Here is a 115,343-nt window from a genome sequence, read left to right on the forward strand (position 1 = left end):
ACCAAGGTGTTTTCTGAATTAACGGCCGGTGATCAGTTAGATGTGATGGGACCTTTAGGCAACGGCTTTGATCTTGATTGTTTAGAGGAAGGACAAACGGCTTTTGTGATTGGCGGCGGTATTGGCATTCCGCCGATGTATGAGCTTTCTAAACAATTAAAGCAAAAAGGCATCAAAGTCATCCATTTTCTAGGATATGCTTCAAAAGAGGTCGCTTATTTTGAGGACGAATTTGCGGCGTTGGCGGAAACACGTTTTGCCACGGATGACGGTTCGTTTGGCGTGAAAGGGCATGTGGGTCATTTGTTAACTGCAGCGGATGTAGAGGTGCCGGATGCTGTGTATGCTTGTGGCGCTAACGGTATGCTAAAAATGGTTGCAGAGGTTTTTGCAGATAATTCAAATGTCTTTTTATCTCTCGAACAGCGCATGGCCTGCGGTATGGGGGCTTGTTATGCCTGTGTTTGTCATGTGCCGGAGGATGAAACAAAAAGTGTCAAGGTTTGTGACGAAGGACCGATTTTTAGAGCGAATGAGGTGGTTTTATGAATAAATTAGCTGTTAGTTTACCGGGATTAGAGTTGAAAAATCCGATCATTCCTGCCAGCGGTTGCTTTGGTTTTGGTGAAGAGTATGCAAAGTATTTTAACTTAGAAAAATTAGGCTCCATTATGATTAAAGCAACAACACCTCAAGCTCGTTACGGTAATGAAACACCCAGAGTAGCTGAAACGCCGAGCGGCATGCTGAATGCAATTGGTCTGCAAAATCCAGGTTTAGAGGTGGTTATGGAAAGCAAGCTGCCGAAGCTAGCCAACTATGATTTGCCGATCATTGCCAATGTGGCTGGCGCTTGTGAAGAAGATTATGTGGAAGTTTGTAGTAAAATTGGTGCAGCGGAAAATGTTAAGGCAATTGAATTAAATATTTCCTGTCCTAACGTGAAGCATGGCGGAATTGCTTTTGGAACAGATCCAGATGTGGCTTTTCAATTAACGCAAGCCGTTAAAAAAGTTTCTTCTGTACCTATTTATGTGAAATTGTCGCCAAATGTCACCGATATTGTACCCATTGCCCAAGCAATTGAAGCAGGTGGCGCTGATGGTTTTTCAATGATTAATACACTGTTGGGCATGCGGATTGATTTAAAAACTAGACGACCGATTTTGGCAAATCAAACGGGGGGCTTATCTGGTCCAGCAATTAAACCAGTGGCAATTCGCTTGATTCACCAAGTAGCGCAAATATCGGATTTGCCGATTATCGGTATGGGTGGAGTGCAGACCGTGGATGATGTTTTGGAAATGTTCATGGCTGGTGCTAGTGCAGTCGGTGTAGGAACCGCTAATTTTACTGATCCGTACATCTGTCCCAGATTGATTGATGCTTTGCCAGCAAGAATGGCTGAACTAGGCATTGAATCACTTGAACAGCTAAGAAAAGACGTAAAGGAGGCGAAAGTCCGATGAGTCATCGTCCAATTATTGCTTTAGACTTTGCTTCAAGGTCTGAAGTTGCTGCATTTTTAGAAAAATTTCCTAAAGAAGAATCTCTATTTGTAAAGGTGGGCATGGAATTATTTTATCAAGAAGGACCAGAAATTATTCGCTGGCTGAAAGCATTGAATCATTCCGTGTTTTTGGATTTAAAATTACATGATATCCCAAATACGGTAGAAAAAGCGATGACTGGTTTGGCGCGTTTGGATGTGGATATCACCAATGTTCATGCCGCCGGCGGAATCAAAATGATGGCTGCAGCGAAGCGCGGCCTAGAAAAAGGTACAGTAAACGGCCAAAAAACACCTTTACTGATCGCTGTGACGCAACTAACCTCAACCAGTGAAGAACAAATGCAGCATGATCAATTAATCAAAGTGCCGCTGCAAGAAAGTGTTCTGCATTATGCGCAATGTACACAAACTGCAGGCTTAGATGGCGTAGTGTGCTCTGCTTTGGAAGCACAGGCAATTCATCAAGCAACGAGTGAAAACTTTATTTGCCTAACGCCGGGAATTCGCCCAAGCGGCAGTGCTGTAGGCGATCAGCAGCGTGTTGTTACACCGAAAGAAGCAAGAGAAATCGGTTCTACATATATTGTAGTTGGCCGACCAATTACACAAGCGGCCGATCCTTTTGAGGCTTATCAAATAATCAAAAAAGAGTGGAATGGAGAAAACGAATGACAGAATTAGCAAAAGCAATTGCCAAAGATTTACTTGAGATTGAAGCTGTATTTTTAAGTCCGAATGAGCCTTTTACATGGGCAAGTGGGATTAAAAGCCCGATTTACTGTGATAACCGCATCACAATGAGCTATCCAAAGGTCCGCAAAGAAATCGCCAAGGGACTTGCAGCTAAAATTAAAGAAGCGTATCCTGAGGTTGAAGTAATCGCGGGAACAGCAACAGCCGGTATTCCACATGCTGCTTGGGTGGCAGAAATCTTAGATTTACCGATGGTTTATATCCGTAGCAAAGCAAAAGATCATGGCAAAGGGAATCAAATTGAAGGCCGCATCAGCGAAGGTCAAAAAATGGTTATTATTGAAGATTTAATTTCTACCGGCGGCAGCGTATTAGAAGCACAAGCAGCAGCTGAACGTGAAGGTGCGAATGTTTTGGGAGTTGCCGCAATCTTTACCTATGAATTACCAAAAGGCACACAGAATTTTGCTGATCAAAAAGTAGAATTAGTGACTTTGACCAATTATTCAACCTTGATTGACGCTGCTTTGGAATCAAAGTATATCGAAGCTAAAGATGTAGCGCTTTTAAAGGAATGGAAAAAAGATCCGGAAAACTGGCTAACTACTAAATAATTTTCAGCTTATAAGGATCCCATACAAGACAGTGTCAGCAAAACGCGAACAAGAAAGACGAACAGGGCTTGTTACCTTGCTCGTCTTTTATATAACCTGAAAGAATAGCATTTTCTAAAGGTAAGACCATTTTTTCTTCATTTGAGAATAGGTTATGCTATACTTTCATTATTGAGTAGCTTCGCCAATAGTTCACAGCAGGTGAAGCATTCAAAGAGTCAGACACAAAAAATGAATTGATTCAATTGAAGGTGGGGTTTGATGAAAAAGATTCGCAACATGGATGTAGAATGGGGCTATACTGGTGAAAGAGGACCTGAGCATTGGCATACGCTTTGCGACTGGTTTTCACTTGGCGCAAAATATCCGTATCAGTCACCGATTAATTTATCCAAGGAGCTTATTCAAGGTATTTCGAAAGAAAGAGAAATCACCTTTTGTTATAAGCGGGAAGAATTTACTGAAAAAGAATTTAAAAATACCTTTCATTTTGTTCCGCCAAATACAGAAAGCTATGTCATTTACGAAGAGGAAAATTATTATTTAACAGATATTCATTTTCACACGCCGAGTGAGCATACCATTGACGATACACATTTTCCGGTTGAATTTCACTTAGTTCATATGAATAACTCCGGTGAAAATCTGGTTGTCGGCTGCTTATTTGAGCTGTCAACTGAAAAAAATCAATTCTCGAAAGAGGCGGATACCTTGATTTGGCAGCCGGAAACTCATCAGCAATGGTTTGATCCAAGTATCTTTATTCCAGAAGAAAAGGGACACTTTCATTATTTAGGTTCATTAACCACGCCGCCGACCAAAGGACCGGTTCATTGGTTTGTTTTCGAAACAGTTCAAAAAATGGATCAGGCGTTTTTCCAGCGGATACATGAAGGAATGTTGCCGTTTAACAACCGTCCAGTTCAAGCATTGAATGGTCGAAAAGTTTATTTTTCTGAATGAGTGAGGGATGAGGATGAATATTCAACAAATGAAATATGTGGTCGCGGTAGCTAATAACGGTAGCTTTCGGGAAGCGGCCAAAAAATTATATATCACTCAGCCCAGCTTATCCAACGGTATTCGCGAGCTGGAAGAAGAAATTGGCGTCACCTTATTTACGAGAACAAATAAAGGTGCCTTAATTACAGAAGAAGGTCGGATTTTTTTAGAGCATGCGGAAAAAATCTTAACCCAAATGGCCTTGATTAAAAATCGTTACCAAGAGGTTGTGAAAAGTGAGCGGTTTTCTATATCTTCTCAACACTATGATTTTCTAGGCGAGGTCATGGGCAAGGTGATTCGCCAGTTTAATGGTCAATATAAAAATTTTCGTGTTTTTGAAACGACCACGCTAAAGGTGATTGAAGACGTCAAAAGTTTTCATAGTGAGTTAGGGATTATTTACCTTAATAATCAGAACAAAGCCAGCATTGAACGGTATCTTGAGCAGGCAAATTTAACCTATGAGGTTGTGGGCAGCTTCAATACGCATATATTTTTAGGAAACGACCATCCTTTAGCGAATCGAAAAGAGATCTATTTGGAGGAACTGTCCTGCTATCCTCAGGTTCGTTTTACGCAGGAAGGCAGCAATTTTGCTTATTTCTCTGAAGATTTGATTGAAAATCAGGAGCAAGAAACGGTGATTTATACGAATGACCGTGGAACTTTGATGAATTTGTTGGTTGAAACGAATGCTTATGCGTCTGGTTCTGGAGTGGTGACCGGGTTTACGAAAAAAGAAATTCGACTGATTCCGCTTGCGGATCGAACCATGAATAAGATTTGTGTCTTATATCAAAAAAATAAACCCATCAGTACAATTGGTACTTATTTTATTGAAGCAGTAAAAGAGCTTTTTTAGCTAGTGAACAACTATAAAACACGTTAAGAGCAGTGAAGTCCGCTGATCTTAACGTGTCTTTTTATTGTTCGGTATATTCTTTTAAAAGTTGATAAACGATTTCCATCTCTTTAGGTGTGCCGATTGAAATTCGTAGATAATTCTTCAAACGTTCCACTTTTGGAAAATAGCGCACATAAACCTCATGACGTTCTAGAAAATAAAATAAATCTTCAATGGCGTGCTGCGGGTGCGTAGTCAGTACAAAATTCGTTTGAGAAGGGCAGGTTTGAAAGCCTAATTCGGCGATTTTTTCGGTAAACCATTCTCTTGTCTGACAAATAGTTGTATTAATCTCCTCATAATAAGCAGCGTCTTTAACAGCAGCTGTGGCCAAGTCTTCTGCGAGAGAATCCACTGAATAGGGATTAAAAGAAGATTTGATACTTTCAATAATTTGAATATATTCCGGTTGACCAATGGCATAACCAACACGCAGCCCTGCCAATGAGCTGGATTTTGAAAAAGTTCGTACGATGACCATGTTAGGATACTTGTCCAGTAACGTCACCGCCGAGCTGGCCGCAAAATCAATGTAAGCTTCATCGATAATGACCATCACTTCTTGATTTACGGCTAATAAGGCTTCTATTTCAGATAAAGATTTAAAAATACCTGTCGGCGCGTTGGGGTTTGTCAGAAGGATCCCGCCGTTTTCCTGCTGGTAATCCTTGATATCGATTTCGAAACGATCATTTAACGGGATTTCTTTAAAAGGAACATTGAATAACTCTGCCCAAACTTTATAGAAACCATAAGTAATATCGGGAAATAAAATGGGATCTTTACTATTAAAAAACGCCAAAAAACAAAAAGCCAATACTTCGTCGGAGCCATTGCCGATGACAAAATTTTCAGGTGTTAAACCGAATTTTTCGGCCAGTGCAGCTTTCAATTGAGAATTATCAACAGAGTTATAGCGTTTTAGCTGACGAATGTCGAAGTTTTTCAGCTGCTGTTCAGCTAATGGCGTGGGCGGATAGGGATTTTCGTTTGTATTTAATTTAATTATTTTGGGATTATCGGGCTGCTCTCCCGGAACATACGGTGTAATTTTGCGAATACCTTTCATAGCCTCAACCTCTTTCTTTTTCTTTTACTATAAAGAAGGGATGGTAAAATGGCAAGTTATAAATGTGATTTCAGAAAGAAAAAGCGAGTTTTTTTAAATCCTATTTTCATTTTAAAGCTGATTATGCTATGATAAAACAGAAAAACGTGAGGATTGTCCTTATGATTGATGTGGAGGAGAAGCTATGGATGTAACAAGCAGATTTAACAAACAGGTGTACAAGATTGCTGTATCGACCATTCGCCGCTTTGACGAACAGGTTTCTGATATTGAAGGGATTTTGAAATTAACATTGGGGGAACCGGATTTTAACACCCCTGAGCATGTGAAAGATGCCGCCCATGAAGCGATTACCAATAATTTTTCTCACTATACAGGTATGTCCGGCTTAACCGACGTAAGAGAAGCAGCGACCTTTTTTGTAAAAGAAAAATACGGAATCAGCTATCAACCGGCTTCAGAAGTATTAGTAACGATTGGTGCGACGGAAGCAATTTCTGCTAGTCTGCTTTCTATTTTGGAACCTGGGGACAAGGTTTTAATGCCGGCACCGATCTATCCGGGCTATGAACCAGTGATTACTTTAGCACAAGCTCAACCTGTATATATTGATACAAGCGTGAATGATTTTATTTTAACGCCGGAAATGATTGAAGCAGCAATGGCAGAGCATGGGAGTGCAGTAAAAGCAATTATTCTAAACTATCCAAGCAATCCGACAGGCGTTACCTACAATCGTCAGGAGGTACAAGCGATTGCAGAGGTCTTGAAAAACTATCCGGTTTTTGTTATCAGTGACGAGATTTACAGTGAGCTGACTTATGATGAGCCGCATGTTTCAATTGCTGAATTTATTCCTGAGCAAACAATTATGATTAACGGATTATCCAAATCACATGCAATGACCGGCTGGCGTATTGGTTTTATCTTTGGACCAGCGAATTTAATTGCCCAAATCATTAAAGTCCATCAATATTTGGTAACTGCAGCATCAACGATTTCGCAAAAAGCGGCTGTTCGTGCTCTGATTGAAGGAATCAATGATGCTGCGATCATGAAAGAAGAGTATCGCCGGCGCCGTGATTTTGTTTATCAGCAAATGATAGAATGCGGTTTTACAGTGGCAAAGCCAAGCGGCGCATTTTATCTATTCGCTAAAATTCCGACGGGCTATGAACAAGATTCAATGAAGTTTTGTGTGGCTTTAGCTCAGGAAGAAGCGGTGGCGATTATTCCGGGCATCGCTTTTGGACAAGAAGCAGAAGGTTATGTAAGAATCAGCTATGCTGCCGACATGGATGTTTTAAAAGAAGCAATGACTAGAATCCAGCGTTATATGAAAAAACACCAGTAATCTTTATTATTAACTGCTGACAACATTTGTTGTCGGCAGTTTTTTTGCTGAAATCTTTACATACCTTTACCTGTTATTTACATTTTTTTGCCGAAGAATTAACATCGCGTTGCTAAACTAGGCTTGTAACTAATTGAAAAGGACGTGTCAAAATGAAAAAACGTGTATTATCGACGATCGTATTAAGCATGGGACTATTACTTGCCGGCTGTGGCAGTCAAGGAACAGCAACAAACAGCAGTGATACAGCAAAAGCAGGCTCAGATAACCAGCCGGTTAAAATTGTTGCAGTTGGTTCTACTGCTTTGCAGCCGCTGGTTGATGCAGCCAAGGATCAGTTTACAGCCGAACATAGTAATTATACGATTTCGGTTCAAGGCGGCGGTAGTGGCACCGGTCTTTCGCAAGTCGCAGATGGAGCCGTAACCATCGGTAACTCAGATGTTTTTGCAGAAGAAAAATCAGGGATTGCTGCCGATAAATTAGTGGATCATCGCGTAGCGGTTGTCGGGATGGGGCCAGTCGTAAATAAGGACGTCGGCGTGAAAGAAGTAACGAAACAACAATTAATCGATATTTTTACCGGTAAAACTAAAAACTGGAAAGATGTTGGCGGAAAAGATCAGGAAATTGCTGTTATCAATCGGCCAAGTGGCAGCGGAACGCGGGCAACGTTTGAAAAATGGGGCTTGGATGGCGCTACAGCCGTGCAATCTCAAGAACAGGACTCATCAGGAACTGTTCGCCAAATCGTAGCACAAACACCAGGAGCAATTAGCTATCTTGCTTTTTCTTATATGGATGATTCAACGGTGGCTTTAAGTATTGACGGTGTGAAACCGACAGAAGAAAATGTCGCTGATAATTCATGGAAAATCTGGTCTTACGAGCATATGTATACAAAAGGTGAGCCGGACAAAAATGTGAAGGCCTTTCTTGATTACATGCTAGAAAAAGATGTCCAAGAAGGTGTAGTAAAAGAATTAGGCTATTTGCCGATAACTGACATGTCAGTTGAACGAGATGCTACCGGTCACATTACCAATAAATAAACACTTCCCTAAAATAGTAAACAGGAAAAAGCAGCCCTTCAAAAAAGTCGGGCTGCTTTCATTATGATTTCTTTTCCAAAGGTAGCTTGACTGTAAAAGTTGATCCAAGCCCCAAATGACTATCAAGGGTGACAGAACCACCTAACAGTTCGGCATAATGCTGCACAATGGACAAGCCTAAGCCAGTACCGCCGGAATGTCTGCTGCGTGCTTTATCAACGCGATAGAACCGTTCGAAAATCCGTTCCTGATCTTTTAAACTAATTCCGATGCCATCATCCGTTACTTGAATAAAGAAGTTCTTAGCAAAGCCATAAGTAATAACGATTTTGCCGCCGACTTTAGAATATTGAATGGCATTTTCAATTAAGTTTTTAATAATCGGATACAGCAGTTCATACTTTGTAAAATAAGTTGCGTCTGTTTCTCCCTGAATCTCAATGCTTAGTTCTTTTTCATTGATCCATTGGTGATAGGAGCGCACGATCTCTTCAATAAAGGGACGTAAGGCAATTTCCTGATTTTCATAGGAAATATTTTTCCCGTCACGAGATAATTGTAAAATTTCCTGAATCAGCTGCTGCAGGCGCAAGGCATCTTTTTGCATAATGGTCAAAAACTGCTCTAAAGTTTCCGGATCATCCTTGGCACCATCCAGCAGAGTTTCAGTAAAGCCGAGTAGAGAGGTAACCGGCGTTTTTAATTCATGAGAGACATTACCGACAAAATCCTTCTGCATTTTTTCCAGTTGTCTCACTCTGGTTAAATCATAGGCGATTCCTAAGACCTGATAATTGTTGCCATTTTCTTCGATAAAGCGCAAGGTCATATCTAAAATCCGTTCATTTGGTGTATTCGCCAACTTGATTACCTGATGAACCGTGCTTTTTTCAGTGACCACTTGATGAATCAAATGAATCATAGCGGGTTCTTCAATGACATCAAAATAATTTTTCTCTGTGTCATGCTCCGGAATGGCTAAAATCTCACGCATTTTAGGATTCATCAAACGTAGCTTTCCTTCAACATCAATCAGAAAGACGCCAATCATCAACTCATCCAGCAGCGCATGAAATTGTTCTTCTGTTGAGGTATAAGCTAAATAAGTTTGACTCATTTGCTGGCTTAATAGATTGACTGTTTCATATAACTCATTCCATTCCGGCGAATTTTGAATAATGGATCGCGATTCATCCGGATATTTGACCATTTTTTTCAAAACAGGTAAAACAGTAATTAAAGGCTCGTTTTTTTGATGAAGCAAAATAAAAACAAACACAGTAATAATCAAAAACAGCAGTCCTAATGTAATTAAAAGATAGCGGCGAAAGGATTGGATACTGGAAGAAAACTGTGTGGTTTCTTCGGAAAGTCGAATAATGCCGACCAGTTTATCATTTTGCCGCACCGGAATTGCCAAATAGAGCAGTTCTTTGTTTAAAGTAGCACTTTTTCTAAGGGCGGAGCCAAAATCAGCACCCGACAAAACGGCTTTAATCTCAGGACGCGTATTTCTGCTACCAAAATCTATAGTAGAACTATCAAAAAAGATCTCGCCATTTTTATCCATCAACGTTAAGCGTTCATTTTCGTCAGTAGTATAATGCTGCAAAAATGTTTTTTCCGCCGGCGAAAGCGTCTGTTGAACAAAAATTTCGGGATTAAGCTGGTCAACCAGTAAGGTACTTTTTTTCTGCAAAAATTCTTCCTGCTGTAAATACAATTCCTTTTTAAAAAAAACATTTGTTAAAAAAATGCTTCCAGCAAACAAAGCAAGCATTAACAAGCCTACCAAAAAATATTCGATTCTTTGCCGTTTTTTCATTGTTTAGGCTCCTGAAAGCGATAGCCAAAGCCGCGTACTGTGACTAAATAAGCCGGACGCTTGGGATCAATTTCGATTTTGTCCCTTAAATGGCTGACATGCACATCCACAATCCGGCTTTGACCGGCAAAATCATAGTTCCAAATACGATCCAACAAAGTATCACGATCAATCACACGATCCTTACGCTTCATAAAATATACCAAGAGCTCAAACTCTTTAGGTGTTAGTTCAATTTTACGACCGCGCACAGTGACTTCATAATTCTGTTCATCAACGACGATATCACCTAAAATCAACGGCGCTTTTGTTGCTTCTTTTTCTTCCGTTACTTCAACTGGTTTCAATCGTCTAAAAATGGCTTTCATTCTAGCTAAAACTTCTCTAGGGCTGAAAGGCTTAGTTAAATAATCATCTGCTCCAATTTCCAGACCGATAATTTTGTCTACCTGATCATCTCTGGCCGTTAAAATTAAAATTGGCGTATCAATTTTTTCTCTGCGCAAGGATTTTGTCATTTCCAGTCCATCCATGTGCGGCAGCATCACATCCAAAATAATAAAATCATAGTGATTAGAAAGGGCAAGTTCATAGCCGGCTTCACCATCGAAAGCGGTCGTAACATCATAGCCTTCTTTTTCTAAATTAAACGTCAATAAAGTCACAATGGATGGTTCATCATCGACAACTAGTACTTTTTTCATGCACGGAACTCCTTTAAACTAAGAATCAATACATCGTTATTTTATCATACATTTAGTTAGAGCCAAAACTTTATGAAAGCATTCTAAACTATATTCGCAACAAAAATAATGGTATAATGAAAAGGATTGAAAAGAGGGATGAAAATGATCGGAATCAGCGCGTGTTTAGGCGGCGTTTGCTGTCGTTATGATGGAAAAGCAAAAGAAATTAAAGCTTTAAAAGAATTAGTTGCCGCTAAGCAGGCAGTAGTAATTTGCCCAGAGGTAATCGGCGGTCTGCCTACACCAAGAGAGCCAGCGGAAATCGTTAATGGCGATGGCTTTGACGTTTGGCAAAAACAAGCGCAAGTTCTGACAGTTTCAGGGATGGATGTGACCCAGCAGTTTAGACAAGGTGCCATAGCAGCCTATGAGGAGTTAAAAAACCAAGGAATTACAACAATTATTCTAAAAGAAGGCAGTCCTTCCTGTGGCAGCCAGCGGATCTATGATGGTTCCTTTTCCGGTATTACAAAAGCGGGAGTGGGAGTAGCCGCTGCTTATTTTATGAAGCAGGGCATCAATGTTATTCCAGAATCTGATTGGCAAAGAGCTTTTGATCATTCTCTTTGAAATAGGTGGTTATCAGAAAATGAAATGAGTAATTGCCGCTTATGGTACAAATAGGAAAAAAAGCAGAGAAATCCGCAGTCAACTATTGACTAATCCGCTCGAAATCGGTAACCTAAAAGGGATTGAAATTGGAGGCAGCGACTATGGAAATTGAAAAAACGAATCGAATGAATGCCTTATTCGAATGCTATTCATCCTTATTAACTGAAAAGCAGATGAATTATATGGAAATGTACTATGCAGATGACTTTTCATTGGGTGAAATTGCAGAAGAATACGAAGTAAGTCGCCAAGCTGTCTATGATAATATCAAGCGTACTGAAAAGATTTTAGAAGATTATGAGAAGAAGCTGCACATGTTTTCTGATTATATCGTGCGCGGCGAATTATTGGATAAATTGCGCAAGTATGTCCTTGAAACATACCCTAAAGATACGACTATTATTAATTATATCGAACAAATACAAGAAGTAGAGGAATGAGATTATGGCTTTTGAAAGTTTAACAGAACGCCTACAGCAGGCGATGGGAAAATTACGTCGTAAAGGAAAAGTATCTGAAGCAGACGTAAAAGAAATGATGAGAGAAATTCGACTTGCTTTATTGGAAGCCGATGTTAATTTACAAGTAGTCAAAGATTTTACCAAACGTGTGCGTGAACGCGCTGTCGGTGTGGAAGTTCTCGAAAGTCTCTCACCGGCGCAACAGATCGTAAAAATTGTAGACGAGGAATTAACTGCTACGCTTGGTTCTGAAACTGTTGGCTTAAACAAGTCCGAACGGATTCCGACGGTTATCATGATGGTTGGACTTCAAGGAGCCGGTAAAACAACTTTTGGCGGTAAACTAGCCAATCATTTAATGAAAACGGAAAATGCACGTCCCTTAATGATCGCAGCCGATGTCTATCGTCCAGCGGCGATCGATCAGTTGAAGGTCTTAGGTCAGCAGCTGGAAGTTCCTGTTTTTGATATGGGAACCGATACCGATCCAGTTGAAATTGTCCGTCAGGGAATGGCATTAGCCAAGGAAAAGAAAAATGATTATGTGCTGATTGATACGGCGGGTCGTTTACACATTGACGAAACCTTAATGGATGAATTAAAGCAAATCAAAGAAGTAGCTCAGCCGGATGAAATTATGCTGGTTGTTGATGCCATGACGGGGCAGGATGCCGTTAATGTGGCTGACAGCTTTAACCAACAGCTGGGAATTACCGGCGTGGTGATTACTAAATTAGATGGCGACACCCGTGGCGGGGCAGCCTTGTCCATTCGTGCAGTGACCGGCGCGCCAATTAAATTCATTGGTTCCGGTGAAAAGCTGACAGATTTAGAAATTTTCCATCCAGATCGGATGTCTAGTCGTATTTTAGGTATGGGTGACATGCTGACGCTGATTGAAAAAGCGCAGCAGGATTATGATGAGAAAAAAGCAGAAGAGCTTGCAACGAAGATGAAGGAAAACAGCTTTGATTTTAACGACTTCATCGAACAAATGGATCAAGTGATGGGTATGGGGCCAATTGAAGATCTGCTCAAAATGATTCCGGGGATGAGTCAAATGCCTGGTCTTGAAAATGTGAAGGTCGATCCAAAAGATATGGCGCGCAAAAAAGCCATGGTGCTTTCAATGACACCGGCTGAAAGAGAAAATCCCGACCTACTGAATCCGAGTCGCAGACGTCGAATTGCTGCCGGTTCCGGTAATAGTGTGGTGGAAGTTAACCGCATGATTAAACAATTCAAAGAATCGAAAAAAATGATGCAGCAAATGTCGAAAGGCAATATGGACATTCCAGGAATGGATCAAATGTTTGGCGGAGGCATTAAAGGCAAGCTTGGCAAAATGGCGATGAACCGAATGGTTAAGAAAAACAAAAAGAAGAAGAAAAAGAAGAAAAAATAAAAAATAATAGAGAGCGAGACAAAACTAAAAAAATAGTTTTGTCTCGCTCTCTATTTACGAATAACCGGCGGAAGCAGAAGCAACTCTAGCTGCGCGTCGATCACATCAATCTCTAAGTGCTTGGTGCGGTTGTCTACGAAGATCGTAGTGATTCGATGATGAACGTACCTACTCTTGGTTCTCGGAGTTAAACGTTTCTTTCCCAGCCTCGATTTTTTCTCTAAATCCCGACTTTTTCTGATCGTTTCAACCGTTTTTGTTGCCACCAGAGCTGAAGATTTTTTTGATAAATCAAAAAACTGGCAATGAAAGCAGTAATTACGGCATACATCACTAATTTGAGAATAGGAGACTTACCATCGTCCGTATTGTAAATGGCGTTCATTCCAAAAACTAAAGTAAGCGGAACATACATGATTAAAACTAGCAATAGCGGCCAGTTTAATTGCTTAAACAATAAAAATCGTCCCTTCGTTTCCAATGAAAGCTTAGAAAATAACAGATAGCCTAAAAAAATCACGCCCATTGAAAAAAGGAATGCACTGATTAGCGCAATCATATTTACGGATTCTTTAGTGACGGTATAAACTAAAAATTTATTTTCGCTGGTCGTCAGAGTTGCTAGATCATTTCCAGTGAAGTAATACCAAGCATTCACGCAACCTGAAATGAAATAAGTCAGACTAAACCAAAAACTAAAGGCTGTAAATGGTCCCCAAAGAATATGACCTGTGACAGATCCGATAAAAGCCGCACAGGAAAAGTACAAGAAGTTGGTGACCATATTGCCAAGCAGATAAGCTCCCATCTGTATAAAACTAATATTGACATATTCACTAGGAATCCCAGTTACAACAATCCCAATATACAAAATTTTTGCGAACAATACACTGCTTAAAAATGGAAGAGCGACGAGTAAATACTTATAAACATATATTCTCTTTTTCGAAACACCTAAAGAAAAGAGAAATTCATTAAACCCAGTTTTTAAGTCGACAAAGAACATACTAAAACCAACTAAAACGATCGCAGCAAGCAACAAATGAGGAATTTCATTGAAATACGTAGTGTAATAAACAGTTGGCTCGCCTTCCTCATATTCTGTTCCTTGATTAAACAAGGATAGCCCTTCTTTTTTTGAAAGCGGACTCTTATTTTGACTTTTCTGAATTAAGATAATTTCATCATACATTCTTTCTTGTTCTTTCCAAGTGGCTACATTCGATATACCAATGTAAATGTAGCTTGCAATGATTGCCAAGCAAATGAAAATCAAGAAGCGTCCATAGCGTTTTTTTAAAATTGTCCATAACTCTTTCTTCATAATACTCCTCCTCGTAAAGAATGCTGCTCTTCTTTGGTGACATGTACTTCAAAAACATCCTCTAAAGTTAGTGGTACTTCTTCAAATAGAAGTGGTCGTTCTGCTAAGATCATTCTTTCGATCTCGTCAGTATAATTTTCAAAAATCGCTGTAATGACGCGCCCTTGGTAGTGAAGGGGACGGCTATTCTTTTTAACGACCTGCGGCACTTTTTTTGTTTTAAAGACCATTTGCAGCTTCCGGGCTTTTTCCCGCAGCTGTTCTAAATGGTAATCATACTGGATTTGATTATCTTTTAAAATCAGCGCCCGATCTATAAGACTTTCCAACTCTGTTAAGTTATGTGAAGAAATAATAATTGCTCGTTTTTGTTCACTAACGTCATCTAAAAGCATTCTAATTACTTTCTTTTTAACAATGACATCTAAGCCATCAAACGGTTCATCCAGTAAGAGATATTCTGCATTGGAGCAGACCGCTAAAATCATTTTGTAAAGACCCTGCATTCCTTTGGATAAGGAATGATAGTTCATTTTGGCATGCAGCTTATGTTTTTTTAAAAGAATTGAGTATTTCTTACTATCAAAATTTTGGTAGGCGCATTGATAAAATTGCTGCAGCTTGTGCAGGGAATAGCCGGCTAAAAAATTATACTGCTCATCGATATAAAAAAGTTGCTGCTTCAAGTGAACGTGCTTTTTGATGTCCTGCTTTTCAATAAATATCTGTCCTTCATCCGGTTCATAGTGCCCCGCGATTGAACGGAAGAAGGTGGTTTTGCCAGAACCGTTTTGGCCGATTAAACCAGTGATTTCTCCTTTTTTAATGGTTAATGTAATATCCTGTAGAATACTCCGATTATTAATTTCTTTTCCCAACTTTTCTATTCTCATTTCTTACTCTCCTTTTAAATGCTGATAGCTATCAGTTAACCATTCGTTCATTTCCTGTTGCGATACATTTAGATAATTTGCTTCAATGACTAAATCAGTAAATTGTTTCTTAATCGCTTGGATTTGTTGTTCATCACGTAGCTTAGGATCCAATTTTTTTATATATGTTCCTTTGCCCTTAACAGTGATAATGACATCCTGCACTTCTAATAGCTTGTACGCTTTGCTGATCGTATTCGGGTTCATGGTTAACTGCTTGGCCATTTCACGAACAGAAGGCAATCTGTCTCCCGGCTGCAGCAACCCACTCAAAATATCTTCTTTTATACTCAACATTAGCTGCTCGTAATAGGGCTTACTGCTAGTTTTATTGATAGAAATCATGAGAAACTTCCTTCCTGATTGTTCGTTGTGTACTAGTATACATAGTACAGTTGTTGTTGTAAATACCTTTTTACAAAAATAATTAGAGAGAAATATCGCAAAAAAAAAAACAGTATAACAAACACATTTCGTGCCGTTATACTGCGCAAAGTAAAGCGATGAAGCTTTTATTTTATTGACTGTTTTTCTTGAAGAAAGCAACGTAAGCATCTACGATAGATTGTAAAAATGAAACAGTACCTTCAACAATTGTGCCGTCTTCGTTTAATAAATTGGTAATATTGCCGATATAGGCTTCCGGTTGTTGTAAGGTAGGAACATTTAAAAATACTAACGATTGACGCAAGTGATGGTTGGCGCCAAAGCCGCCTACAGCACCAGGTGATACGCTGACGACTAGACCAGGCTTGCCGTCCCAAACACTTTCACCATAAGGGCGGGAGCCGACGTCCAAAGCATTTTTTAAAACGGCGGGAACAGAACGGTTGTATTCTGGCGTAACGAAAACAACACCGTCCAAGTCCTGTACTTGGGTACGAAAGGCAGTCCAGGCCACAGTTGGTTTGCCTTTATCATCTAAATCTTGGTTATACATTTCTAGTTTGCTTAAATCAACAAATTCGGTTACTAAATCTGCAGGGAATAATTTTGCCATTGCTTCTGCAACTGCACGATTATACGAGCCTTTACGTAAACTTCCTACAAAAAATCCAATTTTTTTAGTCATGGTAATTCCTCCAATTCATAAATAACACGTATTATCTTAAATCTGATTCTGCTATTTTGCAAGAAATATGACTTTTCCTAGTACTTTTTCTCGTTTATACTAGCAGTAACTAATAAAACAAAAGGAGCCTACATGACTGTTCAATTATTGCTTCAAACACAACTAGATTCAAAGGAACAAGGAGAACTTCAAAACTTACAGGAAGAATTGCGCAAGGATTCAGCTCTTGATTTTAAGCTGGATCCCAGCTTTTTTAAAGATAATGACGGCAGGGTACAGCATCTACTTTGCTGGGATCAAGACCAGTTAATAGGGTATGCAGCGTTGAATACTTTTGATCCGGAAATCATGGAAATCACGGTTATTGCCAGCCCCCAAGCAGCAATTCTTTCAGAAATGGAGAAAAAATGGCTGACTTTGGCGGTGTCTTATAAAAGATCCGTACTTTTAATCGTTGATCAAAGAGACACGTTTTTAATGGATTATTTAGAGGCAACAAAACAATATGTTTATAGCTTTACTGAATATGGCATGGCTTTTTCAGGAAAAAAATTACCATTCGTTTCTAAATGTAGACTGGAAAAAGCTGTTGAAGCAGATGTTGCGGCCATTGTTGGTTTGCACGGGAAGGAAGCTAGTCCTGAATTAACGAATACGGATTTGGAAAAGACGCTTGTTTTAAAGGAAAATAATGAGATTATTGCTAGTATTAGGATTGAAAAAGAACGGCAAAATTATGCCCTTTACGGTTTTGTGATTAGAGCGGACTATCGGGGACAAGGACTAGGCAGAAAAATACTCACTCAAATTCTTCAACAATTAATGAAGGAGCAGGCACAGGAAATTTATTTAGAAGTTGAGTCAACCAATGCGGCAGCCTATCATTTATACCAGTCGCTTGGTTTTGTGAAAAAAACAGCCTTTGACTATTATATGTTTGTGGAAATAGACGAAAAAAGCTGCAAATAGAACCCGTTTCAGTTCAGATTTGCAGCTAAGATAGTGCCCCTGCCAAGGAATATCAGTATAACACAGATGAAAACAAAGCGATATCACTTGGAGAAATATTTTTCAAGGTGTCAAGAAAAAACTCTTTACAGCTTGTTGGAAATCTGGTAAACTAGCATTTGTGATTAAGTTAATGGAGGTGTAATAGATAAAATGGCAGTAAAAATTCGTTTAAAACGCATGGGTTCTAAAAAGAGTCCTTTTTACCGTATTGTAGTAGCAGATTCTCGTTCTCCTCGTGATGGACGTTTCATCGAAACTGTTGGAACTTACAATCCTTTAAAAGATCCTGCAGAAGTAGTTTTAAAAGAAGATTTAGTATTAGACTGGTTGTCTAAAGGTGCGCAGCCTTCAGATACAGTTCGTAACATTCTTTCAAAAGAAGGCGTTATGAAAAAACACCACGAAGCTAAATTTTCAAAGAAATAAGGTGACCACCTATGACAGATGTGAAAGAGTTAGTCTTAACTATCGTTCGTCCGTTGGTCAGTCAACCTGAATTAGTTAAATTAGAGATAGAAGAATCTGATGATTTTTTAGAGTATAATTTGACGGTATCGCCTGAAGATATTGGCCGCATTATTGGTAAGCAAGGTCGAGTAGCGAAAGCTATTCGAACGATTGTTTACAGCGTGCGGATCAACGGCCCTAAAAAGGTACGCTTAAATATCTTGGACGGCAAATAAAAAACACTGATTTAAAACATGAATTTGTTTTAAATCAGTGTTTTTTTGACAAACTTTTATTGTATTTGTCATAATGAAAGAAGTTAAAGGAGGTAAGTAAAATGGATGAGAAAAAAATTGAGCAGCAAATCATCACAGGCTTAACTGAATACTTTGAACAATCAGATTTAGCTAAGGAAAGTATTTTTGTATTGGGTTGCAGCAGCAGTGAAGTACTTGGAGGCAAAATCGGCAAACAATCAAGCAAAGAGATAGGACAGTTAATTGTTTCGACCGTTCATACCTTAATGAAAAGCAAAGGAATATATTTGGCTGTTCAAGCCTGTGAACATTTGAATCGTGCGCTGGTAGTTGAAAAACGGGTAGCACAGCTGCGGAACTTAGAAATTGTTTCAGTAGTGCCAACACTTCATGCAGGAGGTGCAGCTGCATTAGCGGCTTACGAGCGCTTTACAGAACCAGTGATGGTTGAAAAAATTACAGGAGAAGGCGGGATGGACATCGGAGATACAGCAATAGGCATGCATGTGAAACATGTTCAAGTTCCGGTAAGAACGACCATCAAAGAAATTGGTCAAGCTCATACAACTTACTTGAAGTCAAGACCCAAGCTGATCGGCGGTTCACGGGCCCTTTACGATTAATGATAAAATTACTAATGTCCCCACTCAAAAAAACAATAGGCGCATAGTAGAGATGAATTAATTTTGGACGAAAGCACATTAAAAAATAACATTATTATCACAATTTTTCATGAATATTGCAATTTTTGAGAAAATAAAAACATTAAAAGGTGTAAAATAAAAGAACAAATCAATAAAAAAAACAAATGTTGATGCTTGTAAAAATAAAAAATGAACAAACAAAAAACAAAGGAGGGATTACTGTGGTTAGGAAAAAAGTCTATACTCAAGCCCATATCTTGTCGGCTGCGTTTGATTTATTAAAAAACAATGGTTTTTCTATGATTACTGCTAGAAATATTGCTAATCATATGGGCATATCTACACAGCCGATCTATTTGGAATTTGATAATATGGAGGATTTAAAGCTAACGCTATTAAAAACGGTTCATGATTCGTTAGAGAAAGACTATTTTTCAGTTAAACATACGGGAGACCCAGTAGTGGATTTCGGCTTAAATTACATTAATTTAGCTCAAACAAATAATCAATTATACATATCTTTGTTTACAGATAAGCATTCTTTTGGCAAAGAACTGCATCAGCTATCTTTTGAAACATTTCAAAGAACCATCAGCGAAGAGAGCAGCTATGCTTCAGCTACTGAAGAAAGTCTAAAAAAGCTTCATGAAAAGTTGTTAATCGTCGCAACGGGTATTGCTTCCTTGACGATTTCATCCATCGTAGAATTAACAGAAGAGCAGCTTGTAGAGCTTTTCGCTAGATTAGAAGCCTGAGTATCGGGAGAATGAGACGGAGAAAGCAATAGGCCTAAAGAATGAGCGGAAAATCGGATGCCGGATGGAGGTTGATCGGGCAGTTACTTGTTAAAATCATTTCAGTAACGAATGATTGGAGGAAGTAACATGAAAGGAATCAAATTACTATTGAGCAGCTTTTTAATCGCTGGTGCTGTACTTTTAGGAGCGAAATTTTATACGAACAATCAATCAGATGAGTTGTCCGGTATCATCGATCAACTAAATCCGTTAATTGCCAAAGGAACCGTTTATGTGAAGACTAAAGAAGCAGACGCTATTAATGAATATGGCATCGCTACTTATCAGCAAATTGCCAGTGACGACAACGGGAAAAAAAGAGAAATCTTATTTACTGCGGATCATGAATTGCAAAAAGAGCGCTATTTAAAAGTCTATAATAAAGGTGCGCATATTGAAACCTACGAAGAGGTAGACAAAGAAGAAGTACCTGAAAAAGCATTAATCCATTTGGATAACTAAAAACAACAGGCAAACTCATGTTGTAAGAGTCTGCCTGTTGTTTTTAGGATCATCTATTTTAACTAGCATGTGGCATAAAAGTGATTGTACATAAATCATTATAGTGATAATGCAAAGCAGCATGGATACGACCTTCTTCAATCAGCTTTTGAGCCGTATCTTTTACATCTTGTTGATCGAATTGCTGAAAATTAATGACATTAGCGACCAGAGGGGACAGTTTGCGATTAGCAGCGTTTAAAATAAGTGTTTCAATTTGTGGATTAAAAGTCATTTGTTTCACCTCTTTGTTTTACCTTAACACTTTTTGGCTAAAATGACGAATTTTTTAGAGAACCAGCTCAAGGAAAACTTAAGAAAATGATTGATAACATAAAAAAAGACAGCTTTTTTAAGGCCGTCTTTTTTATGCTATTCTTTTGCTTCTTGCAGAATATTGATTTTTTCAATCTTGATGTCTTTTTTCGGTTTATCATTATCGTCTGTATCAACAGCGGCGATTTTATCAACTACGTCCATGCCTTTTGTTACTTGACCGAACACTGTATGCTTTTTGTCCAAATAAGGAGTACCGCCGTTTTTATAGGCATCAATAATTTTTTGCGGATAGTCATCTTTCAACAAACCGTCAGAAACGTCGTCTTGATTTTGGACGATAAAGAACTGGCTGCCATTGGTTCCTTTGCCATTTTCATCCGTACCGGCGTTGGCCATGGATAAAGCGCCGCGAATATTATAAAGCTGATTAGAGATTTCATCATCAAACGTACCGTTCCAGATACTTTCGCCACCGGTTCCATCTCCTTTAGGATCGCCGCCTTGAATCATAAAGTTTTCAATTACTCGATGGAAAGTTACATTGTTGTAATAGCCGTCTTTTGCATGAGTGATGAAATTTTCAACTGTTTTCGGAGCTTGTTTCGGGAAGAGCTTGATCTCAATCGTTCCTTCAGTAGTAACTAGCTCTACTAAATCTTCATCTTCGCTAACCTTATCGGATAGCTGGGGCAAATCTAGCGCATTCAAATCGACAGATTCAGAGGCTTTTGTTTCTGAGCTGTCAGTTGAAGAGGCTGCTGTTTTCTTTTCCGTTTTAGCGCCGCAGGCTGAAAATAAAGCTAAAGAGGCGATTAACGCTGTTGCAGCGATGAATTTTTTTGCTTTCATAAATTATAAATCTTCCTTTCAAAATAGTATCTATTTTATCATAACAAATGATTTATCCCAGAGCTAGTTTAATCGGCGAAATTTTAAGATTCAGGAAAGGTGTAGACCACTTTTAGCGATTCTGCTATAATGAAAATGGATACATTATGATGAATACAAACTTTAGGAGGCAGTACAATGGGCAAATTAGGCATTTCTATTTATCCGGAGCGTTCCACTTTTGAAAAGGACAAAGCTTATCTCGATTTGGCACACAAATACGGCTTTAAACGTGTGTTTACAAGTCTATTACAGATCGAAGATGACAAAGAAAAAGTACTGGCAGAATTTAAAAATGTTGTAGATTATGCAAATAGTCTTGGCATGGAGGTCATGGTGGATATCAATCCTGCTTTATTTGAGCAATTAGCTATTTCCTATGATGACTTATCTTTTTTTAATGAAATGGGTGCTTACGGAGTAAGACTGGATGTTGGTTTTACCGGCGCAGAGGAAGCAAAAATGACGCGCAATCCATATGGCATAAAAATTGAAATCAACATGAGTACAGGCACTAGCTACGTGGACAATATTATGAGCTACTCACCGAACACTGACAATTTGTTGGGCTCGCATAATTTTTATCCTCATCGTTATTCTGGCCTAGGCTATGAACACTTTGTGTTTTGCTCTGAAAAATTTAGAAAATACAATTTAAATACGATGGCATTTGTTAATTCACATGATGCGACATTCGGTCCTTGGCCTACCCAAGACGGCTTGTGCTCTTTAGAGGATCATCGTGATTTGGAAATTGCTACGCAGGTGAAGCATCTTGTCTTAACCGGTTTAATTGATGATATCTTAGTTGGAAATGCCTATGCTTCCGAAGCAGAACTAAAAGCAATGGCGGATGCCTTCAATGCAGAATACCCGTCGATTAAAGTGGACGTAGCAGATGATATTTCAGAAGATGAAAAAGAAGTCTTGTTTACAAGTCTTCACAGCTATCGCGGCGATCGTTCCGAATACATTTTACGCTCAACAATGACGCGGATTCATTTTAAAGATCGTGCCTTTCCAGCTCATAACACGAGAGACATGGTTAAAGGAGATGTTCTGATCGACAACGTTGGTTACGATCAATATAAAGGCGAAACACAGATTGCTTTAAAAGAAATGAAGAATGACGGACGCGTAAACGTCGTTGGTAAAATAGCTGCTGACGAGCTGTTTTTACTGGACTTTTTAAAACCTTGGTCAAGCTTTAAATTAATTGAAAATAAATAATCAGAAAACCTAAGACAAATGCAGCATTTTTGTTTTAGGTTTTTTCAATCGGTGATAAGAGAGAGGAGCAAACGTGATGGCTGCTGAAAAAGAACTAGGCATTTTATTGGCTAAACTGCAGGGGATTGCACAGACTGGTAAACGTTATGGCAAAGATCCCTATGATTTAGAACGGTATGAAGAATTGATGCAAGTAACCAATGCTTTGTTGACTACGCTTTATCCAACGCTTGCCACTGAGCAGCTTTCGATACTGTTGGAGCAGGATGAGGGCTATGCTACGCCTAAAGTCGATGTTCGGGCTGTAGTTTTTAATCAAGCGGGTAAGCTGCTATTAGTAAAAGAAAAAAGCGATGAGCGTTGGGCCTTACCTGGCGGCTGGGGAGATATCGGGTATTCGCCGAAAGAAGTAGCGGAAAAGGAAACCTTGGAGGAGGCTGGTCTGAAGGTGAAAGCTGAACGGTTAATCGCTGTCTTGGATAAAGCCAAGCATCCGTATCCGCCTGCTTTGACCTACGTTTATAAATTCTTTATTCGCTGTCAGCCCCTTGGAGAGACAACCTCTGTAGGATTGGAAACGATGGATACAGGCTATTTTACACTTGACGAGATTTTGACTTTACCACTGTCCTTGGAAAGAAATATTGCCGCGAATTTTCAGATGATTTTTGAGGATTATGCGCACGAGCTAGCGGGTTCAATTTGCGATTAGTATTGCTTATTGCTAGTGTAACTATTATACTATTTAAGAATTTAGAAAATGAGTAGCGCATTATTTATGCTAGAAACAAGACATGTGTTGAACAAGGAGTATGTAGAATAGATGAAACGAGCAATAAAAATAGTTGTCGCATTAATGGTTTTACTTATTATTGGTTTAACAGGAGCTGGCTTGTATTTTTACAATTATGCAGTCGTGCCTTCAGAGAAGGATTTTTTATCAAAGGGTACGCCGGGAACGGATACAACAGCGAAAAATCCAGAGGAAACCTGGTTTAAGGATGAAAAAAATCGTAGCTATTGGGAATTAACCGCGACTGATGGTTTAAAATTAAAAGCTATTTACCTTCCGGCGGATAAGCAAACAGATAAAAATGTTATTATGGCTCATGGCTATATGGGGAATGCCGAAACCATGGCCAGCTACGCAAAAATGTATCACGACTTAGGCTACAATGTATTAGTGCCGGATGCGCGTGGACATGGAAAAAGCGAAGGTGATTATATTGGCTTTGGCTGGCCGGAACGAAAGGATTATCTTCAATGGATTGACCAAGTATTGACTAAAAATGGTCAATCAGCTCAAATCACCCTTTACGGCATCAGCATGGGCGGGGCTACGGTAATGATGACCAGTGGCGAAAAATTGCCTAAAAATGTCAAAGCAATTGTTGAGGACTGCGGCTATGCTACAGTGAATGAGGAATTGGCGGGACAATTGAAGGAACTATTTAATTTGCCGGCCTTTCCGCTGATACCGGTGACTAGTCTAATTACTAAAATTCGTGCCGGTTACTTCTTTGGTGAAGCTGATGCCGTCGCTCAACTAAAGAAAAATCAAACACCAATGCTGTTTATTCATGGAGCTGCTGATAAATTTGTACCGTTTGAAATGCTGGATGAAGTATATGCGGCTACGGATGCGCCCAAAGAAAAATTTATCGTTGCTAAAGCGAAACATGCTAAAGCCTATTCAGTGAATCCGAAAGCCTATAAAGAAAAGGTGGCCGCATTTTTGGCAAAATATGTTAAGTAAGGTTATGAAAAAAGGGAGCGTAAGATAAAAGTAAAGAACGCTTTTACCTTACGCTCTAAATGCAAATCAACGGCGAAAGCGAAAAAAAGTTACAGTACTTTGACTCGAGTAATCGTAAAGAGAGTAATACTAGCCGCGTGTCGATTCCATCAAACTTTGTGTGCTAAAGCATTAAGAATTGAAGGTTTTTGTAAATAATCCGAAATTGCTGTCAAACACGAAGAGAGAAACGATGCGATGCTTGACAGTCCCTACTTGGTGTTGATATCCGTGAAGAGCGCAACGATTCGATGATGAATGTTCTTTTTTTAGTTCTGGTAGTTAAACGCTTGTCCCAACCTTTCTGTTTGCCATTCTATTAAAAGACGGCGCGAATTTTCGAAAAAATAAATGATTCCTTCGAATTAACTATACAACGTTTAATATTCTTTGATATGATAATAAGAGGAAATGGGGTAAAATAGATGGAAGAGCAAATCACTGATTATTTGCACTATTTGCAAATTGAGCGCGGGCTTTCCTTGAATACCAGAAAAAGCTATGAACGTGATTTACATAAGTATTTTACTTTTTTACAAGAACAAAAGATTACGTCATGGCAGGAAATTGACCGTTACATAATTATGGAATATCTACAGACCCTGCATAATGAGAATAATTCCTCTGCTACTGTTATTCGTATGATTTCAAGCTTACGCGGCTTTCATCAATTTCTTAGACAGGAGCAAAAAACAGATCATGATCCGATGCAGCATATTGATTCACCCAAAAAAGCCCAAAAGCTGCCAAGTACATTATCTGTAGAAGAGGTCACGACGTTGATTGAAACACCTGACACAACGAAACCTTTGGGCATTAGAAATCGAACTATCTTAGAAGTAATGTATGCGACAGGACTGCGTGTAAGTGAGCTGGTGGACTTGAAGCTTGGCGATTTACATTTGTCCATGGGGCTGTTGCAGACAATTGGGAAAGGTGACAAAGAGCGGATTATTCCATTAGGTGATTACGCCATTCAATGGATTGAAACCTACTTGGAAGATGCTAGACCCTTTTTGCTGAAAAGTAATCCCTCAGAGCAGCATCTTTTCGTCAATCACCATGGTCATTCCCTGTCACGTCAAGGCGTGTGGAAAAACCTCAAACAAATTGTGCGGGAAGCAGGAATCAATAAAACGATCACTCCGCATACCCTACGGCATAGCTTTGCAACTCATTTATTAGAAAACGGTGCAGATTTGCGCATTGTTCAGGAGCTTTTAGGACATGCCGATATCTCAACGACGCAGATTTATACACATATTACCAAGCAAAGAATGGCTGACGTTTACAAACAGCATTTTCCAAGAGCTTAAGACTAAAAATAAAGAAGGTGAAATCATGTTAAAGCATTACCGCAAAGAACAACGAAAAATTGCTATGGGCTTATTAAGCTTCCACCAAAAATTAGCTGAATATCAATCGTTATTAAAGGAAATCGACATGTATGAAACCGAAGAAAACTTAAAGCTCTTGTTTTGGATACCAGAAGGAGAAAATAACATCCAAGGAATCGTCGGCTTGGAGTTCGATACGCCCGAAACGATGATCCTGCACGATATAACCATTAATCCTTCTTATCGCGGTGAAAAGCTGGGGTTCAACTTGCTGCAGGAAGTCGCGGACAAGTACGCGGACAGACAGCTATATGGCACGCAAGCAACCGCCGCTTTTTTATCAAAGTGGAAGGACAATCAATAAATTTTATGCTAAACTAGAGAGTCAAATAAAGAAAGTTGGATAAACTTGCAAGAAATTAATGTAAAATTAGATGTATTTGAAGGTCCGTTGGATCTTCTTTTACACTTAATTAAAAAACTGGAAATTGATATCTACGATATTCCGATTGCAGAAGTAACGGTACAGTATATGAATTATATACATACAATGAAAACGCTGGAGTTGGAGGTTGCCGGAGAATATTTGGTGATGGCCGCTACCTTGATGGCCATTAAAAGCAAAATGCTGCTGCCAAAACAAGAGCTGGAGCTTTCAGCTGAAGACGAGCTGCTTGAAGGAGAAGATCCGCGGGATGCGCTGGTAAACCAATTATTGGAATATCGCAAATTTAAATATGCGGCCGGACTCTTACATGAAAAAGAAGCAGAGAGAAGTCTTTATTACACAAAGGAACCAATGGATATTGATGAATACAAAGAGGACAATCCAGCGCTTAAACCAAATCAGCTGAATACGATTGATCTATTCTTGGCTTTTCATGCTATGCTGGAAAAAAAGAAAAATCGTCGTCCAGTGGAAACGACAGTTGCCGGTGATGATGTATCAATTGAAGAAAAAATTGCCACAATTTCAGAAAGAATGTGTCGACTGGATAAGCATACTCCTGTTCATTTTGAAGACTTTTTCATTTCTTATACCAAGCAAGAAGTAGTGACAACCTTCATGGCGCTCTTAGAGCTGATGAAAAAAGGCGTAATCCATGTAGAACAGGAAGAAAATTATACAACTATTTTATTGTATAATAGGTCAGAAGAGATTGAATCAAGTACGGAGGAAACAGCGTGACCACAGTAAGTCAAATTGAAGCTATTCTATTTGTCGTTGGTGATGAAGGCATCGGACTGGAGGAATTATCCAGCTTACTTGAATTATCAACAGCAAAAACATATGAAGCATTAACAATTTTAAAAGAAAAATATCAAGCTGATCAGGATTGTGCCATGAATATTTTAGAAGTCGGCAATCATTTTGTCTTATCAACTAAGAAAAAATTTGCCCCACTTTTAAAAAAATATGCCCAATCACCATTATCCAATTCCTTATCTCAAGCGGCTCTTGAAACTTTATCTATTGTGGCTTATAAGCAGCCAATATCTAGAGTAGAAGTCGATGAAATCAGAGGCGTTCAGTCTGCTGGCTCGATGCAAAAGCTGGTTGCTCGTCAGTTGATTGAAGAAAAAGGACGAGTGGATGGCCCGGGAAGAGCCATTTTATATGGAACAACGGCTTATTTCATGGATTATTTCGGGTTGCGTTCCTTAGATGAACTGCCTGACATTCATCAAATGGAAGAAGAAATTGCTGAAGAGCTTCCTTTAGATCTGTTTTTCGATCGCTACAAGGAATTAAACGAAGAACCGGCAGCCGAAGAAACGGAGGAAACAGAGTAATGGAAAGACTTCAAAAAGTAATTGCTCATGCAGGAATTACCTCGCGCAGAAAAGCGGAAGAATATATTCTAAAAGGTCGTGTAAAAGTTAACGGCAAAATTGTCAAAGAGTTGGGTACACAGGTGGGAAAAAATGATCAGGTTGAAGTCGATGATGTACCGATTTATCAGGAAGAATACGGCTACTATTTATTTTACAAACCAAAAGGCGTTATTTCAGCTGTCTCTGATGACAAGGGCCGCAAAGTAGTCACGGATTATTTTACCCACATTAAAGAACGGATTTATCCTGTCGGGCGTCTGGACTATGACACTTCAGGCTTATTGTTACTGACAAATGATGGTGAATTTTCACAAAAGCTTACCCATCCCAGCCATGAAATCGACAAAGTATATGTCGCAAAGGTCAAAGGTTTAGCCAAAAAGCATGACTTACAGCCGCTGACGAAAGGAATTAAAATTGACGGATATAAAACTGCTCCGGCCGGCGTTCAAATTATTTCAGTTGATCTTAAAACCAATACAAGTATCGTAGAGCTGACCATTCATGAAGGACGTAATCATCAAGTGAAAAAAATGCTACAGTCCGTAGGTTATCCGGTGCAGAAATTAAAACGCGAAAGATACGGTGACTTAACTTTAAAAGGATTAAGACCCGGAGAATATCGCAACTTAAATAAAAAAGAAATCAGCACATTATTAAATCAAGCCAAATAAGCGCAAGAAAGAGGTTGAACCAAAAGTCGGTTAGGTTCGAGCAATTGGAGTAAAAGACGACCAATATGTTTTTTATATTGATCAAATTTTATGAAATTGCCGAAGAACCTGACTTTGGGCCACCGTTTATTCGTAAGTAGTGGGCGGGACAAGACTGTTTTTTAGTTTTATCTTGCCCACTTCTTTTGTAAGTAAAAATGTGAAAGACGTAACTATTGCATTTTCCGTAAAAAGTTGTATACTGTACATGTACAAAAATTTAATAAAGGTTCGTCTTCAGGGGCAGGGTGTAATTCCCGACCGGTGGTATAGTCCACGACCTACTTTTTAAGTAGTTGAATTGGTGTAATTCCAATACCGACAGTATAGTCTGGATAAAGAAGATAGGGCTTATTTGAATGGATCTATTTCAGATAAGATAACTCTACTCTATTTTTCCCTGCGAAAAATAGAGTTTTTGTTTTGTGGCAAACTGAATAGGTTGATTTAGAAAAGTTCGTTTGAAGATGGGTCCTTAACAGGAGGATTTCATATGAGAAACACCAAGGTACAAAAAATGGTCAGCATTGCCATGCTGGCAGCAATCGGTGCAGTTTTACAATTCGTGGCTTTTCCGATTATTCCATCACTAAGCTTTTTAAAAATTGATTTTAGTGATATTCCAGTTATGATCAGCATGTTTTTGTTTGGTCCGCTGGCAGGAGTAACTACAGCTTTTATTCGTTCCATTATTCATTTGTTTACGACTGGAGCTACCCCACAAAATTTTGTAGGAGATATTACCAGCTTTTTAGCTTCTACAGTGTTTACACTACCGATGTACTATTTCTTTAAACGCGGAAGTCAAAAATTTTCAAACAAAGCGTTAGGCATTATTACCGGAATTGCAGCCTTAACTATTTTTATGAGTGTCGGTAATTATTTTGTGATTACACCACTTTATCTAAAATTATTTGGCGTAACGGCGGATCAATTTTTAGGCATGTCCTTAGCTAAATATGTAACAATTGGTATTTTACCATTTAATTTGATTAAAGGAGCTATTGTCAGTGCAGTCTTTCTTGTGTTGCATGCGAAGCTTTTACCATGGCTGTCTAAAAAACAGTACCACTTAAATCATAAAGAAACACTTTTAAAATAAATAGAAACAAAGAGGACGGGACAAAACTAAAAAACAGTTTTGTCCCGCCACTACTTACGAATAAACGGTGGCCGAAAGTCAGGTTCTTCGGCAATTTCATAAAAGACGATCAATATAAAAAGCATATTGGTCGTCTTTTACTCCAATTGCTCGAACCTAAACGACTTTTGGCTCAACCTTTTTTCTTGTCGTTAAATGGTATTATTTGTAAGGAATGGATAAAAGAGAGGAGTCTTATTCTATGAAGCAAAAGCTAAGACGCATTCTGCTCATTGTACTGGGTATCATAATTGGTTTAGCAGCAATTGGCATCTTTTATATTCGTACCCAAACATATCAGCCCACTACCCAGGCACAAGCGAGCGCGGAGCAAGCCAAGTCGCTTGATGGAACGCTTGTTTTTAAAGGAAAATCTGAGCAACCGGCAGTAATATTTTATCAGGGTGCTTTAGTGGATAATGCTAGTTACAGTCTTTGGGCTGAGAAAATCGCTGAAAAAGGCTATACAGTTTATTTACCGAAAGCGCCGTTTAATTTAGCTATTTTGGGTGAAAACAATGCTGAAAAAATCATCAAGGAAAATCATATCAAAAAATATGTGATTGGTGGTCATTCTCTAGGGGGAGTCATGGCTAGTCGTTTTGCGGCCGAGCACCTGACTGATCAAAGTTTAGACGGTGTCTTTTTTTTGGCCAGCTATCCCGAAGCAAAAGGCGATCTATCTGCCTTTAAAGGTGGTGTGCTGTCGTTAACAGGTAGCCAAGATGGCGTGCTTAACCGTAAATCTTATGACAAAGGAAAAGCATTTTTACCAGAACAGACTATTTATACAGAAATTAATGGCGGAAATCATGCTGGCTTTGGCAGCTATGGCGAACAAAAAGGTGACAATCCGGCTGAGATATCCAATGAAGAACAGCAAGCTGCTATTGCTGATCAGCTGGTTCACTGGCTGCAACAGCTTGACTAAAAAGAAAAATGTAAGGTCTCATGCTGAGCGAGCCTTACATTTTCTTTTTTATTTTTCTTCGAGTTCTATTGCACGAACTGGACATTTGCGGTACGCTGTTAAGACATTCTCTGATTCTGAAGCCGGCACGAATTCTTGACAAACCTCAGGATCATTTTTTAAAATAACAATACCATTATCATCATAATCGAAAAAATTCGGTGCATAGACTTGGCAAAGTCCACATGCAATACATTTTTCCGGAATCACTTTACATAACATATAAGCACATCCTATTCTAAGGGTAAAGAGGTGTTAAGATGAAACCCTATTACATTTTAGCGTTATTTCAGCATGGATACAAGGCAAGAATCTCGACGTTATATCATCTTTTGAAGGGTAAGCGGACAAGCTCTGTTTTACTTTATGGTTTTTTATATAATAATTTAAATTTTTTTCAACTATGTCCGGATTTAGCGCAAAGGCAATTTGATGCCTGTATTGAAGAATTATGTCGCGAACATTTATTGGAACAAGACACACAAGGGCACGCGGTCATTACTGACAAAGGGCAAAAAAAATTTCGTCAACAAATGACGTTTTATCCATGGTTAAATAATTATCTCTATGGCAAAACAGATGAGAATTGCTGGCGTTTATTACAGTTTTCTGTACAGGTAGTTTCACATCTTTCATACGCAGATAAAAATTATAGTCCGTTGGAGCTTTCTCCTTTTTATCAGCAGCAATTAAAACAAGCGATTCGTGCGTTTTCAAAAAAAGAATTAATTTCCGCCTGCCGCTATGAATGGTTCACTCTTTTTTCCTTGCTTTCTGCTGAAGAAGCGGATTTTTTAGCTCGGCAATTTTCAGGCTATCAGTTCATCGGCAGAACCTCTTTCCAAGTGCAGTCCTATCAAGAGGATAAATTTCAGGCATTTCTTCATAGAAAAGCCATTTTGCATCATTTACTCTATTTAATTGCAGAGCGTGAGGATATAAAAGTGCTAAAATGTATTATTGCACCTTTGCTAAAGCAAAATGAAAATCAAAGTATGAATGAAACCAAACGCTATTTAAATCAGCAGTTTTCCGTTGCCCAAATTGCTGAGCAAAGAAAGATCAAAAAGAGTACGGTTCAAGATCATCTGATTGAACTGGCATTGACAACTGATTTTCCCTTTCAGCAATTTATTTCGGCGGAAACCTGCCGATTGTTAGGCCATTTATCTGCTCCATATCAGAACTGGCAGTATCGTTCTTTGAAAGAGCAAGCTCCTGCTTTAGATTATTTTGAATTTCGTTTATATCAGATCAGCAAAATTAAAGAAGAAAGAGAAAAAGAAAAATGACACTAAATTTAAATGAACAGTTAAAAGAAATGTTTGGTTTTGAGTCATTTAAGCCGGGACAACAGGAAGTTATTGAGCATTTACTGCATCATGAAGATACTTTTGCTGTTTTACCAACGGGTACGGGAAAATCATTATGCTATCAAATGGTAGGACAGCTGCTGGACGGAGCCGTAATTATCGTTTCGCCATTATTATCATTAATGGAAGATCAGGTTGTTCAACTTCAAAGAAAAACAACGCTGGGGATTGTTGCTTTGAATAGCAGCTTGACATTTACGGAAAAACAATATGTTCTGGAACATTTAGAGCAGTATAAATTTATTTTTGTCAGTCCGGAAACCTTGATGCAATCCGCAGTTAGACAGCGAATTGCTAAGTTGAAACTGGCCTTGTTTGTAGTTGATGAAGCCCATTGTGTTTCTCAGTGGGGCGTAGATTTTCGACCTGAGTATACAGAGCTAGCTAAAGTACAAGCGGAATGCGGCTATCCGTTAACATTGGCATTAACAGCAACAGCTACTTTGCAAGTCCGTCAGGAAATCATTGAGCTGATCTTTCCACAAAAAAGGGCATGTGCTCAAGTCATTTTTTCGGTTAATCGTCCGAATATTGGTTTAGTAGTAGAAGAAACTACTGACAAAGAAACACAGCTTATTACTTATTTACAACAGCTGCAGCAGCGTGGCATCATTTATTGTGCGACGAGAAAAACAACAGAACAGCTTGCGGAGTTAATACATTCGCACACACAATTAAAAACAGCTTTTTATCACGGTGGTTTAACACCTAATGAACGTAGTTTGCTGCAGCAACAATTTGTAGCTAATCAATTGGATGTCTTGTGTGCAACGAATGCTTTTGGCATGGGAATTGACAAGCCAGATGTTCGTTTTGTCATTCATTATGATTGTCCGGATAGTCTGGAAAATTATGTACAGGAAATTGGCAGAGCAGGCCGTGACGGTGAAAATAGTATTGCGATTCTTCTTTACCAAAAGGGCGACGAGAAAATTCATTATTTTTTTCAAGCACAAAGCCAGTTAGACCGGGAAGTTTTACAGCAGCTGATTCAAACCGAACAAGTAACAGAGGCAGCGCCGCAATTAAATGAAATTCAACAAAAGTGGTTGGCCGGCTATTTACAAGAAGAATATTCACTGAGTGAATTAAAACAAAGATTATTAAGAAAAGAGAAAGAACGACAACAACAGCTAAAGAATATGTTAAACTACATTCATACAAGGCAATGTCGAAGAAGCTTTATTCAAGCCTATTTTTCTGAAGAAGACACTGTTGAAAGTCAGGAGAACTGCTGTGATCGATGCGGCTTATCTTTTGACAACTATCAAGCTCAAATAGTACAATCACCAGGAGATTATGAAATGCCTGTGCACTGGGAAGATATTTTAATAAGATTATTTAAAGATTTAGAATAATCTTTTTTTAGACTGCAGATCTGAAAGAGCTGTGGTATAATAGCACACGAGAGAATTTTAGGAGGAACAATACGTGAGTAAAAAAGATAAGAGAAAACCATCAAGCCCGCGTGAACCTTGGGAACAATCAATCTACGAAACAGATAAAGGCAACAGTAGTTCCCGCTTAGAAAAACGCCAACAAAAAAAAGGAAATACAGTATTCTTGACCATTTTAGTTATCTTGCTACTGTTAATTATCTCATTACCGGTAGGAACTTATCTGTATATGATGAGAGATAATCACGGCAACAATAAGCCGGCGACGAAGGCTTCATCAGTAGTCGTTCAATCATCAACAAAAAACAGCTCATCAACCTCTTCTTCTGTGCCTGACTCATCAAGCTCAGCGACAGAAGAACCAGTATCAAGCTCTTCAGAAACTACACCATCAAGTGAAACTCCAGCTTCTGAAGAACCAGTATATACAGAGGTTCAAAATGGTGAAGGGCCAAACCAAGTAGCGACCAGAAATGGTATAACTACGGAAGAATTATTTGAATTAAATGGATTGACGGCTGATAGCGTATTACAGCCGGGTCAATCTTTACGTGTGAAATAAAATAGGTGAAAAATTGTAGCCGACAGTAAGATGTTGGCTCTTTTTCCTGTTTCTTTGAGAAGCTGGAGCTAAACTCTTTTTGTTTGGTTCCATTTTTCTTTATTACTTTAGGGGAGTGCATTATGAAAAAGATTAGTATTGCCATTGATGGGCCTGCTTCGTCAGGAAAGAGTACCGTAGCCAAAATTTTAGCAAAGAAGCTACATTATATTTATTGTGACACAGGAGCTATGTACCGCGCGTTGACTTATTTAGCCATGCAGCAAGGCGTTGATTTTGAAGATGAGGCAAAGCTGGCTGAATTATGTACGGAACATACTATTTCCTTTGAACAAGCTGCGGAGCAGCAAAAAGTTTTTGTTGATGACCAAGAAGTAACCGAGGCCATTAGACAGCCTGACGTAACGAATGCTGTTTCGATTGTAGCAAAGCATGCACAAGTCCGTGCGAAGCTAGTCGGCATGCAGCAAGCCATTGGCCAAGCTGGAGGAGTGGTGATGGACGGTCGTGATATTGGTACGGCGGTTTTACCTGATGCGGAAGTAAAGATATTTTTGGTTGCTAGTGTGGAAGAACGAGCACAACGCCGCTTCAAGGAAAATCAGGAAAAAGGGATTCCTACAGATTTCGAAACTTTAAAAAAAGAAATTGAACAACGGGATTATCTGGATTCTACGCGTGAAGTATCGCCGTTGAAGCAGGCGCTTGATGCGGTGAAAATCGATACTAGTGGAATGTCGATCGAAGAAGTTGTTCAAGCCATTGAAGCAGTAATCTCAACAAAAAGCTTATGAGAAATCAAGGAAAACCTTCAAATAGAACCAGCTTTTACCCAAATTAAGCACAAAATGACTTTATATTTAAAAGAAATACGGAAAAATGAGAGAAATCGCTTTATTTTTTCAGTGAAATCCCTTAAAATTAAGGGAGTAGGTCAGTTTTTACGAATTTTTTGGTGGCATAGGAGGATAAGTATTCATGACAGAAGACAAACAAGTTGAAAACAGCAATGAAACAATGGAAGATGTGATGAACAGCGTTCAAGAAGTAAACGTTGGCGATATCGTTAAGGGTGAGGTGCTTGCTGTTGAAGACAAGCAAGTAATTGTTGGTATTGAAGGCGCTGGGGTAGAAGGCGTCGTACCTGCCAAAGAATTATCTACTACTCAAGTAGAAGATATCAACGAACTAGTTAAAGTAGGAGATATCTTAGATTTAGTAGTTATCACTTCAATCGGTAAAGACAAAGAAAACGGCAGCTATTTGCTATCAAAACGCCGTTTGGACGCGAAAAAAGTCTGGGAAGAAATCGAACAAGATTTTCAAGACGGTAAAATCATTGAAGCACCTGTCACAAATGTGGTTAAAGGTGGCTTAGTGGTTGATGTAGGTGTTAGAGGATTTGTACCGGCGTCAATGGTAGAAGATCATTTTGTGGATGATTTTTCTGAATACAAAGGACAAACACTTGCATTCAAGATTATCGAGATCGAACCTTCCGAAAACCGCTTGATTTTATCTCATAAAGCAGTAGTTGAAGCTGAAAAAGATGCAAAGAAAAAGGATATTCTGGACTCATTGCATGATGGTGATGTTATTGAAGGAAAAGTAGCACGCTTAACTGATTTTGGTGCCTTTATTGATTTAGGTGGTATTGACGGTTTAGTGCATGTTTCTGAAATAGCGCATCAGCATGTCGGCAAGCCTAGCGATGTATTATCAGTAGGTGATGATGTGAAAGTGAAGATTCTTTCAGTGAATCCAGAAACGGAACGTGTATCTTTATCAATTAAAGAAACCTTAGCTGGTCCTTGGGAAGGCATTGAAGAAAAAGCACCGGTCGGCTCTGTTCTTGAAGGAACAGTCAAACGTCTAACAAGCTTTGGCGCATTTGTTGAGATTTTCCCTGGAGCAGAAGGCTTAGTGCACATTTCACAAATTTCCCATAAGCATATTGCAACACCTCATGAAGTGTTACAAGAAGGACAAACAGTTCAGGTAAAAGTACTGGAAGTCAATCCGGACGAGCACCGTATTGCACTTAGCATCAAAGCTTTAGAGGCAAAACCTGAATCTAAGGAAGAGCCTAAAGATGTAGAAGAATACGAGCTTCCAGAAGAAAACACAGGCTTTACCATGGGCGATATCCTTGGAGATGCTTTAAAGGACCAAACGTCTGATTCAGAATAATCGTATATGAGAAGAAACTGCCTTTCTCCGTTAGAATATTTTAATCTAATGGCGAAAACGGCAGTTCTTTTTTTTGGAGCGCGCTTTTTTGTTTTGAATGTGCTGACAATGGTTGATTTCATAGGATGTTAACGTGATTTTTTTCCGGTTTTCCTTGCATCTTAGGCCGGCTTTAGGTAAACTAGTAAGGATTGAAAACTGTCAAGGAGGTAGTTTGAATGGCAAATCCAACAATTGCAATTGTCGGTCGTCCGAATGTCGGAAAATCGACGATTTTTAACCGTATAGCTGGGGAAAGAATTTCAATTGTCGAAGATACACCCGGTGTTACTAGAGATCGCATTTATGCCACGGGAGAGTGGCTAGGCCGGGAGTTTAGTATTATCGATACTGGAGGGATTGACTTAAGCGATGAACCTTTCATGGATCAAATTAAGCACCAAGCTGAAATCGCTATTGAAGAAGCAGATGTGATCATCTTTATCGCAAGTGCGAGAGGAGGCGTGACAGATGCAGATGAACTTGTAGCAAAAATCCTATACCGCAGTAAAAAACCGGTAATATTAGCCGTTAACAAAGTGGATAATCCTGAAATGAGAAATGATATTTATGAATTTTATTCATTAGGCTTAGGTGATCCGTTTCCTATATCAGGAAGTCATGGCTTAGGGATCGGTGATGTTCTTGATGAAGCAGTGAAGCATTTCTCAACCGAAGCTGCAGAAGAAGACGAAGATACCATTAAATTTAGTTTAATTGGCCGTCCCAATGTCGGGAAATCTTCATTGATTAATGCGATTCTTGGCGAAGAACGAGTAATCGTTTCCGACATTGAAGGAACAACCCGCGATGCAATCGATACGTATTTCGAATCGGAAAATGGCCAAAAATTCCTGATGATCGATACAGCAGGAATGCGCAAACGCGGAAAAGTATATGAAAACACTGAGAAATACAGCGTTATGCGGGCAATGCGGGCAATTGAACGCTCAGATATTGTTTTAATGGTTCTAAATGCAGAAGAAGGCATTCGTGAACAAGATAAAAAAGTGGCTGGCTATGCTCACGAAGCAGGTCGGGGCATTATTATCGTTGTGAATAAATGGGATACTGTCAAAAAAGAAACCAATACTATGCGTGATTTTGAAGAGGAAATTCGGGATGAATTTCAGTATCTTGATTATGCGCCGATCATTTTCGTTTCAGCCGTGACCAAACAGCGTTTGAATAAGCTGCCTGAATTAATTGAAACAGTCAGCATGAATCAAAACCTAAGAATTCCATCCGCGTTATTGAATGACGTGGTAATGGATGCGATTGCGATTAATCCGACGCCAACAGATAAAGGCAAGCGTTTGAAAGTATTTTATGCGACTCAAGTGGCTGTAAAACCGCCGACCTTTGTTATTTTTGTTAATGAAGAAGAATTGATGCACTTTTCTTATGCCAGATTTTTAGAAAACCAAATTCGGAAGGCCTTTACTTTTGAAGGGACACCGATCAAAATCATCCCAAGACGCCGCAAATAGCGCATTTTACCACACTTTTTTCAAATGCACAAATAAATTCCGTAACTTATACAAAAAAATGATAATTTCGGAAAAAACTGGATAAAAAGTATCAAAAGCCTTGCTATTACTGGCTTCCTATGATATCGTGATAACAGAATATTGATCCAAATCAATATTTCTGTGTCATTTTTGGACCACTCAAAAATAGACGTAAAATTGGTATCTAATTAGATATCCTATCCCTTGTGGAGGAGGTGAAATAATCCATGGCAAATAAAGCAGAATTAATCGAAAACGTTGCATCTTCAACTGGTTTAACTAAAAAAGACGCAACTGCAGCAGTGGATGCTGTATTTTCAACAATCCAAGAATCTCTTGCTAAAGGTGAAAAAGTTCAATTAATCGGTTTTGGTAACTTTGAAGTTCGCGAACGTGCGGCTCGTAAAGGACGTAACCCACAAACTGGTAAAGAAATTCAAATCGCTGCAAGTAAAGTACCTGCATTCAAACCAGGTAAAGCCTTGAAAGATGCTGTTAAATAAAAACAGTCATTGAACCCTTGATATTTCAAGGGTTCTTTCTTTGTCTTAACGTACATAAAAGCAAAAGAAGACAGAAGAAGCGCTCTGTCAATTCCTTGGCTTACGCTAATAAGCCTTGGCTCTCAAGACACGAACCTCTTCTCTGTCTTCTTTTAAAAATGGATAACCTTGCTGTATTTCACTAATAAAACCTACTGTCAACGTTTGACCGAATCACTGTGTTTCATGTCAGAGCATTTCGAGAGTGCGCTAGTTCCCAAAAGACGCCTGCTTGAAACATAACCATTATAACGATTAATTATGTGATTTTTGAAAAATAATCATGAAGAATTGTACTGAATAATGAAAGAATTGTGTTTATTATTTAATAAAATTTAAGAACAAATGTTTTTAATCTAGTTATTTGACAATCATCATGAACGGAAAACAAAACATGCAAAACCAAATAAAAAAGTTCTTCCTTCTTTTGGTTTTGCTGTAAATAATGGTAAAATAGGTAAAAGAGGTGAATAGCGTGGAGATTTCCTATCGTCAAGGTTCATTAAAAACAACTGTTTATTACGGCGAAACCTTTGCTTCACAACTTAAAGGCCTGTCATTAGATAACAAACATATCTTTTTGATTACTAATCAGCGCTACTATGATTTATTTGCTGACAAACTCATTCAGCTTTTCGGTAATCATCAGGAATTAGACTGGTATATTTGTAAGAATGATCCCCACTGCAATAATTTTCGTGAATTAGAAAATGTGTTGTCTTTTTTATCGGAATTTGACCTGCAGCAGCGTTTTCTTTTTTTAGGTATTGGCAATGAAGGTGTTATTCAATTAACTACTTTTTTACATCAGACATCTATGGTGAGCTCCAGCTGTTGGCTACTGCCGTTGTCTATTCGTTCCTTCAGCAAAAGTCTTTTAAGCAGCTCGCAGATTGAGCTGCATCATCGTTCCGTTTTAAAAACGGAAGTGTTAGCGGAAAAAATTGTTTACGATCATACCTTGATTTTAAATCAAGGAGACGGCAAGTTAATTGATTTTCTTGTGTTCATTCGCTGCGGCTTAGTTGCTAATTATGACTTTTTACGGCTGTTGTTTAGGAATTATACGGATGCGGCGCGCTTGAAGCAGCCTTCATTCACAGGTTTGCTGGATGAGATGATCCGCTATTACGCAGAACAGGGCACAGAGATTGATCAATTCGGTCGATTGTTTGAATGCGGCTTCCATGAACATGTCAGTGGGCACTTACTTTCCGGACCGATGAAAAGCTTCTTAGGCTGTTTGTTACAATTACGTTGGTCTCAAGAAGTGCATCAGTTTCCTTTTCATTTTAAAAACTTTATGATCTGGTTGATGCGACTGGGTTTTCCAGTGGATTTTCCCGAACAAGTATTGGTAAGTGATTATGTAGAAGGAATTTTGCAATGTATTCGGCAAGGAGAAACCGCCGTTATTTTAAAGGAAATCGGTAAAACAGAAGGAACAAGAACACCCACGGCAGCTGAGCTTTTGGCTACAGTGGAGAATTATAAAACTATTTTAAAAGAGATTCGAGGATAAACATATGACAACCTATAGTGAAAAAATGCTACAGGCATTACACGAAGAAGATTTAGCGCAAGCGCAATTAATGCTGCAAGAGGCGCTGCAGCATGATGATGACGATACTCTGGCTGACTTAGGTGATGAGTTATTGTCTTTAGGCTTTTTAGAGGAAGCGCAAGCAGTTTTTGAACATCTTGTACAAGCGCACCCAGAAGCAGAGGGGTTAAATTTGCCATTAGCTGAAATGGCAATTGAAAATAATTTAATTGATGATGCGTTTATGTACTTGGAAAAAATTAGCAAGGAAAGTGACAGCTATGTCCAAAGCTTGTTGGTAACGGCTGATCTTTATCAAGTGTTGGGAATTCCTGAAGTAAGCGAAGCAAAATTAAAAGAAGCGCAGGCGCTTTTACCGGATGAGCCGCTAGTTACTTTTGCATTGGGAGAATTGTATTTTACCAATGGGCAGTTCGGCGAAGCAGTCAATGCTTACGAAGAGTTATTAAATCAACAGGTCACGGAAATAGCGACGGTTTCTATTCACGAACGCATAGGAGCAAGCTATAGCATGCTGGGAGATTTTGAAGCGGCCATTCCCTTTCTTGAAGAAGCGCTAAATCAAGAGCAGACAGATGACCGCTTGTTCCAGTTGGCTTTTACGTATTTACAGCTTCACGAGCATCAAAAAGCTATTGCGTTGTTACAGCAGCTACGTGCGTTAAATCCGCATTATCAATCGTTGTATTTATCGTTAGGAGAAGCCTTGCAGGAAGAAGAACAGTTAGAAGAAGCAAGGGAAGTACTGACCGAGGGAATCAAAGAAAATCCTTTCCAAGTAGATCTTTACCATTTGGCTTCAGAAAATGCTTATCGTCTTCATGATACTGAGCAAGCAGAGCAATTATTGAAGCAAGCCTTAGAATTAGGCGAAAAAACGGATGAAACTCTGTTGACTCTTAGCAATTTATATTTGAATGAAGAACGCTACGAAGAGGTTATTGAAACGGTAAAACAAATGGAAGAACAAGGGCATCCTTACGCTGAATGGAATTTGGCCCATGCATACAATGAAACGGAAGAATTTGATCTAGCAAAGGTCCATTATGAACAAGCGTATCAAGAGCTTTCCCATGAACCAGAATTTTTAAAGGAGTATGCTGTGTTTCTACGTGAGGAAGGGCAGTTTGACAAAGCGAAAGAATTACTGCAGCATTACCTACAACACGAGCCCGGTGATAATGAAGCCCAGTCTTTGTTAGAAGATATCGAAGAAAGATAGGTGATTCTATGTTTGTCAATGTAGCGGATAAAAAAGATTTTTTAGTTTGGCTTGTAAATAATATTTCGTTTGCACAGCGGGAAGTCTTATGGATATTGAACTATCTAATCAATCATGAGGCGATTTTAAACAATGTTCATTTTGTAGAACAGGCCAATAAAGCGTCGCGCGGCATTAAAGTGACCTCCAGCGAAATGGACGATGAACCGATAAAGCTATTCCTTTCAGGAAAAGAATTTACCGACACAGATCAAATCTTTCATGAGATTCGTATGAATTGGAAAGAAGCCTTGTATGTAGAATGTATATTTGAAAATGCTTGGCAAAATGGCCATTATTTATCTATTTTAGAGGATAATCCATATGCTCGCTGGAATGAGCAGGTTAGTGAAGAAGTCGTTGCCCGCATTGATCGTTTTTTTGCTGAAGAAGAAAAAAAGGCAAAGATGAACTTTCTCTATCAACAAATCGACTCTGCCTTGGAAGACAATAACTATGAAGCCTTTTTAGAATTGACGGATGAATTAAATCATTTGAAAAACAATTAAAAAAAGTACCTGCCAAAACAGGTACTTTTTTGGATGCTTAAAATTGTCGTTTCTTTTTTAGAAAGTTTTTTGGCGGTCTTGCATAGGTAAAGCCTTCACCGATCGCTTCATGAACATTAATGACGGAAATAAAGGCTTTGCTGTCCAATTCATGAACGATTCGTTTGATTTCCATCAGCTCACTAGGACTGACAACCACATACAGGACTTTTCGATCCATTTGAGAATAACCGCCCTGACCATTTAAATAAGTGACGCCGCGTTCAAGTAAAGCCATAATCACTTCCCCGATATCTTCCGTGTGGTCTGAAATAATCAGCATGCCTTTTGCAGCATAAGCACCATCAAGAACGGAGTCAACCACCTTGCTGAAGACAAAGGAAACAATCAGTGTGTACATCATACGTTTTACGTCAATATAGCTCAAGGATAATAATAAAACAAAAATATCGAAGATTAATAACGAACGCCCCATGCTGACGCCGGATTTTTTTTCAAGGATTCGGGCGACCACATCTGTCCCGCCGGTTGTTCCGCCCACACGATAAACGAGTCCACTGCCTGTACCTGCCGCTAAACCGGCTAATAAAGAAGCAATTAATAAATCGTGATCCAAATTCACCACAATCGGAAATCGTTGCCACAACCACAAAAATACAGACAGAGAAACAGTACCTAAAATTGTATAATAAAAGGAGTGCTTGCCTAACACCTTTCCGCCAATTAAAATCAAAGGAATATTAATCAGCAGGGTTGAATAAGCTGGATCTATTTGAAATAGCGCTCTTAAAATCAATGTAATCCCTGTCACTCCGCCTTCTGCTAAATCGTTGGCAATGTTAAACGTGACAAGTCCAAAGGCATAAAGACAGGTTCCAGCCAAAATAAACAAGACATCTGTAACATAAAACTTTTTTTCTTCCATAACAGCACCTCGGTTGTTGCAATTTAATTGGACAAGTTAGCAGGTCCACGTTTTCATCACTAATCACTTTATCACTCTCCTAAACAAACAACAAGCAGAATCTTTTCAGAACCGCGAGTTTTTGATAAGATGTGTAGTAAGTGAAGAAAGGTTGAGGTAAAATGAAAGAGAAACATCAATCACTTTTTGAGATGCAGCAGGAAGTGGATACATATATTCAACAATTTAAAACAGGTTATTTTTCACCGCTGAGTCAAATGGCACGTCTGACGGAAGAAGTCGGCGAGCTGGCTAGAGAAATCAATCATTACTATGGTGAAAAACCAAAAAAGGCAGATGAAAAGCCAAAAACAGTGACAGAGGAGCTGGGAGATGTTCTTTTTGTAACATTAATTATGGCAAATTCACTCGATATTGATTTAACAGAGGCGTTCCAAAAAAATATGGGAAAATTCAATCAGCGTGATAAGTATCGCTTTGAACGAAAGGATGGACAGACGAATGATTAAAATTATAGTTGCCGGTTTTAAAGGGAAGATGGGTGCGACCGCTACAAAAATGGTGTTGGCACAGGAAAATTTTGAACTAGTAGGTGTGTTAGATCCCTTTGAAGAAAAAACAAATCTAAACGAATTAGCCGAATATTCTCAAATTGATGTGCCGATTTTTAAAGAAAAAGAAGCGGTATTGACCGTTAAGCCGGATGTTTGGATTGATTTCACGATTCCTGAAGTTGCCTATGAAAATACTCGTTTCGCTGTAGAGCATGCTATTGCACCAGTGGTTGGGACAACAGGCTTTACAGAAGAGCAGCTAACTGAACTGACCGTTCGTTCCAAGGAATTAAAAATTGGCGGCTTAATTGCGCCAAATTTCGCGATTGGTGCTGTGCTAATGATGCAGTTTGCCCAAAAAGCGGCTGCCTATTTTCCGGATGTCGAAATTATCGAGCTGCATCATGATAATAAATTGGATGCGCCAAGCGGAACGGCTTTAAAGACAGCAGAAATGATGCATGAAGTTCGTAAGGAGAAAAGCCAAGGCCATCCAGAAGAAAAAGAACTAATCGCAGGCGCGCGTGGTGCTGATTTTGCGGGAATGAAGATTCATAGTGTGCGTTTGCCAGGCTTAGTTGCACATCAACAGGTACAATTTGGCGCTCCGGGTGAAGGACTAACGATTAGACATGATTCTTATGATCGCAGCTCATTTATGTCCGGCGTAGCTCTGGGCTGTGAAAAAGTGGTAGAATTGGATCATTTAGTTTACGGGTTGGAAAATTTACTATGAAATTAGAGTCAATACCAGAAGAATTTATTCGTGCTGAAGTAGTTTTAAAAGAAATTCAAGCGCATGGCTTTGAAGCATATTTTGTGGGCGGCAGTGTGAGAGATGCTTTGCTGGAAAAGCCAATCCATGATGTAGATATTGCTACAAGCGCCTATCCGGAAGAGATTAAAAAGATTTTTTCGCGAACGATTGATGTGGGGATTGAACATGGGACGGTACTGATTTTAATTGGCGACGAGCAATATGAAGTGACCACTTTTCGTACAGAATCAACGTATCAGGATTTTAGGCGTCCCGATGAAGTAACTTTTGTTCGTTCTTTAAAAGAAGATTTAAAGCGGCGGGATTTTACGATCAATGCTTTAGCGATGACTTGTGACGGTGAAGTGATTGATCTTTTTGACGGCATGAATGATTTAAAAATGAACGTGATTTGTGCGGTAGGCAATGCGAAGGAACGTTTTCATGAGGATGCATTAAGAATGATGCGGGGATTGCGTTTTGCCAGTCAGCTGGATTTCACCATCGAGGAAAAAACATTAACGGCCATTCAAGATTTTCATTCATTGTTAGGAAAAATATCCGTGGAACGCATCGCAATTGAGTTTAGCAAATTATTATTGGGTAAAAATAGAAAAGCCGGTTTACTGCCCTTTGTCGAAACAGAATGCTACTTGTATTGTCCCGGTTTGCAGACTTATGGTACAGCGTTACTGCGTTTGGCGGATCTGCCCGATCGCCAGATTGAACATGAAAGTGAAGCGTGGGCGTTGCTAGTCTATATTTTAGAGATTGAGGGAGACTCGGTGCGTTCTTTTTTGAAAAAATGGAAGCTCTCCAATCAGCTGATTCAAACGGTACAAAAATTAGTCGTCGGATTACAGCATCGCTTGAACAATCAGTGGCAAGCTGAAGTAATGTTTCAGCTTGGCTTGGATGTTGCTTTGTCTGTGGAAAAACTATTGTTTTATTTTGGTGGAAATAGTAAACTTGAAGATGTACAGAAACAGTATGCCGCTTTGCCGATTCATGATAAGTCAGAGCTGGCAGTTTCAGGAAATGACTTACTACGCTCGATTCAAAAAAAACCAGGTAGATGGTTGGGAGATCTCATCGAGGAGTTGCTCGCTGCAGTAATTAATGGACAAGTTTCAAATGAAAAAGAAGCATTGCTCGACATGGCACACGAGAAGATCAATAAGGAGTGAACAATAATGAAAGAATATTCAAAGGAGTTTGTGGTTGATTATAAAGAAACAGCGAAAGCAGTTGGTTCTGGAGACCTTGAAGTTTTAGCAACACCGGCAATGATTGCAATGGTTGAAAATACGGCGAAGGAATATCTGCATAAAGAGCTGGCGCCAGAGGAATCTAGCGTTGGCACAGTGGTCGAAGCCAAACATCTGCGTCCTTCTAAAGTAGGCGCTAGAATTACAATTACCGTAAGAATTGAATCACAGGAAAAAACAAAAATAAATTTTTCCTTCACTGCGGTAGATCAAGATCAAGTTGTTGCAACTGGAACGCATCAAAGAGCTGTTATCTTAACAGATGTTTTTCTAAATAAATTGTCGCTTGCTAAATCAAAAGATGAATGAAGTGACCTTAGCGTGAAGTTATGTTAAACTTATTATTATAAAAATGAATTTATTTTAGTAAGGAGAATTTTACGATGAGTAGAGAAATGACTGGCTTGAAATTCTATTTTAGAAACGGTGAAACTTGGACAATCGGGCGTCGTTATATCGGCGATTTGTGGATTAAACAAATTACCACTAGCTTCGGTCGTATACACGGCAGCGAATTTATGGAGATTCACCCTTGTGCAGGCTTCAAAATCGAAATCTTCCAAGAAGGAGATCATGTTCAAACCCATGACATTAACCTTGGCGGACTGGAATTGGGAATGTTTGCCCGCGCCTTAAAATACGAGGATATCGAACGGATGGAAATTTTATACAAAAACGGTACACCGGATCTTGTATATTTTCCATATAAAGATAAAACAGACGAAGGTTTGGATAATGTATACCAATCAACAAAAATCAGCGAAAAAACAAAAAGCTTATATATTGTGATTGATCCTAATCAAACAGTAGACGATGTATATCCGGAAGAATTTTAGAAATCAAAAAAGCAGCCTTTGTGGCTGTTTTTTTTGATTTAAGAAGTGTAAAGTAATTCAATGAAGTAAATGTTATAGAAAAATCTTGACACTCAGATTTGTTAGGTATATACTGAGAACAATTCTTAAATATCAGTGACGGAGTGATTCTTATGTCTAACATGAAAAATAACCACTTACAACTGAATAACTATTACTTTAGCTATTTTAGATGAGTTTGTATTCATAAACATTATGGGTACAGACTAGCAAGTTTGTATCTATGATGGCTAGGGGATTTTGAGATGACTTACAGCCACGTAGATGAAAAATCTATAGTGGCTTTTATATTACCTGTTTTTTTAAGGTTAGGGTGTACACTGTAGATTTATGATCATTTACAGTGTACACCTTTTTTGTTCGATAAAAATAGCTTCGAGGAGGATGTTAAGATGGAAAATCAGATTACAGGTCATACCAGATTAGCCGCACTTTTTGCCACACCCATTCGTCACAGTGTTTCACCAATGATTCAAAACACCGCATTTCAAGAATTAGGGCTAGACATTGTTTATTTAGCTTTTGAAGTGGGAACAGATGGATTAAAAGAGGCCATTTCGTCTATTCGGCGCTTGGATATGGTGGGAGCCAATTTATCCATGCCAAATAAAATCTTAGCTGTTGACTATATGGATGAGCTAAGTGAAGCAGCACAACTGATCAGAGCGGTTAATACGATCACAAATGATAATGGCAAACTGACTGGTCACAATACAGACGGAACCGGGTTTATGAGAAGTCTCCAGGATCTGGAGGTTTCAATTATCGGGAAAAAGATGACCGTGATTGGTGCTGGCGGAGCTGCGACGGCTATTATCGTACAGGCGGCTTTAGACGGTGTGAAAGAAATCGCCGTTTATAACCGTAAAGATGAATTTTATGAAAACATCAAAGCAAAACTGGCCTATATTTCTGAACATACAGCTTGTACCATCACCTTACATGATTTAGCCAATGAAGTGGAATTAACGCTTGATGTATCTGAAAGTACCTTGTTACTAAATGCCACAGGCGTTGGTATGAAACCAATGGAGCAGCAAACACCGATTCAGGATTTCTCCATTATCCGTCCCGATTTAGCAGTGTATGATGTGATCTATACGCCAAGAGAAACAGAATTTTTGAAACAAGCACGCTTACGCGGAGCCAAAACCGCAAATGGTTTAGGCATGTTATTGTATCAGGGAGCTGCAGCTTTTGAGCTTTGGACAGGGCAAGAAATGCCGATTGCAGTCGTTAAACCAATTATGGAAAACAATTAAAAAATAGAAGTAGTCGAAGGAGCGAACGAATTATGATCGTTATTATGAAATCAGAAGCAACCAAGGAACAAATTAAATCAGTTATTGAACGTGTAGAAAAAGAGGGCTTGGAAGTTCATTTAAGTGAAGGTAAAGAGCAAACGATCATTGGCTTAGTTGGTGATACTCGAAAAATGCAGGACGTGGCTTTTAACAGCTATGACGGAGTAGAAAATGCAGTCCGTATTTCATTAACGTACAAGCTAACCAGTCGAGAGTTTCATCCGGAAAATACAATTGTTGATGTAGACGGGGTTAAAATTGGTGACGGCAGTATGACCATGATGGCTGGACCTTGCTCCATTGAAGGCTTAGAGCAGATTCGTGAGTGTGCCCGCATCGCTAAAGCAGGCGGTGCTACTATTTTACGTGGTGGTGCCTTCAAGCCTCGAACTTCCCCATATGCTTTTCAAGGTTTGGAAGAAGAAGGGCTAAAATATATTCGCCAAGCAGCGGACGAATTTGACATGAAGGTCATTACAGAAGTTATGGATGAAGCAAATCTTGAATTAGTGGCAAAATACAGTGATATTTTACAAATCGGCGCGAGAAATATGCAGAATTTCAAATTATTGCAGGCTGTCGGAAAAACCGGAAAACCGATCGGCTTAAAGCGTGGTATTTCTGGTACAATTGATGAGTGGCTCAATGCAGCGGAATACATTGCTGCTCAAGGAAACTTTAATGTGATTTTCATTGAACGCGGAATTCGTACTTACGAAACAGCAACACGTAATACGCTTGATTTGAGTGCAGTTCCTTTAATTAAAAAATTAAGTCATTTCCCAATTATTGTTGATCCTAGTCATGGCGTAGGTATCTGGGATCTTGTTCCGCCAATGGCACGTGCAGGAGTTGCTGCTGGTGCGGATGGGTTGATTGTTGAAATTCATCCTGATCCGGCCAATGCATGGTCAGACGGCCCGCAGTCTCTGAATGAAAAAACGTACTTAAAAATGATGCAGGAAGTGCATATTATTGAAAAGGCGATGCAGGAAATTAAAGCCTTAGGATAAACGATAGGAGCCAAAGAAGACTTAACAAAAGGAGTTTAAGCAAATGAAACTTACCGTAACCTTACCAGAACATTCGTATGATCTCACTATTGAAAAAGGATGTTTAGCCGAGATTGGTACTTGGGCTCGTCAGCTGTGGTCGCCACAAAAGGTGGCAATTATTACTGATGCGAATGTCGACAAGTTATATGCAGATTTAGTTTTTGCCAGTTTACAATCAGCAGGCTTTACAACCTCTAAAATAGTTGTTCCAGCTGGTGAAAAAACCAAAAGCTTAACGGTTGCAGCAGAAATTTATGATTTCTTAGCAGACGAGGGGCTGACCAGAAGTGACGGTATTGTCGCATTAGGTGGCGGCGTAATTGGTGATTTAGCTGGTTTTGTAGCATCTACTTATATGCGCGGGCTGCATTTTCTCCAAGTACCGACAACCTTATTAGCTCAAGTAGATAGCAGCATCGGCGGAAAAACTGCTGTCAATTCAGCAAAAGCTAAAAATCTTATTGGTACTTTTGCTCAACCAGACGGCGTTTTAATTGATCCGAACACCTTGAATACCTTGGAACTTAGACGGGTAAGAGAAGGTATCGCTGAAATCGTCAAATCAGCTGCGATCGCCGATAAGGAATTATGGCAGCGATTAGCTCAGTTAAAAGACGAACAGGATTTGGTTGCTCATGCTGTTGAAATTATTAGTGCCTGCTGCAGGATCAAACGATCAGTAGTGGAAGAGGATGAACTGGATCATGGGGTACGGTTATTGCTTAACTTTGGCCATACAATTGGCCATGCTTTAGAAAATACTGCTGGCTATGGTATCTTAACTCATGGTGAAGGTGTGGCGATCGGGATGAGCCGGATAACCAAGGCGGCAGAAGCAAAGCAGCTGACACCAAGCGGAACGACAAAACAGTTAAATCAAATGCTTGAGAAATTTCATTTACCCATTACAACAGATAAATGGGATAAGGAACAGTTATATACCGCTTTAACCCACGACAAAAAGACACGCGGCACGACCATTAAGATTATTTTGCTGGAAGCTATCGGCCAAGCAAAAATTGTACAAATACCAATTGAAGAAATGAAGAGTTATTTAGACTAGGAGGAGATATGATGCGTTTTATTACTGCAGGAGAATCACATGGACCGGAGCTTACAACCATTATCGAAGGACTACCGGCTGGGCTACCGTTATCACCTGAAGACATTAACAAGGAATTAGCCAGACGTCAAGGCGGCTATGGTCGTGGCGGGCGCATGCTGATTGAAAAGGATCAAGTGAAAATTACTTCCGGGATTCGTCACGGTAAAACGCTTGGTTCACCAGTCACTTTGATCGTGGAAAATAAAGACTGGAAAAATTGGACATCTGTTATGTCCATTGCAGAAGTGCCGGAAAAAGAGAAAAAAATTCGGCGCTTAAACAAACCACGTCCGGGACACGCGGATTTGGTTGGTGGCATTAAATACCAGCATGATGACCTTAGAAATGTACTGGAACGCTCCTCTGCCAGAGAAACGACGATGCGCGTGGCTATTGGCGCTGTTGCAAAAAAATTATTGAAAGAGCTGGACATTGAAGTAGCCGGTCATGTCGCTGTTTTGGGCGGCATTAAAGCAACGATTCCCGAAAATTTAACCGTTCAGGAAATTCAGGAACGCTCTGAAAATTCGGATGTTCGTGTACTGGATCCTACTGTTGAAGAAGCAATGCGTCAGCTTATCGACCAAACTAAGAAAAACGGCGATACAATTGGCGGGGTTGTCGAAGTCGTTGTCGGCGGTGTACCGATTGGGCTTGGCAGTTATGTACAATGGGACCGCAAGCTTGATGCAAAAATCGCTCAAGCAGTAACAAGCATTAATGCGTTTAAAGGAGTAGAATTCGGGATTGGCTTTGAAATGGGCTCCAAACCAGGAAGCCAAGTCATGGATGAAATCGTATGGAATGAACAAACAGGTTATACACGTACTTCTAATAATTTAGGCGGTTTTGAAGGCGGAATGACAAACGGTATGCCAATTGTCGTCAGAGGCGTGATGAAGCCCATTCCGACATTATACAAGCCCCTGCAGAGTGTCAATATTGATACAAAAGAACCTTACAAAGCGAGTGTCGAACGCTCTGACAGTACGGCAGTGCCAGCCGCAAGTGTGGTCTGTGAAGCAGTGGTGGCCACAGAAGTTGCGCAAGCCATGCTGGAGAAATTCGGCAGTGATGCTTTCGAACAAATGAAAACCGAGGTTAAAAACTATCGTCACTATACTCAAACCTTTTAACTAAAAAATAATGGAGAGTGACGAAAATGAAGAAAACAATATTGATTGTCGGTTTAGGGTTGATTGGAAGTTCGTTAGCTTTATGTATCAAGCGAGCGCATCCGCAGGTTAAAATTATTGGATTGGATCAGCAAAAATCCTCAGAAGATTTCGCTTTGAAACGAAATCTTATTGATGAAAAAGCAGAAAGCTTGGAGCAGGCGGCCGTAAAAGCTGATGTGATTTTGCTGTCTTCTCCAGTGAAAAGTCTGATTCAACAGCTACATACATTGAGTCGATTGTCTTTAAAAGAAACGGTGGTAATTTCAGATGTGGGCAGCACCAAACTGGAAGTTGTGACTACGGCTGCTCAGCTAGGTTTAACGAATTTTATCGGCGGACATCCAATGGCAGGGTCTCACAAATCTGGTGTTACTGCTGCAGATGAGAATTTGTTTGAAAATGCATATTACATCTTGACGCCAAATCAGGTTAAACAAGAGCTGGTGGCAGCAATGAAGGAACTGCTGAAAGGGACTCGAGCAAAATTTGTTGTCTTATCTGCTGAAGAGCATGATCAAATTACAGGAATGCTTAGTCATTTGCCTCATATTATTGCAGCTGGCTTGGTTAATCAAAGTAAGGTATTCAATGAGAACTATCCAAGATCCAGACAGCTGGCAGCCGGCGGGTTTCGCGATATTACGCGAATCGCTTCTTCTGATCCGCAAATGTGGACGGATATTCTGTTAAGCAATAAAGAAGTCCTTTTAGCATTGCTTCATTCGTGGCAAGCAGAAATGCAGCAAGTTGCTGAATGGTTGAAAACTGAAGATCAAGCAGCAATTCACCAATTTTTTTATGCAGCGAAAGAAACGAGAAACCAAATGCCTGTTCACAAGGAAGGCGCAATCCCGGCCTTTTATGATCTCTTTATCGATGTACCGGACCAACCAGGTGTAATCGCTGAAGTAACCGGACTTTTGGGCAAGGCGGAGGTTTCATTGACGAACGTTAAAATTTTAGAAACGCGGGAAGATATTCAAGGGATTTTACAATTGAGCTTTAAACGTCAACGCGACATGGAAAAAGCCAAGCAACAAATTGAAGAGCAGACCAGCTACGTTTGTTACGAAAAATAAAGAGATAAAAAGAGGAGTGATCTTTTGGAGTTAGTGAGCAATAAAACGGCGTTGAATGGAATCATCAATGTACCGAGTGACAAATCAATTTCACATCGCAGTATCATGTTTGGTGCAATTGCTGAAGGAACGACCACGATTAAGAATTTTTTGCGCGGCGACGATTGTTTAAGCACATTAAAAGCTTTTCAGGACTTAGGCGTGAAAATTGAAGATGACGGTACGGTTATTACCGTATACGGCAATGGCTTTTCAGGCTTACAGCCAGCCAATGAAGCATTAAATGTAGGTAATTCCGGTACTACGATTCGTTTGATTATGGGTATTCTAGCAGGACGTCCGTTTACAACAAAATTATTTGGCGACCATTCTATCGCTAAGCGTCCGATGAATCGGGTAATGCTACCCTTAAACAGTATGGGGGCTGTTTGTCAAGGCCATGATCACACGGAATTTCCGCCTTTAACGATAACTGGTACGGAGAAGCTACAGCCGATCGCCTATGAAATGCCTGTGGCTAGTGCCCAAGTGAAGTCAGCGATTTTGTTTGCGGCGATGCAAGCTCACGGCGAATCAGTCATTATTGAAAAAGAAAAAACCCGCGACCATACAGAAGATATGATTCGTCAATTTGGCGGAACCATTGACGTTTTTGGAAAAGAAATCCGCATTCAAGGCCCACAAACCTTTATTGGTCAAGAAATCACTGTTCCCGGAGACATTTCCTCTGCTGCGTTTTTCCTTGTAGCCGGATTGATTACTCCCAATAGCAATATTCAATTAAAGAACGTTGGGTTGAATCCAACCAGAACAGGCATTATTGATGTAATTGAACAAATGGGCGGCACGATTACCGTGGAAGAAACAGCGCATGCCGACAACAAGGCCGGAACGCTCACTGTAACGACCAGTCAGTTAAATGGAATTGAAATCGGTGGCGAGATTATTCCAAGATTAATTGATGAACTGCCAATCATCGCGCTATTGGCGACACAAGCCGAAGGTACGACAATTATTCGCGATGCCGAAGAATTAAAAGTCAAAGAAACAAATCGAATTGACGCGGTAGCGAAAGAACTAAATAAAATGGGCGCCAACATCGAACCAACTGAGGATGGTTTAATCATTCATGGTAAAACACCTTTACATGGTGCTAAAGTGACCAGCTATGGTGATCACCGTATCGGTATGATGCTGCAAATTGCCGCACTATTAGTTAAAGAAGGTACAGTTGAATTAGAAAAAGCCGAAGCTATTTCAGTATCTTATCCAAGTTTTTTCACTGATTTAAACAAATTATATCAATAAATGGAGGAAGTAAGTATGAAGGGAATTATTTTGATTGGCTTTATGGGAGCGGGGAAAACCACGGTAGGAAAGCTTCTATCTAAAGAAACAGGCATGGAACATATTGACTTTGATGACAAAATTGTCGAAGAAATCGGAATGACGATTCAGGAATATTTTGATCGTTACGGCGAAGAAGCGTTTAGAGAAAGAGAAACAAATGTTTTAAAACGCTACTTAAACCATAATCAAGTCGTTTCAACTGGCGGTGGGATTGTTATGCGGTCTGAAAACCGAGAATTATTAAAGCAAATGGCGCCGGTGATTTATCTTAAAACCAAACCGGAAGTTTTTATTCCTCGCCTGAAGCACGACCACGTAACCGTTAGACCACTGGTTGTTTCTAAGTCGCCGGAAGAAATAAAACAGGTATTTGAACCGCGCATTCCCTTTTATGAAGAAAGTGCTAGTTTAGTTGTTGAAACAGATGAACGTACACCAGAAGAGATTGTGCGCGAAATTTTAAAGAATATTTAGGTAGGTGAGCAAATGAAAGTCGGTTTTTTAGGACCAGAAGCATCTTTTACCCATACTGCCACCAGAACAGCCTTTCCCGGAGAAGATTTAGTGCCGTATCATTCGATTCCAGCCTGTATCAAAGCAGTAGAATTTGGCGAAGTTGATTTAGGGGTTGTCCCAATTGAAAATACGATTGAAGGGTCGGTAAATACCACTGTTGATTACTTGTTTCATCAAACCACAATTCCCGTTGGCGCGGAAGTCGTCTTACCTATTTTTCAACAATTAATGGTGGCAAAGGAAAATCAAGCGAATTGGCAAGCAATAACAAAAATATTATCTCATCCGCAGGCATTGGCTCAATCACAGGAATTTATTCGTACAAATTTCCCGCATGTTGAGTTAGAAGCAACCCCTTCAACCGCTTATGCAGCGAATTTTGTTGCGGAGCATCCCGAAATGTGTATTGCCGCGATTGCGCCAAGATTATCTGCACAGCGTTATCAGCTAGAAATCGTGAGTCAAAATATTCAGGATTTGACAATCAATCAAACCCGCTTTTGGGTCATCGGTGCTGAAAATGTGCCTTTAGCATTACCAGCTGAGGAGCACAAAATGACGATTGCGATTACTATGCCGAATAATATGCCTGGTGCACTGCATAAGGCGTTGTCTGTGTTTAGCTGGCGGGAAATCGATTTAAGTAAGATTGAATCTCGGCCATTGAAGACTACCTTAGGGGAATACTTTTTCTTGGTCGATTTGAACGCTGAAAAACCGCAGGAATTAATAGAAAATGCGATTGAAGAGCTACATTTAATGGGCGGCTCAGTCAAAATATTTGGTAATTATACCGTTTATCCAATTAATGGAATATAAAGATCTGAAAAGGTCTTTTTATTTTTTGTTAAATTTTTCTTATTTGTGTTGGGCTTTTTATATAAAATAGGGTATCCTTATAATTGATGTTAATTGAAATGAGGTGGCGTAATGAGCCGAGTAGACCGCTATAAGCATATTCATGAAAATGCAGATGCAGCTGATAAAGAAAAAAGAGGATTCAATCCCAGAAAAGAAAAAAATACGAATCAAAGACAGAGCTATTATAATGAGCAGCAACAAATGGACGATTCACAGAAATCTGAACACAGGTATCAGGGGCCTGTCCCGGATTCCAACCAGTCCCAGAATAAAAAAGTAAAAAAAGCGAAAAAACCGAAAAAGAAAAAAAGATTCAAATGGCTGAAGAGACTATTCATTTTGCTTCTTTTATTAATTGTTGTGGCCGTAGGCTTCTTTTTTAAAGGAAAATCATACGCAGAAAATGATAAATCCTTACCAAAAGAAGAGGTAGAAACATTTAATGGTGTGAAAAGCGATAATGGCGCCAACAATATTCTCATTTTAGGAAGCGATACAAGGGGAGAAGATGCTGGGCGCGCAGACACAATTATGGTCTTACAATTAGATGGACCATCGAAAAAGCCTAAATTAATTTCATTTATGCGGGATACGTTTGTTGATATTCCAGGCTATGATGCCAATAAAATCAATGCTTCCTATGCATTAGGCGGCGCTGATCTTGTACGCCAAACCTTAGCTGAAAACTTCAATATTCAGTGTAAGTATTACGCAAAAGTTGATTTTCAGTCATTTGAAAAGATTGCAGATGCCATGTTTCCAAAAGGGATCAAAATCGATGCTGAAAAAGATATCAACTTAGACGGTGTAGATATCGCTCAGGGAAAACAAACGATGGACGGTCATACCTTACTGCAGTACGCACGCTTCAGAATGGACGAAGAAGGCGATTTTGGCCGCGTACGTCGTCAGCAACAAGTAATGAAAGCTGTTATGGGGCAATTGAAAAATCCGTTTACTTTGTTGCGTACGCCTGAATCTTTAGGACGCTTAGTCGGCTATATGTCAACAGATGTTCCGACGAGTTTTATGGTAAAAAATGGCCCGTCACTTGTTTTTAAAGCCGGTAGCGGAATTGATAGTTTAACCGTCCCAGTGAAAGATTCTTGGACCAATGCTAGCTATGATTATGCTGGTAGTGTGTTGGAAATTGATACGGAAACAAACAAAGCAGCGATCCAAAGTTTCCTTGATCAATAAGAACGTATTTAATTCTCCAATGTTTTATGCTATATTTATAGTGCCGTGTAAAATTAGTGAAACGAGGTTACAAAATGAAGATCGCTATTGTGACAGATAGTACAGCATATTTACCCGAACGAATCAAAGGTTCGCCCAATTTGTTCGTTATTCCCATTCCGGTGATTCTGGATGGAAAAATATATAATGAAGGCATCGATATCGAAGCAGATGAATATTATAGTTTATTAAATCAAAGCAATGAGTTCCCGACTACTTCTCAGCCGGCACCAGGAGAAGTGCTTGAATTATATAAATCAATTGCCGCTAAAGGCTATGATACGATCATTTCCATTCATCTTTCTTCCGGTATCTCCGGTTTTGTTAATACATTATTTTCACTCACCGATTCTGTCAATGGAGTAACGATCTATCCTTATGATTCTAAGATTACGAGTGTGCCGATGGGGCATATGGTAGAGGCCGCTTTGGATTTAACTCAGCAAAATGCCAGTTTAGAAGAAATTTTTGCAAAATTAGATATTATTCGTGATAATACGTATGCCTATTTAATTGTTGATGATTTGAATAATTTGGTTCGTGGAGGCCGCTTAACCAATGGAGCTGCACTGATTGGTGGTTTACTAAAAATCAAACCAATCTTAACTTTTGAAGACGGTAAAATTGTTTTATTTGAAAAGATCCGTTCCAATAAAAAGGCCTTTGCCCGCGCAGAAGAAATCATTGGAAAACGCGACAAAGAAATAGGTCGTCCCGTTAAATTTTATGTGATTCATGCAAATAATCTAGCTGTAGCTGAAGAAGAAAAAGCGAAATTACAAGCACAATATCCAAATGCAATTATTGAAATAGGTCATTTTGGCCCAGTTATTGGCACTCATTTAGGCGAAAAGGCGATTGGTATTGCAATTTCTGCTCAATAATTTCAGTAAGGAAGGAGTTGATCTTAAAGACTCCTCCTTTTTTTAATTCATTCTTTAGGCTGATGTTCTTTTAAATAAATTTCTGTTATAATAGCCAAAAATGAACTAGCGTAAATGAAATTATATGATACAATATCAACTAAACCACTCTTATTTCTCGAAAATAGGCATTCAATTATTATTTCTTTTTGAAAGTAGAGTATACTTAATAAAAAGGAGGACGAGTGGATGAAATTAGCTGAAGGTCGACTGCAGCAGGAAAAGATGAAGCAAGTTCAACTACTCGCAGCATATTATCAAGTCGTTAATCGCTTGCCTTTAGGTGATAGAAGGGACCAGATGATACGTGATATCTTAGCTTGTAAGGATAAAATAAAAAAAATTAATCAACAATTAACAGCATTAAATAAACAAGACTAAACCGATCCATTACTTTTACTGAAGATTTTTCATAAAGGAGACGCTATCCAATTTGATAATTGATTTTTTTACACTGTTACTTATGGTTTTTGTGGTTCTTTTGTACGTGTATTTGTTCCTGGTACGGAAAAGCATTATCATTAAAAGTAAACGAAGACCTGTTACCTTTGTGGTGATCTTCTTATGGAGTTTATTTTTACTTTTGTTTGTGGTACTATCAGTGCAGGATATAATTCAAAGAGTACGTAGCTTGCTTGCAGTCCTCGTTTTATTAAGTTTTCTTTTGGACGCCAAAGGCTTTTCAGAAGATCGATTAATTCTCGGACCCTTTGATAATAAAGGGATTCTGTATCAGGATATTGATAAAATTGCGGTCCTATTAAAAAAAGATGAGCTCCGCTTAAATTATTTCAAAAACGATCGGCGCGGCAAACTCTTGACGTTTACCATTCCTTTAGAGGAACTACTGGCGTTTTTGGCACCGCGTTTAAATGAAGAGGCAAAAATCGAGATTTTAGTTGATGAAGAATAGTTAAATCTACCCACACTTACTTTTTAGAAATGAGCAGATTTGATGGAAAGTCAAATGGCTCATTTTTTGCTTATAAATTATTAAGAATTGAAGGTTCGCGTGAAAGATAGTAGGTATATCCAAGAGTATTTGCTATAATGTGTCAGAGAAATTCTGAAAGGAAGTATTGTTGTGAATAAAGAGATAGATCAGCGGATTGCGGAGTTAAAAGAAAAGTACAAAACATTGCCGCCTGAAAAGAAAGCTGCTTGGGAACGACACATCAAAAGAAGAAGCTTCTTAGATTATAAAAAAATTGAACTAATTAAATCTGATTTATTACGTTTGGAAGCTCGGAGAGCCCAATTGGAGCTATGTGATAAGAATAAAGATTTAAAGCTGATCGAGAAAAAGATCAACTGCAAAAAAGAAAAATTACTGCGTTATCTAGGGAAACAAATAAACCTGTAACTTAAAAGGGGGATACGAGGTGGAATTTGTTCATTTAATTATTGTCTTTACACTGGCAATCACATTTTCTAATGTGTTTAATCGTATCTTCCCCATTATCCCGCTGCCGATTGTTCAAATCATTGTCGGTGTATTAATAGGTATTACGGAGATGGGGCAGGAAATATCGTTTGAACCAGAAATATTTTTAGTAATGATTATTGCGCCGTTGCTGTTTCGTGAAGGCGAACGCAATGATACAGCGTCTACAATGAAAAACTTTTCCGTTATTTTATTTTTAGCCTTTATCGGGGTGTTGATTACTCTCGTTACTGTTGGTTGGACTTTACATATGATTATTCCGGCATTGCCGATTGCAGCTTGCTTTGCCTTAGGCTCCGCACTGGGACCCACCGATGCGGTAGCAGTGGGTTCTTTGTCCGGTAAAATTCGAATTCCGGCAAAAGCCATGCATATTTTAGAAGGGGAAGGTTTGATTAATGATGCTTCCGGCGTTACCGCCTTCCAATTTGCTTTAGCCGCTTTGTTAACGGGAAAATTTTCGGCTACTGATGCCGGCATTTCCTTGATCTTTTCAAGTATTGGCGGTGCCATCGTTGGTGCAGTCTTAGTAATGATCAAACGCCAGGTGGTTATGATTTTAGAAAAGGCGTCTGCACGTGATGTGACAGGCTATCTGTTATTAGAATTGTTGTTGCCGTTTTTAGCTTATATGCTGGCAGAGCTATTTCATGTTTCCGGCATTATTGCGGCTGTTGTAGCAGGTGTTATGCAGGCAGCTGGTTTTAAAAAGATCTCTTTGTTTGAAGCAGAATTATCCAGTGTTTCAGAAAGCACCTGGAGTACGGTGACATTCATGCTAAATGCTTTGGTTTTTCTGTTTTTAGGAATAGAATTATCGCAGGTTTTTTCATCTGTCTGGAATAGTCAAACCTATTCAAATAGTTTTTTACTTTTAGTCATTTTGTTGCTTAGTGCGACGCTGTTTATTGCACGCTTTTTCTCTATTTTAGTCATTTATAGTGTGAAAAACGGGATAAAAAATGTCTGGAACTCTATGAATGAAATGCTGATTTTGACCTTCGGTGGAGTAAAAGGAACTGTCAGTTTGGCTACGATTTTTATTTTGCCTTTGACAGTCAACGGCGAGCCGTTTCCAGAGCGCTCTCTTTTGTTATTTATTACAGCCTGTGTGATTTTAGTCACCTTGCTGGGTGGCATCGTCGTCTTACCATTTTTGACGGAAACGGATGAAGTTGAAATCGATAATTCTACTGTAATTTCTTTGTTAAATGAAGTGATTGAAAAGTTAAAAAGAATTAATGAAGAAGATCCGCAAGTCGAAATGAACGTGGTGATTGAAAACTATCAGGATCGTGTGAAAGAGCTGTATACCGATCAGTTACCTTCCGATCAAAAACAAGAAGTTCAAGAGTTGAGAGCGTTGATTGTTTCCATTGAACGAGATGGACTGGAAGAAAGCTTTCGTCAAAAGGAAATCGGTATTGAAGGGTATCGTCTGTATGAGCGGCTGATATCCAGAATGGAACGCTCTATTGCGAGACAATTGCTTTCCATTATCGGTTTTTGGTTGCTTTTTGCTCGGCGTATCATTGCCTTTTTTGTGCATTTTAAAAGCTTTTTTGGTGAAAAAGATGAAGAAGGCTTACGCGAGTATCGTAAGGAAGAATTTGAAAATGTGCGGCAGGTATTCATCCAAAATACAGAAGTTGTTTTAAAAAGTTTGGATAATTTAACGGGGGTTTATGATGAAGCAATCATTCGTTTCTTCATTGATTCACGCTTACAGCTGGCGCAGCGTTTGGAAGACGGCACATTTATTGACTCTTTCATTGTTCGTTCGCAATCGAATTATACAAAGGAGCTGCTGATTGGCTATCAGGTCGAGCGTGAAATGATTGACGAATTTGAATTATCGGAAATAATTACTTCCTTAGAAGCAAACGAATATCGTAAAAACGTGAATCTTTTAGAATCATACTCAATTAATGATATTTCGAATGCGGTACCATTGACTAAACTTACAAAAGAATGGAAAAAAAGAAGCTAAGCAAGAAAACGAGCTTCTTTTTTTTGCTATTTTTTGTTACAATAAGCAGGATGAAAAGGGCGTGAATAAATGAAAGAATTAAAAGTCAACGAACTGACTAAAACATATGGTGAAAAAACATTATTCGATCAAATTTCTTTTCATATCCATGAGAAAGATCGCATTGGTTTAATCGGCACCAATGGAACCGGAAAAACCAGCTTACTAAATATTTTAGCTGGTCGCGACAGCGGAGACGGGGACGGCACTGCGGTTTCACAGCCGAATGATTATCAGATTGGCTATCTTTCTCAAGATCAAGAATTCGATCCGGAATTAACTGTTGTTGAAGCCGTTTTTCAAGGAGATACGCCAATTATACAAGCGGTGAAAAACTATGAGTTAGCTTTGCTGGCTTTAGCTGCTGACGGCAGTAACGAAATAAATCAAAAGCGCTACGCTCAAGCAGAAGAGCGCATGAACAAAGAAGATGCCTGGACTGCAGACACAGATGCTAAAATCATTTTACAAAAATTAGGGATTGCCACACTGCATAAAAAAATTGGTGATCTTTCTGGCGGACAAAAAAAGCGTGTCAGCTTAGCGCAGGTCTTGATTGAATCGCCGGACCTTTTACTGCTTGATGAACCGACCAACCATCTGGATTATGAAGCAATCAGCTGGTTGGAAAGCTTTTTAAATAGTTATCGTGGCGCTATTTTGATGGTAACCCACGACCGTTACTTTTTAGATCGGGTAACGAATCGCATTTTTGAATTAGCCTTTGGCAAGCTGCACGAGTACAAAGGCAATTATGAGATGTATGTTTTAGCCAAGGCAGAGCGTGAACGTGTAGAAGTAGAGCAGGAAACGAAACGCAAACAATTATATAAGCAAGAACTAGAATGGATGCGGGCAGGTGTTCAGGCTAGAGGAACCAAGCAGCAGGCGCGCCAGGATCGTTTTCATGATTTAAAGGAAAATCTTTATCAAGTGAATCAAAAAAGTCAGCTGGAAATTGACATTGCTTCCAAGCGCTTAGGAAAAAAAGTGTTGGAGCTTAAAGATGCAAATTTTCGCATTGATGATAAAGTTATTTTAAATGATTTTCACTTACTGATTCAAGCCCAGGAACGTTTAGGGATTACTGGGAAAAACGGTGCCGGCAAATCAACCTTACTGAATATTTTAGCTGGACGTTTGTCTTTGGATAGTGGTGTATATACTATTGGCGAAACTGTGCGTTTAGCTTATTATACACAGCAAAATGAAGCAATGGATCCAAATAAACGCATGATTGCTTATCTGCAGGAAGCAGCAGAACAAGTAAAACGGACAGACGGTACCACAATTGGCGTGGCCGAATTGCTTGAACGCTTTTTATTTCCTCGTTTTATGCATGGTACTCTTATCGGCAAGCTCTCTGGCGGCGAAAAACGGCGCTTGTATCTGTTAAAGCTATTAATTGAACAGCCTAATGTGTTGCTGCTAGATGAGCCGACAAATGATTTGGATATTGATACATTAACGATTTTAGAAGACTATATTCGCACCTTTCAAGGAGCAGTGATCGCTGTATCTCATGATCGCTATTTCCTTGATAAAACGATGGACAAGCTATTAGTTTTTCAAGGTGCAGGCAAGATTACTGCTTTTTATGGATCAATGAGTGATTATTTGACCAGCTCAAAACCTGAAACAGAAAAAAAGGACAGCAAATCCGAACCAAAAACCTCCCCAGAGCCTGAGAAAAAAGTAAAAATTAAATTAACTTACATGGAACAAAAGGAATGGGAAACGATTGAAGCTGAAATCAGCGAGCTGGAAGAAAAGAGTGCTCAGTTAACAGAAGAGATGAATCATCAGGGTGACGACTTTACCAAGCTTCAAGAGCTTCAAAAGCAACTAACACTTACTGAGGAAATGCTGGAAGAAAAAATAGAGCGCTGGGAATATTTAAGCGAATACGCAGACGATTAGGAGGCAATGTTTATGGAAGAAGCATATTTAGAATTAGGCCGTAAAATTTTGACTGAAGGTCATTTAAAAGAGGATCGTACAGGCACAGGTACGAAAAGTATTTTTGGTTACCAAATGCGGTTTGATTTGGCGGAAGGATTTCCATTATTAACGACAAAGCGAGTACCGTTCGGCTTAATTAAAAGTGAGCTGCTTTGGTTTTTAAAAGGAGATACCAATATCCGCTATCTATTACAGCATAATAATCATATTTGGGATGAATGGGCATTTGAACGATATATTAAAAGTGCTGATTATCAAGGACCAGATATGACTGATTTTGGTCGCCGCGTGCTGGTGGATGAGGAATTTAAAGAAAGCTATGAGCATGAACATAAAAAGTTCTGTGATGCGATTCTGAATGACGAGGCTTTTGCAGCAAAATATGGCGAATTAGGTAATATTTACGGGGCGCAGTGGCGCCATTGGGAAACCAAGGACGGCAGCTTTATTGATCAACTGCAGAATGTCATAGAGATGATCAAAAAAACACCGGATTCACGTCGTTTAATCGTATCAGCTTGGAATCCCGAAGATGTGCCATCAATGGCTTTACCTCCTTGTCATACGATGTTCCAATTCTATGTGAATGACGGCAAATTGAGTTGTCAGCTGTATCAGCGCAGCGGCGATGTTTTTCTTGGCGTGCCGTTCAACATTGCTAGCTATGCCTTATTGACTCATTTAATTGCCCATGAAACTGGCTTGCAGGTTGGGGAATTTGTTCATACTTTAGGCGATGCACATTTATATATGAATCATGTAGAGCAAATGGAAGAGCAACTATCACGTGATATCCGCTCATTTCCTACTTTAACTTTAAATCAGGAAAAGCAGTCTGTTTTTGATTTTGAGATGGAAGATATTGTGATCGAAGGCTATGATCCGCATCCAGCTATAAAAGCACCGATTGCCGTTTAAATTGAAAGGAGTCGCTTATGTTAGCAGCTATTTGGGCGCAAGATGAAGAAGGAACCATTGGGAATAACAATCAGTTGCCTTGGTATTTACCAAATGATTTAAAATTTTTCAAACAAATGACCGAAAATAATACGATCGTAATGGGCAGAAAGACCTTTGAAGGAATGGGCGGCAGACCGCTACCTAATCGAAAAACAATTGTCTTAACTCGTGATCAACACTATACGGCTGAAGGTGTCGTAATCATGCATACGCTGGAGGAGATTCTAGCCTACGCCGAAGAGTTTACCGGCATTACCTTTATTGCGGGAGGTTCATTAATTTATGAGGAATTCCTTCCTTATTGTGATGTGCTGTATCGTACTTTGATTCATCATACGTTTGCCGGAGATACCAAATTCCCTAAAGTGGCTTGGGAGAACTGGACACTGATCAATCTCAGTGAAGGGGAGCAAGATGAAAAAAATACGTATGCGTATCAATTTGAAACCTACCAGCGAAAGATTACTGTAGAAGAACAATAGCAGGAGGCCTTTTTATGAAAATGGATATTTCTGGGCTGAAACTGAATTATGAAATTGTTGGACAGGGGAAACCACTAGTGTGTTTGCACGGCTTTGGTGTAGATCATCGTTTGATGTCCGCTTGTCTGGAGCCCAGCTTTTTTGAACAGAGCGGCTTCCAACGAATTTACGTAGATTTACCCGGAATGGGTCAGTCTACAAGTAGGACGGATCTTTGTGCAGATAAAATGATCGAAATTCTTCAAGCCTTTTTAAGAGAAGTCATTGGTACTACGAGCTATTCCTTAGTTGGAGAATCTTATGGCGGCTATTTGTCATTAGGTTTAGCGATGCAAGAAACTGATTGTATAGCCGGACTTTATCTGCTGTGTCCTTGTACGATTAGCAGACAGGCTGACAGAACACTTCCGCCCAAAGAACAACTCATTGTCTCTGATAAACTACAAGTATCAGCTTCTCAATGGGCTGACTATCAGAATTTTCTTCAGACTGCAGTGTTTGCAACAAGGGAAACCTGGGAGAACTATCAAAAAGCTATTTTACCCGGTATAAAATCAGTGGATCCAAAATTTTTATCTACGTATCAGTCAAAGGGTTACTCTTTCTCTAATGAAAAGCAGCTGCTTAATTTCTCATTAGATGTTCCAGTCAGCATTATTACAGGGAAACAAGATGATATTGTCGGTTATGCGGATGCCTTTCGTTTCATGAAGCAGTTTCATCGAGCCAGCTTCGCCGTTGTTGATGGTGCAGGGCATAATCTGCAAATAGAACAACCAGAAATTTTTCAACAAAACTTTATCGAATGGCTGAAAAAAATCTAATCATAAAAAGACCTTCCTTAAATTCATTCGCTAAAATGAGTTTAAGGAAGGTCTTTTTTTCTGAATGAGTACAATTAAATATGATTGCGGTACAAGCCAACAACTTTGCCTAATATACTTACATTATTCAAAATAATAGGTTCTAAAGCATCATTTTCAGGCTGTAGTCGGATATAGTCGCTTTCTTTAAAGAAACGTTTGCAGGTGGCTTCATCTTCGTCCGTCATAGCAATCACTATATCGCCGTTAGAAGCGGCACTTTGTTTGCGGACAATCACTTGATCACCGTCTAGAATCCCCGCATTAATCATACTTTCGCCTCGAATCGTCAGCATAAACAAAGAGTTTTCTTCAGACTGCAAGTCTGGTGGCAACGGGAAGAAATCCGAAGCTTCTTCAACAGCTAAAATTGGTTCACCAGCTGTAACGACCCCTAACATAGGGATCACAGTCGGACGTACGCCGATCTTTTCAAGTCCTTCAGGTGTTAGTTCAATGGCTCTAGGTTTTGTTGGGTCACGTAGAATGAGTCCTTTTTTCTCGAGACGAGCTAAATGTCCGTGAACGGTGGAAGTAGAGGAAAGATCCACTGCTTTTCCAATTTCCCGAACGGTCGGAGGATAGCCCTTAAGCTCTACTTGTTCATATATATATCTTAATACTTCGATTTGTCTAGTATCTGTACGCTTCACCAAAGCTCGCACCTTCTTTCAATTAATATATTCAGTGTACCATACAATTAAGCAGGAATCAAACAAGCGTTCGTGTTTTTTTGTCTTGAAACAAATTTGGGCGATGTATACAAAAGAGAACTGAAATTCCATTAAGAATATAGTTGTCTTTTTCCTATTCATCTTATAAGATAGACATGGAAGCAAACAAAAAAGACGTTTAAAAACGGACCTTTTAAAGGAGCGCTGATATATGTTATCATCAGAAAAAATGAGTCGTATCAATGAACTGGCTAAAAAAGCCAAGGAATCAGGATTATCTGATCAAGAAAAAGCGGAACAACAGAGATTGCGTCAAGAATATTTAGCTGCTTTTCGCGGTGGCATGAGACACCACATTGAAGGAATGAAAGTAGTTGATCCTAAAGGGAATGATGTGACACCAGATAAATTAAAGAAAATTCAAAAAGAAAAAGGCTTACACAACCGCAAATAATTTTAGTTGTTTTTACTAAAAGTAATTGCTTTCATAAACGATATGCGTTAAAATAAAGATAATAAAGGTAAAAAAAACCTAAATAGGAGATGATTTTTTTGTTCGATAACACTGATCAGTTAGGCGTTAATACCATTCGTACATTAAGTATTGATGCGATTCAAAAGGCGAATTCTGGACATCCCGGATTACCAATGGGAGCTGCTCCAATGGCATATGCTCTTTGGACAAAATATTTAAAGGTAAATCCTAAAACCTCTACCAACTGGGTAGATCGGGATCGTTTTATTCTTTCAGCAGGTCATGGCTCAGCAATGCTTTACAGTTTACTTCATTTATCGGGCTATAATGTTACGATCGATGATTTAAAGAGCTTCCGTCAATGGGACAGCAAAACTCCTGGACATCCTGAAGTTCATCATACAGATGGTGTGGAAGCAACAACGGGTCCATTAGGACAAGGAATCGCGATGGCTGTAGGTATGGCCATGGCTGAAGCCCATACAGCTGCAACCTATAACCGCGACAGCTTCCCTGTTATCGACCATTTTACTTACGCTTTATGTGGTGACGGCGATTTGATGGAAGGTGTTTCACAAGAAGCAAGTTCTATGGCCGGACATATGAAGCTTGGTAAACTGATCGTGTTATATGATTCAAATGATATCTCTTTGGACGGACCAACGTCAAAAGCATTTACTGAAAATGTTGGGGCGCGCTATGAAGCTTACGGCTGGCAACACATTTTAGTCAAAGACGGCAACGATTTAGAAGAAATCTCTCAAGCAATCGAAGCAGCAAAAGCAGAAACTGAAAAACCTACTTTAATCGAAGTGAAAACAGTGATCGGTTATGGTGCACCAAAAGAAGGCACTTCTTCTGTTCATGGCGCTCCAATTGGTGCAGATGGTATTACTGCGGCAAAAACTGTTTATGGCTGGGAATATCCAGATTTTACTGTGCCGGATGAAGTTGCTGCTCGCTTTAAAGAAACGATGATTGAAGAAGGCGAACAAGCAGAAAATAAATGGAACGAAATGTTCAAAAACTACGAACATGCACATCCTGAATTGGCTAAACAATTTAAGCAAGCTTTTGCAGACGAACTTCCTGAAAACTGGGATGCAGAATTACCAGTCTATGAAGTAGGTTCAAGTGCAGCAAGTCGTGTCACTAGTAAAGAAACCATTCAAGCTATTTCTAAGGCTGTACCAAGCTTCTGGGGTGGTTCTGCCGACTTATCTGCATCGAACAATACAATGGTAGCTGCTGAACAGGATTTTGAACCTGGCAATTATGCAGGTCGCAATATTTGGTTTGGCGTTCGTGAATTTGCCATGGCTGCAGCAATGAACGGTATTCAGCTTCACGGCGGAAGTCGGATTTACGGCGGAACTTTCTTCGTCTTTACAGACTACCTACGTCCAGCTGTTCGCTTGGCAGCTATTCAAAATACACCCGTAACCTATGTACTAACGCATGATTCGGTTGCAGTTGGTGAAGATGGTCCAACGCATGAACCAATTGAACAATTGGCAAGTATTCGCTGCATGCCGGGTGTACAAGTGATTCGTCCAGCTGACGGTAATGAAACCGTAGCGGCTTGGAAGATTGCAATGACAACTAAAGATGCTCCGACAGTCTTAGTATTAAGCCGTCAAAACCTGCCAGTAATTGAAGGCACCAAAGAAAAAGCGAGTGAGCTAGTTCAAAAAGGTGCTTACGTAATTTCACCTCAAAAAGGCGAACAACCGGAAGGAATTTTGATTGCTACAGGCTCAGAAGTTAATTTGGCAGTTCAAGCTCAAAAAGAATTAGCTGCTCAAGGCAAAGATGTATCTGTTGTATCAATGCCAAGCTTTGATTTATTTGAAAAACAATCAGCTGATTATAAAGAATCAGTTTTACCAAAAGCTGTAACAAAACGTGTAGCAATTGAAGCTGCTTCTCCATTTGGTTGGGAAAGATATATCGGAACCGAAGGAACAACTGTTACGATCGACCACTTTGGCGCATCAGCACCAGGCGATTTAATTCTAAAAGAATTTGGTTTTACTGTTGAAAACGTTGTAGCCAAATATACAAGTTTATAAAAAATAGAAAAGGAGATCCCTAATTTTAGCGGATTTCCTTTTTTATATAGTAAATAATCGGTGTAACGCTTTTGACATAATTGAAACAAATGAGACTATTTCATCGTATATCATAAAAATATTGAATAAATAGTAATTAAAGCCAAATTTGTAAAAAAATACAAATATATAAATACCTATAAGTAATTTTAATAATACATTTTAGATTATATTAAATAAAACAAACATTTCATAGGAGTTACGAGGGCTTTAAATTATAAATTTTTAAGTCTAAATAATTGTGATTCTTGATTAAACTCAGTAAAATTTGCTTATGAGTTTGATTGAGGAGGAACAAAAATGGAAGAAAGATTGACTAGAAGCAGTAGGCATGCAGTGAATAAAACTGTTCATTTCAGTAATAAAAAATTGGCAGCACTTATGGGCGCATCTTTTGTTTTTCTACCTATCGCTGGAAGTGTTCTACCAACGAATGCTCAAGCGGAAGTAGCAAATAGCGGGGCAGAAGCGCAACAAGCATTTATTGATTCAATTGGTTATTCTGCTGCCTCCGTGGCAAATGAAAATGATTTGTATGCTTCTGTAATGATTGCACAAGCATTGCTTGAAAGTAGTTATGGAACATCTGGTCTGGCTGCCGCTCCCAACTATAATTTATTTGGTGTTAAAGGAAGCTATGCGGGGCAAACTGTCTATATGCCCACATCAGAATATTTAAATGGGGAATGGGTGACATTGAACGAACCATTTAGAAGTTATTCTTCTTACGCAGAATCATTTCAGGATCACGCCAACGTGATTCGGACCACATTAAATTCCAGCGGTGATTACCATTATTCCGGTGTTTGGAAAAGCAATACCACTAGTTATACCGAAGCGACTGCTGCTTTAGCAGGGCGTTACGCTACAGATCCGAATTACGCAGAAAAATTAAATTCTTTAATTGCAACTTATAATTTAACGGCTTACGATTGGGGAACCAGCGGAATCGGGGAACCAGCAGCTGTTGAAGCTTCAGACCAAACGATTGGTCAAAGTACAGCATCAGCTACTGGCCAAACATACAAAGTCGTTTCCGGAGATAGCTTATGGTCTATTGCTGAAAGTAATGGACTTTCAGTAGATCAACTGATGGCATTGAATGGTTTATCCGCTGAATTGATTACTGTAGGACAGGTTTTACAAGTAGGATAAAAGTAGTTATCTATTAAAAAAGCAGAGGCAAAACTTACATATAGTTTTGCCTCTGCCTTTTTTTAACGTTTGCCTGATCGTAATTCAGCTAAACGTCGTTCTCTGTTTTTTGTTAAATCCTTAATACGCGGCCGTGGTAAAATAGCTTCGTCTGCAACATTGGTTTCCTTAGTGTAAGTAGCTGGATCCTTTTCATCAAATTGTTGCAGGTATTCAATGACTTCCCGTACAATTTGAGTCGGAGTTGAGGCTCCGGCAGTGACAGCTATTTGGTTGACGCCTTTGAGCCACTCAGGGTTTATTTGTGAGACATCCGCCACGCGATAGGCCAGAACGTGCGCCTGCTCAATTGAAACCTGTGCTAAACGATTGCTGTTATTACTTTTAGGGTCACCGACTACAATGGTTAAGTCACAACCTTGTGCTTGCTCAACAACAGCTTCCTGACGGATCTGAGTCGCTTTGCAGATATCCTTATGTATAACAACATGGGGATATTTTTTTTGAATAAGCGCCATCAAATCACTGACATCCCATTGACTCATGGTTGTTTGATTCGTTACAAAGATCTTTTCAGCGGACAATGTAAGCTGTTCGACATCTTCAGCAGTGGCAACTAAAGACACATGTTCAGGTGCCACACCGACAGCTCCTTCTGGCTCCGGATGATTTTTTTTGCCGATATAAATCACTTTGTAACCTTCGTTGACTTTCTCTTTAATTAATTCATGTGTAATCGTAACATCCGGGCAGGTAGCATCAATTACCGTTAAACCCTTTTCGATTGCTAAAGCCTTTACTTTGGGAGAAGTTCCATGTGCAGTGAAAATAACAGTTCCTTGATTTATCTGAGCCAAAATTTCTTCTCGATTTGCACCATCCAAGGTATGAATACCAATACTCTCAAAGGCATCCGTTACATGCTTATTATGAACGATCATTCCTAAAATATAGATCGGTCTGGGTAATGTTTCGTCGAGAGAAGCATTTCTGGCAATAACCATTGCATCCACGACACCATAGCAATAACCTCGGGGGCTAATATTTACAATCCTCATCTATAAATAACTCCTGTGAATTCAATTTAGTAACGTCTTAACTATACACCACTTTTATTAAATTTGTTTAAAAAGTCCGTATCAATTACTTTACAATAGCAAAAAGGTAGCCGTACAATTAAATATAAGCTATTATTAAGAAAAAGAACAGACGGAGGGCACGATCATGACACAAATTTTTAATTCAGTAACAGAACTAATTGGAAGAACACCTATAGTGAAGCTGGCAAACTTGGCCCCTGACAATGCTGCTGATGTGTATGTTAAACTTGAATTTTTTAATCCCGGCGGCAGTGTAAAAGATCGGATTGCTCTAAGTATGGTTGAAGCAGCGGAAAAAGCGGGTAAACTAAAAACAGGTGATACCATTGTTGAACCGACAAGCGGAAACACCGGTATTGGGCTGGCGATGGTCGGTGCAGCGAAGGGGTACCGTGTTGTGATTATCATGCCTGATACAATGAGTATTGAGCGTAGAAAATTAATGCAGGCGTATGGTGCAGAGCTATTATTAACACCCGGTGCCGAAGGAATGAAAGGGGCCATTGCTAAAGCGACTGAATTAGCTGAACAAGATGGCTACTTTATGCCCATGCAATTTGAAAATCCGGCAAACGCGCAAATTCACGAGAAAACGACAGCAAAGGAAATTCAAGATGTCTTTGCGGCATCTGGCTTAGATGCATTCGTGGCCGGAGTCGGAACTGGCGGAACCATTACCGGTGTTGGTAAAGAATTAAAACGTGTCTATCCGAATATTTCTATTGTAGCAGTTGAGCCGACAGAATCTCCTGTTTTAGAAGGAGGAAACCCTGGTCCGCATAAAATTCAAGGAATTGGTGCTGGTTTCATACCAAAAGTACTGGATACGACAATCTATGAAAAAGTGATCGCCGTTCCTAGCGAAGATGCCATTGAAACGGCACGTAAATTAGGCACGCAAGAAGGTATTTTAGCTGGTATTTCTGCGGGAGCAGCAGTATCTGCTGCACTTAAAGTTGCAGCAGATTTAGGCCCCGGTAAAAAAGTGTTGGCGATTGTTCCTGATAATGGGGAAAGATATCTTTCTACTGTTCTTTACGACTTTCCGGAAGTTTAAGCAAGTTATGAGGAGAAGAACAGCTGTTTTTCTCCTTCTAATAAATAATTATTCCAAAAAAGAAGTCAAAAAGAAAAAATAATCAAAAGGAATGCGTATATTTTGTGCTTTATTATGCAAATGTTGTTGTCAAGTCAGCCCAGACATAGTATTATTTAAGAGAAAGAATGGGAGGGAGAACCAAATGGATAATATATTGGTAAAGAATGCACTTGAAAAACTAAAAGAAGCCAATATTCGTATTACTCCTCAAAGATACGCTATTTTAGAATATCTTATTGAGAATCACAGCCATCCGACCGCTGATGAAATTTATCGTTCTTTGGAAGATCGTTTCCCTAATATGAGTGTAGCGACTGTTTATAATAATTTACGCTTATTTACAGAAATTGGATTTGTTCAAGAGATGAGTTATGGTGATGCTTCGAGCCGTTTTGACTTTAGTTCAAAAAAACATTACCATGCGATTTGTCAAAACTGCGGCAAAATTGTTGATTTTCACTATCCAGGACTTGAAGATGTTGAAATGGCTGCCAGTAAATTGACCGGCTTTGAAATTAACGAACATCGATTAGAGCTGTACGGATTGTGTCCAGAATGTCAAAATTTAGAAAAAAGCGAGTTGGAGTAATGAAATCGATACATACCGATAATGCACCTAAAGCGATCGGTCCTTATGTTCAAGGCAATATTGTGAACGGTTTATTATTTGCCTCTGGCCAAGTACCACTGGATCCGTCAACCGGTGAAGTGGTAGGAACCACGATTACAGAACAGACCAAGCGTGTGTTAGAAAACATAGCTGCTATTTTAAAAGAAGCAGGAACTGATTTCAATCATGTTGTAAAAACCACTTGTTTTTTGAAAAACATGAATGACTTTCAAGAATTTAATCAAGTCTACGGAGAAGCTTTTACGGAGCAGTTACCCGCACGTTCAGCAGTAGAGGTGGCTCGTTTACCGAAAGACGTTCTTGTAGAAATCGAGATTATTGCTGAAGTTATTCAGTAATCCAGATAATTTCACAAGCTAAGAGATGATGAATCTCTTAGCTTTTTTTCTTTTTTAGCAGTATTTATGACTAATTTTAATCTGATTAATATAAAAATTTCGTTAAAATTCAAAGAGTTTGTGAAAAAATAGGCTTAGGATTCACAAGCAAAGAACTCGAACCTACGCTATTATTTTGTTATATTTGCCATAGACCAGTAGCGTTAGGAAACTATTGGTGAATAATTTTTCAAGAATGAGGGGAGTCACAATATGAAAGTTATAGTCGTAGGATGTACACACGCTGGAACTTCAGCTGTCAAAAGTATTTTAACGAATCACCCGGAGGCAGAGGTTACTGTTTTTGAAAGAAATGACAATGTTTCGTTTCTTTCTTGCGGAATCGCTCTATACGTAGGCGGTGTTGTGAAAGATGCAGCCGGCTTGTTTTACTCTAATCCCGAGGAACTTGCTTCTTTAGGTGCAACTGTTAAAATGGAACATGAGGTTGAGTCAATTGACGTTGAAAATAAAACTGTTACAGCCAAAGATCTGAAATCCGGATCAGAAGAAACAGTTTCTTATGATAAATTAGTAATGACAACAGGTTCATGGCCGATTATTCCGCCAATTCCGGGAATTGAAGCAAAAAATATTCTTTTATGTAAAAACTACAATCAAGCCAATGTTATTATTGAACGTGCCAAAGAAGCTAAAAGAGTGGTCGTTGTAGGCGGCGGTTATATTGGTATTGAACTAGTGGAAGCCTTTGTAGAATCAGGCAAAGAAGTAACCTTAATTGACGGACTGGATCGCATTTTGAATAAATATTTGGATAAACCTTTTACCGATATTTTAGAAAAAGAATTAGTGGATCGTGGCGTCACTTTAGCACTCGGTGAAAACGTCAAAGAATTTCAGGCTGACGCTGACGGACAAGTGAATAAAGTGATTACTCCAAGTCAAGAATTTGAAGCAGATTTAGTTATTATGTGTGTTGGTTTCAGTCCAAGCACTTCATTACTTAAGGATAAAGTAGAAATGCTACCAAATGGTGCGATTATTGTTGACGAATACATGAAAACCAGCAACCCGGATATTTTGGCTGCAGGTGATAGTGCAGTAGTTCACTACAATCCGAGCAGTACAACAAATTATATTCCTTTGGCAACCAACGCTGTTCGTCAAGGACTGCTGGTAGGATATAATATCGCTGAAAACACGTTAGCTTATCGTGGCACGCAAGGAACATCCGGCTTATATTTATTTGGTTGGAAAATCGGCTCTACCGGGGTAACTTTGGAGAGTGCAAAGATGAACGGATTGGATGTTGAAGCAACTGTATTTGAAGATAATTATCGTCCAGAGTTCATGCCTACAACTGAAAAGGTATATATGGAATTAGTTTATGAAAAAGGAACGAACCGAATTGTTGGCGGACAATTGATGTCTAAATACGATATTACGCAATCGGCTAACACGTTGTCATTAGCTGTACAGAATAAAATGACTGTAGAAGATCTAGCTATATCTGACTTTTTCTTCCAGCCTCATTTCGACCGTCCATGGAACTATTTGAATTTATTAGCACAAGCAGCATTAAAAGATATAACAAATAAATAAAATATTTCAAAACAAGATTGTTTCCAACAAGAGGCAATCTTGTTTTAATTACATAAGTGGATTGGTTGCCTTTTTGAGCAAATTTTGAGAAGCTATAAGTGAGTGAGGTGAATTTATGTGGGAAGAAATAACAAAGAATTAGTATTGCGTTCCTTTTATGCTTTGGCAGGGGTCGCTATTTTAGCGTTTGGCGCGGCTTTGCTGCGGGTTGGACAGGTTGGTTTAGATCCTTACACAGCAGCGAATATAGGCATTGGCGAGACACTTGGATTGTCCTTGGGCGTGTATCAGTTAATAGTGAACATTGTCATACTGATTCTAGTTTTCATTTTTGAAAAGAAATATATCGGCATTGGTACAATTATTAACATGGTTCTTACCGGCTTTTTTATTGATTTTTATACAGGATTATTCGATGCTTTCTTTACGACGAAAATGACTATCATTTTGCAGGTCGTCTTTTTGATTGTAGGAATCATTATATTTACGTTCGGTGCTTCCTTTTATATGTCGGCAAAATTAGGGAACGCTCCGTATGATGCCATTGCTCCGATAATCGTTGATTATACGAAGAGTCAGTATAGGATCATCCGGATTGCTCAGGATATCTTTTTTGTGGTTCTAGCTTTTGTTTTTGGCGGCCCTGTTGGTGTTGGTACAGTAATTAACGCCTTCTTTACAGGACCGTTGATTGATTTCTGGAATAACAACGTGAGTGAGCCTTTGATTGATAAAGGGGTTCAAAAGATTAAAAAAGCTGCATAGTTCTTGAATCTGTAACTAATAAGTATACGAAAAACCTTTAGATTAAACGTGTAATTTAAGTTTAATCTAAAGGTTTTTATTTTGCTCGCTAACGATAGTTAATCAAGGAATCGGATATAAATTGAATAATACATTAAATATATTTTTGTTGATAATAATTTGATATTAAAAAGTATATACAAGCCGGGATAATCCGTTATATCAGGTTTTAAGACGTTTTTAAGTCACTATATATTAAAAAAATAAATAATATTGAATAAAAAAGTGCATTTTTTCAAAACATATTATTTCCAAAAATATTATAAAGGTTATAAAATCCAATGGTAGAAGTTAATTTTTTTGTTCCTAATTATTTTAGCGAAAGGGGAGAAAATTGAATTTTATGGCGAGGCTTCTATTTGTTTGTTTTGTGTTGCACGGTTAAGTAAAGAGGAGGATAATCATGAAAAATGGTAAACCAAAAAAGATGAATAAATCAAAAAAGCAAAATAAATATCGGGCAGTTTCAATCGCGATGACTAGTAGTTTACTGATTGCACCTTTGGCAGTTCCGTTAACATTTTATTTACCAGGCGGTATTACTGCATCAGCAGCTGTTTTAGATGCAGAGATTTTATCAAACATTAATAGTTCAAATGATAGCGGAACCACCACAGCAAATCGCTGGACGGCTGATGGCTCAGCTCAAAATGTCAATTTTTCTATTTCTGGCAGTGAACTTGTCGGCGCTTCTGCTGTTGCAAGTGGAACAAAACAAGCAGTTTTAGCTATTCCAAATGAATTGCGGGGAAATGTCGCAACCAATGGAACAGCCACTATTAATACAAACGTTACTCTTACCCTTAGCGACTTAACATTTTTAACAGGAACTCTGGATGCCGTTAATGATTTAACGAATTTATTGACAGATATTCTTGACGGAACTTTGGGCAGCTTAACCGGCGTTACGTTAAATTTAACGAATGTAAATCAAAAAATTGATGCTATTAATAATCTTGAAAACTTAGGCAGTGCAACTTTTAATACAAATGCTGTATTAGCTGCAGACGGGTCATATATTTCTGCAAACTTAGACGACGGATTAGGTTTAGTACTAGCACAAAATGTTTCTGGATTACTCCAAGATTTAAAAGCAGCTGTAGACGAATTACAAGCTACAGGCAGCGGAATTGCCAGCAATGTTGTGGCAACGGCGATTAATGCTGCGTTACTTCCTGTAAAAGGAACAGTCGATACGGCAATCAATGTAGCTCTTCCATTAGTAAATGTTGGCGGCAGCGGAGTCAATCAGTTAGCTGATGCTTCTGTTCTCGGCTCGACAACGGTATCTATTCCGACAACGATTACTAGCCCTACCAATTTAAGTCAAAATTTAGATGCTCGTTTCGTTGGAACAGTGGTCAAAGCAGATGCAATTGACGTTTCTTTAATCAGTACAGCAAATGGTGTCTCAAACGTTTATTATGCTCCAGGAACGGCTTCAACTGTCGCACAGCCTGTCGTAACTAGCACAACGGGTAATTCGAGTTCAGGGTATACCGTTGTCGGAACAGCAACTGCTGGAAATACAGTAGAAATTCGTAATGCGGCTGGTACTACAATCGGTACTGCAGTAGCCAATAGTAGCGGCGACTTTACAATTACTATTCCGCAGGGCCAAGCAAGTGCAAATGAATCCTTAAATGCGGTGGCAATTGATGGCGAAAATGAAAGTGCACCTACATCGTTCACTACACCAGCAGACTCAACAACGACTGTAACTGCGCCGACTGTTGATAGTGTTACAGGAGATTCTACAGCTGGTTATACAGTGACTGGTAAGGCAACTGCTGGAAATACGGTAGAAATTCGTAATGCGGCCGGAACTACAATTGGCACAGCCGTAGCTAACGGCAGCGGCGACTTTACAGTCACTATTCCACAAGGCCAAGCAAGTGCAAATGAATCTTTAAGTGCGGTGGCAATTGATGGTGAAGATGAAAGTACACCTACACCTTTCACCACACCAGCAGATTCTGTCACAGTAACTGCTCCAACCGTTGATAATGTCACTGGTAACTCAGCAGCTGGTTATACGGTAACCGGAACAGCACCGGCAGGCAGCACAGTTGAAGTGAAAAATGCAGGTGGAACAACAATTGGTACAACGACAGCAGATGAAAATGGCGACTTCACAGTGACAATCCCCGCTGGTTCAGCAACACCAAATGAACAATTAACAGCAACAGCAAAGGATGAAAACGGCAACACAAGTCCAGGCACAAACTTTACGACGCCAGCTGATCCAGTAACAGTAACTGCGCCAACAGTGGACAATGTAACAGGAAACTCAACAAGCGGTTACACAGTAACTGGTAAAGCAACCGCAGGCAATACTGTTGAAATCAAAAATACAGGCGGTACAGTGCTTGGTTCAGCGACAGTAGATGGAAATGGTGACTTCACTATTAATTTACCTGTGGGTGCTGCAAATCCTAGCCAACAATTGACTGCAGTAGCTAAAGATGCGAATAATAACACAAGCTCTGGTACTAATTTCACCACACCAGCTGATCCAGTAACGATTACTGCTCCAACCGTTGATCAAGTAACAGGGAATTCGACCGACGGCTATACAGTAACGGGAGAAGCACCGGCTGGAACAACCGTTGAAGTAAAAAATACAGGTGGCACAACAATCGGAACAGCAACAGCGGATGAAAATGGCGACTACACTGTTACGATTCCAGCAGGTGCTGCGAATCCTAATGAACAATTAACAGTGACAGCAAAGGATGAAAACGGCAACACAAGTCCAGGCACAAACTTTACGACGCCAGCTGATCCAGTAATAGTGACTGCGCCAACAGTGGACAATGTAACAGGAAACTCAACAAGCGGTTACACAGTAACTGGTAAAGCAACCGCAGGCAATACTGTTGAAATCAAAAATACAGGCGGTACAGTGCTAGGTACAGCAATAGCAAATCAAAATGGTGATTTCACTGTTATACTGCCGGCTGGTTCTGCTAATCCAAATCAACAATTGTTTGCTGTAGCTAAAGATGCTGACGACAATCAAAGTTCAGCTACTTCTTTCACCACACCGGCTGATCCAGTGACAGTTACTGCTCCAACCGTTGACGAAGTAACAGGAAACTCAACAAGTGGCTACACAGTGACTGGTACAGCTCCGGCAGATAGCACAGTCGAAGTGAAAAATACAGGCGGCACAACAATCGGGACAGCAACGGCGGATGAAAACGGAGCGTATACCGTTACAATTCCAGCGGGGGCTGCGACACCAAATGAACAATTAACAGCAACAGCTAAAGACGCAGATGGTAATACAAGTCCAGGCACAAACTTTACAACGCCGGCAGATCCAACAACAATAGCTGCACCAACAGTTGACAGTGTAACAGGAAACTCAACAAGCGGCTATACAGTAACTGGTAAAGCAACGGCAGGCAATACTGTGGAAATTAGAAACACAGGTGGTACAGTGCTTGGTTCAACGACAGCCGATGGAAATGGTGATTATACGATTACTTTATTACCTGGTTCAGCCAATCCGAACCAACAACTTTCAACGGTTATATAGTGACCGGAACAGCTCAGGCAGGTACTACTGTAGATGTGAAGAATAGCGGTGGCACGTTCGTTGGCACAACGACAGCCGATGGAAATGGAAACTACACCGTAACTATTCCGGCCGGCTCAGCAACGCCAAATGAACAATTAACAGTGACAGCGAGAGATGAAGATGGTAATACGAGTCCGGGAACGAATTTCACCACACCGGCTGATCCAGTAACAGTAACTGCGCCAACCGTTGACGAAGTGACAGGAAATTCAACAGACGGGTATACGGTAACCGGAACAGCTCCTGGCGGAAGCACTGTAGAAGTGACTAATAACGGAGGAACAGTTGTCGGTACAACGACGGCCGATGAAAATGGGGATTATACTGTGACGATTCCAGCTGGCTCTGCAAATCCAAACGAACAATTAACAGTAACAGCGAAAGATGAAGATGGCAATACAAGCCCAGGAACAAATTTCACTACACCATCTGATTCCGTAGCAGTGACTGCACCAACAGTTGATAGTGTCACAGGCAATTCAACAGCTGGCTATACAGTAACAGGAACGGCACCTGCTGGCAGCACAGTTGAAGTGAAAAATACTGGTGGTACAATAATTGGTACAGCAACTGCCGATGGCAATGGAGATTATACTATTACAATTCCGGCCGGTTCAGCAACACCAAATGAACAATTAACAGCAACAGCCAAAGATGCAGATGGTAATACAAGTCCAGGCACAAACTTTACAACACCGGCAGATTCAGTAACAATAGCTGCACCAACAGTTGATGATGTCACTGGAACTTCTGCAAATGGTTATACAGTCGTAGGTACAGCAACGGCTGGCAATACTGTTGAAATTAGAAATACTGGAGGAACAACAATCGGTACAGCTGTAGCAGACGAAAATGGCGATTACACGATCACTTTACCTGCTGGTTCAGCAACACCAAGAGAACAATTATCTGCTATCGCTAAAGATGATGCAGGTAATACAAGTTCCGAAACGTTGTTTATGACTCCAGCCGATTCAGTAACCTCTGAAGTTGCTGCACCAACAGTCGATGATGTCACTGGTACTTCTATGGACGGCTACACAGTTACTGGTAAAGCAACAGCAGGACATACTGTAGAGATCCGCAATGCGAACGGCTCGATTCTAGGTACAGCGGTCGTTAGCTCAGAAGGAAACTATAGTGTAATGATTCCAGAAGGATTAGCGACTGCCAATGAACAATTACAAGCTGTTGCGAAGAATTCTGCAGGAAATATGAGTTCTGCCACACCATTTGTTACACCAGCTGACCCAGACGTTGTTGTGGCAACGCCAATCATTGACCGAGTAGAAGGAACTTCATTAACAGGCTATACAGTTTATGGAAAAGCAACGCCGAATAACAGAGTAGAAATTTATAATTCTGATCAACAACTTTTAAGTCAGGCTACAGCATCTGCTATTCAGCCAGTTGGAAATGAAGTACAGCTTTATCGTTCATTCACTCCATTCGCGACATTTGCCCCACTTGCAGCGGAGGATGGGACTTTCGTAATTACGATCCCAGTAGGATTAGCAAGCGCTAATGAGCAATTACAGGCAATTGCGAAAGACGATGCAAATAATCAAAGTTCAGTTGCTTTGTTCAGTACACCAGCCGATCCAGATTCAGGAAATGGTAATGGCAACAACAATAATGGCAACGGAAGCGGTACTGGTACGAACAACGGTGGAAATACTAACAATAACGGCAGTGGCAATGGCATGAACAATACTGGCACTGGTACAGGAAACAATGGGAACGGTACAACCAGCGGAGGAACAGGTACTTACCGCACACTCGGCGGTTCTCAAAAAAATCTTCCAAATAATGGTGAAACACCAAATAACTGGGGGATTTTAGGTGCTATAGTGATCGGTGCTTTAGGATTCTTCTCATTCAAACGTAGAAACAAAGAGTAAAGCTAACTTGCATCACAACCTTCCATATGTTGAAACCTACAAGGGATATACCAATCTCTTGTAGGTTTTTTATTAGAATAAATCTTTCCTTATCTTACTATTTATCGTAAAATAAAAGAATACATAGAGAAGGAGGAAACGTGCATGCCAATTCGAGTTCCCAAGGAATTACCTGCGATCAAAGTGTTAGAAAAAGAGAAAATATTCGTTATGGATGAAGATCGGGCCATGCATCAGGATATTCGTCCTTTAAACATTTTAATCTTAAATTTAATGCCTAAAAAAGCTGAAACCGAAGTGCAATTATTAAGATTGTTGAGTAATACACCGCTTCAAATTAATATTGAGTTTTTACATATGAGTAGTCATGAGACCAAAAATACCTCCAGCGAACATTTAGAACGTTTCTATCATAAATTTTCCGAAATCAATGATTGTTTTTATGATGGGATGATTGTCACAGGAGCACCTGTTGAGCAATTACGCTTTGAAGAGGTTGATTACTGGCAGGAGCTGAAAGAAATTTTTCTTTGGAGCAACACGCATGTATTTTCTACTTTTTACATTTGCTGGGGAGCTCAAGCTGGCTTATATTATCATCATGGTATTCATAAATATCCTTTGAACCAGAAGCTATCTGGCGTTTATGAGCATGAAGTGCTAGATTCAACTTGGAGTATTTTGAAAGGCTTTGATGATTTATTTTTCGCTCCTCATTCAAGATACACGGAAGTGACGGAAGCAGATATCAGAGAAATTGATGGGCTGGAAATTTTGGCTTCTTCGGAACAAGCTGGCGTGTTTCTAGTAGGAAATAAAAATAATCGGGCCTTTTATGCAATGGGGCATTTAGAATATGACCGAAAAACGTTACAGCAAGAATTTATGCGCGATCAGGAAAAAGGTATCACCCCTAAAATTCCTGAAAATTATTTTCCCGCGAATGACTGCGATCAGAAACCACAGCTGCGTTGGCATATGGCTGCATCTTTGTTATTTTCTAATTGGTTAAATTACGCTGTATATCAAAACACACCTTATCATTTAACCGATTTATTGGAAGAGGGAAGAGAATAGAATGCTAACTTAGTTTACTATAATCTTATTATGTTCACTATCTATTGAAGACTACCGAACCTAGTTACTATAATATTGTTATGTAAACTAGGTTCGGTTATTAACCAAAAATGAGTAGTTGACTTCACTTTTCTTGTGATATATAATGTATATGAGAAGTTAACTACTCATCTTTAAGGAGTTTCATATGTTAATCATAAATAGAGTAAAAGAATTTCGCAAACAAAATAAGCTTACTCAAGAAGAGTTGGCAAGAAGAGTAGGGGTATCCCGAAAAACCATTGTTTCTTTAGAAAAGGGGAATTATATACCTTCACTGTTGTTGGCATTTCAAATTGCTAATGTATTACAGGTCGACATTAAAGAAATTTTTGAGCTGCAAGAGAACTATGAATAATTTCAGGAGTGTGTAATATGAGAAAAGTAATCTTTGAGCAAATTGGAAATACAGTCATCGCTGTCATTTTAATTATTTGCACGTGTCAAACTATTGCAACATCAACATTCAGTACAACTTATGGAGAATTTAATACAGAAATTCATTTCAATGCTACCTGGCTACTTTTCATTATCAGCATTGTTCTTTTTTCATTGGCAAGATTAGCTTATGCAAAGAAAATCGGAGCTAAAGACGGTTATAATACTAAAGAGGGCGAATTAAGCGCGCAAGACGAACGAGAAAAATTAATTGGATTAAAAGCAGCCAAAGTAACGTATCGAGCTTTAGTTTATTATATAGCAGTTGTTTTTACAATGGCTCTTTTTATCAGTATTTTCATTACTTCAGCAATTGTTTTACGAATGTTCTGTATAGTGATCATCGGTAGTTGTTTGATTGCTGCGTTTTTAATCTATATGGTTTCTTGGATTGTTTATGATCATAGACTATAGGACATTAGATACGACACTCAGGAACTATTAAAGCTGAGTGTTTTTTTGTACAGACAAAAGGTACATAGGACTGAATTCGAATGGTCTGCCAATTTAATTATTCATAACAAACTACTTTGTATAATGTATATTATGTAAACTAGAATAAAAGTCTATTTTTATCTAATGAAATTCGGTCTCTCTTTCTCCATAATCCTAGACAAATACGACTATTTAGAAAAATAAACACTCGCATGAATCTACTATTTTAAAGAGATTCATGCGAGTGTTTTGTAAAGCTATAAAATCGGCGATAATAATCTCGAGAAATTTTGCTTAAATCTTAACCAATGAGATTGTTTTTTTATTATTTCATCCGTTAACAAAATACTTTGTTCCATATCTTTTTCAAATATTTTTGTTAACTGCCACGCAATTTTGGTATCATAAATAAATGTACTTACTTCAAAATTAAGTGCGTAGCTCCTAATGTCCTGATTGGTAGTTCCGACCATACAGATTTCATCATCTATAATCATTGTTTTAGCATGCAGAAAGCCATTTTGATACATGTACACATTAATTCCTCGAAGATGCAGGTAATTTGCGTAATACTGAGTGGCTCGGTAAATGAACGGATGATCCGGCATACATGGAATCATAATTCTAACATCGATTCCGGAGCGTGTCGCAATTAATAACGCATTAATCATACTGTCATCGGGAATTAAATACGGTGTTTGAATCCAAACCGACTTTTCCGCTGCCAAAATCATTTTGATAAAGCCGCTTTTTAAAATTTCTTCTTCAGAATCCGGTCCATCAGAAACAATTTGTAAAGACAGCTCGCTTAATTCTTCATCTTCGGCAAATTGGAAATACTCTTCTAAATAAGCCATTTTTTGTTCTTCATGTCCGACTGAAGCATTCCAGTCCATAATAAAGATTTCCTGCAATGAAAAAACAGACGCTCCAACTAAACGAATATGAGTATCGCGCCAATAACCGAATTTTTTACTTTCTCCTAGGTACTGATCGCCGACATTGAAGCCCCCTGTCCAGCCGATTTTGCCGTCAATCACGACAATTTTTCGATGTAAATGGTAATTCAATCTTGTTTTACGAATCGTATCTTTAGAGGTAATAAAAGGCGCTACCTCCCCTCCTAAGTCAACGAACCGCTTGAAAAACTTCTTATCGGCACCAGGAGAACCCCAGGGATCATAAATTAAATGAACTGCGACCCCTTCTTTCAGTTTATCGCATAAAAGCGTTAAAAAACGATTGCCGATCCGATCATTGAAAAAGGAATAGTATTCGACGTGAACTGTTTCTTTGGCTTGACGAATATCTTCGAAGAGAGCTTCAAATTTTTCTTTGCCATCGGTATAAATGGCTAAATTGTTTCGTTTGGACAATGGTGAAGCATCCATATTGCGAAAGTATTTGTTCAATACACGAGCATCTGTCAGCAAATTGATATCCAAAGAATCGCTTGCTTTTAGATTATCCTGATCCACTTTCTGCTTAATTTCGCTAATCATTTTTTTATCATAATCGGTTAACTTAAAAACCTTTTGACCATCGATCCCTCGACCACAGAATAAATAAATAATAAAGCCAATGCCAGGTAAAAATAATAAGGTCATAATCCAAGCCAAAACACTTGAAATGCTTCGGGGTTTTCTAAAAACAGTGATTAACGCTGCAGTGGTATTCAATAACAGCAATCCCACCATTGTGAGAATAAAATATTTCATCTAGGTTCATTTCTCCCTTTAACTACATAGTGTCTTGATTATAGCAAAAACTGGTTGTTCCTCCAACAAATAACACTTTTTGTTTTCTGTTATAAACGTTTAAGTTCTCATTATGGCTAATCTGTACTATAATATTATGAATGATGCTAATGGATGAAAAGAGGATTTTGCTATGGACATAAAAATGCTGCTGACTATTTTTTTGATTAATTTTTCTTATATTACACTGAATACGATTCGTTTTATGCTAACGATGAAAGGCTACCGTCTGATCGCCCCCCTTGTTAGCATGGCCGAAATTACGATTTACGTTTTAGGCTTAAGCATGGTGCTGAATCGTCTGGATAACCCGCTTAATCTAATCGTCTACGCCTTAGGCTATGCGGTTGGCATCAGTGTAGGAATAAAAATTGAAGATTATCTTGCTCTAGGCTATATTATGGTTACAGCTATTTTACCTACTTATACTGAACAAGCCAATCTTCCAGAGATTTTACGGCAAAACGGTTATGGCGTGACTGAAAGCTATGGTACAGGACGTGAAGGCGAACGTCTGATTTTAGAAATACTTTCACCACGTAAAAATGAACGTAGCCTATACCGTTTAATCAATGAAAAAGAGCCTAGAGCCTTTATTATTTCTTATGAGCCTAAATTTATCTCTGGTGGCTTTTGGACAAAAAAAGTGCGCAAACGGAATCACTAAACGTGACTTCCATTTATTAGTTTACATAATAAATTTATAGTAACCTTAATTGATAATGTAGCTAATATTGCTGTTTTCAGAAAAATAAGTATGAAAAAGCAAGCTGTACAATTGCTTTTTAAAAAACATACGCTGATTGACTGGCAATTTATTTAATTCATGTACTAATTTTTGTAACTGTGGTGTATGAATGTCTATAGAAAAATCTTTATTTATTACCGGTAAAGTTAAATTATAACTTCCCTGCTCATCCTTTTGCAGCGTCCCGGTTTCAACTAAAGCCTCTTGGAAAATATTACGCTTGGAATTGTTCCGCTTTAACGAGCGCAAGATCCGCCGCGTCTGCAGCACAAAATAGTCCACGTCAACGTCACCAATTAATTGTTCCAGCGTCTGAAAGGTGCTGGGTACTTCTCCGCCTTCTGCAAGAACGGAAAAATAATTAGCAGCCGTAACCTCTTTCTTATCATCTGGGGTAATCGAAATAAAAGATAACGTTTCATTCCCTACTTCCGTTTTAGTAAGAAAATGCAAGGAAGATTTTCCTGAATCAACACCAAAAAAGTAGCTCTCTTCTGTAAATAAGAGCGGCCAAAGCCTTTGTCCCATGAGAAAACAGCCGAACTCTAGTTTCTCTTGTTTCATTTGCTGGATTTCAAGAATAACTTCCTCTGGTACAGCAAAATCACTCGAAGAAAAGATCGGGAAATTCAATGTATAACGTCTGTTTTTGCGTTCCAAAAGTTCGTATTTAATCAGCTGATCCAGAAAAACATCAAAATGCGGTTCCTTCTCAAATGCAGCTTTTAGCTGTCGCAAAATGACATTCGGCTGCTGTGTGAGATACTCAACAACCTGATGGAATAAGGGATTTGCCGTGATTTTTTTTAATTGTTTGTTGTTTTTTGTACCGAAATAGTATGTGATTTTTGCCAAAAGCTCACCTTCATCTTTTCTCTGTGATTTTATAAATAAGAAAAACTGCATTGGAAAGCTTTTCCACGTGCAGTTTTTCGTTTTTTTAGCTGAAAGCTTCAGTTAATTGAGGGACAACTTGCTTTTTACGTGAAACGACACCTTTCAGAAAGGCCCGATTATTTGCCAGCTTCACCTTAAACGCTTCTTCTACTTTATCTGTCGAGTCGCCAATCACGAGTAATTCAGAGTCACTGTTTAAAATATTAGTAATGATCAGAATGAACATGTCATAGCCGTTTGCTGCATTCGCAGCAGTCATTGCGGCTTCTAATTCAGCCTGACGATCCAATACCTCGTTTAAATCAACAGTATTGATTTGAGCAATCCGGACATTTTTAGCACCCATCGGGAAGCTTTTTGCATCAAGATCTAATAAGATTTCTGCTGTTTTGTCGCTTAAATTCGTTCCAGCCTTCAGCATATCCAAGCCGTATTCTTCTAAGCTGATTTCTGCAATTCCAGCGAGTTCGTTTGCTGCATCAATGTCTTCCTGTGTACAGGTTGGTGATTTGAACAATAATGTATCTGAAATAATCGCAGAGACAAGCATGCCGGCGATTTGTTTTGGAATAGTTACGTTGTTTTCTTTGAACATTTTTAAGACAATCGTACTTGTGCAACCAACAGGCTCTGCTCGATAATACAGCGGATCAGCGGTTTGGAAATTCGCAATTCTGTGATGATCCACAACAGACAAAATCGTCAAAGCTTCAATATCGGAGATACTCTGCTGAAATTCATTGTGATCTACCAGCATCACTAAATTTGTTTCAGGAGCAGCGCTTTCTACTACTCTTGGGGCTTCTACGTTAAAATAATCCAAAGCGTATTGTGTTTCTTCGCTCGGAGCACCAAGTGCTACGGCTTCCGTATCTTTTCCAAGTTCTTTTTGTAAATACGCAAAGCCAATCGCTGCACCAATTGCGTCAGTGTCAGGATTTTGATGGCCAAATACTAAAATTTTTGACATATGAACTGTTCACTCTCCTTTTGTTCTTCCCTATTAATAATAACAAAAAATAGAAAAGAAACAACAATATTTGCTGCTCTTTTCTATTTTTATCAGTTAACGAGTTGCATAGCCTTTGTAATCATCGACATGCAATAGTTTTCGTGCATTCAGGACACGATCATCTGTCGGAGGATTAATCCCTTCCAAAGGATAATCTAAACCTAGCTCGTCCCATTTGAATTTACCCATCGTATGATAAGGCAATACTTCAACTTTATCCACATTGTTCAACGTTTTGATGAACGCATCCAAACGAATTAAATACTCATCATAATCGCTTCTTTGCGGTACCAGAACATGTCTGATCCAAACAGGCTTGTTAATTTCGGAAAGGTATTTGGCCATTTCCAAAATATTATCGTTGCTTTGTGTTGTTAAAAGCTGATGTTGTTCATTATCAATATGCTTAATATCGAATAATAATAAATCGGTATATTTCATTAATTCTTGAAAGTGGCTGAAGAAAGGTTCTTCTCTTGTAAACGGCTTACCGCAAGTATCAAGTGTGGTATGAATCCCCATATCTTTGGCCTTTTTAAATAAGTCAATCAAGAATTCGGGTTGAAGTAGCGGCTCACCACCGCTAACAGTAATACCGCCTTTTTCGCCCCAATAAGAACGATATTTCAGTGCTTCTTCCAATACTTCATCAGTTGTAACTACACGTCCGCCGGAACCGATCTTCCAAGTGTCGGGATTATGACAAAATTGGCAGCGCATCCGGCAACCTTGAGTAAATACAATAAAGCGAACACCAGGTCCATCAACGGTACCAAAATTTTCAGTAGAATGGATTCTACCAGTGACAGGAGTCGTCATTTTATTATCCCCATTTCCAATGTTTAGTAGAGTTAAAAAAGGGATGACTTGACGTCACCCCTTTAGTTGTTAATTATTACAGTCTGTCATGTGAAGTTCTTGAGATAACGTCTGCTTGTTGCTCAGGAGTTAAGTCACGGAATTTCACGGCATATCCAGATACACGGATTGTTAAGTTAGGGTATTTTTCAGGATGAGCTTGAGCATCCAATAACAATTCGTTTGTAAATACGTTGACGTTTAAGTGGTAGCCACCTTTATCGAAGTAGCCGTCCATTACGTTACGTAGGTTAGCGATTCTAGTATCATCATCTTTACCTAAACCGTTAGGGTTGATTGTTTGTGTATTAGAAATACCATCTAAAGCACTTGTATATTCTAATCTAGCAGTTGAGTTAAGTGATGCTAAAAGACCATTTTTCTCACCTAAGAATTTACCGTCACGGTAGCTTGGGTTAGCACCTGGTGCTAATGGTTTACCTGCACGACGTCCATCCGGTGTATTACCAGTTGCTTTACCGTAAACAACATTAGAAGTGATTGTTAATAATGAAGTTGTTGGTTTAGCGTTACGATAAGTATGTTGACGTTTGATTTGAGTCATGAAGTAATCTAAGATCCAGTTTGCTGTAGCATCTGCTTCTTCATTATCATTACCGTAAGTTGGGAATTCGTTTTGTGGAACGTAATCAACAGCTAAGCCGTTTTCGTCACGGATTACTTTTACGTTGCCGTGTTTGATCGCCATTACTGAGTCAGCAGCATGTGAAATCCCCGCAATACCAGTCGCAAAAGTACGTTGTAGATTACTTTCCATGAAGGCTAATTGTAATGCTTCATAAGAATATTTGTCATGCATGTAATGAATCACATTTAATGTGTTTACATATAATTCAGCTAACCAGTCCATGATATCTTTATAGCGGTCGATGAATTCGTTGTAGTCTAAAGTATCGCCAGTCATTGGACGGAATTTAGGTGCAACTTGCATTTTTGTTTTTTCGTCTACGCCGCCGTTAATTGCATAAAGAACTGCTTTAGCCAAGTTAGCACGGGCACCGAAGAATTGCATGTCTTTACCCATAACGGTTGCAGATACACAGCAGGCAATCGCACAGTCATCTGAACCCCAGTTTGTTCTTAACAAGTCATCGTTTTCAAATTGGATAGATGAGCTTTGTTTAGCAATTTTAGAAGCGAATGTTCTAAAGCCTTCTGGTAAACGAGATGAATATAGGACAGTCAAGTTTGGTTCTGGTGATGGTCCCATGTTTGTTAAGGTATGCAAGATACGGAAATCATTTTTTGTTACTAATGAACGTCCGTCTAAGCCCATACCAGCGATTGACAAGGTAGCCCAGATTGGGTAGCCAGAGAATAATTGGTTGTATTCAGGTGTACGAGCGAATTTAACCATACGTAATTTCATGATTAAATGATCGATCATTTCTTGTGCTTCGAATTCTGTAATGGCACCAGCTTCTAAATCACGTTGGATGTAGATATCCAAGAATGCAGAGATACGTCCGATAGACATTGCTGCACCGTTTTGTGATTTGATGGCACCTAGGTAACCGAAGTATAACCATTGGATAGCTTCTTGTGCATTTGCAGCTGGTTTAGAAATATCAAAACCGTAAGTTGAAGCCATTTCTTTAAGATCAGCCATTGCTCTGATTTGTTCAGCAATTTCTTCTCTTAGACGAATAACGTCATCTGTCATGACTTTGTTACCAGTATTACTTAGATCTTTTTTCTTTTCAGCGATTAAGTAATCCATACCGTACAATGCAATACGACGGTAGTCACCGATGATACGGCCGCGTCCGTAAGCATCTGGCAAACCAGTAATAATTTTGTTTTTACGAGCTGCTCTCATTTCTGGAGTATAAGCATCAAAAACACCTTGGTTGTGTGTTTTTCTCCACTCTGTAAAGATTTTAGACATTTCGGGGTCTACTTCGTAACCGTTTGAAGATAGAGAGTTGTTTGCCATGTTGATACCGCCAAATGGCATGAATGCTTGTTTCAAAGGTACATCTGTTTGTAGTCCAACGATTTTTTCTTCTTCTTTGATTAGGTAACCAGGTTCATGAGACGTAATTGTTGCAGGAATGTTGTTGTCCATGTCGTAAACGCCATTTTGTTGGTGTTGTACTTCGAATAATTCCTGTAATTTTGTCCATAATTTGTCTGTGCTTGGCGCGATTGGCTCTAGGAAAGAATCATCACCTGTGTATTCTGTGTAGTTTTCTTGAATGAAATCACGTGTATCTACTGATTTTCTCCATTTGTCGCCTTTAAAGCCTTTCCATTGCTCCATTGTTGGGCCTCCTTAGTTATGCTGTCATCTACTGTAACAGCTTTATGTGATCAGTATAACACATAGTCATTTTTATGCAAGCCTTTCCTAAATAATAATTGAACGAAATTTACTATTTTTTTCTATATATACGATTAAACACCGGTATATAAGGCTTTTATCTTTGTGATGTGTTTAACTAATTTTAAAAAATCTCTTGTGATTCATTGAAGTACTGTAGCAAAAAAAGCAAAAACTGTATTAATACAGTTTTTGCTTTTTTATAATTCTATAGAACAGATGATAGAAATTAATTAAGCTTCAGGCTCTTCTTTTTTATCTAACTCTGCGGTATGCATGATATGAGCTTCCAAGAGTTCACCTTCTAATTTTTCGTCAAATAAGAAGGAACCATTGGATGTGCGGTCATTAATCGCATATTTTTCAGGATCAATTGTATACTGCTGTCCTTTTTGTGTGGTTACCAGTAGTTCAAGTGAACTACTTTCGGCCATAAACATCACGCGGTGCGGATTCTTCTTCAATTCACGCAACACCATTAACCCACGTTTGGCACGACCCAATTGGGTTAATTCCTGAGCCAGCATCCGTTTAACAGCCCCTCTTTGCGTTAAGATAACTACGGGTGTATCGCCTTCCTGATAAACTAAAAGTCCATTGACGACATAGTCCTGATCCTTTAGATTCATTGCTTTTACCCCAGCGGCTTTTGCGCCAACTACAGGAACTTCTGCTAATGGATAGCGCAAGCCAAAGCCGCGATGACTAACCAAAAAGACATCTAAATCGTTTTGTTCTTCGGTTAAATAAACATTAACAATTTCGTCTGTGTCTGATTTTAGCTTCATACAATTAGTTGGTCGACTCTTATATGTGCGCCAAGGCTCAAAGTCAGTCATTTTCGTTTGCTTAATCATACCTTCCTTGGTCATGAAAACAAAGGTTTTCTCCGGAGAAAGCTCTTTGTAGGTGTAGACAGCAATGATTGATTCGTCAATTGCCAGATTCAAAATAGTTTGTGAAATGTGTTCACCAATTTCTTTCCATTTTAAATCAGGCAGCTCATGAATCGGACGATAAATGACATTTGCCTTGTTAGTAATCAGCAAAATATGGTCCAATGTATTGACTTCACCCGTAAATAAGAGGAAGTCGCCTTCTTTCATGCCGATTTCTTCCGGCTTGGAGGCACTGTAGGAACGTAAGCTGCTGCGTTTAATGTAGCCTTCGTGTGTTACGGTCACAACTACATCTTCCTGCGCAACCAGAACTTCCGTTTCAATTTTAATTTCTTGAATTTCTTCTTCGATTTTAGTTAAGCGTTCATGACTATATTGCTTCTTGACTTCACGCAATTCTTTTTTCATCACATTTAACAATTGCTTCTCGTCATTTAGAATTAACGTTAATTCAGAAATACGTTGATTTAATTCCTCATCTTCTTTTTCTAGTTGAGTAATATCCGTATTGGTTAAACGATACAGCTGTAAAGTCACAATCGCTTCAGCCTGCTCTTCTGTAAAGGCATACTCTCTCACCAGATTTGTTTTTGCATCTTTTTTGTCTTTACTGCCGCGAATCGTTTCAATAACTTGATCTAAAATGGATAAGGCCTTAATCAATCCGGCGACGATATGCTGCCGTTTTTGCGCTTTATTCAAATCAAAGCGGCTGCGATTAGTAATGACTTCTTTTCTATGAACAATATAACTGTCTAAAATCCGTTTTAGTCCGACTTGGTGCGGTGTCATATTATCAATAGCGACCATGTTGAAGTTGTAATTAATTTGCAGCTCTGTATTTTTGAATAAATAGTTCAAAATACCTTCAGCGTTGGTGTCTTTTTTCAGCTCAATAGCAATCTGCAGTCCTGTACGGTCACTTTCGTCACGTACCTCAGCGATACCATCCACTTTTTTATTTAAACGGATTTCGTCAATTTTTTTAACGAGAGTCGCTTTGTTCACTTCATAAGGAATTTCGGTAACGATAATTTGTTGTTTGCCGCCTTTTAGCGGTTCGATTTTGGTTTTCGAACGTAAAATAACCTTGCCGCGGCCGCTTTCATAAGCTTTTTTAATCTCATTTTTCCCTTGCAAAATACCACCTGTAGGAAAATCAGGCCCTGGAATAAATTCCATCAGCTTATCCAGCGACGCATTCGGATGATCAATTAAATAAATGGTTCCGTCAATAATTTCGGCTAAATTATGTGTGGGAATTTCAGTTGCATATCCTGCTGAGATCCCGGTAGAGCCGTTTACCAGTAAATTAGGATATTTCGCTGGTAAAACGGTTGGTTCTTTTTCTGTATCATCAAAGTTCCAGACAAAATCAACCGTTTCTTTTTCGATATCTTTCAATAGCTCGCCGCTCAATTCAGATAAACGTGCTTCGGTATAACGCATGGCAGCCGGCGGATCGCCATCCATACTTCCGTTGTTTCCGTGCATTTCAATTAGGATTTCTCGTAACTTCCAATCCTGACTTAAACGTACCATGGCTTCGTAGATACTACTATCCCCATGTGGGTGGTAATTCCCCATGATATTACCGACGGATTTCGCCGATTTTCTAAAGCCTTTGTCGAAGGTATTGCCGTCTTTGTTCATTGAGAATAAAATTCTGCGCTGTACAGGTTTTAAGCCATCACGAATATCCGGCAAAGCGCGTTCTTGAATGATATATTTGGAATATCTTCCAAAACGATCGCCCATCACTTCTTCAAGGGTCAATTCTTGAATTTCCTGGTGTTTTTCCAAACTCGTCACTCCCTACTCTAAATCAAATAAGCTGATTTCTTCTGTTTGTTTACGTTCAGCTTCTTCTTCCAGCACTTCATTGGTAATAGAGGCATGCTCTTTCTCGCCATCTTTACGGTCTAAAATACTGCCGTCTTCTTCAAGAGTGAATTGAACGTGGCGTTCGATCCATTTTCTTCTCGGCTCTACTTTATCACCCATTAGCGTTGTTACACGGCGCTCAGCTTGAGCTGCATCATCGATGCGAACGCGAATTAATGTCCGTGTTTCAGGGTCCATCGTTGTTTCCCAAAGTTGGTCTGCATTCATTTCCCCTAGACCTTTATAGCGCTGCAGCATATAGCCCTTGCCGATTTTTTCTGTTGCCTGTGCCAACTCGTCATCCGTCCAAGCATATTCGATTACAGCTTTTTTACCGACCCCTTTAGACACTTTATAAAGCGGCGGCAGTGCAATATAGACTTTTCCGGCTTCGATCAAAGGCTTCATATACCGATAAAAGAATGTTAACAGCAACACTTGAATGTGAGCACCATCCGTATCCGCATCGGTCATAATAATTACTTTGTCGTAATTGCAATCCTCTACTGAAAACTCTGGACCGACACCTGCGCCAATTGTATAGATCATCGTATTAATTTCTTCGTTTTTTAAGATATCCTGCATTTTCGCTTTTTCCGTGTTCAACACTTTTCCGCGTAATGGTAAAATCGCTTGGAATTTTCTGTCGCGTCCTTGCTTGGCAGAGCCGCCGGCAGAATCTCCTTCGACCAGATATAATTCATTTTTCTTAGGATTCCGTGATTGAGCCGGAGTTAACTTACCAGATAAAAGCGATTCGCCTTTTTTCCGCTTTTTGCCATTGCGACTTTCTTCACGGGCTTTGCGAGCCGCTTCGCGCGCTTCACGGGCTTTGATCGCTTTTCTGACTAGCTGTTGACTCATTTCACTGTTTTCCTGAAGGTAAAAGCCCATTTGCTCGCCTACGACATTATCAACAGCGTTACGTGCCATTGGTGTACCTAGCTTTTCTTTTGTTTGACCTTCAAACTGTAGTAAATTTTCCGGTACACGAATCGATAAAACTGCCGCTAAGCCTTCTCGGAAATCGCTGCCTTCCAGATTTTTATCTTTTTCTTTTAATAATCCGACTTTTCGGGCATATTCATTGTAAGCTTTTGTCATGGATGTTTTCATGCCGACTTCATGAGTACCGCCGTCTTTTGTGCGGACATTGTTAACAAAGGAAAGCACATTTTCTGAATAACCGTCGTTATACTGATAAGACAGTTCGACTTCAATGCCATCCTTTTCTCCAGAGAAGTAAACTACAGGTGACAATGTATCTTTTTCTTCATTTAGGTATGCAACGAATTCCTTGATTCCTTCTTCATAATGAAAAACCTCTTCCTTCGGTTCTTCCCCTCTAAAATCAGCAAGCGTAATTTTCACGCCCTTTAACAGAAAGGCTGATTCTCTTAAACGCTCGGATAACGTTTCGTAGGAAAAATGAATCGTAGAAAAAATCGTTTCATCTGGTAAAAAGGTCACCGTTGTTCCATTTTTTTTATTGGTTTTGCCAACTTTTTTTAAGGTTCCTACTGGTTTACCGCCATTTTCAAAGCGTTCCATATATTCAACGCCATCGCGGACAATCCGAACTTCCAACCATTTGGATAAGGCGTTTACCACACTTGCTCCAACACCATGAAGTCCGCCGGAGGTTTTGTAACCGCCTTGGCCAAATTTTCCACCAGCATGTAAAACGGTAAAAATAACTTCAACCGTCGGAATTCCTGAAGCATGCGTTCCTACCGGCATTCCTCGTCCGGAGTCTTGAATTTTGATACTATTATCTTTTTGGATCGTCACATTAATTTCATTTCCGTAACCGGATAATGCTTCATCGACTGCATTGTCGACTATTTCATAGACCAAATGGTGTAATCCGCGGCTATCCGTGGAGCCGATGTACATTCCTGGTCTTTTACGAACGGCTTCCAAACCTTCTAAAACCTGAATGGAGGCGTCGTTGTATTCGTTGTTTACTTTTTTCGCCAAAGAAAAAACTCCTTATATTTGAATTCTAGGGCCTTTAGCCACATCATTACAATGATACTCTAAAAGCTCTCAAAAAAAAAGAGCTTTCCGTTTCGGTAACTCTTTCTTTAAAAAGATTTTTTGTTTATTTTTGCATTTCCGCTAGCTCAATCTTGATGCAACGGTTCATTATAATAGCATTTCTGCCGGCATTTTTCAAGATCTTAGCCGCTTCTTCACTTTCTAAGCCAAGCTGTGCCCAAAAGACTTTGGCATCTGTTTCTATGAAATCGCGTGCAACTTCCGGTAGAAATTCACTTCTGCGAAAGATATCAACAATGTCAATTGTTTCAGGAATATCCTGGAGCTTTTCATACACTTTTTCTCCTAGTATTTCCTGACCGACCAATACCGGATTCACCGGAATAATCTTATAGCCGTATTCCTGCAGGAGCTTGGCGATTTGATAGCTGGTACGGTCTTCTTTATTACTTAAACCAACCACAGCGATTCGTTTGGCTTCTTTTAAGTAATCAAAAATTTGTTCTTGTGCGGGATTTTCTATCGTCATGTTGTTCATCCTTTCTGAAATCTCTGTTGTTTCATTATACAACGAATAGATAATTATTGTTAGCTGTTTCTATTCATGATAAAATAAATGCTAGTTTAAATGAAAAGAGGTTGCTCAATGAAAATTTTGGTGCTATTGATTATCGCCTATCTTTTAGGGTCGATTCCGTCAGGTGTTTGGATCGGAAAGACTTTCTTTAAAAAAGATCTGCGTCAATTTGGCAGTGGCAATACCGGCACGACCAATACGTTTCGGGTGTTAGGAAAAAAAGCAGGCGTGGTCGTGTTGCTGATGGATATTTTAAAAGGAACATTAGCTACTAGCCTGCCAATCATTTTTGGTGTACCAGTTAATCCTCTGGTTTTTGGTGTGGCAGCTGTTTTAGGTCATACGTTTCCTGTATTTGCTAATTTTAAAGGAGGAAAAGCTGTTGCGACAAGTGCTGGCATGCTGTTAGCTTACAACCCAACATTTTTTGTTTATTCTGCTCTTATCTTTGTTCTTATGTTGTACATTACCAGTATGGTTAGTCTAACCAGCATGATTAGCGCTGTTTTAATTACATTGTCAACGATTATTTTGCCGTTTGCCATTCCGGCGATTTTACCGCACTTTGATTGGTTGTTGACGCTCATTGCAATTGCTTTAACGACATTTATCTTTATTCGTCACAAAGAAAATATTACTAGAATTAAGGATGGAACGGAAAGTCGGGTTCCTTTTGGTCTAGGCTCCAGTAAAAAATAAACGCAAAAAGAAACGATGCAGCGTTAGAAGCGCATCGTTTCTTTTTTTATTTTGCCGTTATAATGTATTCTGTGTTGAAGATCGCTGCAGCGTCTAAACGATTGATGCCGATTTTGTCGATCAGTTTACCGCTGGCGTTTAAACCGTCGGCAATGCCGCACCACGGCTCAATACAAACAAAGGGAGCTTCTTTATCATAAGGTGTCCAAATGCCGACAAACGGCATGTCAGTGTAGCTTAAGCTGATGCTATGAGCACTTTCATCGGAAGCAATGCTAAACGTATTTGTCCCTTTTGTTTCAAAAATAATCGCATCATTTTTAAACAATTCCCGGCGTAAATCAAGGCTTGTATTCGTTTGTCCCAAAGTTTTATGCTCAAAATCCGCATAAGGACCCACTAAAGGAATTTGAATGCGGGACTTTTGCGGAGAAAAACCAAGATAATAGTCTTCAAACGTCAAGTTTTGCTCCAGTGGTATATTGAAGGCCGGATGACCGCCAATGGAAAAGAGCATTTCTTGATCTCCAGTATTTTCTACTTGATAACGAACAGCAAGCTGATTGTCTTTTAATTCATAAGAGACAACTAGTTCAAAATCAAATGGATAGATTTTCTTCGTTTCAGCGTTGCTTTTTAGGGATAGTGAAGCTAATTCTGCTCCCTGTTCAATCACTTCAAATAAACAATCTCTGGCAAAGCCATGCTGGCCCATTTGATAAGTTTGATCCTCATAGGTGTATTGATCGTCTTTCAGGCGACCAACGAACGGAAACAAGACTGGTGCATGACGACCCCAAAATTGCGGGTCTCCCTGCCAAATGTATTCTAAATCATTTTTCTTTGATTTAAGACTAACGAGCTCTGCGCCGTCTTCTGCGATAGTGGCGATTAGAAATTCATTTTCAATTTGTACGGTCATGGACATTGCCTCCTATTGTTCGTCTTTTTCCAATTCTTTAATAAACTGTTTGTTTAATACTTTTAAATAGGTACCTTTCATTCCTAAAGAACGAGATTCAATAATGCCGGCGGATTCAAGCTTACGCAAAGCATTCACAATCACAGAACGCGTGATGCCGATTTCATCCGCAATACTGGAGGCTGTTAAGCGACCTTCTTCTCCATCCAAGGCTTTAAAAATAGCTTGAACAGCTTTTAATTCACTGTAGGACAACGTGTTAATTGCCATTTGCACTGCAGTCGCGCTACGAACATTCGCTTCAATATTTCTAGATTGCTGATAAAGAATTTGCATTCCCACTACTGTGGCGCTGTATTCTGCTAAAACTAAGTCCTCGTCACTGAAAGATTGTTCAACGCGGGCCAAAATAATTGTGCCCAAGCGCTCCCCAGCGCCGAAAATTGGAACAATCGTGGTTAAGCCGAAGGGATATTTTTCACGCAATTCTACAGGAAAAGCAGTCAAATCACTAGTAATAGAGATATTTGCTTCTGTCTTGTTTAAACCGTCTGCCGCATCTGTATAGCTTTGCGGAAATCTTTTTTCTTCAAACATATGCTTCACACGAGCGTTATTGACATCAAGCTTTTCATTATACCCAAGTAATACCCCTTCATTGCTGATGATGTAGGCATTGCTTTCCAATACATCCCCTAAAATCATTGCCATTTTATCGTAAGGCAGTTCTGCTTTTTGATCAAATGTATTTTTTTGTTGTAAAAGCTTATTGATTTGACGTGTTTTTTCTAATAAAGTAGTCATTTTTACTCCTCCAGTTTTTAAAGAATGTAACGGCTTAAATCTTCATTTTGGGCAATGCTGTTGAGTTTTTCATCGACATAGGCTTCTGTGATGGTGATTTCTCCCATTTGCATGTCTGGTGCTTCAAAAAGCAGATCTTCCAGTAAGCGTTCTAAAATAGTATGCAGACGACGCGCACCGATGTTATCTGTATCACGGTTCACTTCGTAAGCGATATTCGCAATTCGCTCAATCGCTTCTTTGGTGAAAATCACAGTGACATTTTCAGTGCCGATTAAAGCAATATATTGCTTGATCAGTGCATTGTTTGGTTCAGTCAAGATTCTAACGAAATCCGCCACCGTTAAATCATCTAATTCGACACGAATCGGAAAACGTCCCTGCAACTCAGGAATTAAATCGCTTGGTTTAGATAAATGAAAAGCACCGGAGGCAATAAATAAGATATGATCGGTTTGAATCGGACCGTATTTCGTATTGACCTGTGAGCCTTCTACGATCGGCAAAATATCACGTTGGACACCTTCTCTAGAAACCTCACCGGCGTTTTGCTGACTTTTTGACGTGATTTTGTCAAATTCATCAATAAAAATGATCCCGCTTGATTCTGCTAAACGAATAGCTTCACTATGGATATCCGCATCGTTTACAATCTTAGCTGACTCTTCTTTTACTAACAGCTCTTGGGCCTCTTTAACCGTGACCGTACGTTCCACTTTTTTCTTCGGTGTTAAAGCGCCCAAGGTTTCATTCAGATCAATCCCCATCTGTTCCATTCCGCTGTTCATAGCCGGCATCGTTTTCTTAGGTTCGTCAATTTCAATGGTTACCTCGCGATTGTCCAATAAGCCTTTTTCCAGCTGATCCAGAACGGTTTTTCGATTAATTTTGATCTCATCCGTTACCACTTCTTGAGATTCTGGTGTTTGTTGGGCTGTATTGAACATTTGCATCATTTGCTCAAACTGATTGGCAGAGGTTTGCTTTTGTTCTTTTTTGATTCCAGGCACTAAAACTTTTACCAAGCGCTGGTTGGCTTTCTTTAAGGCTTGAGAATAAACACGGCTGTACTGCATTTTCTCTACAATTTGAATGGCATTTTCCACCAGATCGCGAACCATGGATTCTACGTCGCGGCCTACATAGCCGACTTCTGTAAATTTCGTTGCTTCTACTTTGATGAACGGCGCATTAACAATTTTTGCCAAACGACGGGCAATTTCGGTTTTACCAACACCAGTTGGGCCAATCATCAGCATGTTTTTAGGTGTGACATCCTGCTGCATTTTTTCTTCCAGCTGGAGGCGTCGATAACGATTTCTTAAGGCCACGGCAACTGACTTTTTCGCTGTTTCCTGACCAATGATATATTCATCTAATTCTTTTACAATCTCTCTAGGTGTTTTATTTTCATACATCCTGCTTACCTCCGTTTACAATTCTTCTACAATGATATTATGATTCGTGAAAACACAAATATCAGCAGCAATATTCAATGCATTTTCTGCAATTTCTTTGGCAGACATGTCTTTTGCACCATAATTTTTCATTGCTCGAGCTGCGGCTAAAGCAAAGTTGCCACCTGATCCAATGGCCAAAATACCATCATCCGGAGTAATGACTTCTCCTGTTCCTGAAACCAGCAACATTTCTTTTTCATTCATGACAATCAACATCGCTTCCAGCTTTTGCATAGATTGCTGTGTACGCCATTCTTGAGCTAACTCGACTGCTGCTCTTGTTAAGTTGCCATTATATTCGTTTAATTTACCTTCGAATTTTTCTTCTAAAGTAAAAGCATCAGCTACACTTCCGGCAAAGCCGACAACGACCTCGTTATTATAAATACGGCGGACTTTTTTCGCTGAGCCTTTCATAACAACAGACTCGCCCATTGTTACTTGCCCGTCACCCGCCATTGCGAATTTTCCATCTTTTTCAACAGCACAGATTGTTGTTGAATGAAATTGTGATTCAACCATTTTATTTCCTCCTGTTCTTTCACCTGCTAAGCGCGAGGATGAAATGTTCGATAATTTTTTTGTAGGCTTTCCTTCGTGACATGCGCATAAATTTGAGTAGTCGACAAATCTGAATGACCTAACAACTCCTGCACCGTCCGCATATCCGCTCCATTGTTTAACAAATGAGTAGCAAAGGTGTGTCGTAGCATATGAGGATGAATATCACTGCTTAAGCTGCTTTTTTTAATTAATTGATTCAAAATATATTCAATTCCCGTAGTCGTCAACTGTTCACCATGGTGATTAATGAAAACATAAGAATGATTTTTTTGATATTTTTCCATCAACACTGTCCGACTATTTTCTAAATAGTCTTTTAACGCATCTTCAGCAAAGGAACCAAAAGGCACATAACGATCCTTGTTTCCTTTTCCGTGAATGAACAACACACGCGCGTTAAAATCAACCTGTTCAAGGGTCAAGTTCGCACATTCACTGACACGAATGCCGGTGCCGTAGAGAATTTCAAGCAAGGCTCGGTTTCTAAGCTCTAACGGCTTTTGTCCCTGTGCTGCCTCAAAAAGCGCCTCCATTTCCTTTTCATAAAAAAAACGCGGCAGTCGCAACTGCTTTTTCTTCATATGAACATAGGAAAAAGGATTTTCTTTAATAGCTTCATGCTTCAACAAAAATTGATAAAACGAACGTAAACTTGCGATTTTTCTGCTTATCGAATTCCGGCTGTATTTTTTGTCGTATAAAAAACTCAAATATGCCCGCACATCCAAGTGATCAATAGATAAGTAGTTAGCATCACCAGAATTATTTAAGAAGTCAAAAAAGTCATTCATATCTTCTTCATAAGCAATTTTTGTTTTTTCTGAATATCCTCGTTCGACAAGCAAATAATTGAAGAATAATGCCGGCCATTCTTTTTTTTGCATATGAAAAACCCCCATTAAATTACAAGGTAACTTTAGCATAACCATTTTGAAAAGACAAACGAATTGTCAGAATTTAATTAATATTTTCAAATTTAGTAACAATTTATTCATAAAGTCTTAAACGATTTCTTAGAAAGTCACAAAAAAGCAGAAGAATTTTCCTACTTCTGCTTTTTTGCGTCGCTATTTTAATGTTTTTAGCAAGTCTGCCTGTGTGGTTAATGCGCGTTCGGCCAGAGCTTCATAGCGTGCCTTTTTATCACGAATTCTTTCTGGCAGCTCCGGGAATAAACCAAAATTGGCATTCATTGGTTGGAAATGTTTGCCTTCAGCGTGGGTGATATAGTACGCCATACTGCCTAGAGCTGTTTCTCTCGGAAAGACAATAGGTTCTTGTTGTTTCGCTAAACGTGCCGCATTTAAGCCAGCTAAAAGACCACTGGCAGCACTTTCTACATAGCCTTCTACGCCTGTCATTTGACCGGCAAAGAACAGATCCGCTCTCTTCTTCGATTGATAGGTCGGCTGCAATAGCTCAGGAGAATTCATAAAGCTGTTACGATGCATCACACCGTAACGGATGAATTCTGCATTTTCAAGACCCGGAATCATTTGGAACACGCGTTTTTGCTCGCCCCATTTTAAATGAGTTTGGAAGCCTACTAGATTGTACAAAGACCCGGCAGCGTTATCCTGACGCAGCTGAATAACTGCATAAGGACGTTTACCTGTTTTGGGATCTTCCAGTCCAACTGGTTTTAAAGGTCCAAACAGCATCGTTTTAATTCCCCGCTTGGCCATAACTTCAATTGGCATACAGCCTTCAAAGAATTTTTCCTTTTCAAACGTCTTTAACGGCACAACTTCCGCTGAAATTAACGCTTCATAAAAAGCAGTAAATTCTTCTTCGGTCATTGGACAATTCAAATAAGCCGCTTCGCCTTTATCATAACGTGATTTCAAATAAACCTTATCCATATCAATGCTGGCTTTATCAACAATTGGTGCTGCTGCATCGTAGAAATAAAAACCATCAGAACCGTTAAAGGCTTTAATCTCTTCCGCTAGTCCTTCAGAAGTCAATGGTCCGGTAGCAATCACAACAATCCCTTCCGGAATAGCCGTCAATTCTTCATTTTTGATTGTAATTAATGGATGATTCTTAATCTGTTCAGTGATTCCTTGAGAAAAAGTATCACGATCCACTGCTAAGGCTCCACCTGCTGGAACAGCCGTTTGATCGGCATTATTGATAATAATTGAATCTAAACGGCGCATCTCTTCTTTTAATACGCCCACAGCATTGGTTAAGCTGTTGCCTCTTAAAGAATTAGAGCAAACCAGCTCAGCGAAATTTTCTGTTTGGTGCGCCGGCGTTTGCTTAACAGGACGCATCTCGTAAAGAGTCACTGGCACACCAGCTTGAGCAACCTGCCAAGCCGCTTCGCTTCCTGCTAAGCCTGCGCCGATTACTGTGACAGAAGTAGTCATATTTTTCCTCTTTTCTTGTATTTAAATTCGAATTCTCTTATTTTTGGATGTTTTCTTCATAATCACCATTACTACAAACGACTTGTTTGCCGCCTTTGACTTTCTTTTCGACCAGATATTGTCCGCATTTTGGACAAGGACGACCAATCGGTTTATCCCAAGAGGTAAAATCACATTCCGGATAGCGACTGCAGCCATAAAATAAACGATTCTTTTTCGACTTGCGTTCGATAACTTGACCTTCTTTACATACAGGGCAAGTAACACCAATTTCTTTCACAATTGCTTTGGTGTTGCGGCAATCCGGGAAATTGCTACAAGCATAGAATTTTCCATAGCGACCTAATTTGATGACCATTGGATGGCCACACAAATCACAATCAAAGCCAGCGGGTTCATCCTTGATTTGGACTTTTTCAATGTTTTCTTCTGCTTTGGTTAATTCTTTTTCAAAGGGCTGATAGAAGCGATCAACAACTTCGACCCATTTTTCCTTACCGACACCGATTTTATCCAAATCCCCTTCCATTGAAGCGGTAAAATGAATATCGACAATTTGCGGGAAGAATTCGACAATCAGAGAATTAACGATTTCGCCTAATTCTGTTGGTTCAAATCGCTTATTCGTTAATTTTACGTAATATCTTCTTTGAATCGTTTCTAAAGTCGGTGCATAGGTAGATGGACGGCCAACGCCGTTTTCTTCTAAGGCACGAATCAAAGTGGCTTCACTAAAGCGAGCAGGTGGTTGAGTAAAATGCTGTTTTGGTTCAATATTCACAGCGTTCACTTTATCGCCAACTAGTAAATCAGGCAAGATGTTTTCCTTATCTTCTTTCCCGTCATCACGGCCTTCCACGTAGACCTGCATGAACCCTTTGAATTTTACTTTGGCGCCGTTAGCGATGAAAATAACACCATTTTGTTCTAAAGTAACTTTCATGGTATCTAAAATTGCCGGTGTCATCTGACTGGCTACAAAACGAGACCAAATTAAGGTATATAGTTTTAGCTGATCTTTATCAAGATATTGTTTGATTTCATTTGGCGCCCGCAGCACACTGGAAGGACGGATTGCTTCATGGGCATCTTGAGCCCCTTGCGCATTTTTGGCCTTACGTCCGCCGTGCGCAGAATATTCTGTGCCGTAATGTTTTTCGATATACTCAGCAGCTTCATTTTTAGCTGTATCAGCGATTCTGGTTGAATCAGTACGCATATAGGTAATTAAACCGACTGTTCCCTGCTTGCCCAACGGAATCCCTTCGTATAATTGCTGAGCGACCATCATGGTTTTTCTTGTTCTAAAATTCAATTTACGAGCGGCTTCTTGTTGAAGGCTACTAGTTGTAAATGGTAACGCTGGATTACGCTTGCGTTCTTTTTTCTCAACTTTAGTAACATCGTATTCTTTACCATTAATTCTATTTGTGACTTCTTTTACGGCTTCTGCATTCGGTAATTTTTTCTTTTTGCCGTCGAGGCCCCAAAAATTTGCTTTAAATTTCTTTTTAGCTTTTTGGAAATTACCATCGATACTCCAATATTCTTCTGGAATGAATTTTCGGATTTCATTTTCACGATCAATAATAATTTTTAATGCAACTGACTGTACACGACCTGCGCTTAGGCCTTTCTTAACTTTACGCCATAAAATCGGGCTCAAAGAATACCCTACCAAACGATCTAAAATACGTCTAGCCTGCTGGGCATCCACTAAATCCAAATCAATAGAACGTGGTTCTTTGAAAGCAGCTTTTACGGCTTCTTTTGTAATTTCATTGAAAACAACCCGGTTTTTATCATTGATATCTAAGCCTAATAAAAAGGACAAATGCCAAGCGATAGCTTCTCCCTCACGGTCCGGATCGGCTGCGAGATAGACTTTATCGGCTTTTTTAGCAGCGGCCTTTAAGCTCTTGATAACATCGCCTTTGCCACGAATAGATATGTAGTGTGGTTCATAGTTATTTTCTATATCAATGCCCATTTTACTTTTAGGTAAATCTCTAATATGACCAACACTTGCAACTACTTTGTAATTTTTCCCTAAATATTTTTCAATTGTTTTGGCTTTAGCTGGTGATTCTACAATTACGAGATACTTATACGCCATTCAATATGTGGCTCCTTTCGGTTTTCGTGTTTCTACTATTATATAGATAAATGCAGAAAACTCACAAATCGTACTTCATCATATCTATTCGTTTCAGGTTTGTCAAGGATAGAAGTACGTAAAACCTAAAAAAATTGAATTTCTTCTAAAATATCTTGAGGTCGAATCGTGCACTTTGCCCCTTCTTGTATAAGATTATGACAGCCTTTGGCATGCGCCTGCAACACATTGCCCGGCACCGCAAAAACCTCTCTGCCATAATCCAAAGCTGCCTGCGCAGTAATTAATGAGCCGCTGTTTTTCCTCGCTTCAATGACACAAGTTCCTAATGTAATGCCCGCAATAATCCGATTTCTCATTGGAAAATGATACTTCCTAGGTCCAACACCATTAGGATATTCACTTATTACCAGCTGCTTTTCCATCATTTCACGTTGAACATGCGCCGTTTCTTTGGGATAACAAATATCTAATCCTGTACCAATAACGCCAATGGTTTTGCCACCGTTTTGCATCGTTATTTGGTGGCTGATGCTGTCAATTCCTTTGGCTAAGCCACTAACAATGGTTAATTGTTTTGCTAAAGCTGGAATAAATTCTCTTACCACTTGAATACCATATACTGAAGCAGATCTGGCTCCAATCATAGCCAAACAAGGCTCTGCCAGATAGTCAATCTTTCCTTTGTAAAATAAAAGCGCCGGACAATTGTATATTTGCTTTAAATATGCAGGATAAACAGCATCCGTGACAAGAATAAATTGGTGCTGTGCCTGATAGTTCTGTAGCTTTTCATCATTAGCCGTCCAATAATCCCAAGAAGTGCAAAATTGCTTTTGATAAGTCGTAATGCCTGCAATATGGATAATCTCTTCCTTTGAAAAATTTGTGGTATCATGATAAGCCAGAGAAAAATCAAGCACCTTTAACATGCCCAAATTTCCAATTCCTTCACAAACGGCTAGTTTGAAAAGTAAATCCCGTTGTGTTAATTCCATAAAAAAACCTTCTTTCACGAATCGTTGTCATAATAAACATTCGCAAAAAAAGGTGCTTTTCATTTTTAACAGTAATCTTTGATTGGTGCAAAGGTTTTTCGATGAATCGTACAGATCCCTTGCTTTTCAATACCTAATAGATGCTCTTTGGTTCCATAACCCGCGTTTTTTTCAAAGCCATAGCCCGGAAACATTCTGGCATAGTCTTCCATAAGCCGATCTCGAATCACCTTTGCCACAATGCTTGCCGCTGCTATCGATACAGAACGGGCATCGCCTTTAATCAGACTTTCTTGAGGAATGGAAACATTCAGCTCCATGGCATCAATCAATAAATAATCAGGGACAAAGCATAAATCCTCCAAGGCAATCCCCATAGCTAATTTACTGGCTTGATAAATATTGATTTCATCAATTGTATTATGGTCTACCATGCCGATCCCAATGGAGATTGCCTGGTTTTGTATTTCTTCATATAATTCGTCTCTTTTTTTCGCGGAAAGTTGTTTTGAATCATTGATTCCTAGCAGTTGAAATTTTTCGGGTAAAATTACTGCTGCAGCAACCACAGGACCGGCTAAAGGACCGCGACCGACTTCATCAATTCCTGCGATTAGTCGATGACCTTGCGCACGTGCCTTTCTTTCAAAATGCTGCATCTCTTCTAGATGCGCAAGTTCTTTTTCCAGCTTTTGACATTTCCGTTCCCATTGTGCCAAAGCAAGCTGCACGCCGCTGCGTTCGTCTTTACGCCATTGTTGAATTCTTACATCATCCTTAGTAGTGATTGTTGCTAACGCTGCTTTAATTTCTTGAATCGATTCTTTTTTCATCATTTACTGCTCCTAATTCTTCCCAACGATCTAAAGTATATGAACCGAGTTTGCCGCTGCGGATCTCTTGAATAATCATTTCACTTGCACGATCATAATCATCACGATAGCCTCGTTTTTGACTAATCAGCATTAATAGCTCCGCTGCAGGTAAAAATGTTTCCTCTTCACTCAACTGATAACGTTCAACCAAACGTTCCGGATAAAATCGAGCAAAAAAGGTTAAACCATAAATAGCCAAATCATCTAAATGAAGCAGTTGATCTTTAATTGCTCCTGTTAGCGCAAGCTTCTTCCCAATCTCCTGATCTTCAAATCTCGGCCACAAAATACCGGGAGTATCCAATAATTCCAACTCGCTTCCGGAACGAAGCCATTGTTGACCTTTGGTTACGCCTGGTTTGTTGCCTGTTTGGGCAATTTTTTTACCGACTAAACGATTCATTAGTGTGGATTTTCCTACGTTAGGGATGCCTATACACATCGCTCTAATCGCCCTAGGTTTTAAGCCTTTTGAACGTTCACGTTCCAGCTTTTCTTTTAAGGCTTTTTTTGCTTCTGGAATAATTTTGTTAATCCCTTTATTTTGTTGAGCGTTAATGATCAGTGTATGAAAGCCTTTCTCCTGAAAATAATGCTGCCATTTTTGATTTTGTTCTTTATCAGCTAAATCTCCTTTGTTCAGCAAAACTAATCGTGGTTTTTGCTGAACAATTTGATCCATCATAGGATTTCTTGAAGATAAAGGCAATCTTGCGTCAATTAATTCAAATACGATATCAACATATTTGATTTTTTCGGATACTTCACGTCTGGCTTTGGCCATATGGCCGGGAAACCATTGTATTGTCATTCTATCACCTATCTTGGTATAAATTTGAAATGTTTAAATGGATAATAAACAAATTGGGCTTTTCCCAATATATATTTATTTTCGACAGCACCAAAAGAACGGCTGTCTTTGGACATTCTTCGATTATCACCTAAGACGAAATAACTATCATCCGGCAATGTGTCTTGATTGGTTAATTCATTTAAATTGAAATTTGTTGTATAAGGTGCAGATTCGTGATCTTTCCTAAGATTCTTAGCTAAAAACGGTTCTTCAATCGGCTGATCATTAATATAAAGTTGATCATTTTCATAGCGAACAGCATCTCCAGGCAACCCGATCACTCGTTTAATATAAATTGCCCCATTCGGCTGTTTAAAGACAATCACATCAAAACGTTTAATAGATGAGAATTTTTCCATCACAATCATATCTCCCTGACTCAATGTTTTTTCCATTGAGTTGCCGTCAACCGGCACGGGAATTAATATAAAGCCGCGTAATATAAATAACAGAACCAAAGAAGGAATCAGCAATTTCAGAAAAAAAATGAAGAAGCCGACGAACTTTCTGCGTTTTTCCACGATTTCTTTCCGCCCTTTCTTTGGTTCTATTATAAAGGAAAAATACTAAAAAAAGCGACTGTTTTCTAAGAAAAAATGCACAATTTATTTCATTTGGCTAAAATTAGTGTGTTAGCTAGCCTTTTCTATTAAAATTGTTGCGTTATTTTCACTGATATAAGATGTTATTTTATTTCTTTTTGCAGTTCATCAAGCGCGGTTTTGTAGGCTTGATCATTTTCAGCTATTTTTTTGCTTAATTGCGTTTCAATTTCATCTGCTGTTTTTTCGTCAATTTCTCCAGTAACTGGAAGCTTAGCTGCTGTTTGCAGGTTTACTACAGCCGTTTTAGTTTGTTCCGAGTAATCACTGCTGTCAGCGTCTACTTTGTATCCCAAGCCCTTTAATAACCCATTAGCATTTTTAACGACTGGCGATGCTTCTCCTAATTTTAACACCTTATCGCGCGAAATCGGCAACAAGTAAGCATAGTCGGGATAATCTGCTTTAATAGAAGGCTCTAAGCCTTTTTTATGAATCCATTGACCATTTGGCGTTAGCCATTTTAAAACAGTTAATTTAATTTCACTTTTATCCTGTAAATCAGTAAGCGACTGAACAGTTCCTTTGCCGAAGGTTTTTGTTCCGATTATTTTTTTGTTTCCTGATTCTTTTAATGCCGCCGCGAAAATTTCCGAAGCACTGGCACTACCTTCATCAACAAGCACGACCGTCGGCTCAGTCACTTTAAAGCCGTCGTCAAGAGATTTAGCTGCAATATCTTTTGTTCTGTTGCCTTTTTTGTCTTCGTAGTTGACGATCGTTTTGCCATTATCCAAAAACATACTAGCCATTTTTCTTACTTGATCAAGAATGCCGCCGGGATTTTGACGCAGATCTATGACGAATGACTTGGCTCCTTGAGCTCTTAATTTTTTTATGGCAGTTTGTAATTCTTGATAGGTATTTTCGCCAAAGGTTGAAATTTTAATGGAAGCAACTGCTGGATTATCTTTATCGATTGTTCCATTTACTGTTGCAACCGGAATTGTATCGCGTTTTATTTTTAATTCAAATGTTTCTTTCCCACGTGAAATAGTCAGACGAACCGTCGTGCCTTTTTTGCCGCGGATTTTGCTGACGACCTGAGCCAGTGTTTTTCCTTTCGTTTCTTCATTATCCACTTTTAAAATAACATCGTCCGTCTTCATGCCGCTTTTAGCTGCTGGGGAGCCTTCAATTGGAGCTTGAGCAACAGTGGGCAGGTCATCAACCATTGTCATTGTTGCACCGATTCCTTCAAAGCTACCGGCAAGACTCTGATCAAGTTCATCTGCTTCGGGACTATTTAAATAGCTGGAATACGGGTCGTCCAAAGCTTCAGTCATACCTTTTAAAGCACCATCAATTAGCTTTTTTTCATCGACATCTCCGACGTAATTGTTGACGATTTCGTTATACAGCCGATCCACTTTTTCTAAATCACTAGTACGGGCGGGTTCATTTGCTAAAGCTGCTTGATAACGATGATCAAAATAAATATAACAACTGCCGCCGACAAGAAATCCGACACAAAGCAGTGAAATAATGTATTGAGAATAAGGTATTTGGCGTTTATCCTTCATTACTACTCCTCACATTTCTAAATAATTAGTGTACATAAATTCAAGTTTACCACGAAAAAAAAAGAAGGAAAAGCCTTGTTTGGCCTTCCCTCAAGTTTATTTATTATTTTCTAAATATTTTTGCCAGACTTCATCGAAAATGAGCATGTTTGGCAGATAATCTACACTAAGCTCTAGATAAGTCGATAATTCGTGATAATCTTCCGACTGTTTTGGAAATTGAATGTCTTTAGCTGCATTATTGGCAAATTGGCTTTCTTCCGTTTTTACCGGCGCTCTTAACGTCATTAAATAGTGATAGAAACTTCTTCTCATAGCACTTCACCAATTCTTTTCTATAAAGTTTGCACGTTCAGTATGTGCTTGATTGTAACGTTCCGGCTCTTTTTGGTAGAAATTTTGATGATAATCTTCTGCAGGATAAAAAGCTGCTGCAGGTTCAATCGTGGTAACAATCGGCTGATCGAAACGACCGCTTTCCTGTAACGCTTCTTTACTTTTTTCTGCAATTGCTTTTTGCTGTTCGATCATATAGAAAATGACCGGACGATAATTATCCCCGCGATCTTCAAATTGACCCATCGCATCCGTCGGGTCTGTTTGCTGCCAATATATCTCTACTAATTGTTCATAAGACATAATTTCTGGATCAAAAACAATTTCGACCGCTTCTGTGTGCCCGGTCGTATGACTTCGTACCTGTTCGTAGGTAGGATTTGGAACATGACCACCTGTATAGCCAGACGTAACAGAAATAATACCAGGCTGCGTGTCAAAGGGCTGAATCATGCACCAAAAACAGCCGCCGGCAAAAATAGCTTTTTCACTCAAATGAATTCCTCCTTAAAACTATATAAATAAAAATCAACTATCGAATCGTTACTCTTTTTCTTTTGGCAGATAAATATTCATTTGAATATCATCATCGATTAAGTTTATCTTTTCCGCCCGAATAAATAAACCGTTTTGCATTCTGAACTGATCTAAACGTAATAAAATAGTACGTTCGTCAGGATCAACTTCAACCCATTTAGGTAATTTATAATCGCGCTGCACAAATTTTAAGATTTCTTTTATCGGCAAGCCCAAGGTGCCGACGGACAAGCTTTTTGCTTTTAATTGTACATTGCCGTTATCCATTACGAACGGATCAAAATACAAATAAAATTGAATTGGATGGCCCAGCACCTTAAAGGTTCCGTTCAGCATAGCTTCGTTTTCTAAATAGAACTTATACGTAATATCGGAGCCTTTTTGAAAATCACTTAAATAAAAATCAATAAGCGCATTTACCTGTTTTTTATTTGATTGTATAGATATTACAGGCGTTCCTTCTTTTTCTACAATCTCCGGAACTGCCTGATAATTCGGTTCGCGTACTTGAGTAATTCTTACAAAAACAAAAGCTAAGCTAGCAATTATTACTGCGACAAGGATGATAAACGCCGCTTTCCAATAATTTGGTTTCTTCTTAACAGTTAATACTTTTTTTCTTTTCTTCTCTCCATTTTCCATGACTAATCTTCCCTCTCTTTTGGCAGCCATTTCTCTTGTGTTTTTAGCATTTCATCCCGAACCGCACCGGCTATGACCTGATAGCCTAGATTATTCGGATGAAAATGATCCTCTTCATACAACGCATCGTTTTTAATTGAAGCATCACTTGAAGAGCCAGTTTGGGATGTACTTTCCCCAACAATCCCTACTTCCCCGCCAATTCCTTTGTATAAAAGATCATTGATCGGAATAAAGTAAGTATTTTTTTCTGCTTTAACAATCTCTTCTGTTCCGTTATTCCAATTCGTTACAATTTCTTGCATTTCTGTTATTTCCGGGAAATTAAGATAAAAGGGATTGTAAATACCTAATACATAAATCGGTGCATCTGCGTTGTATTTCCGGATTTCCGTTAATAATTTTGCTACTTCATTTTGATAGTTTTTCAAAGGTTTTTTAAAGGAGTTTTCTGTCAAATTAAAGACATCGCCCTTGATGACTTTCATCAAATCGTTGCCACCAACTGTCAAGGTGATAATATCTGCTGAAGCCAGCCCTTTTTGAATTTCCTTTTTCTTTTTAACCCGTTTTAAAATCTGGTCACTGCGATCACCATTTTTGCCAAAATTATCCGTTTGAACTCCATTTAATTGATATTTTTTCTGTATGTCATTAGCTACCAGCGGAACAAAACCGCCTGCATTAGTTAAATCACCAATACCTTCGGTTAAAGAATCACCAATTGCAGTATAGTGAATGACTTCTTTATTGTCATTTTGGGCTGCTTGGTTCGTGTGAAGGCCAAAAATCGGCTCTGCTTTGGGAACAGCAAGCATTAATATGAAAAATGTACCGCAAAGTACAATAAAAAAGAGGGCGAAACTAGACCCATTTTTTTGAAAAAAACTCTTCATTGTATCCCTTCCTTTTTGCCATAAATCAAAAAAAGCCTAGTAAAGAAAGCTTGGCTAGTAAAAATCCAAACTCCTAATGTAATAGATTATCCCAATTTTATACGTGTTTGTACAGTTTTTTATTTTACTTCATCAAAAAAAGCAGATCAAGACGATCTGCTTCGTACTTAGTCAGTATAGTACATGATTGCAAAAGCATTTTTACCAGTATGAGTGGCAATTACTGGATTGGTATGTAAAACGGGAATATCCATATCCGGGAACAAACTCTGTAAACCTTCCTTAAAACCGTTAGCCAATTCTAATCCGTCAGCATGAGAAATGCCAATCTGGCGTACATTGGATAAATGACTTAACTCTTGTTTAAGCTCTTCAAACCATTTGTTAAAGGTTTTAACTCCGCGTCCTTTGGCAACTGGAATTAATTCGGTATGTTCAAAATCCATAACTACTTTCATGTTAAAAATATTGGATAATAGACCCGTTGCTCGACTAATCCGTCCGCCTTTTACAAGATTGTCTAAAGTAGAAATTCCGATAAATAACTTCGTATTTTCTTTTACATGATTGATTTCAGCTAAGATTTCGGGAACATCTGCGCCATTTTTAGCTAGCTTCGCTGCTTGAATGACTTGAAAGGATAATCCCTGATCGGTAAAATCACTGTCTATAACTGTGACATCACTAGAACTTAAATTGCCGGCTTGTCTAGCAGCCTCGACAGTTCCGCTTAAGCCTTTTGTCATATGAATGGAAATAATTTTACTGCCGTCTGCTCCCAGTTGATCGTATAGTTCAACGAATTCACCGATTGGCGGCTGACTGGTTTTAGGAAGCGCTTTGGCATTTCCCATCATTTCCATAAAATGTTCTCCTTCAAGATGATCGTCATCTGTATACACAACACCATCGATCATCACGGATAAAGGCATCATGTGAATATTTAAATCATCACGTACATTTTTTTGCATTGTACAAGAAGAATCGGTTACAATTTTTACGTTTGTCATAATTTTATCACTCTTTCTTTTAAAACAACCTCAAGTCGTGGTAAAATATTTTTGAGGCTTAGCTGTCTGTTTCTAGTATAACAGACTAAGAATTATTTTTCACCAAATTAAAATGAAGGAAGCTGATTTCTTGGAAAAAGTAAAATTCTCGAGGAAATATTTAATCTTGAATGAAGTGCTTAATGCTGTGACTCACGGGATTGGGGCAGGCTTAAGTATTGCAGGATTAGTATTATTGTTGATTAAGGGTGCACGATTAGGCTCTGCGGTTCATGTGGTTTCTTATGCTATTTATGGTGCAACGCTTGTTTTATTATTTCTAGCTTCGACTTTATTTCATAGTTTGATTTTTACGAAAGCAAAGAAAGTTTTTCAGGTGTTTGATCACAGCTCAATCTTTTTACTGATTGCCGGCAGTTATACTCCTTTTTGCTTGCTAAGTATTAAAGGCTGGCTAGGCTGGCTGCTGTTTGTTTTAATTTGGCTAATGGCTATCAGCGGTGTTGTCTACAAGTCGTTAACACTGCATAAACAAGAAACCGTTAAAAATATTTCTACTATTATTTATATCATTATGGGCTGGTTATGTTTAATTGCTGCTAAACCACTCTACGATTCCTTAGGCTTGGCCGGGATTGCCTTGTTAGTAGCTGGTGGTGTTTCTTATACCTTAGGTGCCGCCTTTTACAGTTTAAAAAATGTTCGTTTCATGCACGTTGTCTGGCATGTTTTTGTCATGTTGGGTGCCGGCTTTATGTTCTTTTCAATTCTGTTTTATACTTAATTATAGCTACTATAAGCAGTTGCTGATTTTATGAAGTTCTTCTCCCAAAAGAAGAACTTTTTTTATTTATCTCTTTACAAAACGAACAAACATTCGTATAATAACTATACAAACGTTTGTTCGATAAAATTTATGAGGTGATAAGGATGAAAGCAATTCGTCGTGGCGGATTATTATTTTTTGTTTTGATTATTGGTATTTTTCTAGGTACTTTGGGGTTACGCGCTGCTTTATTGATGGTTAGTCCTCTATTTATTATCTGGTTTATGTTATGGGACGAAAAAAGATACACGAACACTAGAAAAAAGCAAGAGCATCGGCACTATATTTATCGTAAATATCCATAGCATAAGTGAAGTGATTGGCTTTAAAATACAGTCAATAACTGCTTTTTCCATGTTAGTCAGCGAAAATTGTTTTTAGAAACAATTTAAAAGCCGGCAGAAAAATCATTTGTGATTTTCTGTCGGCTTATTTAATTTAATATTCCATCAAGGTAACAATTTCGTAGCCATCAATTTTATCGCGTCCGTGTAAATCCATTAATTCGATTAAAAAGGCACAGCCAACGACGATGCCGCCAAGAGCTTCTACTAGTTCAATTGTTGCTTTGATTGTACCGCCAGTTGCTAAAAGATCATCGCAAATTAATACACGTTGACCAGGCTGGATAGCATCCTTGTGCAGCGTTAATGTATCCGTTCCATATTCCAAATCATAGGTTACCTCGATCGTTTCTCTCGGTAATTTGCCTTTTTTACGAACAGGAGCAAAACCTACGCCCAATTCGTAAGCAACCGGACAGCCAACGATGAACCCGCGAGCTTCAGGCCCAACGACCATATCAATTCTTTTTTCTTTTGCATAATCCACAATTTGTTTTGTTGCTTCTCGGTATGCATCACCATTTGCCATTAACGGCGAAATATCTCTAAAGATAATTCCTTTTTCCGGGTAATCCGGAATACTGGCAATATAATCTTTCAAATCCATTGTTTAAACTTCCTCCTTATTCCACAGCCATTGTTGAATTGTCTCACGATCGCTGTATAACAAAAATTCTTCTATTTTGATTCTTTTTAAGCGAGTTTGATAGACCTGACTTTCAGTCAAAGGATGATTTTCAGGATTCTCAACTTTTCTTAAAATACCGTTTTCTATTGTAACAAATCCTAGATCAAAAAACACCTGTATCATGAAAATTAGTAGTTTTTCTTGTATTTTTAAATGCTTGGCAACGACAGCCAGCTTATATCGAACATCTACTTGGTCCTGCTGACGGATAAACTTGTAGAGCTGAGCATATTGTTCTCTAGTTCCTGTTCCATTGAGATAAGCTTCCTCTTTAGAAATCACCATCAAATAGACCCGTTCAATCTGTCCTTTTTGAACAATTTCCTGTAATAATTGAGGTTCTGGTGGACAATCAACAAAAACTAACTGTTCAATCTGTTCGCCTTGAATCCGTGCAATACATTCTTCAAGGGTTGTAAATAAATATTGCTGCTGCGACTCATCAAGTAATTTTTGACTGTCGGCTTCAAAATATACATACAAGGTATTCGTTGGCGGTATTTCTTTTTGTAACCCGTTTTTCCCGCGCAAATCAAATAATTGAACGCCATCTACAGAAAAATCATTCACCATCAGCTGCGGTTTTTTATTGCCGTTCCATTCATTGATGGATAATTGACCAGCTACTTTCACCGCACCTTGCTCCAGCTCGACAGCTTGATCCCCCATTTGAAACGCAATCGCATCCAGTATGGCATCGGCTTGTTTCAGCTCAAATTTCAAATGATTTTTATCTGCGCCGATTTGTCGAATTTGCTGAGCCGTTGCCTGTTCAAACAGAAAATTAGGAACAGGATTGTCTGTACCAAAAGGCGCTAGAATTTTTAACTGCTGGATAAAGGGAATCGTTGCTTGCTCCACATCCAGCTTCTCATCAATCAGTAATTCCTGTCCTCTGGTAAGGTCGAGTTGATTTTTTTCGATATAATGAACTAACTGCTCTTTAACCTTCGAAAGATTCTCAACTGGCAACGTCATCCCAGCAGCCATATGATGTCCGCCAAAATGTGTAAATACCTCACGAATTTCACTTAACGCATCGTAGAGATTCAAAGCAGAAACACTGCGCCCTGATCCCTTTGCTGCTGTTTCTTCCTCATTAATACTTAAAACAATCGCAGGCTTGCCCGTATTTTGCATGATACGACCAGCCACGATACCTAAAACCCCTTCGTGCCAGCCTTTTTTGGCAACTAAATGGACGGGCTCTTGAGGATCAATCAGTTCAAAGGCCTCTGAAGTAATCGCCGCCACAATTTCCTTGCGCTCCTCATTTTGCTGATTGATGTATGCAGCAATCTCAGCAGCCTCCTCTTCATCAAAAGTTGTCATAAGAATAACGCCAGGATCAGCGTCGCCCAAACGTCCTAAGGCATTTAAACGCGGACCGATCGTAAAACCGATGCTTTCTTCGTTGATGGCTTCCTTTTTTAGTTCTGCTAATTGAATCAGCATATCCAGCCCGATTCTTTCGCCTGTCTGGATAATAGACAAGCCAATTTTTACAAAGGCTCTGTTTTCATCCGTTAAAGAGACTAAATCGGCAATGGTTCCAATCGCAACAAGATCTAAAAATTCGACCGGTACTTCTCCTAAAAGAGCAGTAGCTACTTTAAAAGCCACGCCGACTCCAGCCAAATCGCCAAAAGGATAATGTCCTTCAGGATGTTTTGGGTGAATAAGTGCATAGGCTGGCGGCAGCTCGCTCGGCAATTCGTGATGGTCGG

Annotated in this window: 117 protein-coding genes and 1 riboswitch (2 of these 118 running past the window's edge); of the genes, 77 read left to right on the plus strand and 40 right to left on the minus strand. The window is 39.2% G+C overall.

Translation table 11 applies throughout. From position 1 onward, the window contains the following. From ABH902_RS00895 to ABH902_RS00920, 6 genes are all read left to right on the plus strand, one after another. On the plus strand, positions 1 to 549 hold the 3' portion of the coding sequence (locus ABH902_RS00895) for a dihydroorotate dehydrogenase electron transfer subunit (RefSeq protein ID WP_404588643.1). 225 nt of this gene lie to the left of the window's left edge; 549 of the gene's 774 nt are visible here — the last part of the coding sequence; the start codon falls outside the window, past its left edge; the stop codon is at positions 547 to 549. Further along, a complete protein-coding gene (locus ABH902_RS00900; RefSeq protein WP_404588644.1) occupies positions 546 to 1,469 on the plus strand; it encodes a dihydroorotate dehydrogenase in 924 nt (307 codons plus the stop codon). The genes ABH902_RS00895 and ABH902_RS00900 overlap by 4 nt, the downstream gene beginning before the upstream one ends. Then, positions 1,466 to 2,185: an orotidine-5'-phosphate decarboxylase gene (pyrF, locus tag ABH902_RS00905; RefSeq protein WP_404588645.1), complete on the plus strand. Its 720-nt coding sequence runs from the start codon at positions 1,466 to 1,468 to the stop codon at positions 2,183 to 2,185. The genes ABH902_RS00900 and pyrF overlap by 4 nt, the downstream gene beginning before the upstream one ends. Next, entirely contained in the window at positions 2,182 to 2,820 is a 639-nt protein-coding gene (gene pyrE / locus ABH902_RS00910) for an orotate phosphoribosyltransferase (RefSeq protein ID WP_404588646.1), read from the plus strand. The genes pyrF and pyrE overlap by 4 nt, the downstream gene beginning before the upstream one ends. A gap of 261 nt (positions 2,821 to 3,081) precedes the next feature. Next, a complete protein-coding gene (locus ABH902_RS00915) occupies positions 3,082 to 3,783 on the plus strand; it encodes a carbonic anhydrase family protein (RefSeq protein WP_404588647.1) in 702 nt (233 codons plus the stop codon). 13 nt (positions 3,784 to 3,796) lie between these two features. Next, positions 3,797 to 4,687: a LysR family transcriptional regulator gene (locus tag ABH902_RS00920; RefSeq protein ID WP_404588648.1), complete on the plus strand. Its 891-nt coding sequence runs from the start codon at positions 3,797 to 3,799 to the stop codon at positions 4,685 to 4,687. A 61-nt stretch (positions 4,688 to 4,748) separates the two neighbouring features. Here ABH902_RS00920 and hisC read toward each other — a convergent pair whose 3' ends face one another. Beyond that, entirely contained in the window at positions 4,749 to 5,798 is a 1,050-nt protein-coding gene (gene hisC, locus ABH902_RS00925; RefSeq protein WP_404588649.1) for a histidinol-phosphate transaminase, read from the minus strand. A gap of 184 nt (positions 5,799 to 5,982) precedes the next feature. Between hisC and ABH902_RS00930 the strand changes: the two genes are divergently transcribed. Together ABH902_RS00930 and ABH902_RS00935 are read left to right on the plus strand one after the other, a co-directional pair. After that, the gene (locus ABH902_RS00930; protein WP_404588650.1) at positions 5,983 to 7,152 is read left to right on the plus strand and encodes a pyridoxal phosphate-dependent aminotransferase; all 1,170 of its coding nucleotides are present in this window, start codon (positions 5,983 to 5,985) and stop codon (positions 7,150 to 7,152) included. A 152-nt stretch (positions 7,153 to 7,304) separates the two neighbouring features. Next, a complete protein-coding gene (locus tag ABH902_RS00935) occupies positions 7,305 to 8,204 on the plus strand; it encodes a phosphate ABC transporter substrate-binding protein PstS family protein (RefSeq protein WP_404588651.1) in 900 nt (299 codons plus the stop codon). A gap of 61 nt (positions 8,205 to 8,265) precedes the next feature. Here the strand turns inward: ABH902_RS00935 and pnpS are convergent, their stop codons facing one another. After that, positions 8,266 to 10,029 (minus strand): two-component system histidine kinase PnpS, encoded by a 1,764-nt coding sequence (gene pnpS, locus ABH902_RS00940; protein ID WP_404588652.1) that lies wholly within the window; start codon positions 10,027 to 10,029, stop codon positions 8,266 to 8,268. Continuing rightward, the gene (locus tag ABH902_RS00945) at positions 10,026 to 10,733 is read right to left on the minus strand and encodes a response regulator transcription factor (protein ID WP_404588653.1); all 708 of its coding nucleotides are present in this window, start codon (positions 10,731 to 10,733) and stop codon (positions 10,026 to 10,028) included. Before ABH902_RS00945 ends, pnpS begins: the two co-directional genes overlap by 4 nt. Positions 10,734 to 10,877: 144 nt before the next feature. Here ABH902_RS00945 and ABH902_RS00950 point away from each other — a divergent pair, with 144 nt between their 5' ends. The 3 genes from ABH902_RS00950 (at position 10,878) to ffh (ending at position 13,253) form a co-directional block, all read left to right on the plus strand. Then, positions 10,878 to 11,345: a DUF523 domain-containing protein gene (locus tag ABH902_RS00950; protein WP_404588654.1), complete on the plus strand. Its 468-nt coding sequence runs from the start codon at positions 10,878 to 10,880 to the stop codon at positions 11,343 to 11,345. 143 nt (positions 11,346 to 11,488) lie between these two features. Continuing rightward, positions 11,489 to 11,827, plus strand: a complete 339-nt coding sequence (locus ABH902_RS00955) for a putative DNA-binding protein (protein WP_404588655.1) — start codon at positions 11,489 to 11,491, stop codon at positions 11,825 to 11,827. A 4-nt stretch (positions 11,828 to 11,831) separates the two neighbouring features. Next, positions 11,832 to 13,253, plus strand: coding sequence for a signal recognition particle protein (gene ffh, locus ABH902_RS00960; RefSeq protein WP_404588656.1), 1,422 nt, complete (start codon positions 11,832 to 11,834; stop codon positions 13,251 to 13,253). 220 nt (positions 13,254 to 13,473) lie between these two features. Here ffh and ABH902_RS00965 read toward each other — a convergent pair whose 3' ends face one another. From ABH902_RS00965 to ABH902_RS00980, 4 genes are all read right to left on the minus strand, one after another. Further along, on the minus strand, positions 13,474 to 14,577 hold the full coding sequence (locus tag ABH902_RS00965; protein WP_404588657.1) for an ABC transporter permease: 1,104 nt from the start codon (positions 14,575 to 14,577) through the stop codon (positions 13,474 to 13,476). Beyond that, positions 14,574 to 15,470, minus strand: a complete 897-nt coding sequence (locus tag ABH902_RS00970; protein WP_404588658.1) for an ATP-binding cassette domain-containing protein — start codon at positions 15,468 to 15,470, stop codon at positions 14,574 to 14,576. The genes ABH902_RS00965 and ABH902_RS00970 overlap by 4 nt, the downstream gene beginning before the upstream one ends. A 3-nt stretch (positions 15,471 to 15,473) precedes the next feature. Next, positions 15,474 to 15,854: a GntR family transcriptional regulator gene (locus tag ABH902_RS00975; RefSeq protein WP_404588659.1), complete on the minus strand. Its 381-nt coding sequence runs from the start codon at positions 15,852 to 15,854 to the stop codon at positions 15,474 to 15,476. 172 nt (positions 15,855 to 16,026) lie between these two features. Beyond that, positions 16,027 to 16,581 carry an NADPH-dependent FMN reductase gene (locus ABH902_RS00980; RefSeq protein WP_404588660.1) on the minus strand — a complete coding sequence of 185 codons (555 nt, stop codon included), beginning with the start codon at positions 16,579 to 16,581 and terminating at the stop codon, positions 16,027 to 16,029. A 132-nt stretch (positions 16,582 to 16,713) separates the two neighbouring features. On the opposite strand from ABH902_RS00980, the gene ABH902_RS00985 reads away from it, so the two are divergent. The 6 genes from ABH902_RS00985 to ABH902_RS01010 all read left to right on the plus strand — a co-directional run bounded on the left by ABH902_RS00985 (position 16,714) and on the right by ABH902_RS01010 (position 20,199). Next, a complete protein-coding gene (locus ABH902_RS00985; RefSeq protein ID WP_404588661.1) occupies positions 16,714 to 17,550 on the plus strand; it encodes a GNAT family N-acetyltransferase in 837 nt (278 codons plus the stop codon). Positions 17,551 to 17,742: 192 nt separating this feature from the next. After that, complete coding sequence (gene rpsP / locus ABH902_RS00990; RefSeq protein WP_010735006.1) at positions 17,743 to 18,018, plus strand: 30S ribosomal protein S16; 276 nt, start codon at positions 17,743 to 17,745, stop codon at positions 18,016 to 18,018. An 11-nt stretch (positions 18,019 to 18,029) separates the two neighbouring features. After that, positions 18,030 to 18,275 carry a KH domain-containing protein gene (locus ABH902_RS00995; protein WP_404588662.1) on the plus strand — a complete coding sequence of 82 codons (246 nt, stop codon included), beginning with the start codon at positions 18,030 to 18,032 and terminating at the stop codon, positions 18,273 to 18,275. A gap of 101 nt (positions 18,276 to 18,376) precedes the next feature. Then, positions 18,377 to 18,919 (plus strand): TIGR01440 family protein, encoded by a 543-nt coding sequence (locus tag ABH902_RS01000; protein ID WP_404588663.1) that lies wholly within the window; start codon positions 18,377 to 18,379, stop codon positions 18,917 to 18,919. Positions 18,920 to 19,161: 242 nt separating this feature from the next. Further along, positions 19,162 to 19,695, plus strand: coding sequence for a TetR/AcrR family transcriptional regulator (locus ABH902_RS01005; RefSeq protein WP_404588664.1), 534 nt, complete (start codon positions 19,162 to 19,164; stop codon positions 19,693 to 19,695). A 129-nt stretch (positions 19,696 to 19,824) separates the two neighbouring features. Continuing rightward, positions 19,825 to 20,199 carry a YxeA family protein gene (locus ABH902_RS01010; protein ID WP_404588665.1) on the plus strand — a complete coding sequence of 125 codons (375 nt, stop codon included), beginning with the start codon at positions 19,825 to 19,827 and terminating at the stop codon, positions 20,197 to 20,199. Positions 20,200 to 20,257: 58 nt separating this feature from the next. Here the strand turns inward: ABH902_RS01010 and ABH902_RS01015 are convergent, their stop codons facing one another. Together ABH902_RS01015 and ABH902_RS01020 are read right to left on the minus strand one after the other, a co-directional pair. Further along, positions 20,258 to 20,473: a hypothetical protein gene (locus tag ABH902_RS01015; protein ID WP_404588666.1), complete on the minus strand. Its 216-nt coding sequence runs from the start codon at positions 20,471 to 20,473 to the stop codon at positions 20,258 to 20,260. Between the two features lie 137 nt (positions 20,474 to 20,610). Next, positions 20,611 to 21,366: a peptidylprolyl isomerase gene (locus ABH902_RS01020; RefSeq protein WP_404588667.1), complete on the minus strand. Its 756-nt coding sequence runs from the start codon at positions 21,364 to 21,366 to the stop codon at positions 20,611 to 20,613. A 177-nt stretch (positions 21,367 to 21,543) separates the two neighbouring features. Here ABH902_RS01020 and ABH902_RS01025 point away from each other — a divergent pair, with 177 nt between their 5' ends. The 10 genes from ABH902_RS01025 to ABH902_RS01070 all read left to right on the plus strand — a co-directional run bounded on the left by ABH902_RS01025 (position 21,544) and on the right by ABH902_RS01070 (position 30,388). Further along, positions 21,544 to 22,635, plus strand: coding sequence for a DUF871 domain-containing protein (locus ABH902_RS01025; protein WP_404588668.1), 1,092 nt, complete (start codon positions 21,544 to 21,546; stop codon positions 22,633 to 22,635). Between the two features lie 76 nt (positions 22,636 to 22,711). After that, the gene (locus ABH902_RS01030) at positions 22,712 to 23,347 is read left to right on the plus strand and encodes an NUDIX hydrolase N-terminal domain-containing protein (RefSeq protein ID WP_404588669.1); all 636 of its coding nucleotides are present in this window, start codon (positions 22,712 to 22,714) and stop codon (positions 23,345 to 23,347) included. Positions 23,348 to 23,458: 111 nt separating this feature from the next. Next, complete coding sequence (locus ABH902_RS01035) at positions 23,459 to 24,391, plus strand: alpha/beta hydrolase (protein WP_404588670.1); 933 nt, start codon at positions 23,459 to 23,461, stop codon at positions 24,389 to 24,391. Between the two features lie 464 nt (positions 24,392 to 24,855). Next, the gene (gene xerD / locus ABH902_RS01040) at positions 24,856 to 25,746 is read left to right on the plus strand and encodes a site-specific tyrosine recombinase XerD (protein WP_404588671.1); all 891 of its coding nucleotides are present in this window, start codon (positions 24,856 to 24,858) and stop codon (positions 25,744 to 25,746) included. Between the two features lie 25 nt (positions 25,747 to 25,771). Beyond that, on the plus strand, positions 25,772 to 26,131 hold the full coding sequence (locus ABH902_RS01045) for a GNAT family N-acetyltransferase (RefSeq protein ID WP_404588672.1): 360 nt from the start codon (positions 25,772 to 25,774) through the stop codon (positions 26,129 to 26,131). 45 nt (positions 26,132 to 26,176) lie between these two features. Beyond that, a complete protein-coding gene (locus tag ABH902_RS01050) occupies positions 26,177 to 26,956 on the plus strand; it encodes a segregation/condensation protein A (protein ID WP_404588673.1) in 780 nt (259 codons plus the stop codon). Further along, the gene (scpB, locus tag ABH902_RS01055; RefSeq protein ID WP_404588674.1) at positions 26,953 to 27,561 is read left to right on the plus strand and encodes an SMC-Scp complex subunit ScpB; all 609 of its coding nucleotides are present in this window, start codon (positions 26,953 to 26,955) and stop codon (positions 27,559 to 27,561) included. Before ABH902_RS01050 ends, scpB begins: the two co-directional genes overlap by 4 nt. Beyond that, the gene (locus ABH902_RS01060; protein WP_404588675.1) at positions 27,561 to 28,277 is read left to right on the plus strand and encodes a pseudouridine synthase; all 717 of its coding nucleotides are present in this window, start codon (positions 27,561 to 27,563) and stop codon (positions 28,275 to 28,277) included. Before scpB ends, ABH902_RS01060 begins: the two co-directional genes overlap by 1 nt. A gap of 268 nt (positions 28,278 to 28,545) precedes the next feature. Then, positions 28,546 to 28,666: riboswitch (FMN riboswitch) on the plus strand. A gap of 143 nt (positions 28,667 to 28,809) precedes the next feature. Further along, entirely contained in the window at positions 28,810 to 29,418 is a 609-nt protein-coding gene (locus ABH902_RS01065; protein WP_404588676.1) for an ECF transporter S component, read from the plus strand. Positions 29,419 to 29,659: 241 nt separating this feature from the next. Further along, positions 29,660 to 30,388 (plus strand): alpha/beta hydrolase, encoded by a 729-nt coding sequence (locus ABH902_RS01070; RefSeq protein WP_404588677.1) that lies wholly within the window; start codon positions 29,660 to 29,662, stop codon positions 30,386 to 30,388. 48 nt (positions 30,389 to 30,436) lie between these two features. On the opposite strand, the gene ABH902_RS01075 is transcribed toward ABH902_RS01070, so the two are convergent. Continuing rightward, a complete protein-coding gene (locus ABH902_RS01075) occupies positions 30,437 to 30,649 on the minus strand; it encodes a ferredoxin (RefSeq protein ID WP_404588678.1) in 213 nt (70 codons plus the stop codon). A 38-nt stretch (positions 30,650 to 30,687) separates the two neighbouring features. On the opposite strand from ABH902_RS01075, the gene ABH902_RS01080 reads away from it, so the two are divergent. The 10 genes from ABH902_RS01080 (at position 30,688) to ABH902_RS01125 (ending at position 41,375) form a co-directional block, all read left to right on the plus strand. Continuing rightward, positions 30,688 to 31,719 (plus strand): helix-turn-helix domain-containing protein, encoded by a 1,032-nt coding sequence (locus ABH902_RS01080; protein ID WP_404588679.1) that lies wholly within the window; start codon positions 30,688 to 30,690, stop codon positions 31,717 to 31,719. Next, positions 31,716 to 33,158 (plus strand): RecQ family ATP-dependent DNA helicase, encoded by a 1,443-nt coding sequence (locus ABH902_RS01085; RefSeq protein WP_404588680.1) that lies wholly within the window; start codon positions 31,716 to 31,718, stop codon positions 33,156 to 33,158. The genes ABH902_RS01080 and ABH902_RS01085 overlap by 4 nt, the downstream gene beginning before the upstream one ends. Positions 33,159 to 33,231: 73 nt before the next feature. Continuing rightward, entirely contained in the window at positions 33,232 to 33,759 is a 528-nt protein-coding gene (locus tag ABH902_RS01090) for an SAG1386/EF1546 family surface-associated protein (RefSeq protein WP_404588681.1), read from the plus strand. A 122-nt stretch (positions 33,760 to 33,881) separates the two neighbouring features. Next, complete coding sequence (cmk, locus tag ABH902_RS01095) at positions 33,882 to 34,553, plus strand: (d)CMP kinase (protein WP_404588682.1); 672 nt, start codon at positions 33,882 to 33,884, stop codon at positions 34,551 to 34,553. Positions 34,554 to 34,737: 184 nt separating this feature from the next. Beyond that, positions 34,738 to 35,949: a 30S ribosomal protein S1 gene (gene rpsA / locus ABH902_RS01100; protein ID WP_404588683.1), complete on the plus strand. Its 1,212-nt coding sequence runs from the start codon at positions 34,738 to 34,740 to the stop codon at positions 35,947 to 35,949. 218 nt (positions 35,950 to 36,167) lie between these two features. Continuing rightward, on the plus strand, positions 36,168 to 37,478 hold the full coding sequence (der, locus tag ABH902_RS01105) for a ribosome biogenesis GTPase Der (protein WP_404588684.1): 1,311 nt from the start codon (positions 36,168 to 36,170) through the stop codon (positions 37,476 to 37,478). A gap of 248 nt (positions 37,479 to 37,726) precedes the next feature. After that, positions 37,727 to 38,002 (plus strand): HU family DNA-binding protein, encoded by a 276-nt coding sequence (locus tag ABH902_RS01110; protein ID WP_010761417.1) that lies wholly within the window; start codon positions 37,727 to 37,729, stop codon positions 38,000 to 38,002. Positions 38,003 to 38,516: 514 nt separating this feature from the next. Continuing rightward, positions 38,517 to 39,563: a hypothetical protein gene (locus tag ABH902_RS01115; RefSeq protein WP_404588685.1), complete on the plus strand. Its 1,047-nt coding sequence runs from the start codon at positions 38,517 to 38,519 to the stop codon at positions 39,561 to 39,563. Positions 39,564 to 39,567: 4 nt separating this feature from the next. After that, positions 39,568 to 40,827 (plus strand): tetratricopeptide repeat protein, encoded by a 1,260-nt coding sequence (locus ABH902_RS01120; RefSeq protein ID WP_404588686.1) that lies wholly within the window; start codon positions 39,568 to 39,570, stop codon positions 40,825 to 40,827. Between the two features lie 8 nt (positions 40,828 to 40,835). After that, positions 40,836 to 41,375: a ReoY family proteolytic degradation factor gene (locus tag ABH902_RS01125; protein ID WP_404588687.1), complete on the plus strand. Its 540-nt coding sequence runs from the start codon at positions 40,836 to 40,838 to the stop codon at positions 41,373 to 41,375. Positions 41,376 to 41,412: 37 nt separating this feature from the next. Here the strand turns inward: ABH902_RS01125 and ABH902_RS01130 are convergent, their stop codons facing one another. Further along, entirely contained in the window at positions 41,413 to 42,300 is an 888-nt protein-coding gene (locus ABH902_RS01130; protein ID WP_404588688.1) for a YitT family protein, read from the minus strand. 161 nt (positions 42,301 to 42,461) lie between these two features. Here ABH902_RS01130 and ABH902_RS01135 point away from each other — a divergent pair, with 161 nt between their 5' ends. From ABH902_RS01135 to ABH902_RS01245, 23 genes are all read left to right on the plus strand, one after another. Further along, complete coding sequence (locus ABH902_RS01135; RefSeq protein ID WP_404588689.1) at positions 42,462 to 42,809, plus strand: nucleotide pyrophosphohydrolase; 348 nt, start codon at positions 42,462 to 42,464, stop codon at positions 42,807 to 42,809. Beyond that, a complete protein-coding gene (gene dapB / locus ABH902_RS01140) occupies positions 42,802 to 43,590 on the plus strand; it encodes a 4-hydroxy-tetrahydrodipicolinate reductase (protein ID WP_404588690.1) in 789 nt (262 codons plus the stop codon). The genes ABH902_RS01135 and dapB overlap by 8 nt, the downstream gene beginning before the upstream one ends. Beyond that, positions 43,587 to 44,798: a CCA tRNA nucleotidyltransferase gene (locus ABH902_RS01145; RefSeq protein WP_404588691.1), complete on the plus strand. Its 1,212-nt coding sequence runs from the start codon at positions 43,587 to 43,589 to the stop codon at positions 44,796 to 44,798. Before dapB ends, ABH902_RS01145 begins: the two co-directional genes overlap by 4 nt. Before the next feature lie 6 nt (positions 44,799 to 44,804). Continuing rightward, positions 44,805 to 45,188: a thioesterase family protein gene (locus ABH902_RS01150; protein WP_404588692.1), complete on the plus strand. Its 384-nt coding sequence runs from the start codon at positions 44,805 to 44,807 to the stop codon at positions 45,186 to 45,188. Between the two features lie 74 nt (positions 45,189 to 45,262). After that, entirely contained in the window at positions 45,263 to 45,715 is a 453-nt protein-coding gene (locus ABH902_RS01155; RefSeq protein WP_404588693.1) for a hypothetical protein, read from the plus strand. A gap of 431 nt (positions 45,716 to 46,146) precedes the next feature. Then, positions 46,147 to 47,016: a shikimate dehydrogenase gene (aroE, locus tag ABH902_RS01160; RefSeq protein ID WP_404588694.1), complete on the plus strand. Its 870-nt coding sequence runs from the start codon at positions 46,147 to 46,149 to the stop codon at positions 47,014 to 47,016. 32 nt (positions 47,017 to 47,048) lie between these two features. Continuing rightward, positions 47,049 to 48,071 carry a 3-deoxy-7-phosphoheptulonate synthase gene (aroF, locus tag ABH902_RS01165; RefSeq protein WP_404588695.1) on the plus strand — a complete coding sequence of 341 codons (1,023 nt, stop codon included), beginning with the start codon at positions 47,049 to 47,051 and terminating at the stop codon, positions 48,069 to 48,071. A gap of 43 nt (positions 48,072 to 48,114) precedes the next feature. Beyond that, a complete protein-coding gene (gene aroB / locus ABH902_RS01170; protein ID WP_404588696.1) occupies positions 48,115 to 49,176 on the plus strand; it encodes a 3-dehydroquinate synthase in 1,062 nt (353 codons plus the stop codon). 11 nt (positions 49,177 to 49,187) lie between these two features. Beyond that, positions 49,188 to 50,354, plus strand: coding sequence for a chorismate synthase (gene aroC / locus ABH902_RS01175; RefSeq protein WP_404588925.1), 1,167 nt, complete (start codon positions 49,188 to 49,190; stop codon positions 50,352 to 50,354). A gap of 26 nt (positions 50,355 to 50,380) precedes the next feature. Then, entirely contained in the window at positions 50,381 to 51,475 is a 1,095-nt protein-coding gene (locus tag ABH902_RS01180) for a prephenate dehydrogenase (RefSeq protein ID WP_404588697.1), read from the plus strand. Between the two features lie 24 nt (positions 51,476 to 51,499). After that, complete coding sequence (gene aroA, locus ABH902_RS01185) at positions 51,500 to 52,783, plus strand: 3-phosphoshikimate 1-carboxyvinyltransferase (protein WP_404588698.1); 1,284 nt, start codon at positions 51,500 to 51,502, stop codon at positions 52,781 to 52,783. 15 nt (positions 52,784 to 52,798) lie between these two features. Beyond that, a complete protein-coding gene (locus ABH902_RS01190; RefSeq protein WP_404588699.1) occupies positions 52,799 to 53,299 on the plus strand; it encodes a shikimate kinase in 501 nt (166 codons plus the stop codon). A 12-nt stretch (positions 53,300 to 53,311) separates the two neighbouring features. Further along, the gene (gene pheA, locus ABH902_RS01195; RefSeq protein WP_404588700.1) at positions 53,312 to 54,160 is read left to right on the plus strand and encodes a prephenate dehydratase; all 849 of its coding nucleotides are present in this window, start codon (positions 53,312 to 53,314) and stop codon (positions 54,158 to 54,160) included. Positions 54,161 to 54,271: 111 nt separating this feature from the next. Beyond that, positions 54,272 to 55,402, plus strand: a complete 1,131-nt coding sequence (locus ABH902_RS01200; RefSeq protein ID WP_404588701.1) for an LCP family protein — start codon at positions 54,272 to 54,274, stop codon at positions 55,400 to 55,402. A gap of 74 nt (positions 55,403 to 55,476) precedes the next feature. After that, positions 55,477 to 56,325 (plus strand): DegV family protein, encoded by an 849-nt coding sequence (locus ABH902_RS01205; protein ID WP_404588702.1) that lies wholly within the window; start codon positions 55,477 to 55,479, stop codon positions 56,323 to 56,325. Between the two features lie 228 nt (positions 56,326 to 56,553). Next, on the plus strand, positions 56,554 to 56,745 hold the full coding sequence (locus ABH902_RS01210) for a hypothetical protein (RefSeq protein WP_404588703.1): 192 nt from the start codon (positions 56,554 to 56,556) through the stop codon (positions 56,743 to 56,745). Positions 56,746 to 56,965: 220 nt separating this feature from the next. Continuing rightward, positions 56,966 to 57,277, plus strand: a complete 312-nt coding sequence (locus tag ABH902_RS01215) for a hypothetical protein (RefSeq protein WP_404588704.1) — start codon at positions 56,966 to 56,968, stop codon at positions 57,275 to 57,277. A 171-nt stretch (positions 57,278 to 57,448) separates the two neighbouring features. Beyond that, positions 57,449 to 57,727: a hypothetical protein gene (locus tag ABH902_RS01220; RefSeq protein WP_404588705.1), complete on the plus strand. Its 279-nt coding sequence runs from the start codon at positions 57,449 to 57,451 to the stop codon at positions 57,725 to 57,727. 19 nt (positions 57,728 to 57,746) lie between these two features. Further along, a complete protein-coding gene (locus ABH902_RS01225; protein ID WP_404588706.1) occupies positions 57,747 to 59,798 on the plus strand; it encodes a cation:proton antiporter in 2,052 nt (683 codons plus the stop codon). A 69-nt stretch (positions 59,799 to 59,867) separates the two neighbouring features. After that, complete coding sequence (locus ABH902_RS01230) at positions 59,868 to 61,757, plus strand: ABC-F family ATP-binding cassette domain-containing protein (protein ID WP_404588707.1); 1,890 nt, start codon at positions 59,868 to 59,870, stop codon at positions 61,755 to 61,757. Positions 61,758 to 61,769: 12 nt separating this feature from the next. After that, positions 61,770 to 62,717, plus strand: coding sequence for a thymidylate synthase (locus ABH902_RS01235; protein WP_404588708.1), 948 nt, complete (start codon positions 61,770 to 61,772; stop codon positions 62,715 to 62,717). 17 nt (positions 62,718 to 62,734) lie between these two features. Beyond that, positions 62,735 to 63,241, plus strand: coding sequence for a dihydrofolate reductase (locus ABH902_RS01240; protein ID WP_404588709.1), 507 nt, complete (start codon positions 62,735 to 62,737; stop codon positions 63,239 to 63,241). Positions 63,242 to 63,255: 14 nt separating this feature from the next. Then, on the plus strand, positions 63,256 to 64,065 hold the full coding sequence (locus ABH902_RS01245) for an alpha/beta fold hydrolase (protein ID WP_404588710.1): 810 nt from the start codon (positions 63,256 to 63,258) through the stop codon (positions 64,063 to 64,065). A 74-nt stretch (positions 64,066 to 64,139) separates the two neighbouring features. Here ABH902_RS01245 and lexA read toward each other — a convergent pair whose 3' ends face one another. Further along, on the minus strand, positions 64,140 to 64,769 hold the full coding sequence (gene lexA, locus ABH902_RS01250; protein WP_404588711.1) for a transcriptional repressor LexA: 630 nt from the start codon (positions 64,767 to 64,769) through the stop codon (positions 64,140 to 64,142). A 220-nt stretch (positions 64,770 to 64,989) separates the two neighbouring features. On the opposite strand from lexA, the gene ABH902_RS01255 reads away from it, so the two are divergent. From ABH902_RS01255 to ABH902_RS01265, 3 genes are all read left to right on the plus strand, one after another. Beyond that, positions 64,990 to 65,232, plus strand: a complete 243-nt coding sequence (locus tag ABH902_RS01255) for a DUF896 family protein (protein WP_404588712.1) — start codon at positions 64,990 to 64,992, stop codon at positions 65,230 to 65,232. Between the two features lie 98 nt (positions 65,233 to 65,330). Next, positions 65,331 to 67,325 carry a transketolase gene (tkt, locus tag ABH902_RS01260; protein WP_404588713.1) on the plus strand — a complete coding sequence of 665 codons (1,995 nt, stop codon included), beginning with the start codon at positions 65,331 to 65,333 and terminating at the stop codon, positions 67,323 to 67,325. 339 nt (positions 67,326 to 67,664) lie between these two features. Then, positions 67,665 to 68,519 (plus strand): glucosaminidase domain-containing protein, encoded by an 855-nt coding sequence (locus tag ABH902_RS01265; protein WP_404588714.1) that lies wholly within the window; start codon positions 67,665 to 67,667, stop codon positions 68,517 to 68,519. A 62-nt stretch (positions 68,520 to 68,581) separates the two neighbouring features. On the opposite strand, the gene ABH902_RS01270 is transcribed toward ABH902_RS01265, so the two are convergent. Beyond that, on the minus strand, positions 68,582 to 69,577 hold the full coding sequence (locus tag ABH902_RS01270) for a 4-hydroxy-3-methylbut-2-enyl diphosphate reductase (RefSeq protein ID WP_404588715.1): 996 nt from the start codon (positions 69,575 to 69,577) through the stop codon (positions 68,582 to 68,584). A gap of 166 nt (positions 69,578 to 69,743) precedes the next feature. On the opposite strand from ABH902_RS01270, the gene cysK reads away from it, so the two are divergent. The 10 genes from cysK to ABH902_RS01320 all read left to right on the plus strand — a co-directional run bounded on the left by cysK (position 69,744) and on the right by ABH902_RS01320 (position 81,548). After that, positions 69,744 to 70,676, plus strand: coding sequence for a cysteine synthase A (cysK, locus tag ABH902_RS01275; protein WP_404588716.1), 933 nt, complete (start codon positions 69,744 to 69,746; stop codon positions 70,674 to 70,676). 184 nt (positions 70,677 to 70,860) lie between these two features. Further along, entirely contained in the window at positions 70,861 to 71,307 is a 447-nt protein-coding gene (gene perR / locus ABH902_RS01280; RefSeq protein ID WP_404588717.1) for a peroxide-responsive transcriptional repressor PerR, read from the plus strand. Further along, a complete protein-coding gene (locus tag ABH902_RS01285) occupies positions 71,307 to 71,687 on the plus strand; it encodes a RidA family protein (RefSeq protein WP_404588718.1) in 381 nt (126 codons plus the stop codon). The genes perR and ABH902_RS01285 overlap by 1 nt, the downstream gene beginning before the upstream one ends. Positions 71,688 to 71,939: 252 nt before the next feature. Continuing rightward, entirely contained in the window at positions 71,940 to 73,289 is a 1,350-nt protein-coding gene (locus tag ABH902_RS01290) for an NADH oxidase (protein ID WP_404588719.1), read from the plus strand. A 117-nt stretch (positions 73,290 to 73,406) separates the two neighbouring features. Then, a complete protein-coding gene (locus ABH902_RS01295) occupies positions 73,407 to 74,054 on the plus strand; it encodes a YitT family protein (RefSeq protein ID WP_404588720.1) in 648 nt (215 codons plus the stop codon). Between the two features lie 442 nt (positions 74,055 to 74,496). Then, positions 74,497 to 77,637 (plus strand): Ig-like domain-containing protein, encoded by a 3,141-nt coding sequence (locus ABH902_RS01300; RefSeq protein ID WP_404588721.1) that lies wholly within the window; start codon positions 74,497 to 74,499, stop codon positions 77,635 to 77,637. Continuing rightward, positions 77,637 to 79,580, plus strand: a complete 1,944-nt coding sequence (locus tag ABH902_RS01305) for an Ig-like domain-containing protein (protein WP_404588722.1) — start codon at positions 77,637 to 77,639, stop codon at positions 79,578 to 79,580. The genes ABH902_RS01300 and ABH902_RS01305 overlap by 1 nt, the downstream gene beginning before the upstream one ends. 144 nt (positions 79,581 to 79,724) lie before the next feature. Then, a complete protein-coding gene (gene metA / locus ABH902_RS01310) occupies positions 79,725 to 80,657 on the plus strand; it encodes a homoserine O-succinyltransferase (RefSeq protein WP_404588723.1) in 933 nt (310 codons plus the stop codon). A gap of 187 nt (positions 80,658 to 80,844) precedes the next feature. Then, the gene (locus ABH902_RS01315; RefSeq protein WP_404588724.1) at positions 80,845 to 81,054 is read left to right on the plus strand and encodes a helix-turn-helix transcriptional regulator; all 210 of its coding nucleotides are present in this window, start codon (positions 80,845 to 80,847) and stop codon (positions 81,052 to 81,054) included. A 17-nt stretch (positions 81,055 to 81,071) separates the two neighbouring features. After that, positions 81,072 to 81,548, plus strand: coding sequence for a hypothetical protein (locus ABH902_RS01320; protein WP_404588725.1), 477 nt, complete (start codon positions 81,072 to 81,074; stop codon positions 81,546 to 81,548). 278 nt (positions 81,549 to 81,826) lie between these two features. Here the strand turns inward: ABH902_RS01320 and cls are convergent, their stop codons facing one another. Then, positions 81,827 to 83,287 (minus strand): cardiolipin synthase, encoded by a 1,461-nt coding sequence (gene cls, locus ABH902_RS01325; protein ID WP_404588726.1) that lies wholly within the window; start codon positions 83,285 to 83,287, stop codon positions 81,827 to 81,829. Between the two features lie 172 nt (positions 83,288 to 83,459). Here cls and ABH902_RS01330 point away from each other — a divergent pair, with 172 nt between their 5' ends. Further along, entirely contained in the window at positions 83,460 to 83,993 is a 534-nt protein-coding gene (locus tag ABH902_RS01330) for a DUF2179 domain-containing protein (RefSeq protein ID WP_404588727.1), read from the plus strand. A 45-nt stretch (positions 83,994 to 84,038) separates the two neighbouring features. Here the strand turns inward: ABH902_RS01330 and ABH902_RS01335 are convergent, their stop codons facing one another. The 7 genes from ABH902_RS01335 to ABH902_RS01365 form a co-directional block, all read right to left on the minus strand. Beyond that, positions 84,039 to 84,929, minus strand: a complete 891-nt coding sequence (locus tag ABH902_RS01335; RefSeq protein ID WP_404588728.1) for a DUF1803 domain-containing protein — start codon at positions 84,927 to 84,929, stop codon at positions 84,039 to 84,041. Between the two features lie 85 nt (positions 84,930 to 85,014). Next, a complete protein-coding gene (locus tag ABH902_RS01340) occupies positions 85,015 to 85,941 on the minus strand; it encodes a manganese-dependent inorganic pyrophosphatase (protein WP_404588729.1) in 927 nt (308 codons plus the stop codon). Positions 85,942 to 86,037: 96 nt separating this feature from the next. Continuing rightward, positions 86,038 to 86,802 (minus strand): pyruvate formate-lyase-activating protein, encoded by a 765-nt coding sequence (gene pflA, locus ABH902_RS01345; RefSeq protein ID WP_404588730.1) that lies wholly within the window; start codon positions 86,800 to 86,802, stop codon positions 86,038 to 86,040. 76 nt (positions 86,803 to 86,878) lie between these two features. Further along, positions 86,879 to 89,125, minus strand: coding sequence for a formate C-acetyltransferase (gene pflB, locus ABH902_RS01350; RefSeq protein WP_404588731.1), 2,247 nt, complete (start codon positions 89,123 to 89,125; stop codon positions 86,879 to 86,881). 293 nt (positions 89,126 to 89,418) lie between these two features. Next, a complete protein-coding gene (gene parC / locus ABH902_RS01355) occupies positions 89,419 to 91,887 on the minus strand; it encodes a DNA topoisomerase IV subunit A (protein ID WP_404588732.1) in 2,469 nt (822 codons plus the stop codon). Positions 91,888 to 91,899: 12 nt separating this feature from the next. Beyond that, complete coding sequence (parE, locus tag ABH902_RS01360; protein WP_404588733.1) at positions 91,900 to 93,948, minus strand: DNA topoisomerase IV subunit B; 2,049 nt, start codon at positions 93,946 to 93,948, stop codon at positions 91,900 to 91,902. A gap of 124 nt (positions 93,949 to 94,072) precedes the next feature. After that, positions 94,073 to 94,507, minus strand: coding sequence for a CoA-binding protein (locus ABH902_RS01365; RefSeq protein WP_404588734.1), 435 nt, complete (start codon positions 94,505 to 94,507; stop codon positions 94,073 to 94,075). 108 nt (positions 94,508 to 94,615) lie between these two features. Between ABH902_RS01365 and plsY the strand changes: the two genes are divergently transcribed. Then, positions 94,616 to 95,245, plus strand: coding sequence for a glycerol-3-phosphate 1-O-acyltransferase PlsY (plsY, locus tag ABH902_RS01370; RefSeq protein ID WP_404588735.1), 630 nt, complete (start codon positions 94,616 to 94,618; stop codon positions 95,243 to 95,245). A 46-nt stretch (positions 95,246 to 95,291) separates the two neighbouring features. Here the strand turns inward: plsY and ABH902_RS01375 are convergent, their stop codons facing one another. The 17 genes from ABH902_RS01375 to ABH902_RS01455 form a co-directional block, all read right to left on the minus strand. Continuing rightward, positions 95,292 to 96,167, minus strand: coding sequence for an aldose 1-epimerase family protein (locus ABH902_RS01375; protein WP_404588736.1), 876 nt, complete (start codon positions 96,165 to 96,167; stop codon positions 95,292 to 95,294). Between the two features lie 12 nt (positions 96,168 to 96,179). Beyond that, positions 96,180 to 96,971, minus strand: coding sequence for a GTP-sensing pleiotropic transcriptional regulator CodY (gene codY, locus ABH902_RS01380; RefSeq protein ID WP_404588737.1), 792 nt, complete (start codon positions 96,969 to 96,971; stop codon positions 96,180 to 96,182). A 17-nt stretch (positions 96,972 to 96,988) separates the two neighbouring features. Then, on the minus strand, positions 96,989 to 98,389 hold the full coding sequence (gene hslU / locus ABH902_RS01385) for an ATP-dependent protease ATPase subunit HslU (protein ID WP_404588738.1): 1,401 nt from the start codon (positions 98,387 to 98,389) through the stop codon (positions 96,989 to 96,991). Positions 98,390 to 98,404: 15 nt separating this feature from the next. Beyond that, the gene (gene hslV, locus ABH902_RS01390) at positions 98,405 to 98,953 is read right to left on the minus strand and encodes an ATP-dependent protease subunit HslV (protein WP_154775605.1); all 549 of its coding nucleotides are present in this window, start codon (positions 98,951 to 98,953) and stop codon (positions 98,405 to 98,407) included. Between the two features lie 26 nt (positions 98,954 to 98,979). Next, positions 98,980 to 99,879 (minus strand): tyrosine recombinase XerC, encoded by a 900-nt coding sequence (gene xerC, locus ABH902_RS01395; RefSeq protein WP_404588739.1) that lies wholly within the window; start codon positions 99,877 to 99,879, stop codon positions 98,980 to 98,982. Between the two features lie 183 nt (positions 99,880 to 100,062). Then, positions 100,063 to 101,370: an FADH(2)-oxidizing methylenetetrahydrofolate--tRNA-(uracil(54)-C(5))-methyltransferase TrmFO gene (trmFO, locus tag ABH902_RS01400; RefSeq protein ID WP_404588740.1), complete on the minus strand. Its 1,308-nt coding sequence runs from the start codon at positions 101,368 to 101,370 to the stop codon at positions 100,063 to 100,065. Positions 101,371 to 101,407: 37 nt separating this feature from the next. Continuing rightward, complete coding sequence (topA, locus tag ABH902_RS01405) at positions 101,408 to 103,486, minus strand: type I DNA topoisomerase (protein WP_404588741.1); 2,079 nt, start codon at positions 103,484 to 103,486, stop codon at positions 101,408 to 101,410. A 125-nt stretch (positions 103,487 to 103,611) separates the two neighbouring features. Next, positions 103,612 to 104,484: a DNA-processing protein DprA gene (dprA, locus tag ABH902_RS01410; RefSeq protein WP_404588742.1), complete on the minus strand. Its 873-nt coding sequence runs from the start codon at positions 104,482 to 104,484 to the stop codon at positions 103,612 to 103,614. Between the two features lie 65 nt (positions 104,485 to 104,549). Continuing rightward, complete coding sequence (locus tag ABH902_RS01415) at positions 104,550 to 105,317, minus strand: ribonuclease HII (protein WP_404588926.1); 768 nt, start codon at positions 105,315 to 105,317, stop codon at positions 104,550 to 104,552. Then, complete coding sequence (gene ylqF, locus ABH902_RS01420) at positions 105,289 to 106,170, minus strand: ribosome biogenesis GTPase YlqF (protein WP_404588743.1); 882 nt, start codon at positions 106,168 to 106,170, stop codon at positions 105,289 to 105,291. The genes ABH902_RS01415 and ylqF overlap by 29 nt, the downstream gene beginning before the upstream one ends. A gap of 8 nt (positions 106,171 to 106,178) precedes the next feature. Further along, complete coding sequence (gene lepB / locus ABH902_RS01425) at positions 106,179 to 106,733, minus strand: signal peptidase I (RefSeq protein WP_404588744.1); 555 nt, start codon at positions 106,731 to 106,733, stop codon at positions 106,179 to 106,181. A gap of 164 nt (positions 106,734 to 106,897) precedes the next feature. Further along, complete coding sequence (locus ABH902_RS01430) at positions 106,898 to 108,337, minus strand: S41 family peptidase (RefSeq protein WP_404588745.1); 1,440 nt, start codon at positions 108,335 to 108,337, stop codon at positions 106,898 to 106,900. Positions 108,338 to 108,433: 96 nt separating this feature from the next. Next, the gene (locus ABH902_RS01435) at positions 108,434 to 108,652 is read right to left on the minus strand and encodes a YozE family protein (protein WP_404588746.1); all 219 of its coding nucleotides are present in this window, start codon (positions 108,650 to 108,652) and stop codon (positions 108,434 to 108,436) included. A gap of 6 nt (positions 108,653 to 108,658) precedes the next feature. Continuing rightward, complete coding sequence (gene msrA, locus ABH902_RS01440) at positions 108,659 to 109,168, minus strand: peptide-methionine (S)-S-oxide reductase MsrA (RefSeq protein ID WP_404588747.1); 510 nt, start codon at positions 109,166 to 109,168, stop codon at positions 108,659 to 108,661. 48 nt (positions 109,169 to 109,216) lie between these two features. Further along, positions 109,217 to 109,852: a YpmS family protein gene (locus tag ABH902_RS01445; protein WP_404588748.1), complete on the minus strand. Its 636-nt coding sequence runs from the start codon at positions 109,850 to 109,852 to the stop codon at positions 109,217 to 109,219. Positions 109,853 to 109,854: 2 nt separating this feature from the next. Next, a complete protein-coding gene (locus ABH902_RS01450) occupies positions 109,855 to 110,748 on the minus strand; it encodes an SGNH/GDSL hydrolase family protein (protein WP_404588749.1) in 894 nt (297 codons plus the stop codon). A 167-nt stretch (positions 110,749 to 110,915) separates the two neighbouring features. Next, positions 110,916 to 111,758 carry a DegV family protein gene (locus ABH902_RS01455; RefSeq protein WP_404588750.1) on the minus strand — a complete coding sequence of 281 codons (843 nt, stop codon included), beginning with the start codon at positions 111,756 to 111,758 and terminating at the stop codon, positions 110,916 to 110,918. A gap of 130 nt (positions 111,759 to 111,888) precedes the next feature. Here ABH902_RS01455 and ABH902_RS01460 point away from each other — a divergent pair, with 130 nt between their 5' ends. Together ABH902_RS01460 and ABH902_RS01465 are read left to right on the plus strand one after the other, a co-directional pair. After that, positions 111,889 to 112,542 (plus strand): hemolysin III family protein, encoded by a 654-nt coding sequence (locus ABH902_RS01460; protein ID WP_404588751.1) that lies wholly within the window; start codon positions 111,889 to 111,891, stop codon positions 112,540 to 112,542. A 146-nt stretch (positions 112,543 to 112,688) separates the two neighbouring features. Next, positions 112,689 to 112,889, plus strand: coding sequence for a hypothetical protein (locus ABH902_RS01465; protein WP_404588752.1), 201 nt, complete (start codon positions 112,689 to 112,691; stop codon positions 112,887 to 112,889). Positions 112,890 to 113,022: 133 nt separating this feature from the next. Here ABH902_RS01465 and ABH902_RS01470 read toward each other — a convergent pair whose 3' ends face one another. Together ABH902_RS01470 and recJ are read right to left on the minus strand one after the other, a co-directional pair. Further along, complete coding sequence (locus ABH902_RS01470) at positions 113,023 to 113,535, minus strand: adenine phosphoribosyltransferase (RefSeq protein WP_154775590.1); 513 nt, start codon at positions 113,533 to 113,535, stop codon at positions 113,023 to 113,025. 3 nt (positions 113,536 to 113,538) lie between these two features. Then, positions 113,539 to 115,343 carry the 3' portion of a single-stranded-DNA-specific exonuclease RecJ gene (recJ, locus tag ABH902_RS01475; RefSeq protein WP_404588753.1) on the minus strand. 505 nt of this gene lie beyond the right edge of the window, so only the last 1,805 of its 2,310 coding nucleotides appear in the window; its start codon lies beyond the right edge, outside the window — the gene reads right to left on this strand; its stop codon occupies positions 113,539 to 113,541.

Source organism: Enterococcus sp. UD-01, assembly GCF_044909655.1.
In the GTDB taxonomy this organism is placed as follows: domain Bacteria; phylum Bacillota; class Bacilli; order Lactobacillales; family Enterococcaceae; genus Enterococcus_L.

Coding starts and splice junctions, on each gene's coding strand:
- ABH902_RS00900 (WP_404588644.1), top strand. CDS start 546: ATGAATAAATTAGCTGTTAGTTTACCGGGATTAGAGTTGAAAAATCCG.
- pyrF (WP_404588645.1), top strand. CDS start 1,466: ATGAGTCATCGTCCAATTATTGCTTTAGACTTTGCTTCAAGGTCTGAA.
- pyrE (WP_404588646.1), top strand. CDS start 2,182: ATGACAGAATTAGCAAAAGCAATTGCCAAAGATTTACTTGAGATTGAA.
- ABH902_RS00915 (WP_404588647.1), top strand. CDS start 3,082: ATGAAAAAGATTCGCAACATGGATGTAGAATGGGGCTATACTGGTGAA.
- ABH902_RS00920 (WP_404588648.1), top strand. CDS start 3,797: ATGAATATTCAACAAATGAAATATGTGGTCGCGGTAGCTAATAACGGT.
- hisC (WP_404588649.1), bottom strand. CDS start 5,798: ATGAAAGGTATTCGCAAAATTACACCGTATGTTCCGGGAGAGCAGCCC.
- ABH902_RS00930 (WP_404588650.1), top strand. CDS start 5,983: ATGGATGTAACAAGCAGATTTAACAAACAGGTGTACAAGATTGCTGTA.
- ABH902_RS00935 (WP_404588651.1), top strand. CDS start 7,305: ATGAAAAAACGTGTATTATCGACGATCGTATTAAGCATGGGACTATTA.
- pnpS (WP_404588652.1), bottom strand. CDS start 10,029: ATGAAAAAACGGCAAAGAATCGAATATTTTTTGGTAGGCTTGTTAATG.
- ABH902_RS00945 (WP_404588653.1), bottom strand. CDS start 10,733: ATGAAAAAAGTACTAGTTGTCGATGATGAACCATCCATTGTGACTTTA.
- ABH902_RS00950 (WP_404588654.1), top strand. CDS start 10,878: ATGATCGGAATCAGCGCGTGTTTAGGCGGCGTTTGCTGTCGTTATGAT.
- ABH902_RS00955 (WP_404588655.1), top strand. CDS start 11,489: ATGGAAATTGAAAAAACGAATCGAATGAATGCCTTATTCGAATGCTAT.
- ffh (WP_404588656.1), top strand. CDS start 11,832: ATGGCTTTTGAAAGTTTAACAGAACGCCTACAGCAGGCGATGGGAAAA.
- ABH902_RS00965 (WP_404588657.1), bottom strand. CDS start 14,577: ATGAAGAAAGAGTTATGGACAATTTTAAAAAAACGCTATGGACGCTTC.
- ABH902_RS00970 (WP_404588658.1), bottom strand. CDS start 15,470: ATGAGAATAGAAAAGTTGGGAAAAGAAATTAATAATCGGAGTATTCTA.
- ABH902_RS00975 (WP_404588659.1), bottom strand. CDS start 15,854: ATGATTTCTATCAATAAAACTAGCAGTAAGCCCTATTACGAGCAGCTA.
- ABH902_RS00980 (WP_404588660.1), bottom strand. CDS start 16,581: ATGACTAAAAAAATTGGATTTTTTGTAGGAAGTTTACGTAAAGGCTCG.
- ABH902_RS00985 (WP_404588661.1), top strand. CDS start 16,714: ATGACTGTTCAATTATTGCTTCAAACACAACTAGATTCAAAGGAACAA.
- rpsP (WP_010735006.1), top strand. CDS start 17,743: ATGGCAGTAAAAATTCGTTTAAAACGCATGGGTTCTAAAAAGAGTCCT.
- ABH902_RS00995 (WP_404588662.1), top strand. CDS start 18,030: ATGACAGATGTGAAAGAGTTAGTCTTAACTATCGTTCGTCCGTTGGTC.
- ABH902_RS01000 (WP_404588663.1), top strand. CDS start 18,377: ATGGATGAGAAAAAAATTGAGCAGCAAATCATCACAGGCTTAACTGAA.
- ABH902_RS01010 (WP_404588665.1), top strand. CDS start 19,825: ATGAAAGGAATCAAATTACTATTGAGCAGCTTTTTAATCGCTGGTGCT.
- ABH902_RS01015 (WP_404588666.1), bottom strand. CDS start 20,473: ATGACTTTTAATCCACAAATTGAAACACTTATTTTAAACGCTGCTAAT.
- ABH902_RS01020 (WP_404588667.1), bottom strand. CDS start 21,366: ATGAAAGCAAAAAAATTCATCGCTGCAACAGCGTTAATCGCCTCTTTA.
- ABH902_RS01025 (WP_404588668.1), top strand. CDS start 21,544: ATGGGCAAATTAGGCATTTCTATTTATCCGGAGCGTTCCACTTTTGAA.
- ABH902_RS01030 (WP_404588669.1), top strand. CDS start 22,712: ATGGCTGCTGAAAAAGAACTAGGCATTTTATTGGCTAAACTGCAGGGG.
- ABH902_RS01035 (WP_404588670.1), top strand. CDS start 23,459: ATGAAACGAGCAATAAAAATAGTTGTCGCATTAATGGTTTTACTTATT.
- xerD (WP_404588671.1), top strand. CDS start 24,856: ATGGAAGAGCAAATCACTGATTATTTGCACTATTTGCAAATTGAGCGC.
- ABH902_RS01045 (WP_404588672.1), top strand. CDS start 25,772: ATGTTAAAGCATTACCGCAAAGAACAACGAAAAATTGCTATGGGCTTA.
- ABH902_RS01060 (WP_404588675.1), top strand. CDS start 27,561: ATGGAAAGACTTCAAAAAGTAATTGCTCATGCAGGAATTACCTCGCGC.
- ABH902_RS01065 (WP_404588676.1), top strand. CDS start 28,810: ATGAGAAACACCAAGGTACAAAAAATGGTCAGCATTGCCATGCTGGCA.
- ABH902_RS01070 (WP_404588677.1), top strand. CDS start 29,660: ATGAAGCAAAAGCTAAGACGCATTCTGCTCATTGTACTGGGTATCATA.
- ABH902_RS01075 (WP_404588678.1), bottom strand. CDS start 30,649: ATGTTATGTAAAGTGATTCCGGAAAAATGTATTGCATGTGGACTTTGC.
- ABH902_RS01080 (WP_404588679.1), top strand. CDS start 30,688: ATGAAACCCTATTACATTTTAGCGTTATTTCAGCATGGATACAAGGCA.
- ABH902_RS01085 (WP_404588680.1), top strand. CDS start 31,716: ATGACACTAAATTTAAATGAACAGTTAAAAGAAATGTTTGGTTTTGAG.
- cmk (WP_404588682.1), top strand. CDS start 33,882: ATGAAAAAGATTAGTATTGCCATTGATGGGCCTGCTTCGTCAGGAAAG.
- rpsA (WP_404588683.1), top strand. CDS start 34,738: ATGACAGAAGACAAACAAGTTGAAAACAGCAATGAAACAATGGAAGAT.
- der (WP_404588684.1), top strand. CDS start 36,168: ATGGCAAATCCAACAATTGCAATTGTCGGTCGTCCGAATGTCGGAAAA.
- ABH902_RS01110 (WP_010761417.1), top strand. CDS start 37,727: ATGGCAAATAAAGCAGAATTAATCGAAAACGTTGCATCTTCAACTGGT.
- ABH902_RS01120 (WP_404588686.1), top strand. CDS start 39,568: ATGACAACCTATAGTGAAAAAATGCTACAGGCATTACACGAAGAAGAT.
- ABH902_RS01125 (WP_404588687.1), top strand. CDS start 40,836: ATGTTTGTCAATGTAGCGGATAAAAAAGATTTTTTAGTTTGGCTTGTA.
- ABH902_RS01130 (WP_404588688.1), bottom strand. CDS start 42,300: ATGGAAGAAAAAAAGTTTTATGTTACAGATGTCTTGTTTATTTTGGCT.
- ABH902_RS01135 (WP_404588689.1), top strand. CDS start 42,462: ATGAAAGAGAAACATCAATCACTTTTTGAGATGCAGCAGGAAGTGGAT.
- dapB (WP_404588690.1), top strand. CDS start 42,802: ATGATTAAAATTATAGTTGCCGGTTTTAAAGGGAAGATGGGTGCGACC.
- ABH902_RS01145 (WP_404588691.1), top strand. CDS start 43,587: ATGAAATTAGAGTCAATACCAGAAGAATTTATTCGTGCTGAAGTAGTT.
- ABH902_RS01150 (WP_404588692.1), top strand. CDS start 44,805: ATGAAAGAATATTCAAAGGAGTTTGTGGTTGATTATAAAGAAACAGCG.
- ABH902_RS01155 (WP_404588693.1), top strand. CDS start 45,263: ATGAGTAGAGAAATGACTGGCTTGAAATTCTATTTTAGAAACGGTGAA.
- aroE (WP_404588694.1), top strand. CDS start 46,147: ATGGAAAATCAGATTACAGGTCATACCAGATTAGCCGCACTTTTTGCC.
- aroF (WP_404588695.1), top strand. CDS start 47,049: ATGATCGTTATTATGAAATCAGAAGCAACCAAGGAACAAATTAAATCA.
- aroB (WP_404588696.1), top strand. CDS start 48,115: ATGAAACTTACCGTAACCTTACCAGAACATTCGTATGATCTCACTATT.
- aroC (WP_404588925.1), top strand. CDS start 49,188: ATGCGTTTTATTACTGCAGGAGAATCACATGGACCGGAGCTTACAACC.
- ABH902_RS01180 (WP_404588697.1), top strand. CDS start 50,381: ATGAAGAAAACAATATTGATTGTCGGTTTAGGGTTGATTGGAAGTTCG.
- ABH902_RS01190 (WP_404588699.1), top strand. CDS start 52,799: ATGAAGGGAATTATTTTGATTGGCTTTATGGGAGCGGGGAAAACCACG.
- pheA (WP_404588700.1), top strand. CDS start 53,312: ATGAAAGTCGGTTTTTTAGGACCAGAAGCATCTTTTACCCATACTGCC.
- ABH902_RS01200 (WP_404588701.1), top strand. CDS start 54,272: ATGAGCCGAGTAGACCGCTATAAGCATATTCATGAAAATGCAGATGCA.
- ABH902_RS01205 (WP_404588702.1), top strand. CDS start 55,477: ATGAAGATCGCTATTGTGACAGATAGTACAGCATATTTACCCGAACGA.
- ABH902_RS01210 (WP_404588703.1), top strand. CDS start 56,554: ATGAAATTAGCTGAAGGTCGACTGCAGCAGGAAAAGATGAAGCAAGTT.
- ABH902_RS01230 (WP_404588707.1), top strand. CDS start 59,868: ATGAAAGAATTAAAAGTCAACGAACTGACTAAAACATATGGTGAAAAA.
- ABH902_RS01235 (WP_404588708.1), top strand. CDS start 61,770: ATGGAAGAAGCATATTTAGAATTAGGCCGTAAAATTTTGACTGAAGGT.
- ABH902_RS01240 (WP_404588709.1), top strand. CDS start 62,735: ATGTTAGCAGCTATTTGGGCGCAAGATGAAGAAGGAACCATTGGGAAT.
- ABH902_RS01245 (WP_404588710.1), top strand. CDS start 63,256: ATGAAAATGGATATTTCTGGGCTGAAACTGAATTATGAAATTGTTGGA.
- ABH902_RS01255 (WP_404588712.1), top strand. CDS start 64,990: ATGTTATCATCAGAAAAAATGAGTCGTATCAATGAACTGGCTAAAAAA.
- ABH902_RS01265 (WP_404588714.1), top strand. CDS start 67,665: ATGGAAGAAAGATTGACTAGAAGCAGTAGGCATGCAGTGAATAAAACT.
- ABH902_RS01270 (WP_404588715.1), bottom strand. CDS start 69,577: ATGAGGATTGTAAATATTAGCCCCCGAGGTTATTGCTATGGTGTCGTG.
- cysK (WP_404588716.1), top strand. CDS start 69,744: ATGACACAAATTTTTAATTCAGTAACAGAACTAATTGGAAGAACACCT.
- perR (WP_404588717.1), top strand. CDS start 70,861: ATGGATAATATATTGGTAAAGAATGCACTTGAAAAACTAAAAGAAGCC.
- ABH902_RS01285 (WP_404588718.1), top strand. CDS start 71,307: ATGAAATCGATACATACCGATAATGCACCTAAAGCGATCGGTCCTTAT.
- ABH902_RS01290 (WP_404588719.1), top strand. CDS start 71,940: ATGAAAGTTATAGTCGTAGGATGTACACACGCTGGAACTTCAGCTGTC.
- ABH902_RS01300 (WP_404588721.1), top strand. CDS start 74,497: ATGAAAAATGGTAAACCAAAAAAGATGAATAAATCAAAAAAGCAAAAT.
- metA (WP_404588723.1), top strand. CDS start 79,725: ATGCCAATTCGAGTTCCCAAGGAATTACCTGCGATCAAAGTGTTAGAA.
- ABH902_RS01315 (WP_404588724.1), top strand. CDS start 80,845: ATGTTAATCATAAATAGAGTAAAAGAATTTCGCAAACAAAATAAGCTT.
- ABH902_RS01320 (WP_404588725.1), top strand. CDS start 81,072: ATGAGAAAAGTAATCTTTGAGCAAATTGGAAATACAGTCATCGCTGTC.
- cls (WP_404588726.1), bottom strand. CDS start 83,287: ATGAAATATTTTATTCTCACAATGGTGGGATTGCTGTTATTGAATACC.
- ABH902_RS01330 (WP_404588727.1), top strand. CDS start 83,460: ATGGACATAAAAATGCTGCTGACTATTTTTTTGATTAATTTTTCTTAT.
- ABH902_RS01340 (WP_404588729.1), bottom strand. CDS start 85,941: ATGTCAAAAATTTTAGTATTTGGCCATCAAAATCCTGACACTGACGCA.
- pflA (WP_404588730.1), bottom strand. CDS start 86,802: ATGACGACTCCTGTCACTGGTAGAATCCATTCTACTGAAAATTTTGGT.
- pflB (WP_404588731.1), bottom strand. CDS start 89,125: ATGGAGCAATGGAAAGGCTTTAAAGGCGACAAATGGAGAAAATCAGTA.
- ABH902_RS01365 (WP_404588734.1), bottom strand. CDS start 94,507: ATGAACAACATGACGATAGAAAATCCCGCACAAGAACAAATTTTTGAT.
- plsY (WP_404588735.1), top strand. CDS start 94,616: ATGAAAATTTTGGTGCTATTGATTATCGCCTATCTTTTAGGGTCGATT.
- ABH902_RS01375 (WP_404588736.1), bottom strand. CDS start 96,167: ATGACCGTACAAATTGAAAATGAATTTCTAATCGCCACTATCGCAGAA.
- codY (WP_404588737.1), bottom strand. CDS start 96,971: ATGACTACTTTATTAGAAAAAACACGTCAAATCAATAAGCTTTTACAA.
- hslU (WP_404588738.1), bottom strand. CDS start 98,389: ATGTATGAAAATAAAACACCTAGAGAGATTGTAAAAGAATTAGATGAA.
- hslV (WP_154775605.1), bottom strand. CDS start 98,953: ATGGTTGAATCACAATTTCATTCAACAACAATCTGTGCTGTTGAAAAA.
- xerC (WP_404588739.1), bottom strand. CDS start 99,879: ATGCAAAAAAAAGAATGGCCGGCATTATTCTTCAATTATTTGCTTGTC.
- trmFO (WP_404588740.1), bottom strand. CDS start 101,370: ATGACTACTTCTGTCACAGTAATCGGCGCAGGCTTAGCAGGAAGCGAA.
- topA (WP_404588741.1), bottom strand. CDS start 103,486: ATGGCGTATAAGTATCTCGTAATTGTAGAATCACCAGCTAAAGCCAAA.
- dprA (WP_404588742.1), bottom strand. CDS start 104,484: ATGGAATTAACACAACGGGATTTACTTTTCAAACTAGCCGTTTGTGAA.
- ABH902_RS01415 (WP_404588926.1), bottom strand. CDS start 105,317: ATGAAAAAAGAATCGATTCAAGAAATTAAAGCAGCGTTAGCAACAATC.
- ylqF (WP_404588743.1), bottom strand. CDS start 106,170: ATGACAATACAATGGTTTCCCGGCCATATGGCCAAAGCCAGACGTGAA.
- ABH902_RS01430 (WP_404588745.1), bottom strand. CDS start 108,337: ATGAAGGATAAACGCCAAATACCTTATTCTCAATACATTATTTCACTG.
- ABH902_RS01435 (WP_404588746.1), bottom strand. CDS start 108,652: ATGAGAAGAAGTTTCTATCACTATTTAATGACGTTAAGAGCGCCGGTA.
- ABH902_RS01445 (WP_404588748.1), bottom strand. CDS start 109,852: ATGGAAAATGGAGAGAAGAAAAGAAAAAAAGTATTAACTGTTAAGAAG.
- ABH902_RS01450 (WP_404588749.1), bottom strand. CDS start 110,748: ATGAAGAGTTTTTTTCAAAAAAATGGGTCTAGTTTCGCCCTCTTTTTT.
- ABH902_RS01455 (WP_404588750.1), bottom strand. CDS start 111,758: ATGACAAACGTAAAAATTGTAACCGATTCTTCTTGTACAATGCAAAAA.
- ABH902_RS01465 (WP_404588752.1), top strand. CDS start 112,689: ATGAAAGCAATTCGTCGTGGCGGATTATTATTTTTTGTTTTGATTATT.
- ABH902_RS01470 (WP_154775590.1), bottom strand. CDS start 113,535: ATGGATTTGAAAGATTATATTGCCAGTATTCCGGATTACCCGGAAAAA.